Raw genomic sequence first — 114220 nt, forward strand, 5'->3', positions numbered from 1 at the left:
CTTGTCGAAGAAATCGTCATCCTCGGCGACAACATCCTTGAAGAAGATGTTTGGCGATTTGCCGCCCAATTCCAGTGTTACGGGGGTAAGGTTCTGGCTGGCATATTGCATGATCAGCCGGCCCGTCGTGGTCTCGCCGGTAAAGGCGATCTTGGCAATGCGCGGCGACGACGCGAGCGGCTTACCGGCTTCGAGGCCGAAGCCGTTGACAATGTTGAGCACACCCGGCGGCAGCAGATCGCCAATAAGGTCGGCCCACAGCAGGATGGCAGCCGGGGTCTGCTCGGCAGGCTTCAGCACGACGCAGTTTCCCACGGCAAGCGCGGGAGCAAGCTTCCAGCATGCCATCAGCAGCGGAAAGTTCCAGGGGATGATCTGGCCGACCACACCGAGCGGCTCATGGAAATGATAGGCGACGGTGTCGTCGTCGATCTGGGAAAGGCTCCCTTCCTGGCCGCGCACGGCGCCGGCAAAATAGCGGAAATGGTCGATGGCCAAGGGCAGGTCGGCGGCGGTTGTTTCACGGATCGGCTTGCCATTGTCCCATGTTTCAGCGCATGCGAGAAGATCGAGGTTCTCCTCCATGCGGTCGGCGATGCGGTTGAGGATGAGTGACCGCTCAGCAACGCTGGTGCGCCCCCAGGCGTCCTTGGCGGCATGTGCCGCGTCCAGGGCCACCTCGATGTCCTGGGCATCCGAGCGCGCCACCTCGCAAAGTAGCTGACCGTTCACCGGCGAGAAGTTCTCGAAGTAGCGGCCGGAGCGGGGCTCGGCCCATTTGCCGCCGATGAAATTGCCGTAGCGCTTGTCGAAGGGTGCTTTGACCGAGCGTGAGAATTCAACCTTGTTCATGCGTATTCCTCCCAAAGCTGACGTCGCGGGATGCGACGCTTCGGAAGAGACTTGCGATTTCCGCCTGTGGTTGTCACCGTACCGGTCACAGTGGTCGGGGACGATGTGTCGCAGAATTGCGACAGTCAGATCGAAAGGTCAGTGCGTCCGGTGAACATCAAGCCGGTTGAGCTTGCGGTGAAGCGTCGCGCGGCTAATCCCAAGTGCCTGAGCCGCTGCGGAGACATTTCCGTCCGCCCGTGCCAGCGCTCGCTGTAGAGCTGCGCGTTCTGCCTCAGCGAGAATTTTGGAGTCACTCTCAGCCCAACCGAGCAGATCGGCGGCGGGCATCGGTTTGTCGAGGCACTGCTGCGTAATGCCAAGTGCCAGGCGGGCCGAACGGGTCGCGCCGACCACGAGCTCGTCGGCATCGACGGCGATGAGCGCGCCGGAGCCTTTGTCGCTCACCGGCGCCAGCAGAATTCGCGCCTTCGGGAATGCCATCTTGAAGTTCTCCGCCTCGATCCGGCGCGCCGCGTCGATCACGGCGATCGAAATGAGATTGGCGAAGGCCTCGATCAGGTCAGCCCGGCAGGAAGACACGTCAAGAGCAGCCATAAGATTCCCCTCATGATCGTGGATCGGGGCGGTGGTGCAACTGAGTAGGGTGTTGCGCGTATGGAAATGTTGGTCACGGTGAATTGTCAGCGCGCGCCCTTCGACAAGACAGGTGCCAATTCCGTTGGTGCCCTGGCTTTCCTCATTCCAGACCGAACCAGTCCACAAACCCCAGGAATGAAACGTCTTGTCGTCGACGGGCGCGCCGCGCCGTTCGATCGGCACGCCGTCACGATCGGCGAGTAGGACACAGCATCCGACGCCGCCTACCGCAAGATAGAGACGATCGAGACTTGATTGCGCGGCGTTGACGAGAGGTTCGATGCGTAGCCGGGCCTGCCCCAGTTCGGCCTCTGTCAGATAATGTGGAGGGCTGCGGTCAGCTGGATCGAGCCGATGCAAATTGGAAGACCGGCGCCAGGACGCAACCAACGCCGACGTCGCCGCAGCGTCCGAGGCGATCGCCGCTTGAATGCGGTCAGCATGATGGCCGTATAGATCTTCGCCCATACTTATCCTCCCGAAACTGATTTCTTTCCTCCGATCAGCACATAGTCAATTCGCCGAAAGAAGCAGAAGGCAAACCTCTCTTGCCTAAGCACCCATCCAGAAAGCCTACCAACAGAATGCCACGCAATCATTGATCGGGAGCAAGTCTGCGCATTGATTGGTCAGAAATGCTCACCGGCCTTGAACGGTCCGATACGGGTCCCGGCTGCGATCAGGTAGGCGGTCGACCAGCCGATGAGCAAGAACCCGTTCACGCCCTCCAGCGCCGCCAGGACACGCCACGCATGAGCTGGCACGATGTCGCCATAGCCGACCGTCGAGAAGGTGATGGTGGAAAAGTACAACGCCGTTTCGCAATCGGCGAAGATATCAAGCAACCGGTATAGCCCGGCCCAGAGCCACACCTCCGCGGTCATGCCGGCAAGGAGACCCATCACCACGCTGATCATCGCCATGATACGGCTGCGGCGCCCGTGCATGCGAAAGCGGGAGATAAGATATCCCATCGCATGTGTGACGGCGATAAGGCCAAAGGTATGAACCAGCACCGTCAGGCTTATGACGATCGTGCCGATGAGCAGATTTAGAACCATGGGTGACCCTACAGGTCGGAATCACGACACTGTTGCGTTGCGGTCGCTGACCAGCCAGGCGCCGATGATCAGAAGGCGAGACGGTGAGAGATATTCCAGTGCGCATGCGCCAGATTCGCATGCGCACAGGCAAAAGGGAATCCCACCCGGGACTCTTATCAGGCGGAAACCACTAGGAACAATCTATTGACTAAGAACTCTGACTAGTAAAGAGTTCGTTCTCAGCGTGGCCGACAGAGAACATAAGCGTTCCTTGCGTCCGGCCGTTGGAACAACGTCGTCCCCCCGGGTTGAGCCGCCAAGTCATGCCGAAGCGCACAACAGGCCGGTACGAAAGCGTGACCGCAGGCGGCGAGAAGGTTGGTGCTTTCGTCCCCTTCGATCTGCCGCCGGTGCGGCCGGTGCTTGTCATCGACGCCAAGCTCAAACGCCGCCTTGGGCAAGCCGAGCAGGCGCTTGTCCGACTCGATCTGGCGGGCGAGATGGTGCCTTCGCTCGACTGGTTCATCTACGCCTTCGTGCGCAAGGAAGCGGTGATCTCGTCTCAGATCGAGGGCACGCAAGCATCGCTCGTCGACCTTCTCGCTTTTGAAGCCGAGGAACAGCCCCAACCCAACGCCGATGTCGAGGAGGTGACAAAATACCTCGACGCCCTTGCCTACGCGCGCAACCAGCTCGCGTCGAAGCATGGTCTGCCGCTTTCCCTGCGGCTCTTGAACGAAGCACACAAGCGGTTGATGCGCGGCGTGCGCGGCGGAAGCAGGCAGCCCGGAGAAATCCGCCGCAGCCAGAACTGGATTGGCGGAAGCCGTCCCGGAACGCGGCTTATGTTCCGCCGCCTTCCGAGAAACTCCCTCAGCTTCTCAGCTCTTTAGAGAAATACATCCACGCCGACGACCAGCTGCCGAAGCTCGTGCGGACGGGTCTCTTGCATGCCCAGTTCGAAACCATTCACCCCTATCTCGATGGCAATGGGCGGATCGGGCGCCTGATGATCGCCCTCCTGCTGGAACACTGGGGACTCTTGAGGGCTCCGCTTCTCTATCTCAGCCTCTTCTTCAAGCGTCATCGCGAGGAATACTACCGGCGCCTCAATCTCGTGCGGCTAGAGGGCGACTGGGAGGGCTGGATCGATTTTTTTCTCGATGGCATCGCCACGATCGCCGATGAAGCTGTCGGCTCGGCGCGTGAATTGTTCAACCTCGTCAGCGCGGATCGCACGCGGCTGCTCGGTGTCGAATCCGTATCCGTTTCAGCTCTTCGATTGTTCGAGCGGCTTCCGCGGCATCCGATCGTGACCGTCGCATCGGCGATGAAGCTGCTCGACACGAGCAAGCCGACCGCAGCCCGCGCCATCGAGGTGCTGGCCGAAATCGGTATCCTCGTGGAAACGACGGGAAAGAAGCGCGACCGCAGTTTCGCCTATCGCGCCTATATGGAACGTCTGCGAACCGGAACGGAACTGGACTTCAGCCGATGAGCGGCCGGCGGCGGATCACTCAACCCTATAGCCGAGCGTCCGATATCCCGTTCGCCGTTTTGCTGCCATGCGCGCCAGCACTGGGACCATCTCATCAACATAGTCGAAGACGATAACCTCGGTCTTCCCGTTATCCTGGTGGTGCAGACGGCCGCCGTATTGGGCCAGCGTGCCCTTCCAGACGTGTTCGGCGAGCGCATCTGGGTGGAACCGGCGGGCGTTCGAATGCGAGCCCGATCGCGGCGCGGGGACCTCCTGCCGTTGTTTTCACGGGTCAAAAGTCAAAGCGGGAGGTCAACGCCGGATAGACTCCGGCGCTCACGACAAGTCCCGTTGCCAGCGACGATTGAGCCGCCTCGATCTCTGCTTCCTGGAGTGCTACGTTGCCCACTTTCTCGACGGAAACCACTTTGCCGTCCAAAACGAGAATGACGACGACAGGAACTTGGAAGAGCGCTGCAAGAGTGTGGCAAGTGATCGAGACGATCGCCTCGCATTGTCGATCTCCGCGACGTCGCGACTATAGGTTTGCAGCATCGTTGCTTGCCTCCTCAGCAGCGCCGCTCCAATTGCGCGGCGCCGGGAGATAAAGGCAACGCCACTGACGATAAGTCGATCCCAAAAAGTCGAATGTTTTCGTGCTCTTCACAAAACGGGCTGCTTTGTCATTCCAAATCGATGGGACATTGCCGGCGCTCCAATAATGACGGGGTTGGGCTGAAGGCGCTGGCAACCACATCTTCAGACTACGCCTTATCGAAAGGCAAGAAAGACGGAACGCGGGAGGTCAGCCGCGCTGAAAGCTTGACCTACGCTGCTGAAATAGCAGCTTCGACCGAAATTCCGGTGTCGGCGGATTTGGAGAACGGATACGCCGATACCCCCGAAGGGATTGCCGATTCGTGGGCCATGGTGCACCCGGCTTGACCTTTGATCAGATTGCGGAGGCTGGCGTACTGCGAATAAGTGTCGGCGGTTCGCTTGCCCGCGCAATCGCCGGAGCGCTGTTGAAAACATGCCAGGGAGATCGCGGCTGGTGACTTCACCGAATTGGAAACCACTCCGACTTGGAACTCTCTCCGTAGCCTCAAGCTTGTCTTCTAGATTCGCTACGAGGTCGAGAGCAGGCATTATGCGCAATTCAAGAAAGTTAGCCTATGCAGTCGCGGGCCTTCGTGGGACGTTAGGCTGCGCTCTGGTCAGAGCTCCACTGAATACTTCGGCGAATCGGTTTGAATCCGATCCTATGCTTCTTCGCCGCTTGGCGCAGCGCATGCTGCAATTCGTTCCGGACAGCACCGAGGTTGAACTGGGCGGCGGTTTCTCGGGTTGCCGACGTCGCGGCCAAACTTCCACATGGTCGCAGCTCTTCTGGGAACGCCTTCATGAGATGTTCCGGTTCGGGGTCCGTCAGCCAAATCATGTATTCTTCGGGCGCCAGTATGACCGGCACACGGTTGTGGAACGTCGCCATGAGCGGATTCGGCTCACAGGTCAGCACCGTGAAGCGGATGTTGCCGCCGATAGCGGGGTCGCGCCAATTCTCCCAGAGCGCCGCCAAGGCGAACGGCTCCCCCGACTTCATCGCAATGGCATACACACAGCGCCCTATGGGGGCGCGTTCCGGCTACGGCTTTTTTTCCGCGGAAAGCGCCGTTGTGGCAGGGTCTTCACGTCGGTTTCGCACAAGAGCCCGTCGAGCGTCAGCAGCGGCGCGCGCATCGTCTTGGCATAGGCGTAGTGAAAGCAATCGAAATTGCTGAGGTAGCGTTTGCCAATTCCCTGTTTTTCGGCAACCGCGACGGCATAGGACAGTACCCGCAGCGGCGATCCTGGCTCGCGAAGCGCGATTCTTCTGGCTTCCAGCCATTCGACCACGACCGCCTCGGCGGCGCTGTACGGGCAATTCAGCTGGTCCGGCCGGGATAGAACAATAATCGCCTCCCACGCGGCGAGCGTCGATGTGAGGGGGGAGGGCGCTTCCAGCAAGGCGGCTTCATAGCTATCGGCCGTGTCCTCGCCAGCCATCATCGACACGATGGCACAGGCATCCACGAACATTATTCGTCGCCCTGCAGATCGTGATCCAGGTCGTGATAGGCTTCTTGTGGGACCGGCTTTCGATCAGGTTGGAATGACAGGCCATGTTTTGCCAGAATCTTCTTTGCAGTCTCGCGCGGCCGCTCCTTTTGCATCCGGTTTCGGATTGTCTCACGGAGAGCGGATATCACCGCTTCGGTGATATTGGTGCGGTCGAGGCGGGCAAGCTCCCGCGCCAATTTGTCAGCTTCATCGTTTCGGATGTTCAAGGTCATATGTGTAGCTCCAATCGCGTATCCATCATTACGCTATTGTGTAGCTTTTTTCAATGCTCGGTCGCTACGGCGCGGGGCGGCGTACTATTCGACGCTGCGGCTATTGGCTGCGGCGTCCGGGTCCGAATCCCGAGGTGATCGTCGCCTATACAGGAGCCGTCGCGCCGGAAGCCATCGAGGCGGTGGGTATGATGGCGGAGGATCGTCGCGACGTCGGTCTTTTGGCGGTGACCTCGGCCGACCGGTTGAACGCAGGCTGGACGGCGGCAAGTCGCGCACGTGAGCGGCCTTGTTCATGCCAGAAGCCATGTCGAAAGGCTGTTCGCCGACCTTCCAGCCCATTGTGCGATCGTCACCGTCGCAGACGGCCACCCAGCGGCACACGGCTGGCTGGGCTCAATCTACGGCCACCGCACGCGTAGTCTCGGCGTCGAGCACTTTGGCCAGTCGGGGACAATCGGTGATCTTTACCGCCACTTCGGCATCGACGCCAATCCATAGCCACAGCCGCTGAGCGGATTGCTGGTGGGCGCCCCATCCGCTATCTGCGCGCGCTGGATTGACCGATGATGTCATTCACGGCTGTTGCGGACCGGAAGGCGAATATTGTGTCTAAGATGCGGCCTCGCCCAGATGGCTCTGCGCCGCCATGTCGGTTCTATGCCGCTATGTCACCAGTCGGGTGCCGCGATAGCAAAACTGTTCAGCCCGCGACTTCGAGCTGTTCGATCTCAGCAATCTCGGCCTGCTTCGCTCTGCCTTCGACCGCGAGATCATAGCTGGCCTGCAATGTTCATCTGCGTGGTGCCGAAGAACTTGGCCAGGCGCAGAGCAGTATCCGGAGTGATCGGGGTCGCCTCGTGCGTCAAGCGCTCAATGCGGGTGCGCGGTACATGCAGCTTCTTCGCCAGCGTATAGGGCTTCAGGCCAGGCGGTGCGAGATATTCCTCGCGAAGGATTTCTCCTGGATGGATCGGGGTGTCGAGGTTCAACATTGTGAAGCTCCTGGCAGTGAGCGATGCGTTGGTTTGCGTAGGTTGTTTGCGTTAGGGCATGGGCGGTCACGATATCCTCAGTGATAGTCGGTGATTTCAATATCCTCTGCCGCCCCATCTACCCACCGAAAGCAGACACGGAATTGATCATTGATGTGGATCGAATGCTTACCGGCACGATTGCCTTTCAGCGCCTCAACCTGGCGGCGTCTTGAGGTCCGCCAATTCAGCAGCGTTGTCGATCATGAACAGCTTCCGCTGAGTGGACGGACGAGGTCCGACGGGAAACCCTTCGGTGCTTTGCCTTCCGAAACGGCCTTGCTGGCTCTGTCTTTGAACGAACGTATCAACTGCTGCCTCCAGCAAACGCATCATCGCATGATACCGAAACGACTTGGCTCATTCCCAACAGACTGATTCACCGGATCGCCGCGGGCAGGGCGCCTTCTGGCTTTGGGCCGGACGCCAATTGCCGATTTCAACTTGATAGTCGAACGCGAGCACAAAATTTCGCCACCCTTTCACGACGCCGCTTCGGCTTTCAAGGGAACCAGGATGACGACACCGCTCAGATTGTCCTTGTCCGCCTCGTTCGCGTTTTCGCTTCCTATGTGGACGGGAACGAAGCTTGCGCGTTCCCCTTCTCGGTCGCTTTGAACAGGACACTTCGAAAGACACGGAAAATCGCTCAGCGATCAGGCGTCGAGGTTAGCTGAGGATAACTACGCGCTCCCGTCCGTCTCGCTTTCCTCGTCAATCGTCCGAACCGGCAGATAGGCATTCGTTTCCAGCCATTGTCCCAAGATGATCTGGATAAGGTCTGGCCTGCCGATTTTCATCTCGGCCGCTATGGAATCGAGTGCATCTGCGGTCGCGGGCTCCAGCGGCACGCCACCGACGTTTCGGAGCATCAAAGCAGCGCGACGCAGAAGGATCTGCAAGTTCGCGCGAGACATTTCGGCTATGCGCTGAGCTGCGCTTTCGAGATCTTCAGCAACAGATCGGCGAGTCATTGGTGTCACTCGGTGCATGGCATCTGGCCTTCGCCCTGGTATTCAGTTGGATAGTGATTGGCCAAGGCTGCGGCTATCGTGGGTCGAAGGCAGTAAACAATCATTTTCCGCGCTTCTTTGCAGAGAGGACGGCTGGCCTTCAGTATGCTCGTCGTCTTCCATTTGTGGTTGCCGGGCCGGTGCGTTGGGCTCGTCCGATGGCCAGAGCTACCGGGTCGCTTCGAATGATTGGACCTATTGCAGCAGTGCCGACTATAGGCACCATTGGCGGCTCGTCATCTTGCATTTTCTTCCCAGTCTTCAGCTCAGCAATTTCCTCGTCACGCCTGGCAATGCGGCTTTCCAGATTGGCCAGACGCTCGGTCAACAAATAGCGGCCGACCGCAAATCCGCCTCCTCCGAAAAGAACCGCAAGACTGGCAAAGGCGGCCGGGTTGGCCAGCATCAGCGCGGAGTTGGCTTCCAAAAAGCTGATAAGATCCTGCATGGTCAACTCGACCCGGTCATGCTGAAGAGAAGCGAGCTGGCGTCACCGGCTGGCTCGGCCCCGGTTGGCATACTTGTCGCGAATCGTCCGGGCTCGTTGCATCTCGAACCTGCTGAGTCACTCGCCGTCATCACCATACCCGTCCGGCGGCATGAGGGCCGTTCCGACGGTCATGGCTCATCCCAAGATTGGCGGCGTGTCGTCGTAACCGAGCGCCACCAGTCCGGGATGCCGGTGAGCGAGGGCCAGAATTTGAGTCTCAAGCTCGCAGTTATAAGCCATGAGCGCCTTTACGGTCTCAAGCGGGCTGTCGTATCGGGCGATGAGCTTGACCGCCTCAGAATGAAGTTCAGCTCTGGCTTCAGCGTCTAGGCGAATAGTGCCCATTGTCGTTCCTCCTGATGTTTGCCCGTCGCGGAGCCGAGAGTTCGTCAAGACGGTCCTGGAGGTGGCCATTGAGGACGATCATTTCCTTGAGCGCCTTCACCGCGTCGCCTTTGTGCTGGGCTATGAATCTGTCGGCGATCGCCTGCAGCGCAGCCTCCTGGCGGCTGTCCAGTCTCACAATGTGGTCCATGGCCGTTGCTCCAAACCTCCTTTGCTAAGTGAACAAAAACGGAACAAAAATGTCAAGAGCGAATTGACTCTGCGAGGAATGCCTTCCTATTTGTCAGTAGGCGGGGCGGTGCTCACAAATCGAGGAGAGCCGCGATGGGCAGACGAAAAAGCCGGTTTGACAGGCTGTCGGCGAGGGATGCGGAGGCGATCATCAGGGACGCTTTGAGCCTGCGCAAGACGGTGCTGTCGTCGCAGCTGCATCTGAAGGCGCATGGCGAGCTGTTCTGGCAGCTTTGCGGGCTTGTCGAGAAATTGCACGAGGTGCTGGCCAGCGTAGCGGAGAAGGAGCCCGATTACCGGATGGCGGAGCTTGGCCTGCTTCCCCTCCCCGAGGGTTACTCGACCCGGAAATGAGCCATGGCCGGGCCGATGGACAGCGTTGGGCGTGCCGCCAAGGCCAACATGCTGCTCATCGTGGAGTGCGGCCACTGCTACCATGTCGGACGCTTCAGGGCGAATGACGTGGCCCAGGTGGTGGGCTGGAGCAAGCCGCTGGAAGCGATCAGGTTCAGGTGCAAACGATGCCGCCGCAAGGACACGACGATGAAGACGCAGTTCATCGACCAGGACCATCCGCCCAAGGGCTACATCTGGGTGCTGCAGAAATTCAAGCGCTAAAACAACGAGCCTTGCGCCGGCGCCTGCTGCGGAAACTTGATCTGTGTCGCCGGCTTGTCGACGATCACCAGCGCATCATCGGGCGCCGTGCGCTGCAGGTGCCTTGCCTCGGACCATGGCGCCGTCAGCCAGGTCTCGGTTTCTTCCGGCGTGGTCAGGATCACCGGCATTGCCTTTTCGTGGATCGGCGCGATCAGCGTGTTGGGCTGGGTCGTCATGAAGCCATAGACCTGGTGATCGGCGGGGCCGTCCTTGACCTTGCGAAGGCCATGCCAGCGCGTCCACAGGCCGGCAAAGAAGAATAGCGGGCGGTCCTCGCCGAGTGCAAACCAGTAGTTGCGCTGAATGCCGGTCTCGGGGTCCTTGTCGCCGGGCGTCGGGCTGGGCTCGGCAAAGCTGGTGACGGGCACCACGCAGCGGTTCTCAATGCCGAGATATTGCTGCCAATGGCCGTATTGCGGATTGCGGATATTGGTGGTGCCATAGTCGGCATTGCCCTTCACCCGCTCCAGTGGCGTCGGCATGCCCCACAGCAGATTGGCCAATTCGCGTTCGCCGTCCGGCGCATTGCGCACCACCGGGCCGGGCTGGTTGGGATAGATGTCGATGGAGGGTTCGAGATTGCCGAGGATGTCGCGCAAGGCGCGGGTCCACTGACGGATGGCCTCCTGGCTGGTCGTGATGTTGTAGAGATTGCACATGGCTTGGAATGTGCCCCAATCGCTGCCGTGTCGCAACGTCGACAGGGCAATAGGCACGGCCTCCATTCCCCTGAAATGGACTAGCAGAAGTTTAGCAAGGCCTGCTTTGGCAAAGCTCACACTCGCTGCGGGCAACTACCGTATGTGCAAGGTCGGCCGCTGCGAATCGACAAACACACCCTGGACGAGCTGAACCCGCTCCGCTGGTTCAGCGCGCAGATGGGGTGCGCTTGCGAGGCGCGGCACAGAATTATCGCGCATTACAGATGCGCGATAATTCAGGCCTGCGGTCAGATGTCTGGGAATTTCGCGCATCTTAGATGCGCGATATTCTTGCGTAGGGATCAAGCCCGGCTTTCGCCGTCGCTCGAGACGATCAACATCGCTCGGATATATTCGTGACAGCGGCGCAGCAACCGCCAAGACTCAGATAACAGGACATTTGTTTAGAAAACGAAACATCAGATTTGATATCCGGCAATCGATGTGCTATGGCTGCGAGAGCAGAAGGAACTTACGCGATGGCACGCTCGACCGCTCAAAGCGCTTTGCGCTATCCACTCACCATTATGCTCGGCACCGACGCAAGCGTAAGATTGCTCCGGGAATTATCCCGGCACGGCGGCTTGCTTTCTTCGCCATTGCTTGCGGCTCGTAGTGGGCTTGCGAGGGCAAGCGTATGGTCTGCTCTCGCAACCTTGGAGGGGATTGGCATCGTATCTTCAGAGGGAACGGGCAGGGCTCGTCTTTATCGGTTGAATGATCGCCATCCACTGGCGACATCACTGGAAGCCCTCTTTGAGCAGGAGGCGCTTCGGTATTCCAACATTCGCGCTGTAGTCACTGAGGCGGTTTCCGCAGTTCGGCCGAACGTACTCGCAGCCTGGATTTACGGCAGCGTGGCGAGGGGCGAGGACCGTCCAGACAGCGATCTCGACATCGCAGTGGTTACGCCATCCGAAAAGCTAGAAAGCGCGCTCCAAGAAATCCGTGAGGCACTGGTGACCCAAGGTCAAAAGCTTGGCTTCAATCCCTCGGTCGTGGGACTCACTCCGCAGGATGTGGCAAGGCTGTCGAGCACGCGAGACCCGTGGTGGGGCGGGGTTGAAGCTAATGCCCTGCTCGTCTTGGGTCCACGCCCGGACGAACTCGCAACAAAAACTCGCCAGAAGGCGTTGGCATGATCAGAAGAGGTGCGACGAAAGCAGTCGAGACAGGCTTTGGCGAGGGGCGACTGCGCATCGCCCGCTCATATTTGAAGGCTGCCCGTTTGGAGGTGGCAATGTCTGAAACGGGTGACATCGGAAATCCGGCTATGTCGCAGATCGTGAATGCGGCAATAGCATACGCCGATGCGCTCACTGCCCGATTTGCAGGAAAGATCAACCGCGCGGATCATGCGGCCGTGGTGAAAACCATGCGCGATGCGCTTGGAAATCGCCTTCCTGCAGCGCAGGCCAGCAGGTTGCGGAGCATCCTCGATGAGAAGGACGAAGCTCAATACGGAATCAGGGCAAAATCACTACCCGAAGCCGAGAGCTTGCTCGTCAAGTTGGAAAAATTCGCGGAGTGGGCGGAAAAAGAACTGGAAGTCTGATCAGCAATGGAGGCGGCATGTCGCTTATGGCGACCTGAATGTACTTCAGCAGTTTGATCAGCACTGTGAAAGCCGCGTCGATGTCGGCGCGAACCGCGCGCGGACCGCTTCCGTATTGCGGTCTCGCAGCGCTGCAAACATCTGCTGATGGTGCTGGTTGGCGGTCGAATAGTTTCCAGAATCGTGCAGCATGTTGAAATAGGAGCTGATCTGCAGCCACAGGTTCTCGATGATGTTGAGCATGTTTTCCGAGCCAGCGGCTCGATAGATGGAGAAATGAAAGGCGTACTAGCCCTGAGGTAGGATCCGGAGTGGAACAGCGGGTTTTGACGAAGGTTGGGCACCAGCAAAAAACGTAGGTGAAGCATGGCTGCTCATCAGGAAAGCAAGGATCGCACTGAGCGTACGGCACGGGAGGCAAAAACGGCCAGACTACGGGAACAGCGGCTGAAGACTGGGACTGCTATGCAAGAGCGGAATGATGAGGGCGCAAAACGACCGTCAGCACAGCGACGCCGCAATCGGTGACGCCTATCTTGTTGGCAGTTAGGGCCTCGTTAGCTCCCGGGCCTGCTCCGGGGACAAGGCCGAATGGGTCAAGCCCGACCTTGTCGGTCGGGTGAAATTTTGCTGCTCAATTTCCTCGATGAGACCTGACTGCCTTTAGCAGTTCGCGCTCGTCCGTGTGAGCATTTCGAAAAGTCGCCACTACCGTTTCCGCCAGGATTTTGCCCTGTTGGCTTAAAGGGTCGAGGTCTTAGTCTGCGCAAATCCGATCGAAAACGCGCTGGCAAATAGCCAAATCATGAGGACTAAGGCAGGTGCGATTGGTACGCTGGCGCTGCGGCATGTGCGAACCCTCAGAGCCCGCTGCCCGTGCAGAGCAGCGGGCCTTTACAGCCAGACTGGAGAACGGAGGAGAGTTCAGTCTCGCGCAAAAAAACGTTTGATGTAGAGTGCTTGTTCCCGGCTAACGAAGTTGGTAATTTTCGTACAGTGCGCCACCTGGGGTCCCGCAAGCAGTTAGCCGTTCAACTGTTTCAATGATAGCCGTGGCAAGCGCCTCATCCTCATGCATGGGCTCTTGGCCATAAGAGCAGGAAGACAGCCTCCTCGATCGGCAGCACGCCGGCCGGCAGGTCTCCTCGATGCCACGCGCACCAGAGCAAGGGCGGCCAGACCTAGCGGACTTGTCTTCGGCATCGATGGTTTGATCTGCGTTCGCTAATCCGCCTCATCTGTGAGCGACATCTTTTTGCGGCGGACAGGCGTCCAGTCGGTGATGCTTTTTAGGAGCAGGGATCGAATGCGGAAAACCATAGGAGGGGATGCTGACGCTAGCTCTTCCGTCGTCCAGGAGCTTCAGCACCGTCACGGTGATCGCCACCTCATCGCCGATATTGATGTCCGCAATTTCCCAAGCCATGCCCATGATTCTGGAGCGGCTTTGACGATAGTCAAGGGATTGCTAATATGCGGAAAATGCCAACGCCGCCAGCGTGCACCTTGTTTCGGAACCGATTCGAACCAGCGATATTGAATCAAATGGTAGTGTCTGGAGTGCGGGCGCATGCTTCCGTCACAACGCATTTCGGATAGGCTTGCAACCAAGGTCGCTTCTGGCGTGAACCGCCGTGCGGCAGTTAAACGGTTCGAGTTGAAAACGACCGGAGCCCGATTGCTCAGCCGATCAGCAACACGGTTGTGGCGCACCGAAGCAGAGGAACGCTGGCCCTCTGTATTTGCTTTGCCGAGAGCCTGCTTCGCGACGCACAAACTTTTCTGATGCAGTGCGGTTTTGGCCTTCGCACCTGCACAGAACTATGCAAAACCGTCACCGCTGGAACTTGACCCGAGGGAATGTGCCCATGAGTGTGGCGGTTGAGACAAAGGCGCTGACGCCGTCGGACATTGCGGCCCGAAAGCACAAGAAGCCGATTGTCTGCTTAACAGCGTATACAACGCCCGTTGCGCGCCTCGCCGATAGGCATTGCGACGTGGTCCTGGTCGGCGACAGCGTCGGCATGGTGCTTCACGGCCTGACGTCAACCCTCGGGGTTACGCTGGAGATGATGATCATGCACGGCAAGGCCGTGCGCCGCGGTCTTGAACGAGCGCTGATGGTCGTCGACATGCCGTTCGGCTCCTATGAGGAGGGCTGCGAACAGGCCTTTCGCAACGCCGCCCGGCTGATGGCGGAGACCGGATGCGCCGCGGTCAAGCTGGAGGGCGGCGAGAGCATGGCTGACACGATCCGCTTTCTCGTTGCCCGCGGCATCCCCGTCATGAGCCATGTCGGGCTGACACCGCAAGCGATCAATGTGCTTGGCGGCTACAAGGTCCAGGGCAGGGGCAGAGACGGCGACAGGATTTTGCGGGACGCTGTTGCTGTTGCCGAATCCGGCTCATTCTCCGTTGTGCTGGAAAAAGTGGCCGAGCCGCTCGCACGAAGAATAACCGAGGAGGTTACGATTCCAACCATCGGGATCGGCGCCTCCGCCGCCTGCGACGGCCAGGTTCTGGTCGTCGACGATATTCTGGGCATGTTCACCGGTTTTCGTCCGAAATTCGTCAAGCGCTATGCCGAACTGGGCTCAGAGGCCGAAGCTGCCATTACGGCTTACGCGGCTGATGTGCGGGGAGGGCGCTTTCCGGCGGCCGAACATCTCTTCGCCGACGCGCCGCAGGCCGGAGAAACCGCGTGAGCGTGCCGATCGTCCGCACCATTGCCGAGCTTCGTACCGTTGTGGCGGGATGGCGCCGTTCTGGTGCCAATATCGCCGTGGTGCCTACGATGGGAGCCTTGCACGAAGGGCATTCGAGTCTCGTTCTGCGCTTCAAAAGGCCGATCGCGTGATCGTGACGCTGTTCGTCAATCCCAAGCAGTTCAACAGTGCGGCGGATCTTGCCGCCTATCCCCGCATGGAAAATGAAGACGCTGCAAAGCTTACGCTGCTGGGCGCCCACCTGCTTTATGTTCCGGATGCGACTGAGATGTATCCTGACGGCTTCGCCACGACCGTGTCCGTGTCCGGCGTCAGTGAAAGCCTGTGCGGTGCGTTCCGGCCCGGCCATTTCGATGGGGTGGCGACCGTCGTTGCAAAACTCTTCCTGCAGACCGGCGCTGATTTCGCCTTTTTCGGAGAGAAGGACTTCCAGCAGCTTCAACTTATCAGGCGCATGGTCCGGGACCTGGATATTCCGATCACCGTCGTCCCCTGTCCGACAGTCCGGGAAGCCGATGGTCTCGCTTTGTCGTCGCGCAATGTCCGGCTCTCGCCGGCAGAGCGCGCCGTCGCCCCAAGGCTAGCATCGGTCCTACTCGATACGGCGTCGGGGCTCTCGAACGGCTCTCCCGTCCTGCCAACGCTTGCCGAAGCGCGCGCAGCGATCCTGTCCGCAGTCTATCGCGAGGTCGAGTACCTGGAACTCCGTGGCGAGGCAGATCTGCAACCGATAGCAAGCCTGGATCGGCCGGCACGCCTGTTTGCAGCGGCCTGGCTCGGCGAAACGCGGCTCATTGATAACGTCAGAACACTGCCGTCTCCCCTTCTCGTTGACAAGCCGCCGCCATCAATCGGGCATGCCTTCACCCGTGCCGACGGTCACACCGCAACGCCAGCATTAAAGGATGAGCTTGTAGGCTCTGGCAAGCGCTACCCCTGACCAACTCCGCCCTGTGAGCGCTGGATCGTCCCCTCTGGATGAATCACCGCAGCAGGGCGCCGGAAATGCCCGCTGATGCTCGGCGGTTCGGTTGGTGGTGAGCATCACCGTCCTGCTATGTCGGGCTTGGCGACCTCACCCTATTTCAGCAGTTTGATCAGGACAGTGAAAGCCGCGTCGATGTCAGCGCGAACCGCAGCCCGGACCGCCTCCGCGTTGCGGTCTCGCAGCGCTGCAAACATCTGCTGATGGTGCTGGTTCGCGGTCGAATAGTTTCCGGAATCGTGCAGCATGTTGAAATAGGGACTGATCTGCAGCCACAGGTTCTCGATGATGTTGAGCATGTTTTCCGAGCCTGCGGCTCGATAGATGGAGAAATGGAAGGCGTAGTTGGCCCTGAGGTAGGATTTGACGTCGCCGGCGGCATTGGCCTGTTCGAGTGCGTCCAGATGCTGGCGCAGCAGCGCCACGCTGGCATCGTCCATTCGCTCGGCCGCCCATGCGGCGGCGATCGCCTCGATCTCAAACCTGACGTTCCTGAGATCGATGAGTCGCGCGCGGCTTAATGCCGGGATACCGATTGACCGGCCCGAAACCACCATCAATGCGTTGGCGGCGCTCAGACGCCGCAGTGCCTCGCGAACCGGCATCGGGCTGACGCCGAAAGCGTCGGCAAGGCTCTGCACCGTCACCATTTCACCTGGAACGATACTGCCGTCGAGGATCAACTCGGTGACGTGCCGGTAAACCCTGTCCTGCAGGGTTTCCCTGGAAAGCGGCGTGATCTCGACGCCCGGCTTCCTGAATGCCGCCCCAGCCATCTCTGCCTACCTTTCCCCATACGGCGACATACGGCGACGCTCTTGTCCTACCCGGCGCCTGTGCCCGGAATGCAAGGTTCGGATTGCCGCGTCAAGCGCCGGCCTATCCGGCTTTTACTTATTAGCTTTTCATCATTGATCTTTGATCAAATCATGATACGGTCAGCTGCATCGAATGACAAGGAGCACGTTTCGCGCCCTTGGGAGGCATTTGGTCGTCTGAACTGGGAGGAGTTTTGAATGGGTATCGGATCGAAAGCCCGGCGGCTTGCGCTGCTTGCCGGCATGGCTGTTTGCGTTCTTGGTACGTCCGCCGCCGAAGCGGCCGGAAAGCACAAGATATTTCTCAGCATGAGCTTCATCGGCAATGATTGGCAGGCCGAGGCCGCCAACATGGTCAAGGCGATGGCGTCGCACAAGAGCATGGCCGACAAGGTGGACCTCCAGGTCCAGGTTGCGGGGCCGAACGCACAGCGCCAGATCCAGCAGATCAATGCGATGGTGCAGACAGGTGCCGAAGCCATCGTGATCTTCCCGATCTCGCCGACCGCGCTCAACCAGGTGGTGAAGAACGCCTGCGACAAGGGCGTGAAGGTGTTTGCCTACGATGCCGAGATCACGGAGCCCTGCGCCTACAACGTCCATATCGACCAGGAAGAGGCTGGCCGCGTAACGGCGGAGTGGCTGGTCAAGAAGCTCAATGGCAAGGGCAACATCATCGCGGTGACCGGCGTTCCCGGCACCTCGGTCGATGATCTGCGCACCAAGGCGGCGAAGGAGGTGTTTGCCAAGCATCCCGACATCAAGATCGTCGGCGAGGCTGTCGGCATGTGGAGCCAGGCGGTGGCCCGTACCGAACTTTCCAAGATATTGGCGACGCGCAGTTGGGACGACATCAACGGGCTGTGGATGCAGGTCGGCTGCTTCACCGCCAATTCCATGCAGCTCGAGGCCGGCAAAAAGGTCAGCGAACTCCTGCCTTGCGCCGGCGAGGGTTCCAATGGCGGGCGTATCCAGATGCTGCCGGAGGGCACGGAGGTCGAGGGCGCGACCTCTCCCTATGCGCCGCTCGGCGCGCCGCGCATTTCCTACGCGTCGCCGCCTTATTCCGGTGCGCTGGCCCTCAAGCTTGCGGTCGAGGCGCTTGACGGCAAGGAGGTTGCCAAGAAGACGATCCTGCCACTGCCGGTCGTCACCAACGAGACGATAAAGCTTTGTGACGAAGGCACCTGGGCGGAGATGAAGGCTGGTTGCAACGCGTTCAAACCGTCGCTGGTCTCGAACCCAGGCTGGTTCGCCTCGATCTTCTCCGATCAGACACCGGAAATCGGTCTCGCGGCCGCCCTTGTAGGCCAGCCCGAGGAGTAGGCCCTCCCGAAGTGGGTGTGGGGTGCTTGCGAGGCGCTCGACGCACCTTTCATGCAGGCCGGGACTGGGATCATGATGTCAGCGCATTCGACAGCTGTCGGCATAGAGGGCGTCCGCAAGGCGTTTGGCGCAACAGTCGCCCTCGATGACGTTTCCTTCGAGATCGCTTCGGGCAGCGCGCATGCCTTGCTTGGCGAGAACGGTGCGGGCAAGTCCACGCTCGTCAAGCTGCTGTCGGGACTGGTGCGGCCCGACGAAGGGCAAATCACCGTTCTTGGTGAACCGGCGCCACTCGGTTCGCCGCGCGCCGCGCACGCCAAAGGCGTGCAGACAGCCTTCCAGGAAATGACGCTGGTGCGCGATCTCAGCGTTCTCGACAACATGCTGCTGCCCTACGCGCCTGTCGGCCCGATCGGCCTGATCAAGCGGTCGGCCGCGCGCAAGGCGGTGCGCCAGCACATTTCAGATCTCGGCTTTTCGGTCGATCTTGATGCCGAGGTCGCGACCCTCGATCTCGCCGTCCGCCAGAAGATCGAGATCGCGCGCGCGCTCTATCGCAAGCCGCGCATCCTCCTGCTCGACGAACCGACCTCGACGCTGTCGGGCGGCGATGTCAAATGGCTGGGCGGCATCATCGCGCGACTTAAGGCCGCCGGCATAACGGTCGTGTTCATCACCCATCGCATGCGCGAGGTGCGGGCCTTCTGCGATATGCTGACCATTCTCAGAAACGGCCGTCATATCGTGACGGCGCCGGTTGCCGACGTCCCGGATGGAGAAGTGATCGAAAAGATCATCGGTCGCAGCATCGCCCAGACCTTTCCGCCGAAACCCGAAAGCGAGGCCGTCTTCGGTCCTCCGGTGCTCGGCGTGCGCGATCTCAAGGCCGGGAGGAAGCTCGACGGCGTCGGTTTCGACCTGCGCAAGGGCGAGATCCTCGGCATTGCCGGGCTTCAGGGCATGGGCCAGCTCGACCTGTTCCTCGCCTGCTTCGGCATGGCCGAGATTGAGCGCGGCCATGTCCTGGTCGACGGCCGCATGGTTTGGCTTGGATCGCCCGCCGATGCGCTCAAGCCCAACATGGCGATCGGGCTGGTACCCGAGGACCGCAAGACCGAAGGCCTGTTCCTGAAACTCTCGGGCCGGCAGAACGTATCGCTGCCGGTCGTCGCGCGTTTTACCCGATTTGGCCTGATCAGCAGGCACGAGGAGGCGCGGGCCGTACAGTCCGCCTTCTCGACGGTCGAGGTCGACCACCGCGCCATGTGGACGAGGGCGGGGGCGTTTTCGGGCGGTAACCAGCAGAAGATCGCCATCGCCAAATGGCTGGTCGCCGAGAGCCGCATTCTGCTGCTCTTCGACCCAACCCGCGGCATCGACGTCGGCACCAAGCACGAGCTCTATGTGATGATGCGCGACTATGTGGCGGCCGGCGGCTCGATCCTTCTGCATTCAACCGAAATTCCCGAGCTGGTCCATCAATGCGACCGAGTGCTCGTCCTCTATGACGGTCGCCTGGTGGCGGAGCTTGCCGGCAACCACATCACGGAAGGCGCGATCATGCGACCAGCGCTGGGCCACGGCGACTTGGTCCGGGAGGCGGCGGAATGAGCGTGACGAGTTTGCCCGCCGCGGCACCGGCCGCGACTTTGACGCGGCTTCTCGCGCGGCACAGCGGCGCGATCATAGCGGCGATCGTCTTTGCGGTGCTCCTGCTTATCGTCGATCTGGTCAGTGCCGGGCGGCTCACCTATTTCGACATTTCGTTTCTCTCCAGCGGCGGCGCCACCTCGGCACTGGCGGCGATCGGCCAGACCGTGGTCATCCTGTCCGGCGGTTTCGACCTGTCCGCCGGCGCGGTGATCTCGCTGGTCAATGTCGTCCTGGCAAAAGGCATGGATCCGATGGCGACCGGCACCAGTGTCGCGCTGTGGACCTTGGCCGGAATTGGTGTCGGCATGCTGATCGGCGCCTTCAACGGCTTCTTCATCGCCGTCCTGCGCATGCAGCCAATCGTCGTCACGCTGTCGACCATGTTCATCCTGCAGGGGGTAACGCTGCTGGTCATGGACAAGCCGGGCGGCTTCGTCTCTCCCGATCTTGGCGCCTTCTATCTCGGTGACGCCATCGCCGGCTGGATACCGATGCCGCTGGTGGTTATTGGCGTCGTCCTGCTCGGCTGGTTCTGGCTCAAAGGCACACGCTTCGGGACGGCGCTTTATGCCGTCGGCAGCGATCCGGATGCGGCCGCTTCGGTCGGCGTGCGCGTCGTTCTCGTGCGCTTCCTGGTCTATGTCATAGCCGGCGGCTGCTACGGGCTCGCCGGCGTCTTCATCAGCGCCCAGACCGGCAGCGGCGATCCGCTCGTCGGCAACCCGTTGTTGCTGTCGATGTTTGCGGCGGTTGTTGTCGGCGGTACAAGGCTGGGCGGCGGTCAAGGCGGGCCGGTTGGCACCGTCTTCGGCGCCTACATACTGATGATGGTCGTCAACATCCTGCTCGTACTCAACGTCTCGGCCTATTATTCGACGATCGCCGAGGGCACGATCCTGATCCTTGCCGTGCTTGCCGGCTCGCTGTCGCATGGCTCCGTGCTCGCCCGCCAACTGCGTGCGCTACGGGCGCGGTTGGGCGCATGGCGCGCCGGAATGCTGCCCTCGCAGATCGATCGCACCGACCGGCGGCTGAGGATCGCGCGTGGCAGCACCGACGACCAGCAGGCGCCGCTGCCGGCCTTCCATATCCGCAATGCCGAGACGCTGCGTTATGCGCTGCCGGCCTATGTCTGCCTGGCCGTCGTCGTGATCGTCACCCAGATCTGGCTCGGACGCGCCATCCTCAACGTCACCTACTGGAACTCGCTGTTCGTGCTGTCGAGCTTCCTCGCCGTCCTGGCGCTTGGGCAAGGCAGCGTAATCCTCACCGGCGGGCTCGACCTGTCGGTGCCGTGGACGATCGGACTCTCGGGCATCCTGCTTGCCGGCATGGTCAACGGCTCGGATGGTGCACTTGCCTATGCGCTGCCGGCGGTGCTGCTCACCGCTTGCCTGATCGGACTTGCCAACGGCATCGGTATCGTCGTCCTCGGCATTTCGCCGATCGTGATGACGCTGGCCACCAACGGCATTCTGCAAGGCGTCGCGCTGCTTTACTCGCAGGGTACGCCGGCCGGCTTCTCCTCGCCGATGCTGCGCTGGTTCATGACCGGGAAGGTATTCGTTGTGACGCCGGTGGTGCTGTTCATGATCGCCTTCGTCGTCTTTGCCGTGCTGCTGCTCGGCCGCACCGCTTTCGGCCGCCGGGTTTATGGCATCGGCAACAGCCTGCGCGCGGCCCAGCTCTCCGGCATCGCGGTCGGGCGCACGCTCATCCTCGTCTATGTGCTGTCGGCGGTCTGCGCGGGGCTCGTCGGCATCATGCTGACCGGCTTTTCCGGCCAGGCCAGCCTCGGCATGGGTGACGACTATCTGCTGCCCTCCATCGCCGTCGTCGTGGTCGGCGGTGCGCTAATCACCGGCGGGCGCGGCCATTATCTTGGCATGCTAGGCGGGGTGCTGCTCCTGACCGCGTTGCAGATGCTGCTCGCCGGCACGACGCTGCCTTACGCGACGCGGGCGATCCTGTTCGGGCTGGTGGTGCTCGGTGCCGTCATGGCGCTGCGCGAAAGGCGGAGTCAGTGAAAGGAATGGAATAATGAGCTCAAGCGCACCGGCATCGGCGGACGAATTCCTGACCGGGCTCAAAGGCCAGCGCGTGCTGGTGACGGCGGGTGCCGGAGGCATCGGCTTTGCCATTGCAGAGACGCTGTCGAGGCGCGGCGCGCGTGTCGTGATCTGCGATATTTCCGACGAGGCGCTGGCCGCCGCTCCAGAGAGGCTCACACTCGCCGCCGCAGTCAAAGCGGACGTTTCGCGCGACGACGATGTCGACCAGCTGTTCGAGACCGTCAAGGAGAAGCTCGGCGGGCTCGACGCCCTGATCAACAATGCCGGCATTGCCGGGCCGACCGGTGGCGTCGATGAGATCGATCCGGCAGACTGGCGGCGCTGCATAGATATCTGCCTGACCGGCCAGTTCCTGTGCGCGCGGCGTGCCGTGCCGCTGATCAAGGCGGCGGGCGGGGGCTCGATCGTCTCAATGTCTTCCGCCGCCGGCCGCCATGGCTACGCGTTCCGCACGCCGTATTCGGCTGCCAAGTTCGGCGTTGTCGGCCTGACCCAGAGTCTTGCCAAGGAACTCGGACCGCATGGGATCAGGGTCAACGCCATCTTGCCCGGCATCATCGAAGGGCCGCGCATCGACAAGGTCATTGCCGACCGGGCAAAGCAGCTCGGCGTTTCAAACGAGGAGATGACGCAGCGCTATCTGCAAAACATCTCGCTGCGCCGCATGACCAGCCCATACGATGTTGCCGCGATGGTCGCCTTCCTGCTTTCCGATGCGGGTGTCAATATTTCCGGCCAGTCGCTCGGCGTCGACGGCAACGTTGAGACACTCTGAGGGGGAGATCATGGCGAAGGTAGCAATTGTCGGAAGCGGCTTCATCGGGCGAGCGTGGGCGATCAGCTTCGCTCGTGCAGGCCATGATGTGCGCATGTGGGACCAGGCGCCGGCCGCGGCCAGCGGTGCGCGCGACTATATCGCTGGCGTGCTCGGCGACCTTGCCGCCAACGATTTGCTGCGGGGACAGGCGGTCGATGCCGTGCTTGGCCGCATCACTATTGTGGCGGAGCTTGGCGACGCCTTGGCCGATGCCGTCCACGTCCAGGAGAACACGCCGGAAAACCTCCAGGTGAAGCGGGAAGTGTTCTCCCGGATCGACGCCCTTGCCGGTCCGCAGGCGGTGATCGCCAGTTCCACCTCGGCGCTGTTGCCGTCGAAATTCACCGATCATCTTGAGGGGCGCCATCGCTGCCTCGTCGTGCACCCGATCAATCCGCCCTATCTCATCCCGGCGGCGGAAGTCGTGCCGGCGCCATGGACCTCCGCCGAAACGGTGGAAAGGACCCGCGCCTTTCTTGTCGAGGCGGGCCACGCGCCGCTGGTGATGAAGCGCGAGCTCGACGGCTTCATCATGAACCGCCTGCAAGGCGCGCTGCTGGAGGAGGCGTTCCGGCTCGTCGCCGACGGCTATGCCAGCGTCGAGGACGTCGACACGGGCCTGCGCGACGGGCTGGCGCTGCGCTGGTCGTTCATGGGTCCGTTCGAGACGATCGACCTCAATGCACCGGGTGGTGTGCGCGACTATGTCGAGCGCTACCAGACGATCTATTCCAACATCTTCCCGCAGATGCTGCGGCGCGTCGACTGGGCCGGCGAGGTCATGGAGACCGTCGAGGCCGAGCGCCGCAAGCGGCTGCCGCGAGAAGAACTCGGCGAACGGCAGGTCTGGCGCGACCGCCGGCTGATGGCACTGGCGGCGCACAAGAAAAAGTCGGATCAGGAGTTTGGACGATGACGCAAACAAGCCGCAAGCCCGGCGCCCAGCAACCCAGCGGGAAGGTCATCATCACCTGCGCGGTGACGGGGGCGATCCACACGCCGACCATGTCGCCCTATCTGCCGATCACGCCGGACCAGATCGCCCGCGAGGCGATCGCGGCGGCGGAGGCTGGTGCGGCGATCCTGCATCTGCATGCGCGCGACCCCGAGACCGGCAAGCCCGACCAGACGCCGGAGGCGTTCGCGCGTTTCCTGCCGCGCGTCAAGCAAGGCACCAATGCCGCCATCAACATCACCACCGGCGGCAGTCCCTACATGAAGGTCGAGGAGCGTGTGCGCCCCGCCGCCCAGTTCAAGCCGGAAGTCGCCTCGCTCAACATGGGCTCGATCAATTTCGGGCTCTATCACCTCGTAGACAAATACGAAACGTTCAAGTTCGACTGGGAAAGACCGCACCTGGAAGCGACACGTGATCTGGTCTTCCGCAACTCGTTCAAGGACATCGAATATATACTGGCGACCTGCTACGACAACGGCACGCGCTTCGAGTTCGAGTGCTACGACATCGCCCATCTCTATAACCTCTCCCATTTCGCCGATCGCGGGCTGGTGAAGCCGCCGTTCTTCGTGCAGTCGGTGTTCGGCCTTCTCGGCGGCATCGGCACCCATCCGGAAGACGTCGCCCATATGAAGCGCACCGCCGACCGGCTGTTCGGCGAGCAGTTCCGCTGGTCGGTGCTGGGTGCGGGCGCCAGCCAGTTGCGCATCGCCGCGCAATCGGCAGCGCTTGGCGGCAACATCCGCGTCGGGCTTGAAGACAGTCTGTGGGCCGGAAAGGGCAAGCTTGCCAAGTCAAATGCCGAGCAGGTGGTGCTTGCCCGCAAGATCATCGAAGGCCTCGGCATGGAAGTGGCAACGCCCGATGAGGCCCGCGAAATCCTGTCATTGAAAGGCGGCGACCAGGTCGCGTTTTGACCTTTGCCGCAGAGCGCCGAAACAGAGGAGGACGGCATGAAGATCGAAGTCGTGGTGGACGTGAAGACCACGCTGGGCGAGGGACCGCTGTGGGACGTTGAACAGGAGCGCCTCTACTGGATCGACAGTTTCGACGGGCGTGTGTTTCGGGCGACCGCCGACGGCCGCGAGATCCGTTGCTGGGACGTGCCGATGAAGATCGGTTCGATGGCATTGCGCAAGGACGGCGGTGGCGCGGTGGTATCGCTGCAGCGCGGTTTCCATCTGCTTGATTTCGCCACCGGCGAGGTGACGTCGATTCACGATCCGGAGCCGGACAGGCCGATGAACCGGCTCAATGACGGCAAGGTCGATCGGCGCGGCCGCTTCTTCGCCGGCTCAATGGACACGATGGAAGAGGGACCCTCCGGCGGGCTCTACCGGCTCGATCCGGATTTCTCCGTTACCAGAATAGATTCCGGCATCATCTGCTCGAACGGTCCGTGCTGGAGCCCGGACGACCGCACCTTCTATTTCGCCGACACCTGGACCGGCGAGATCTGGGCCTACGACTATAATATCGAAACAGGTGCCGCCGACAACCGGCGCACCTTCACCCGCGTCGATACCAGCCGGGGAGGGGCGGCTGACGGCTCGACCGTGGATGCGGAAGGATTCCTGTGGAACGCGCTGGTCTACGACGGCAGGCTGGTGCGTTACGCGCCCGACGGCAGCGTTGATCGCATCATCGACATGCCCGTCAAGAAGATCACCAGCGTCATGTTCGGCGGGCCGAAGCTCGACACCCTGTACGTCACTTCGATGGCCAAGCCGCCGCTGCCGCGCTTTCCAAGCGACGGTGTCTTGCGCGGCAGCCTTTTTGCCATCACCGGCCTGGGTGCAACGGGAGTTCCGGAGCCAAGATTTGCCGCATAAATCGGTGCTTAATGGCGATCATCCTCCCCGCCTCTTGGTGCCACCCCAACCTCCCGCCGCAGGGCAACCGGCGCTGGAAGCTCGTGCAGTGCGGTTCTGGCCTGGGGTCGTGTCAGGAACTAAGAGCACGATGGCGGCAGCACGGCAGGCGCTGCGCGAGCCATCACCAGTCCCGTGTTGAGGGCATGTGGGTTTCCGCCATCAACCGCTTCGTCATCGACCACAAGCTGCAGTCATAGCCCTTCGTCTGGACCGACGATCCCGACAAAATCATCACGGCCGCCGCACGCAGGCACCAGCTGCTGCAGTCGATCCATAGCAAGGCTATAGCAGTGTGGCGGTCTGCGAGTATCCACTCTCCGGCAAGCAAGCCCGGAAAGCCCGTATATTCCGGAATAAAGGAGTCTCGCCGATGAGCACCACCGTCACCGCCGCCGCCGTCTCGAAAAATGGGGCCACCGAGCCGAAACGACCAGACTAGGAAGCCAATTGACCACAATACTTGCCTGATATGCTGCCCCGGTTGCGCGCTCCAGAACGGTCACTCGTCGAGCCAGTATTGGCTGGAACAGCCGAACTGGCGCGAGGCGACAGATTGGCGCTTGGCGACAAATGCCATTGCGGAGAGACTCCGGAGCGAGTTGTTCGCTTTCGCACCAGGCACGATCGTGTAACCCTGATCGACCAGTTGCAATTTCAGCTCCCTAAGATGCCGTTTAAAGCCGTTCTCGATTTGGCTCCGAGGGTAGCGCCATCCGTTCCTGCACGCTCGGATGAGGACGTCGGAATACAATTCGGCACTGACGGCTCTCGTGGCATCTTCGGAAATCAGCTTGCCACCAGATTGCCTGCCTTCGGACAAGCATGGTCCAGCCGACAAAGGCAGCACCAGCATTGCGGCAAAGATAGATGACTTTGTCATGGATACCTCCTGTTACAGAATGGATCGGGGTCTGCGACCCGACGAAACCCTATCGACAGGAAAGCCTAGAATTGCTGGCGGTCGGATGGGATCGTTCAAATGCAGTGTTTTCGAGATCGCATCTGTAGTATTTTGCCGTGCCGGGTCGACCACAACTCGTAGCAGATCGGAGACCTGAAGCGATGCTTCGCGCCGTGAGCAATCCTCTGACCAGTCTGTCGGACCGGGAGCGGGTGGTCGCTGCAAAATTCGCCCAGGGGATGACCTATCGTGAAATCGGCGAGACGCTCTTCATAGCGCCGACTACCGTGCGGACCCAACTGTCGGCCATCTATCGGAAACTCGATATTCGCAACAAAGTGGCGCTTGCAAGCTTGCTTGCCGACCAACACGAGCAAGACACGGGCCAGGCACCATCCGGTGACCTTTCGGTAGAGGGCTCAGGGCCAACAGTCGTTGCGGTTCTCCCTTTCGACAATCTGAGTGCGGACGAACCATGGAACCGCCTGGCCGATGGCTTGTCGGCGGACATCATGGTCGATCTGGCTCGCTACCCCGATCTTGCGGTCATCGCCCGCCAGACCATGCTCTCGTACAAGGGACGGCGCGATGACGTGCGATCCATCGGGCGGGAACTGAATGCGGATTATCTACTTGAGGGGACCTTGCAGGCGGCAGCGCAGCAGCTGCGGATCTGCGTCCAACTCGTCGACGCGCGCACTGGAGTCGATTTGTGGACGGTCCGCTATGATCGATCAGCGGAAGATCTGTTTGCGATGCAGGACATGGTCACCGAAAACGTCGTCAATGTCCTTGCTAGCTGTTGCGGCAAGCTCGCAAAACTTCGACGTGATGTCGTCCGTCGAAAACACCCCGCCAGCCTTCGTGCCTATGACTACTATCTGCTCGGCGTCGAGCAGCACAATTTTTACACGCACGCTTCGAATGCGGAAGCGGTGCGGCTTCTGACGCGTGCCATCGAGCTGGACCCGGGCCTTGCCAGAGCCTGGACTGTCTTGGGGCTGGCGCATGCCGTCGCCGCCATCAATGCGTTTACCAATAAACCTTCCGTCGCAAAGGAGCGCTGGAAACTGTGCCTCGAACGAGCTTTGGCGCTCGACGCGGGTGATACCCATGCGCGCATATGTCTAGCCGAGCTGCGGGCCTTGCAGGGCGATCTCGATGCCACAGCAAGAGAACATGATCTTGCCTTGGCGGCCGCCCCGCACGATGCCGATACCCTCGCCTTGCTTGCCGGAGGAAAGGCATTCGTGACAGGCGACCCGCAGGAAGGATATGAATTGGCGAACCGCGCGATCCGTCTCAATCCACATGTTTCCTGGTACTATAGCATGCTGGGCCGGTCGAGCTTCGTTGTAGGTCTCCACAGGGAGTGCCTGACCGCGTTCAGCCAAGCTCCGCCGGACTCGCCTGCAACGCTGCTGTTCCAGGCCATGGCGCACGCCATGCTCGGCGAAACACCTCAGGCAATAAAAATTGCCAACCGGTTGGCGAGAGAATTTCCAGACATTTCGGCCGAAGGATTTATCGGCTCCTATCCAGTCACCAATCCTCCCGCAATTGCCGCGATCCGGGAGGGCGCCCGCCGCGCGGGGCTGGCCTAGCTTCAATTGAGATACCATTGTGGAGCCCTCGGCGCGACCCTGTTGATTGCCTGTGTGTCGTAGACGCTCTCGGCTACGCGCAGGCGCAGAATCCGCTCACCATCATTGCACCAGTGTCTGGTCAGACTGTTGATGGGACGCTCTCCTTTTCCGGGACGGCTTCCGTCAACAGCATTCCGCTAAACTGTCGTAAGCGCGTACCGGAAAGAGCAGGAAGCGCACGGCCAGGTCGATCGATTGCAGAGGGCATCGGATGCGGACCGCGTCCTCCATCTACGACCGCACAAGATTGTCAACAATCTGTAAAAGTTTTGTTGACAGATAATAGATTTGAGCCCTCACTCACAAAACTCCGCGTATCGGTCGAGTTCTGTCGCAACAATGCGCGGCCTCCAAAGGGGAAAGAACAATGATCAATAGACGTTCAATAATCACATACGCGGCGCTCAGCGCAGTCTCTGCGCTGGCAATCATGGCCGGCGGCACAATCACGGTGCACGCCGCCAACAAGGAACTCAAGATCGGCTTTGTCGGCGTGACGAGTGGCGCGGCCGCTGCGTGGGGCACATCCAACGTCCGCTCGATGCAGACGCGCGCCGCCTGGATCAACGAAACCGGCGGTGTGAAGATTGGTGACGAGACCTATGACATCAAGATCGTCACCTTCGACGATCAGAAGGACCCGAAGCGGGCGATCGCCGGCATGGAGAAGATGGCCCAGGAGGGCATCCACTATGTCGTCGGTCCGAATGTCGACGACGGCGCGGCGGCGGTGCGTCCCGTGGCAGAATCCAAGGGCATCATCTATTTTCCCTACGCATTCCCGAAGGAACTCTACACCCCGCCGGCGTCCAACGCCGTGCTCGGCATGATCGCCAACTACCAGTCAGCTCCGGCGATCTACAAATATCTCATGGAAAACAGGGGCGTGAGAAAAGTTGCCTTTGTCGCCGCCAACGAATCCGATCCGCTGAGCCAGCGGGATGGCGGTGTTGCCGCGGCAAAGGCGCTCGGGCTTGAGGTTGTGGCTGCCACGGATGTCTACCAAAACGATACCCGCGATTTCACGCCGGTACTGACGCCGATCGTGTTGCAAAAACCGGACCTGCTGGTGCTTTCGGGTGTCGCGCCCGGCAATGCGCCGCTGCTGATCCGCGCCGCGCGCGAGCTCGGCTACGAAGGTCTGATCTCCACCGAAACGGCGCAGGATGCCAAGGTGCTGGAAGAGGGCGCGGGCGAGTTGGCCAACGGCTTCATCTCAGTCGGCGGCGCATCGACGCCCGAAATCGCGTCCGACATGATGAAGGAGTTCGTCGACCGCTATACGAAAATGTTCGGCGAATACAATGACGAGTCCAACACCAAGGTCTACGCGCTCGAATACATCATCGAGACGCTGAAGGCGAACCCGGCCGCGATCGACAATGTCGAGGAGTTCAAGAAGACGATCGACACTTTCTCGGCGCCCAATCCCTATCTGAAGGGCGATGCCAAGCTGACCTATGTCGGAATGACGTCGTTTGGCCAGAAGCGCCAGCTTTCGGTCCCGATGGTGGTCACGGAATACCGCGACGGCAAGTTCGAGACGCTCTTCGTCGCTCAAGTCGATTGACGCAACTGCACTGAAGCGGATTGCCGCGGAGGCTCGTGCATTCGTCTTGAGCCTCTGAATGGCCGGGAAACCATCCTGATGGAACAAGTCATCGCCAACGGGCTCTATCTTGGCGCGCAATACGCCTTGATCGCGCTCGGTCTGACCCTGATCTTCGCGCTGATGAACGTGCTTAACTTTGCCCATGGGCAGATGTACGTTCTCGGCGGCTTCATCACCTACACCGTCTATGGCCAGCTCGGCATGCCTTTCGTCGTCGCGCTCGTTGCGTCCGGGATCACGCTGCTGGTCATTGGAGCGCTGGTCGAGAAATTCCTTTTCAGAACGGTGATCAAGCGAAGCGTGCGGGAGGAAAGTACGATGCTTCTCGCGGCGGCGGTCGCATTCTTCCTCGACGCCGTGATCCTCCTCCTGTTCGGTGAAAAGCAGCGCGGCGTGCCGAAGATCGTCAACGGCGTCTTCGTCTCCGACAGCCTCATAATGCCTTACGACCGGCTGCTGGTCGGCGCACTCGCCATACTGTTCATCGCCTCCTTCGTGCTTTTCATGCAGTACAGCAAGCCGGGACGCGCCATGCGGGCGCTGGCGCAGGACCGGGTCGCGGCGCAGCTTATGGGCGTCGAGGTCGACCGCTATTCGATGATCGGCTTTGCGCTCGGCGCCATGCTTGCCGGCATAGTCGGCGGGCTGCTGGTCGCCATCACCGGCGTCAATTCGGGCATCGGCGGGCCGATCTCGATCAAGGCGTTCTTGATGGTGATGATCGGCGGGGCCGGCGTGGTCAGCGGAGCAATCGCCGGCGGCTTCATCCTCGGCATGATGGAATCGGTCGGCCTGACGGTGCTACGCCAATATGGCGACGTCACTTATCTCGTCATCTTCGCCGCGCTGATGGTGTTCCTGAGCATCCGCCCGAACGGGCTCATGGGCAAGCCGTGGGGGTGATCGACATGAAGCGTACACGCAACATCCTCGGCGTCGCTGTCTTCCTGCTGGTCGTACTCATCGGCGTGCCCTGGCTGATCGAGGCGACCGGTCGGCTCGACCTCTACTACACGCTGACTTCGGTCGCGCTGCTCAGCATCGCCAGCGCCGGGGTGTGGGTGACTTTTTACATCGGCCGCATCAATATCGGCCAGGGCGCCTTCGCGCTTATGGGCGGCTATGTTTCGGCCATCCTTGTCGTCCAGTATGGTGTGTCGTTCTGGCTGACACTGCCGCTGGCTGGGCTGTTCTGCGCCGCTGCAAGCGTGCTGATCGGGCTGCCCATCCTCAGGCTTCGCGGCGTCTATTTCGCCATGGTCACGCTGGTTTTGACCGAAGTGGCGCGGCTGCTCGCGCTGGCGCTGCCGATCACCAACGGAGCCAAGGGCATGGTCAGCATTCCGCTCCCCGGCGGCATCTCGATCTTCGGGCTGACCATCCTTCCGGATTTCGCGACGCTCGCCAATCCGCGTCCCGCCTTCTATCTGGTGTCGGTTGCGCTGATGGTGCTGTGCTTTGCCGGGCTTTACCGCCTTGTCCATTCGCGCATCGGCAAACTCTGCCAGTCGTTGCAGCAGAACGAGGAACTGGCCTCCTCGATCGGCGTCAACATCGCCTATCTGCGCGTCATCGCCTATGCCATCTCCTCATTCCTCGGCGGTCTCGGCGGTGCGATGTTCGTCGCCATCTCGCAATCGATCTATCCGTCGAGCTTCACCGTCACCGACTCGGTGAACTTCATGCTGAACTGCTTCCTCGGCGGGCTCGGCCACGTCTTCGGGCCGATGATCGGCACCTTCGTGCTCTATTTCGGCTGGGATTTCCTGTTCGAAACCGGCGAGTTCCAGTTGCTGATCTTCTCTTCGGTGCTGATCGCGCTGATGCTGTTCCTTCCCAACGGCCTGCTCAGCCTCAGGCTGTTCGGCAAGAAGCAGGGCTAGGACCATGACTGAGCTTCTCCAGATCAAGGCAGTGACCAAACGCTTCGGCGGGCTGGTCGCGGTCAACAATGTTTCCTTCGCGGTCCGCGAACGCGAGATCCTTTCCGTCATCGGCCCCAACGGCGCCGGCAAGTCGACGCTGTTCAAGCTGATTTCCTCTTTCCTCAATCCGACCTCGGGCGAAGTGCTGTTTGGCGGACAGCGGATTTCAGGCCTGGCGCCGCATATCGTCGCCCGGAAGGGCGTCGTGCGCACGTTCCAGGAGACGACGATCTTCAAGGGCATGACGGTGCGCGACAATGTCATCATCGCGCATCACCTGCGTTCCAATGCCAGCCTTGCCGGCTTCTATCTCGGCACGAATACCGCACGGCGCGACGAGGATGACTTCGGGCGATCCGCCGACGAGATCATCGACTTCCTCGGTCTCGGCGCGCAACGGCATGAGATCGCCAGCACGCTGCCGCACGGCCATCTGCGCGCGCTCGGGATTGCCATCGGGCTCGCCACGAACCCGACCGTGCTTCTGCTCGACGAGCCCTTCGCCGGCATGAACCATGACGAAACCGTGCGCGCGGTGGAGATGGTGCGCGGCGTGCGGATGCGCGGCGTGACTGTCCTGCTGGTCGAGCACGATATGCCTGCCGTCATGAACATTTCCGACCGCATCGTCGTCCTGAACTTCGGTGTGAAAATCGCCGAGGGAACGCCGAAGGAAATCCAGGAGAACGAAAAGGTCATCGAGGCCTATCTCGGCGCCGAAGATGAGACGATCGGATTTTAGCCATGAGCGAACTGCTGAAAGTCTCCGACGTCGAACTCTACTACGACCATGTCTATGCACTGAAGGGTGTGTCGCTGAGCGTCAACGAGGGCGAGACGGTAGCGCTGATCGGCGCGAACGGCGCGGGCAAATCTTCGATCCTGCGCGCCATCACCGGCCTGAAGAAGGTCCGCAGCGGCGAGATTCATTTCCAGGGCCACCGCATCGACGGAACGCGCCCGGACGAGCTGGTCAGGATGGGCATCGCCATGGTACCTGAGGGTCGTCGCGTCTTTTCCTACATGACGGTGCGCGACAATCTGATGATGGGCGCCTTCACCCGCACCGACAAGGCCGAAATCGCAAGGACGCTGGACATGGTGCTCGGGCGCTTCCCGCGCCTGAAGGAACGCTATTCCCAGACGGCGGGTACGATGAGCGGCGGCGAACAGCAGATGCTGGTGATCGGGCGGGCGCTGATGGCCAAACCGAAGCTTCTGCTGCTCGATGAACCCTCGCTCGGCGTCGCGCCGAAGCTCGTTCAGGACATCGCCCGCTCGATCGTCGCGATCAACCGCGACGAAAAGGTCAGCGTGCTGCTGGTCGAGCAGAATTCGCGCATGGCGCTGCGCATCTCGCAGCGCGCCTACGCACTGACGACCGGAAAGATCGCGCTGGCCGGACATTCGGCTGAGCTGCTTGGCGACGACCGGGTCAAGAAACTCTATCTCGGCGGCGAAATATGAAAGCGCAAATGGACGTACTCGTCGTCAATCCCAACACCACCGCGTCCATGACCGAAAAGATCGGCGAGGCGGCGCGCCGCGCGGCTTCGGCCGGCACCAGGATCATCGCCGTCAATCCGAAGGACGGGCCGCCGAGCGTCGAAGGCTATTTCGACGAGGTCTTCGCCATCCCGGGAATGATCGGCGAGATCCAAAAACATCCGGCGGCGAGCGCCTGCGTCATCGCCTGCTTCGACGACACCGGCCTCGACGCAGTACGCTGCGTCGGCGAGATGCCGGTGGTCGGTATCGGCGAAGCGGCGTTTCACATGGCGAGCCTGATTGCCGGCAAGTTCAGCGTGGTGACGACGCTGTCGCGTTCGGTGCCGGCGATCGAGCACAATCTGGTGCGCTACGGCCTCGCCAGCCGCTGCGCCAGGGTGCGGGCCAGCGACGTTCCCGTTCTGGAGCTCGAAATGCCCGGCTCCAACGCCCGCCATCGAATTTCGGAGGAGATCGAGCGCGCCATCCGCGACGACCGGGCCGAAGCGATTGTGCTGGGATGCGCCGGCATGGCCGACCTCGCCGCCGCGCTCAGCCGTGAACATAGCCTTCCCGTGCTCGACGGCGTCGCCTGCGCAGTAAAACTCTGTGAGAGCCTCGTCGGCCTTGGCCTGTCGACCTCAAAGCGCGGCGGCTACCAGGTTCCACTCGAAAAATCCTTCGCCGGAATCTTTGCGTCCTTTTCGCCCTCCGGCCGTGTATCCTGATGCGTGCAAAATTGTTGACATTCCCACACAGGATGTTCGATGTCCGGCCGGAAACGCGGTGTTCGCGCCGCTAAGCGATCCGGCCGCCGGGACACTGAGACGATGGACCTGCTTGGGCCAAAGCCACGGGATGGCGACAAGCCGACGATGCGCTGGTTTCCGGTCTATGCCGGCCTGCGCGATGCCATCGTCAGCCACCGCCTCGCACCGGGCACAAAACTACCCGAGGACGAACTCGCCTCGATCTATTCGGTGAGCCGTGCGGTGATACGCGCGGCGCTGCAGGCGCTGTCGCATGACCGCTTGGCTCGGCTCGAGCCGAACCGCGGCGCGTTCGTCGCCCAGCCGACCAGGCAGGAAGCGCGCGAGGTGTTCGAAGCGCGGGCGCTGATCGAGCCCAAGGTCGCGGCGCTTGCCGCCGAAGTGGCAAAGCCGGTCGAGATCGCGCAACTGCGGCTTCATCTCGAAAAAGAGCACGAGGCCCTGCATGCCGGCCGCGACAGCGACGCCATCATGCTGTCGGCAAAATTCCATGTCGGCATCGCCGAAATCGCCGGCCATTCTATCCTGACCGGTTTCGTCAAAGACCTGCTGTCGCGGTCGTCGCTGATCATCGCGCTCTACTGGCGCCGCCGCGACACCACCTGCGAAAGCCACGCCCATCACGCCCTCGTCGATGCCATCGAAAAGCACGACGCACAAAACGCGTCCGACCTGATGCAAAGCCATCTCGTCGAACTTCTGTCGGGCCTTGATCTGTCGCTTGGCGAGAAGAAGCCCGAGAGCCTGTCGGACATCTTGCGCTGATCTGCGCTGTCAAACTCTTCGCCAAGCTTCGCATTGCAGATGTCGTCGCGATGCTGGACGAATATCGGATCACCCGCAACCGACACCGGCCAACGAAGCTCGCGCGTAAGTGGCCGCTCTCAAAGCTAGTAAAGCCGAAGTGCCATACTGGATCGCCCCCGATCGGGCGCTCACGGCGAAGCCAGGATGCACGTCACCTCGCAATCCTGACCTGACGCCTACCTCTGAAACGTCCCAATGCGACATTTCTACTTGCCAGCAACGCGACATTCGAACTTGGTTGCAACATGATCCCAGGTTGATTGGCGATCCTGCCCCGGTCCACCCGGTTCCGAAACGGCACCATGCGCCATCTTGGGACGTTCGCCAATGCGGCGGGGAACTTCGCGATCCGACCCTTCTCGGACCTTCCCTGAATGCAAGATCACGGGCAGGTTCTGACCCTATTCCCGACCTTGACAGCCAAGTGCAATATGCGCCAGTTGCGTCTTCGGTCGTTGCAAGCCTTGACACGATATGATTCAGCATTGTTGGGCGGCAGCCCGAGGATTGAAACCGATATTCGCCTCGCTGGAATGTCTAACGCGACTCCGTCATGATCTTCCGGCCCTGTCGAGCGACGCTGCCAAAGCCGTTGACGCCAACGCAGGTGATGAGGGCAGGCTAGACCAGTGCAGCAGATCCGCCCGGCGACTTTTCTTTTTGCGGCCCGAGCCCTGCGCGACATGGGCGATGGCTTCGTGGCCGTTCTGTTGCCGGTCTATCTCCTCGCATTAGGCTTCGCGCCTCTGCAGGTCGGCATCATTGCAACCGGATCGCTGCTCGGTTCAGCGCTCTTGACCATCGCCGTCGGACTCCTTGGTGCCCGACACGATCACCGCCAACTCCTGCTTGCCGCCGCCAGTCTGATGGTCGCCACGGGTGTGGCCTTTGCTGTGGTCCACGACTACGCGCTGCTTTTGGTGATCGCCTTCGCAGGCACCATCAACCCGTCGGCCGGCAGCGTCAGCGTGTTCGTGCCCTTAGAGCATGCCGTCCTCACACGCGAAGTCACCGACGCCGCGCGGACCAAGATGTTCGCGCGCTACAGCCTTGTGGGTGCGCTCGCAGCCGCGGTTGGCGCGCTCGCTTCGGCGACACCTGATCTTCTGGCTCCAGCCGGCCTCGATCAACTCACCGGCATCAAGGCGATGTTCGTGCTCTATGCGTTGCTGGGCCTGTTCGGCGGTCTCCTTTACGCGCAGATCCCGCAGCGCCGTCCAATGTCGGACTCCGGCAGCACGTCCGCGCTTGGCCCCTCGCGGAATATCGTTTTCAGGCTTGCGGCCCTTTTTAGCCTTGATGCCTTTGCCGGCGGCTTCCTCGTCCAGTCGCTGCTTGCCCTGTGGCTTTTCGAAAAATTCGACCTGTCGCTTTCGGAAGCGGGCTTTTTCTTCTTCTGGTCCGGCGTGCTTTCGGCGTTCTCATTCCCCGTTGCCGCCTGGCTGTCGCGGCACATCGGACTCATCAACACGATGGTGTTCACACACATTCCGTCCAGCATCGCCCTGATGCTGGCGGCGCTTGCGCCGACGCTCCCTCTGGCGCTCGCCCTGCTGCTGATCCGTGCCGCGCTTTCGCAGATGGACGTCCCGACGCGCTCATCTTACGTCATGGCGGTCGTCACGGAGGCGGAGCGGGCAGCCGCCGCGAGCTTCACATCGGTACCGCGCAGTTTGGCTGCCGCAGCCAGTCCCGCCCTGGCGGGCGCTCTGTTCGCTGCCTCGTTCCGGGCTTGGCCCCTGATCATCTGCGGTGCACTGAAGATCGCTTACGATCTGCTGCTACTGATGCAGTTCCAGAACGTCAAGCCGCCAGAGGAACGCTGATATTTGGGTTGCTTGACCGGGAGGGGGCAATCGCGAAGGCAAACGTTGGAAAGGTCGTCGATCACTTCGGCTCTGACTCCGGACTTGTCGAATGCCTAATGTGACCCGACATCCTCGACGCGATGCCTGCAGACCATCACCCGCAGCGCAGCAGACAACGAAAGTCTCCGCTGGGCTCTGCCCATCAGGCAGGCCGTGCTTTGTAAAAGCGGCACCAACCATCGGGGCTGATTTCACCCGCGACAATCTCGGATGCATTCGGCTTCAGGAAATGGGTGCACCCGGCGCAGCGGCGATCTTTGTTTGGAACATCCTAATAAAGCGCCACAGGCTTTGGGGTTGTTTCGGCGCCGCGCGCCGCAGGCTGACCTGTCATGCAGGAAGCAAGCCCACCTGCACCGGCAAATCGCTGCGCCGGTCGTCGACACCTTAAGAAATTTCCGGCGAGACAGCGCTTGGCCTGGCTCACGTTGTGCCGACCCGCAATTTATCTCACCACGATCTTCTTTAATGATCTTTCCTCCCAATCGAACCCAAGGAAGCGCCGAGTGCTGATCAGATCGATTTGAGGTACTCGATCAGATCACTCTTTTCCTGATCGGTCAGATCAAGGCCGAGATGGCCGTCATAGTGCTCCTTCTGCGCAAGACGTCGATCGGTTCCACTCCTCCTGCCAGGGGTCGATCAAGTTAAGGACCCGACGTCTCCTCCCGGCTCGAGGTCTAATTCAATAAAACCGTGCGTCGCCGTCCTGCTTCCTTGATCCCTTGCCTTCCCTTACAATCCCTTCCGGACACAGAGGAGTTCCGCCATGAGCGAAGACGCCGTCAACATGTCGATCCGCAAGTTCCTGAAGGAAGTCGGCGTCACCTCCCAGCGCAAGATCGAGGAGACGGTGCGCGAAGGGCAAATCGGCGGCAAGAAGCTGAAGGTCCGCATGACGCTGACGGCGGAAGGCACCGGCCTCAACCACGTGGTGGACGGCGAGATCGAACTTCCATAAGCCGGGCGAAGCGACCTAGCGAAACGGCCGACGCGGCCGAAACGGATCAGCGGTTGGAATGGCGTCTGGCCGGGTCGATGTAGTACCGCTCACCCCACGCTCTTGCGACTCTGAGGGAACGCGAAAGACCGACCCTAAGCGGAAGCTCGCTCGCTCCGGGTCAATTCACGGCCATGACCCTTTACGTGTTTGAGCGTGAACCGCTGGAGGCTTCATCGCCGTTGTGGACTCATCCCAGGGTGACCATCACACCTCATGTCGCGAGTTTCTGGGTGGATTCTCGCGGAGCGGCCGTTCAGGCCTCTACTACTATTGTCGGCGCGCCGGGCCTGGCATGGCCGATGATGCGAGCCGAAGGATAGCCGTCCGCGACGATCCTCTCGACGAGCGCCGCTGCGTGGTCGGTCTCGCAAGCAACCAGCAACCCGCCCGAAGTCTGTGGATCCGTGAGAAGATGGCGTCGCCACTCGGGCATGCCGGGAGGTAAGCTTACCGCGTCGCCATAGCTCGCCCAGTTGCGCCGCGATGCGCCGGTAACGTGGCCGTCGACCGCGAGCGAGGCAGCTTCGGAAAAGAGCGGCACGTCGTGGCTGCAAATTATCAGCGTGCACCCGGCACCGCGTGCCATCTCGAGACCATGTCCGAGCAAGCCAAATCCGGTCACGTCGGTGACGGCGTGGACGCTCGCGTCCTGCGCCAGCTCCGATCCGATCCGGTTGAGAAGGGTGGTGGAGGCGATCATTTCGCGATAGCCGCTCTCGGAAAGCGCCTGCTTCTTGATGGCGGCGGAGTAGATGCCGACGCCGAGCCCTTTCGTCAGGATCAAGGCGTCACCCGGCCTGGTGTCAGAATTGCGTCGGATATCTCCGGGTCGGCATGTGCCGATGACTGCGAGGCCATAAATCGGCTCCGGCGAGTCGATCGAGTGGCCACCTGCAACCGGGATTCCGGCGTCGGCGCAGACAGCTTCGCCACCTTTCAGGATTTCGCGGACCATGAGCGTCGGGATCTTGTCGAGAGGCATCCCGAGGATCGCCAGCGCCATGATCGGCCGGCCACCCATCGCATAGATATCGGACAGGGCGTTGGTTGCGGCAATCCGGCCGAAATCGTACGGGTCATCTACCATAGGCATGAAGAAGTCGGTGGTCGCGATGACGCAAGTCGCGCCGTCGAGTTGCCAGACTGCTGCATCGTCGCCGGTCTCCGTGCCGACGAGAAGCTGATGATAGGGACTGGCAGCCGCCGGATTAGCGAGAAGCTGCTGCAGCACTGACGGTGCCAGCTTACAGCCGCAACCGCCGCCATGGGCGAGGCTGGTCAGGCGCACAACGGGCGCATCGGTTATTTCGGGCGAGAGGGCGATTGCCATAGTCGTCGAGCCTCCTCTGCTGGCACGCTTTAGTAGGGATCAAGGTCAACCGGAATGGAAAATACGATCGCGCCAACGCACGGCGCGTTTGGAGCACGCTTGCTCTCAGCGGATTTCATTAAGTTAGGAAAGGCAAGCACCGTATCCGGCGTGCGAGGCATCGCCGTCATTGGGTATCGATCGAAAGGCGCCCCGACCCGCGGGAGCTGTTTCATCGCCACGCTTTACAGTATGGTAATGCGTTCGTTTTCGTCAATCGCAGTCGCGGTCACGAAAAGATGACAAGAATATTCAACAATAATACACAAAGCCGATTTGCGGGCACAAGCCTGTTGCAGGAAGGCGGTTCGGAGGGGCACTTTTGCTGCACCGTACGCACCTCGTTCTTTGGCATTGATTTTATGTGGTCCGAGACTAGTTAGTCGGATTGAACCGTTGGTTCGAGTTGCCTTGTGGGGCATCGGCTTCGGGAGGAACCCATGAACATCGATCTTTCTCGACGCGCGTTCCTGCAAACAGCAGGCGCGGGTCTCGCTGGTACTACGCTTGGAGCCCTCGGCTTCGGCGATAGCGAGGCCGCACACGCGGCGGCTATACGGCCCTTCAAGCTCGCGAACACCACCGAAACACGCAACACCTGTCCATACTGCTCGGTGGCTTGCGGCATAATCTTGTATTCGAAGGGCGATCTCAGAAAGGGCGAGCCGGCCGAGACCACCCATATCGAGGGTGACACTGATCATCCGACCAATCGCGGCACCTTGTGCCCCAAAGGGTCGGCCCTGCTCGGATTTGTCAAGTCGCCGACCCGTCTGCAACATCCGATGATCCGCAAACCGGGCTCGGACAAGTTCGAGCCGATAAGCTGGGAAGACGCACTCGGCCGCATCGCCCGCCTGATGAAGGACGATCGCGACAAGAACTTCGTCGCGACGAACAATGACGGCGTGACGGTCAACCGGTGGATCACCACCGGCTTCCTCGCCGCCTCGGCTTCGACCAATGAAACCGCGTTCGCGACCTACAAGGTGGTCCGCAGCGCGGGCATGCTGGTGTTCGACAACCAGGCACGTGTCTGACACGGCCCGACGGTGGCGAGTCTCGCCCCAACATTCGGCCGCGGCGCAATGACCAATTCCTGGACCGACATCAAGAACACGGATCTCGTCGTCATCATGGGCGGCAATGCCGCGGAAGCGCATCCTTGCGGCTTCAAATGGGTCACAGAGGCGAAGGCCAACCGCGGCGCCAAGCTCATCGTCATCGACCCGCGCTTTACGCGCTCGGCTTCGGTGTCGGATCTTTACGCGCCGATCCGCCAGGGAACGGACATCGCCTTGCTGCTCGGGCTGATCAACTACTGCATCCAGAACGATAAGGTGCAATGGGACTATCTGAAGACCTTCACCAACGCGACGTATGTCGTCAAGGAGGGCTTCACCTATCAGGACGGCCTCTTCTCCGGCTATAACGAGGCGAAGCGAGACTATGACAAGTCCAGTTGGGACTATGACATAGGCACGGACGGCTTTGCCGTTGTCGACGCGACATTGGCCAATCCCCGCTGCGTCTGGAATCTGCTCAAGAAGCATGTAGCGGTCTACACGCCGGAGATGGTCGAGCGCATCTGCGGCACACCGAAGGACCGGTTCCTGAAGGTGGCCGCGATGGTCGCCGAGACATCGTCTCCGACCAAGGCGATGACCTCGATGTACGCGCTCGGCTGGACCCAGCACTCGAAAGGCTCGCAGAACATCCGCGCCATGGCGATGCTGCAGCTTGTTCTCGGCAATATCGGTATACGCGGCGGCGGCATGAACGCGCTTCGCGGTCACTCCAACATCCAGGGGCTGACCGACCTCGGGCTGATGTCGAACCTGCTGCCTGGTTATCTGACGCTGCCGACCGAGAAGGAGGTCGATCTGGCAGCCTACATGTCGACCCGAGGCTTCAAGCCGCTCCGGCCGAACCAGATGAGCTACTGGCAGAACTACAGGAAGTTCTTCGTAAGCTTCCAGAAGTCAATGTGGGGCAACGCGGCAACGCCGGAGAACGCCTTCGCCTACGACTACCTGCCGAAGCTCGACCTGCCGGGCTACGATCTGCTGCGGGCTTTCGAGCTGATGCACCAGGGCAAGATGAACGGCTATTTCTGCCAGGGCTTCAACCCGCTACAGGCAGCTCCGAACAAGAAGAAGGTGATCGAGTCCCTCTCGAAGCTCAAATACCTCGTCATCATGGATCCGTTGGACACGGAGACGGGCCGGTTCTGGGAGAACCACGGGCCGTACAACGATGTCGATCCGTCGCAGATTCAGACGGAAGTCTACCAGCTTCCCTCCACCTGCTTCGCCGAGGACGACGGCTCGCTGGTCAATTCGGGGCGCTGGCTGCAGTGGCATTGGGCCGGTGGCACGCCCCCCGGCGAGGCCAAACGCGATACCTGGATCATGGCGCAGCTCTATCTGCGCCTGAAGGGGCTCTACACCAAGGAAGGCGGCGCCTTCGCCGAGCCGATCGTCAAGCTCAACTGGCCTTATGCCGATCCCGGCGATCCGAAGGCCGAGGAGCTTGCCCAGGAGATCAATGGTAGGGCGCTCGCCAGAGTAACCGACACGGCCGACCCGACAAAGGTGCTGGCCGAGGCCGGAAAGCTCTTGCCGGGCTTCGCCGCGCTGCGCGACGACGGTTCCACCTCCTGCGGCTGCTGGATCTATTCCGGCTGCTTCAACGAAAACGGCAACAACATGGCCAGGCGGGACACCACCGATCCTGACGAAACCGGCGCCTATTCCAAATGGGCGTTCTCATGGCCTGCCAACCGCCGCATTCTCTACAACAGGGCGTCGGCTGACCTCACCGGAAAGCCTTGGGATCCAAGCCGCAAGGTGATTGAATGGGACGGCACGAAATGGTCGGGCTACGATGTCCCCGACATCTTGCCAACGGCAAAGCCCGATCAAGTAGGCCCGTTCATCATGAATCCGGAAGGCGTCTCGCGCCTCTTTACCCGGGGCATGATGCGCGACGGACCATTCCCGGCGCATTACGAGCCATTCGAGTCGCCCATCGCGAACCCGATAGCTCCCAAAGTCCGCGGCAACCCCGCAGCGCGGGTGTTCGAAGGCGATATGGCCCAGTTCGCCGAATCGGCTTCGCAGGAGTTCCCCTACGCGGCGACCTCCTACCGACTGACCGAGCATTTCCACTTCTGGACCAAGCACGTCATCACCAATGCGGTGATGCAGCCGGAGTTTTTCGTGGAAATTTCGGAACAGCTTGCGGCCGAGAAGGGCATCACCAAAGGCGGCTGGGTGCGCGTCTGGTCGAAGCGCGGTTCAGTTGTGGCGAAGGCCATGGTGACCAAGCGGATCAGGCCGCTCACCTGCGATGGCAAGACCGTCCACATCGTCGGAATACCATTGCACTGGGGCTTCACGGGAGCGGCGAAGAAAGGCTTTGGGCCGAACATGCTCACCCCCTTTGTCGGTGACGCCAACATCGAGACGCCGGAATACAAGGCGTTCCTTGTCAACATCGAGCCCATCGCCGGGCCGGTAGCGTAGGAGGAGTAAGCGATGTTTCCTCCACTTCCAAATCCTTCGACGACGGATACCGCACCGCGTTTTTCCGACAAGGACCTCATCCGCCGCTCTGCCTCGACGGTTCCCGCGCCCGAGCAGCAATTGACGGAAGTCGCCAAGCTCATCGATGTTTCGAAATGCATCGGCTGCAAGGCGTGCCAGACGGCCTGCATCGAGTGGAACGACACGCATCCGGAGATCGGCTTCAATGCCGGCGTCTATGAGAATCCTGCCGATCTGACGCCGGACATGTTCACGCTGATGCGCTACAGCGAATGGGACAATCCCGAGACGAACGAACTCGAATGGCTGATCCGCAAGGATGGCTGCATGCACTGCGCTGACCCGGGCTGCCTCAAGGCTTGTCCGGCACCAGGCGCCATAGTGCAGTATTCGAACGGCATCGTCGATTTCGTCCATGAGAACTGCATCGGCTGCGGCTATTGCATCAAGGGTTGCCCGTTCAACATTCCGCGCATCTCCAAAGTCGATCACACGGCCTACAAATGCACGCTCTGCTCCGACCGCGTGGCTGTCGGCCAGGGACCAGCCTGCGCCAAGGCCTGCCCGACCCAGGCGATCGTGTTCGGCACGAAAGACGAGATGAAACAGCACGCCGACGGCCGCATCAAGGACCTGAAATCGCGCGGCTATTCGAATGCCGGCCTCTACGATCCGCCCGGCGTCGGAGGGACGCATGTGATGTATGTGCTGCACCATGCCGACCAGCCGGAACTCTATTCGGGTCTGCCGAAGGAGCCGAAGATCAGTCCGCTCGTGGAGGCGTGGAAGGGCGTGACCAAATATGCCGGCCTCACCATTCTCGGCGTGGCGGCCGGCGTCGGCCTGCTTCACCATCTGGTCATGGGACCGAACAGGGTCTCCGAGACGGATGAGGAGCATGCCGAAGATCTGACGGAAGGCGACAACGATGGCCGCGTATGACGTGAAGCCGAACGAGCAGGTACATCCCGGCAAGCCAGTCATCGTGGACCGCTACACGGTGAGCGCACGGATCAACCATTGGATCACGGCGGCCAGCCTGATCCTGCTCGCCTTGTCCGGCCTTGCCATGTTTCACCCGAGCCTGTTCTTCCTGTCGGGGCTGTTTGGCGGCGGCCAGTTCACGCGCTTCATTCACCCATGGATCGGCGTCTTGCTCTTCTTCAGCTTCCTTGGGCTTTTTCTTCGGTTCTGGAAGGCCAATTTGTGGAAGCCCGAGGACGGAACGTGGCTCGCACGTTTCCGTGACGTATTGTCCAATCACGAGGACAACGTCCCCGAAGTCGGCAAGTACAATGCCGGCCAGAAGCTCGTCTTCTGGTCAATGTCGATCCTCATCATCATCCTGATTTCGAGCGGCATCGTCATCTGGCAACAATATTTCGCCGCTTACACCACGATCGGTCAGCAGCGGGTGGCGCTGCTTGTTCATTCGATCGCTGCCGTGGCGATCATCGGCGTCTGGATTATCCATTTCTATTCGGCCATCTGGGTACGCGGCACCATTCCCGCCATGACGCGCGGACGGGTGACCGGCGGCTGGGCTTGGCGGCATCATCGCAAATGGCTGCGTGAACTGATCGCAGGCAAACCGGACGGACGTTCGGGATCGAATCCCGCCGAATGAGCGGGTATTTGTTTTTACGCAATTCCGGACGGAAAACCGTTATACACTTTTCGTGGAATTGCTCTGGAGCAGTATCAAGCCGACCACGTGGCCCGTGAGGTTCGTGAGGTTGAAATGCCAAGGCAACAAGATCCGTCACGCCCTGACCCGACTCTAATCGGCGAGGTCTCGGCCCCACCCTTTGCGCGCCTGCCTGATCCGCAGACCTTGTTCATTCGCCGCTCCGAGCGATTGAATGTGTTGGCGGATGACCACCAGCTCGGCCCCTATCTCCGCTTCCTCGCTGCACTGACGGATGCGCAGCACCGCATCCAGGACGGCTTGCCGGATGTCAAATTGCCGACCGCGGAGGCGCGCGAGCGCGCACGAACCTTCGGTATGCCGCCGCTCGATCGCAACCAATTCACTTCGGATGCCGCCCTTGGAATGACGCTCGGCCGCCTGATCGAAGTGGCAGCCACGATCGAAAAACCCAAGGCGGCCGCAGCCGCCTTGGACAGGCTGGCGAATATCGATGCGTCCGGGGTCGACTCCATGGTGCGCAATGTGCTCACCGATGCGATCCCAATGAACGCGCTTGCCGAGCATGTCTATGTCGCGGCCGCGCTGCAGGTTCACTTTGCCCGCCTCGCGGCATGTCTCGACAGCTCGAAGCTGGTTCCGGTTGCCGACGGCGCCTGTCCGGCCTGCGGTGGGCCGCCCGTATCCTCGATCATCGTCGGTTGGCACGGCGCACACGGGGCGCGGTTCTGCGTCTGCGCGCTGTGTGGAACATTGTGGAACCACGTCCGTATCAAATGTACGCTGTGCGGCTCGACCAAGGGGATAGGCTATCAGGAAATCGAGGGAGGTCCTGGCACGGTCAAGGCCGAGACCTGCGATGCATGCGGCTGCTATGTAAAGATCCTGTACCAGCACAGGGATCCGGCTCTCGATCCGGTTGCCGACGACGTGGCGACGCTCGGCCTCGACCTGCTCGTCCGCGAGGGTGGCCATCGCCGCGGATCGTTCAATCCGTTCCTTGTTGGCTATTGAGGATACGATGACCGCTTCATCCGCAAACCCTTTGCGCAATCTTCCGTCGGTCGACCAAGTGCTGAGGACCCCGCTGGCGGCGGCCGCAATCGAGCGCTTCGGACGGCAGGCCGCGACGGAGGCCATTCGCCGAGCCGTCGCCGATGCGCGAATGGCCTCCCGCAATGCCGGAGCCGTCGTGCCGGAGGCAAACGATCTTGCCGGCGACGCGCTCGTGCAGCTCAGGGACGGCGAACGCTCTTCCCTGCGCCCCGTTTTCAACCTGACCGGAACGGTGCTGCATACCAATCTCGGACGAGCCCTCCTCGCGAAAGAGGCGGTCGAGGCTGTTCGGCTGGCAATGCGCGAAGCCGTGGCTCTCGAATTCGATGTCGAGAAAGGCGAGCGCGGCGAACGGGACGATCATCTTCGATCGCTCGTTTGCGAGCTGACCGGAGCCGAGGATGCAACCGTCGTCAACAACAACGCGGCTGCCGTCCTTCTCGTCCTCAACACGCTGGCGCTCGGTCGCGAAGCGATCGTTTCGCGAGGCGAGTTGATCGAGATCGGCGGCTCTTTCCGGATGCCCGAGATCATGACGCGCGCCGGCGCCAGGCTTGTCGAGGTCGGCACCACCAACCGCACGCATCGCAAAGACTATGTCGCGGCGATCGGCCCGGAGACCGGGCTCATCCTCAAGGTGCACACATCGAACTACCGGGTCGAAGGATTCACGGCCGAGATCCGGGCACCCGAGCTCGCTTCAATCGCCAAGGCGCATGGGGTACCGCTGGTCCATGATCTCGGTTCGGGCACGCTGGTCGATCTAGCCCGCTACGGCCTTGGGCGCGAGCCGACCGTGCGCGAGGCGGTCGCCGACGGCGCCAATCTCGTCACATTCTCCGGCGACAAGCTGCTTGGCGGTCCGCAGGCGGGTTTCATCGTCGGCCGCAGGGACCTGCTCGCAGCGATCAGCCGCAACCCGATGAAGCGGGCGCTCAGGGTCGACAAGCTTCGTCTGGCCGCGCTCGAGGCGACGTTGAAGCTCTACCGCGACCCCGACCACCTGGCCGAGCGCCTGCCGACGCTAAGGCTGCTCTCGCGCTCGGTGAGGGAGATTGCAGCGCAGGCAAAGCGCCTTGCTCCCCTGGTTGCTGACGCCGTGGGCGACGCCTTTGCGGTCGACACGGTGGAGTGCCGGAGCCAAGTCGGATCCGGCGCGCTGCCGCTCGAAACTGTGCCAAGCGCCGGGCTTGCTCTCAAGCCGCGCTCAGGGAGCGGCCGGTCGCTCGAAGCGCTTGCGGCTGCGCTGCGTGGGCTGGGCGTCCCCGTGATCGGGCGCATCGAAAACCAGGCGCTCGTGCTCGATTTCCGCTGCCTGGAAGACGAGGCGAACTTCGTCGCCAATCTAGCCGGCTTAAATCCGGGAGGAACCGATGCGCTGGCTTGACCGCCTTGCGCGCCGCCCAGCCGAGACGCCTGTGGCCGCACGCATGACCGAGGCCCTCGAAGCCGCGCGGCGAGGCGATCATGCCGTGGCTCTCTCCATATGGGAGCCGCTGGCTCACCGGGGCGTTGCCCGCGCTCAGAACAATATCGGCGCCTGCTTCGCCGAAGGGCTCGGCGTCGAGCGTGATGCGGATATGGCCTTTCGCTGGCTGGCGCTCGCCGCCGAGGCAGGGGATCCTGTCGGGCAAAGGAACTTGGCGTCGCTCTATTTCCGCGGCGAAGGCGTCGAGCAGGACTTTCGCCGGGCGGCCGAGCTCTATCGGGCCGCAGCGGAAACTGGCGACGGACCGGCGCAGGATATGCTGAGCTGGATGCTGCTGGAGGGCGAAGTGATGGCTCCCGATGCCGGCGAGGCGCGACGCTGGGCGCTTGCCGCGGCCGATCAGGGCATCGCATCCGCTATGACCCGGATCGGCATGCTTTATCACAATGCGCTCGGCGTGCCGCGCGATCCGGACGAGGCTGTCCGCTGGTGGCGCCGTGCTGCCATGCGAGGAGACGCCGAAGGGCAGGCAATGCTCGGCGCCGCCTGCCATCTTGGTACGGGCGTGCCGGCTGACGCGGTCGAGGCGCTGGTTTGGCTCCTGCGTGCCGAGGCAGGCGGCAGCGCCCTTGCCCGCCGCTATCTGGCTGCGGTGCGGGCCGAATTGAGCGCGGGCGATGCCGCCGAGGCCGAGCGTCGCGCCGCCGCGCCGTTGCCGGAGACCGCATCATGATCGTCGGCACGGCGGGACATGTCGATCATGGCAAAACTGCGCTGGTGCATGCGCTGACCGGTATAAACACCGATCGTTTGCAGGAGGAAAAGACACGCGGCATGACCATCGATCTCGGCTTCGCCTATTTGCCGGTGCTGGGTGGGGATAGCATCGGTTTCGTCGATGTTCCCGGCCACGAGCGTTTCGTACACACGATGCTCGCCGGCGCCAGCGGCATCGACTTCGTGTTGCTCGTGGTGGCCGCCGACGACGGCGTCATGCCGCAAACCCGGGAGCATCTCGCCATCGTCGACCTGCTCGGTGTCAAGCGCGGCGCCGTCCTGCTCACGAAATGCGATCTGGCCGGTCCCGAGCGCCGCACCGCGGTGGCGAGCGATATCCGCTCGGTGCTTGCCGGGACGATGCTTGCCGAGGCCCCCCTGATTCCCGTCTCGGTCGTTACAGGCGAAGGTATCGATGAACTCAGGTATCTCTTGGTCGAGGAGGCGTCGCATCTTGCCCGGCGTGCAGTTTCGGGCCGTTTTCGATTAGCGGTGGACCGCTCTTTCACGCTGCGCGGCGTGGGCACCGTCGTGACGGGCACCGTGCTTTCGGGTTCTCTCGGTATTGGGGACAACGTGGTCGTAAGCCCGTCGGGATTGCTTGCGCGGGTTCGATCGATCCACGCCCAGAACCGGCCGACTGAACGTGGTCGGTCGGGAGACCGTTGCGCGCTCAATCTGACCGGCGAAAGGGTTTTCAAGGAGGCGATCCGGCGCGGCGACGTAATTGTCGATCCGAAGCTTCACGCGCCGTCGGACCGGATCGATGCAAGCCTTCGCGTTCTGCCGGGTGAACGCAAGCCGATCGGCCAATGGTTTCCGGTGCGGCTCCACCATGCCGCGACGGAGGTGGGGGCACGCATTGTACTCCTCGGAGACGAACCGATCGGGCCTGGCGGCACGGCCAATGTTCAATTGGTGCTGGACAGTCCGATCGCGGCCACTGCCGGAGACGTTTACGTGGTGCGCGACACCTCCGCGCAGCGAACCATCGGCGGCGGACATTTTCTCGATCTGCGGGCGCCCAGCCGCAAACGCCGCGCGCCGGAACGGCTGGTCCAACTCGATGCCCATGCGCTATTGGCGCCCGAACTGGCCGCCGCCGCACTCCTTGATGCGCCGCCCCACTATTTCGACCTGAAGGCTTTCGCGCGCGACAGGGCGCTCAGTGACTGCGAGACGGAAGGCCTGATCGATCAACTCGGGCTTGTCCGTTTTGCCGTCGGAGAAATGCTTCTCGTGCTGTCGCCAGAGCGCTGGTTGCGATTCAAGCGCGACTTGGCCGCGACCCTGGAGAACTTCCATGCCGACAATCCGGATTTGCCGGGCGTAGGAATGGAGAGACTGCGTATTGGGCTTGATCCACGTCTGCCGGCCCCCTCTTTCATAGCAGTTCTGCGGAGCCTTTCGCACGCTGGAGAAGTTGCCTTGGACGGCGCCTGGGTGCGGCTGCCCGGTCATGAGGCGCACCTGACGGCAAAGGATGAAACTCTCTGGCTGCAGATCCAGCCTCTCATCGGCGGACCCGAACGATTCCATCCGCCGAGAGTGTGGGATATTGCCGAGGTGCTGGCCGCGCCGGAGACGGAAATCCGGCGGCTTCTGAAGCTTGCCGGCCGCATAGGGAAGGTCCACGAGGTCGCTCATGATCACTTCTTCCAGCGCCAGGCGTTGGCGCAGATCGTCGAGATCGCGCGCGACCTCGCTGCGTCGATGCCCACAGGCGAGTTCACCGCTGCTCAATTTCGCGATCGCGTGGGCAGCGGACGCAAGGTCGCCATCCATATTCTCGAATTTCTCGATCGGCACGGCGTGACGCTGCGGCGGGGAGACTTGCGCCGTCTGAACAGGCGCAGGCTGGACCTGTTCCGCCTGACAGGCGAGGGTGAGCCGCCGATGGCGCAAATTTCTGGAGGAGCATCGTCCCCGGTGGGGCGTCCGGACTTCAAATCCGGGAGGGGCCGCGAGTCGGTCTCTGGTGGGTTCGACTCCCACTCTCTTCCGCCATCCTAGTGAGCCAAGATGAACCCGACGGCTTCCTTTCTGAATGACCTGAAAACGACGGCTGAGACCGCCAGGACAACCGAGGCAAGCTTCAGGCGACAAGCGGCCAATCAGATCGCGGTTCTGGAACAGGAGCGCGCTTTCGCCTTCAGGCGGCTCAACCTCATGCAGGCGATCTCGGACGCCGTGGCCTCAGCCGAAAGTGAGGAGATCGCCGTGGCCAGCGCTTTGGCCGTCCTGCGCTTGCGGCTCGGCTGGAATGCGGACAGCGAGGCGCGCACGGAAGCGATCACGCATTTTGGCCCCGTTGCGCTTGCGTTGTTCCAGGCTGCGAAGCTGCCCGAGGACGAACCCGCCACCAATATCGGCGAGGCCCTTGCGATTTTTGAGCATTGGTACTCCGAATCCCGGGGATCGTCGTTCTGGTTGCTATTCGAGCACCAGATCGTGGACACGCCGCTGGTCGACTTTTGACCGACGGACTTTTCGGCATACCCGGATGTGAAAGCAGAGAGCGCAACGTCGCTTTTTTACCGACGACACGATGCGGTAACCGGCGCCTCGGTTACCGCCGCAAGCAGCTGCTTGGGCGCGGACGCCGGAAGGCGTTCACTCCCATGACATGGGAGCCATATTCGAGCCTTATGTCGTCGAGGTTGGCCGGCTACCTAGAGATCGCGCGCGCTCTCAAGCCAGGGGATATGTGACAGAACGAAAGGCGCTCGGCGCCAGGAACGGCGCGCAAGAAGACAGAGAGCAAATTAGCAGGTGGCCCGCGGAGCGCGCGACTCGATGGAAGGGCATGGGTGTCACCCCACCAAAGCTGGTGCAGAACTGCGACGAAGCGAAAGGCCCACCACGTCTGCAATGACACGCCAATCATTGCCGAAGAGCTTGAAAGCGCGGCCGATCGCATCGCAGACATTTCGCGCGCGGATCTGCAGATCATTCTGCGTCGCGCTGCATTGATGCTCAGAAATATGACAGGCGTGCCGCTGGAACCGGCAACTCATGACGGCTCTGAAGTCCATTGCTGCTGAAATGAGAGTCGGCGGATCAGACCTACTTCAGGTCATCTTGTGCGAGTGGCTCGAAACAACGCGATCCCCGGGGGGTCAGGAATTGGTGATGATTCGTTTCCGACGCTTGATCGAAATCAGATGGGAACGACGGGTTATCTGGAGAGACCAGAGCGAAGCGCTCCCGTCCATTCACTGTCCTCATCGAATTCGCGTACCGGGAGTAAGACGCGACTTCGACACATCGGGGAACGGATCAAAAGCTGCCCCCAGTCTCAGCGACGGGTCCCTACGATATGGCTCTGCTGGGCCTTCTTTGACCGATCGCAACTCTGTTATTATCGGATGGGTGTCCTTCAGCGAAGTGAGCGAGTAGTCAACTTGTCGCCACATGGGCAACTTCATCCGGTCGTTCGAGCCGCCCCCTCATATCATTCGGGAACGCGAACTTTCGACCGCGGGGGAAGTTCGCCCGCTCGCGGCCGCCCTTGTGCCAATCACGTCGCTACTGCCCTGCATTGTACAGCGGCGTCGCAGCACATGGGCGGTGGTCGTTAACACGCTGGGGTTCGGAGCGATGGGCTTCCTGGTCCTTGCATTTGCGCTTGCCTAGGTCCCCAAAACGCCGAACCATCCCTGCAGCAGATGGTGGCCGCGATTTTGGTTCCCGGAGTTCACCGTCTCTCAGCGCGGCCTCCGGTACTGGCCCTGCCATAGGGGTGGCGCCAGAAGACGCCCAGGAACGACTGCAACGATGGCGATGACGACAGATATGCACCAGGCTGCAGCCTCTGCTTCTTGAGGCACTGCGCTACCGCGCAGGGGAGCAGGGGTTTCTGCCCGTATTGACTAAGCCCCGTAAGCCCTTGATGTTGCGTGCTGGAGCATAGATATTTGGCGTCGCTGTGGAGTATCTCATGGCCGATCTCAAGGAAACCGAATCGTCCGCGCCGACCGAAGTGCCGGTGAAAGAACAGACATCTGGCACCAAGAAAACGGCGTCGAAGCCGAAGAAAGCAACCGAGCAGCAGACGCGTGCCGTGCGGACCAGAGCGGCCAAGTCGGGCAAGCCGCTGCCTTCAGCAGAAGCGGTCGCTTCCGCCACAGTCCGGAAAGCGCGGAAAATATACTCTGCAGAGGAGCGTGCCCAAAAGCTCGGAGAGGTCGAGAAGCAGACAAGCCGGGGGGAGAGCACCAAGGCCGCTGTCAAGAAAGCAGGAATATCGGAACAGACCTACTATCACTGGAAGAAGGCTGCCGGGCAGGCGGCGCCACATAGCGACGAGCTCAAGGATCTGCTGAGGCTTGAAGAGGAGAATGCCCGGCTGAAGAAGCTCCTCGCCGACCGGCTCCGCAAGGAAAATGCCGATCTCAGGAAGAAGCTCGGGCTTGATTGAGCCGGTTCTTGGGGAAAGCTGCGCCGTTGGTCGGGCGCCGAATGCACTTGTGCCGCCTGAGTTTCGACGCCGCTCTTTTCTAGCTGAGCTGCTGCGGCAGAACATCGTCGTGCTTTCAGGCAACACCCACAGGCCGTCGAAATCACGAACGCTGGCGCATCATCTGGGGGAGGCGCTGCGCGAAAGATTATCCGTCACGGTGAATTTCCTCGATCTGGTCGACGCCGGCCGCGGTTTGGGTGCAGCATTCACGCGGCAGGAATTGACGCCGGAGGCGCTGAGTGTCTTGGGGGCTGTCGAGCAGGCTGACGCGCTGATCGTCACGACGCCGGTCTACAACGGCTCCTATGCGGGCCTCTTCAAACATCTGTTCGATCTCATCGATCCGCTGGCGCTCGTCGACCGGCCGGTCCTGATCGGCGCAACAGGCGGCGGTCAACGCCACGCTCTGGTGGTCGAGCATCAGCTTCGCCCCCTGTTCGGCTTCTACTCGGCACTGACGGTGCCAAGCGCCGTCTACGGCAGTGACAGCGACTTTTCCGACGGGAAGCTCACGGACCCGCAGGTTCTGGCGCGGGCCGGGCAGGCGGTGGACCAGTTCGCCACCCTGGTTTCGGCACGGCAGCCGAAGCGCCAACAGGTCAGTCTGGCCTCAGCCTAAGGGGCAGCGAGTCGTAGACGTCCCTGGTCCTTAGGTTCGCCAGACCATACGAGAGAATGCGAAGGAAATGGGTTGGCGAACCCTCCGCTAACGTATTGATTTCCCAACAGGGAACGTTGACCCTGCAGGTCGAAGGGTCGCATTTGTTCGCCATGGCATCGTTCGCGCGTTGGAAGCGATGTTAGCATGCGGGCGAGGCATGATGAAAACGGGGAAGGTCTCATGAGTTTCGATGATATCGATCTCAATTTGCTGAGAGTGTTCGACGTGATGATGCGTGAAAGGAGCGTAACGCGCGCAGCTGCCGAATTGGGAAGAACACAATCAGCTGTAAGTCATTCCCTATCGAAGCTTCGCTACCTGTTGCAGGATGAATTGTTCACGAGAGACGGGGGCGAAATGCGACCAACCCCTCGGGCAGTGGAGTTGCTGTCAGATATTTCTGCTGCGCTGGCGACGATCCGCGCGTCGATCGACCGGCATCAGATCTTCAATCCAGCAACGACGCGACGCAACTTTCGCGTGGGACTCACTGACTATCACGCCATGATATTCATCCCAGGGCTCATTCGAGAATTTTCGAGGCAAGCGCCTGGCGCGACGCTGAACGTCATTCCCGCAAACGGACCCGAAATCGGTTCATCGGTCTATTTGAGACAAGTCGACTGTGCACTGACGGGAGCGGCAATACGCGACGACCCAGGTCTCTTGAAGGTGGAGCTTGGCCAGGATCGATTGTTTTGCGCGGTGTGGAGTGGAAGCAAGATCGCCAGGAACGCAATGACACTGGAAACATATTTGGCCAGTTCTCACCTGCAGATTTCCGCAGATGGTCTGGCAGAAGGTCTCGCGGATGCCGCCCTCAAGCAGCATGGTCTCCGGCGCAATGTCGTTGCGACCATCTCGAATTATCTGGTGCTGCCCTGGGCGCTTCGCGGCACTGATCTGATTACTCATTGCGGCGATGCAATCCTGCAAATGCTGGACGAGAGGAGTGAGGTGACGTTGGTCCCGCCGCCCCTTCCCGTTTCGAATGTGAATGCCTGGCTCATTGTTCACCGCCAGATGGCGAATGACCCGGGTACCAAATGGCTCCGGGAAATAATCATGAGCATCTACAACGAATCGCGGACCGAGAGAGACCAAGGGTCAACTGTCGGAGCACCGGGGTTGGCTGCACCATAGGTCGCGCGCGCCGTCGCTCATTCGATTAGCCCGCCCCAAGCAAACTAGCCCGATCAGCACCCAAGCTCCCTTTCACCCGAGAGCGAGTGCCTCCTCAATTATGAATGACGCTCATTTTCGCAATGAGAACAGTCAATTTGACGAATAGTCATACTTGAGGCCACATTCCCTTCAACAAAAACAGGGGAATACCGAAATGAGATCGATGTTCAAGGGCTTTCTTGCCCTCGCTATCGCGTGCACCGCCTCCTCGGCGTGGTCCGCAACCCTCGACAATGTCAAGAAAAATGGCGTGCTGACGTGTGGCACAAATTCGGCCACGGCTGGCTTCAGCCTTCCCGATAATGAAGGCAAATGGACCGGATTTGTGGTCGACTATTGTCGCGCCGTGGCCGCTGCCGTGCTCGGGGATGCGCAAAAGGTTAAGTTCATCCCATTGACGCCAAAAGATCGCTTCACCGCCTTGCAGTCGGGGGAGATCGACATTCTTGCACACAACGCAACATGGACATCGTCGCGCGATACGTCGCTCGGCATCCTGTTTGCGGGGACGTACTTCTATGACGGTCAGGGATTTATGGTGCGCAAGGCGGACAACATCACATCAGCCAAGGGGCTCGAGGGCGCATCGATTTGCGTCACCCAGGGCACCACGACCGAGTTGAACCTTGCCGACTATTTTCGCTCGCAGTCGACCAAGTACACCACGGTTGGTTTCGCCGACGAGGAAGCTGTCGTGAAGGCTTACGAGGAGGGGCGTTGCGACGTCCTGTCGGCAGACACCTCCACCTTGAACGCATCGCGGCTTCGCATGGCCAAGCCGGACGACAGCATCGTTCTTCCCGAACTGATCTCCAAGGAGCCGCTTGGCCCGGCAGTGCGGCAGGGAGACGACCAGTGGTTCAATGTGGCTAAGTGGACGCTTTACGTCATGGTGGCCTCCGAAGAATACGGGGTCACCTCCAAAAACGTTGATGCGATGAAGTCGTCGGACAATCCCAGCATCCGCCGTCTGCTTGGCGGGGAAGGCAGCATCGGCAAGGACATCGGGCTCGGCGACGACTGGCCGGTCGAGGTGATCAAACAGGTCGGTAACTACGGCGAAGTGTTTGATCGCAATGTCGGCAAGGACTCCCCGCTGAAAATGGAGCGCGGCATGAACGCGCTCTGGAACAAAGGCGGCGTTCAGTACGCTCCGCCGATTCGCTAGGCAAAGCATGGTTGCAAGGCGCTGGCGCGTTACCGCCAGCGCCTCGCACAGATCCCGATAGGAACAGGCCATGTCCGATTTGTCGCTTCCAGCGCCCTCGCGCAGGAGCCTATCGCTGCACGATACGAAAGTGCGCGGCGTTTTCTACCAGCTCTTGCTCGCAGGTTGCCTGTTGGCTTTGGCCCTGGGCATCGGCATGCAGACCGCATCGAATATGCGGGTCCGGGGGATTCCGCTCTCATTCGATTTTTGGGGTGAGGCTGCCGGCTTCGACATCAATCAAACCCTGATACCGTATGATGCACTATCCACCTACGGTCAGGCGTTCTGGGTGGGAGTGGTCAATACCCTCTACGTCAGCTTCCTCGCAATCTTGCTGGCCACCTTGCTTGGCTTCGCCATCGGCGTTGCCCGCCTGTCACCGAACTGGATCGTTTCGAAGGTGGCGACCGCCTATGTCGAGCTTGTGCGCAACGTCCCGTTGTTGCTGCAGTTGCTGTTCTGGTACAATGCCGTCCTCAAGCCGTTGCCTTCCCCGAAGGCGTCCATCGCCATCCCCGGCCGCATCTACCTCAACAATCGCGGCCTTATCATTCCGGAGATCCAGTGGCATCCGGGGGCGGGGCTTGTGGGCCTGGCATTGGTAGCGGCCGTTTTCTGCTGCATTGCATTCTGGTTCCGCGCCAAGAGTGTCCAGAAACGAACTGGCAAGCAGTTGCCGGTGCTTTTGGTCAGTTTGGCGACCTTGATAGGATTTCCGCTGATCGTGTTCCTGGCGGCTGGCGAGCCGGTCTCGTTTATCGCGCCGCAGCTGCGGGGTTTCAATTTTCAAGGCGGGCATCAGCTCTATCCAGAGTTTGCCGCTCTCCTGATCGGTCTATCGGTCTATACCGCATCTTACATCGCCGAGATCGTCCGGAGTGGAATCCAGGCAGTGCCAAAGGGCCAGAGCGAGGCTGCATATGCGCTGGGGCTGGCGCCGGGCAAGACGCTTCGCCTTGTCGTTGTTCCGCAGGCGCTGCGTATTATCATCCCGCCTTTGACAAGCCAGTATCTCAATCTAATCAAGAACTCGTCGCTTGCGGTGTTCATCGGCTATCCCGACCTCGTTCAGATCTTTGCCGGGACGGTACTCAACCAGACCGGCGCCGCCGTCCAGGTCATGGCGATCACCTTGTCCGTCTATCTCGTTATCTCCCTTGCCACGTCGTTGGCCATGAACGCGTGTAACCGACATTTTGCGATCGTCGAGAGGTGACGCATGAGCGATCAGTCCATGCATTCGCCAGTTGTCAGCAGCGCGCCCATACCAGCGATGGCGCCCCCCGCTGACGTTTGGCCGGGTCCAGTGACCTGGATGAAAAAGAATCTGTTTTCGACGCCGTCTTCAGGCGCGCTGACAATATGCTTTCTCCTCTTCGCCGTGTGGCTGCTGCGTCACTTTCTGAGCTTTGCGATCTTCGACGCGGTCTGGAGCGGCGGTCGCGAGGCTTGCCGCACGAACAGCCAAGGAGCTTGCTGGCCTTTCATTGCCGAGAAGTTCGACTACCTGCGATACGGCGCGTACCCGGCTTCCGAGCGGTGGCGCGTTGATCTCGCACAGGCTATCGGCGCCATCCTCATCGTTTGGCTCCTGTGGACGAAGGCTCCGCGGCGCAAAGTGGCGGCGTTGCTATTCTTCCTTGTCTACCCCGTTGCCGCGTTCGTTCTCGTGCGCGGGGTCGCCTGGCTCCATTTGTCTGTCATCGATACGACGCTCTGGGGCGGTCTCCTGATCACGCTGCTGATGTCGATTGTGGGCATCGTCTTCTCGCTTCCGATCGGGGTTATCCTGGCGCTTGGACGCAGGTCCGAACTCCCTTTCGTCAAGGCGGTTTGCGTCACATTCATCGAAGTCGTCCGGGGGGTGCCGTTTATCACGGTATTGTTCATGGCGAACTTCATGATGCCGCTCTTCGTCCCGGACTATCTGACGCCTGATCGTCTCCTGCGCCCGCTCATCGCGATAGCGCTGTTCTCGTCCGCCTATATGGCCGAAGTTGTGAGGGCCGGCCTTCAGGCGATCCCGAACGGCCAATACGAGGCGGCGAAGGCGCTTGGGATCAGCTACTTCGACATGATGCGCCTGATCGTCCTCCCCCAGGCGTTGACGATCGTCATACCGAGCATCGTCTCCACCTTCATCGGTCTGTTCAAAGACACGACTCTGGTCGCCATCGTCGGCATCGCGGATTTCCTGAAAGCCATCGAAACGGCGCGCGTCGACCCGAACTGGGCAGGCCCGACGATCTCATCAACCGGCTACCTCTTTGCGGGACTGGTCTACTGGGGCTTTTGCTTCGGCATGTCCCGTTACTCGCAATCGATGGAGCGCCAATTTGCGCGCGGCCACAAATCTTAGGACGCGACGATGATGCCACAAGCAATGTACGCATCGACGAAGGGACAGCCCTTCAACAAGGCGATGGCCATTGAACTGCGTGACGTCAACAAATGGTTCGGTTCATACCATGCGCTCAGGAACATCAACCTGTCGGTGCCACAGGGGCAGCGCATTGTGATCTGCGGCCCCTCGGGGTCGGGCAAATCGACGACGATCCGGTGCATCAACCATCTCGAGGAGCATCAGTCGGGCGAGATCATCGTCGACGGCAAAGCGGTAACCGGGGATCTGCGCAAGATCGATGAAGTCCGCAGCAATGTCGGGATGGTTTTCCAGCACTTCAATCTGTTTCCCCCCTCACGGTGCTTGAGAATTGCACGCTTGCGCCTGTTTGGGTGAGGAAGATGCCGCGGACGGCAGCTGAGGAATTGGCGCGCCATTATCTGGAGCGCGTCAGAATTGAGGAAAAGGCGGACAGCTACCCGGGTCAGCTGTCGGGTGGCCATCAGCAACGTGCTGCAATTGCTCGGGCCCTCTGCGTGAATCCCAAAATCATGCTCTTCGATGAGCCGACCTCTGCCCTCGACCCCGAGATGGTCAAGGAGGTGCTCGATACGATGGTGTCGCTTGCTGACGAAGGCATGACGATGCTGTGCGTGACGCATGAGATGGGCTTTGCGCGGGAGGTGGCCGATCGCGTGGTGTTCATGGACCGCGGGGAGATCGTCGAGACCAACACGCCCCATCAGTTCTTCACCAACTCGCGATCAGAGAGGGCGCGGCAGTTTCTGGCGCAGATCCACAAATAGAGACGTCCGCGGAGGCAAAGCGGCCGTATCCGTGGCAACAGATTTTTTCAGGTGATTATCAAATGGCTTGTGCAGACACGCCCGCATCGGCGCTTGGGCAACGGGATATCCCGGGGATAGATTTCGACCAAATCCACGACCGCCAGCAATTCGGATCCGTCAAATGGGCCAACCAGTGGGACGAGTTCTCTCCGCAGGTCGAGGGCCAGGACCTGCTGTCCCTATGGACGGCAGATATGGATTTCCGTGCTCCGGAAACCGTCATCGCGCGGCTGCGCCAGGCCGCGGACCATGGCATTTACGGCTACACACGCCGCGATCCGCGCCACTATGAGATCGTGCAATCGTGGTTCACACGCCGGCACAACTGGTCGCCGATGCTGGAGACCCTGCTCCCCGCGCCGGCGATCATGCCGTCGGTCGCTGCGATACTGCGAACCTTCACGAAGCCTGGCGACGGCGTCATCGTTCAGTCACCCGTGTACTCGCCCTATTTCGAAGTGGTTCAGGGAAATGGGCGGATTCTGCTCACGAACCGGCTGAGGCTGCAAAACAACAGGTATGAACTCGATCTGGAAGACTTCGAGAAACTGGCGGCCGGCGGCGCCAAGGTGTTCCTGCTGTGCAATCCTCACAATCCTGCCGGAATGGCCTGGACACTCGAAGAATTGACAGCGCTGAACGACATTTGTGAGCGCCATGGGATTTTGGTCATATCCGACGACATTCACTGCGACATAAGGTTGTCGGACCGCCCGCACATCGTCTTCTCCTCCATCTCGGACGATGCCGCGGAGAAGTCGTTCATCTGCACCGCTCCGACGAAGACTTTCAACCTCGCCGGGGTGCCTTCGGCAACCATTGCGGTGGCGAGCAAAAAGCGCCGCGAGCAGCTTCTTGCCGCGATGCAGGCCTCATTCATGGTGAATGCAAACTTTTTCGGCCGCCTGGCCCTGGAGGTTGCCTACAGCACCGGCGCGCCCTGGCTCGATCAACTCACACCCTACATCGCCAGCAACATTGATCTGGTTTGTGACTTCGCCGGCGAATACCTTCCAGGCATTACGCCCATGCGGCCCGACGCATCGTTTCTGGTGTGGTTGGACGCGTGCGCGCTCGATCGTAGAGTGGGTGGAATTCAGAAGTTCTTTGTCGATCAGGCCGGGGTCAATCTGTATGACGGCCGCGTCTATGGGCCTGGCGGCGAAGGTTTCATCCGCCTGAATGTCGGCTGCCCGCGTCCTCTGCTACGCCGAGGGCTGGAGCGGATGTCCAGCGCGCTGGCATCCTTGTGACTGAGCGGAACCAAGCCAGGATGCCCCGAATGCGAATTGCCATCATCAATCCCAACACGACCGCTTCGATGACCAGGGGGATCGTCGCAGCCGCCATGGCGGTGGCAGGCCCAGGGACGAGATAGTGGGCATGCATGCCAACGGCTGGACCTGAAGCGATCGAAGGGCCATTTGACGGTGCACTCTCCGTACCGGGCCTGCTCAAGCAGGTGGTCGCGGCGGAAATGGACAATGTCGACGCCATATATTGGCTGCTTAGACGATACGGGTCTCGACGCGGCAAGGGCCATCGCTACCAAGCCCGTCATCGGTATAGACAAGGCTTCGCTTCATCCGTCAGCCTTGTCGCTCACAGCTTCTGTGTCGTGGCCACTCTGTCGCGTTCCGCGCCACTGATTGAAGACAACATTCGCCGTTACGGGTTCTCCCATCGCTTCCGGCGCGTGCTTGCCTCCGACATCCCGGTCCTCGAGTTGGAGAGATCTGAAAGTGGTGCCTCCGAACGAATTTCGGAGCTCATACGCGAAGGTGGAGGCATAGGCTGCTTTGGCGCCGAGCTGGAGGTGGTCTCCGACCGGTCGCCGAACTGATCACCTGGAATACACCGATGATCATGCTCGGCATGAGCGCCGGCCCAAATGCCGACGCGCAGTATTTGTTCAGCGAGGACGTGCTTGGCCACACCGCTGGCCACAGGCTGCGCCACGCCAAGACCTACCGCAACTTCGCCGCCGAATATGAGCGGCTGCAACGCGAGCGTATTGCCGCCTATCGCGAGCTCATATCCGACGTGCAGACGGGCGCTTATCCCGAGCCGCAGCACGTGGTCCCGATCACAGATGAAGAGTTCTCGACCTTCAGCACCTCTCTCGAACTTTAGAAAGCCAAGATACACAGCAGGCTGCGAGATTCCCTTGCGGTACGCTGACCAAACGAACCTAATCTGTTTGGTCAGTTCACGACCTCGGTTCTCGCAGGTGGAGGTCAGCTATCTCCGCTCCGGACACAGAAGCTGACAGGCTGCCTTCGGCCCCAAATAGCCAATACAGAACTGCAGGGCGAGCGATCAGCGCTTGTCCGCCGGCTGGCTGCTCGTCGTCGAAGGGATGCGGGCGATGACCTTGATCTCGAAATCGAAGCCCGCAAGCCAATTGACGCCCACTGCGGTCCAGTTCGGGTAGGGAGGTGCACCGATTTCTTCCGCTCGGACGGCCAGAACTGTCTCGATCTGTTCGTCCGGGTTAGTGTGGAACGTTGTGACGTCGACGAGGTCGTCGAAGCTGCACCCGGCGGCCGCCAAGACCGCGCGCAGATTGGCGAAGGCCCGTCGAACCTGATCCTCGAATACGGGCTCAGGCGAGCCGTCCTCACGGCTCCCGACCTGACCCGACACGAAGAGAAGATCGCCGGACCGAATGGCAGCGGAATAGCGGTGGATATCGTATAACGCGTGCCGGTTGGCCGGGTAGACGGCGTCACGTGTAGGCATCTCATGTTCCTTTCTGTCTTGATAAGAGGTGGGCACGAGCAGCGGGCCGGAGCCGGGGGTCACAGCCGCGCCAACTCCTCGTCTGTGAAATCCGCCGCAACCGCGATGTCATTCTGCCGGTCGAGCTCCTCGATGCGTCCGCCGAGTGCCTTGCGGATGCCGGCATAGGCCTCGGCACCGAGCACCAGCGGTTTCGGGAGCGGACCATCCTGATCGGCAAGCCTGATCATTGCGTCCGTCATGCGGTCGGGGTCGCCCTTGATCACCCATGAGACACCCAGCGCCTCGCGGATCTGACCGGCGGGTGTTCCCTCATAGGCCGCGAGCGGCTTGGTCCGCGCGAGATTGCCGCCGAACCCGGTCCGCGCCGGCCCGGGTTCCACAAGGCTGAATTCGATGCCGAAGGGAGCAGCCTCCTGCGCCACGGACTCGACGAACCCCTCGATACCCCACTTGGTCGCGTGATAGAGGCTGAAAGCCGGATAGGCGATCTGGCCTCCCTCGCTCGATACCTGTAGAATCCGACCACCACCCTGGCTGCGCAGATGCGGCAACGCCGCCTGGATGAGCGTGATCGAGCCGATGAGATTGGTGTCGATGATGTCCCGAACCTGCACATCGCCAGCCTCTTCAGCCGCGCCGAGCAGGCCATAGCCAGCATTGCTGACGACGATGTCGATCCGAGCGGATGCCGCGAAGGCCCGGTCGACCGCGGCGCGGACCGAGCTCTGGTCCTTGAGGTCCATTGCGACGATGCGGAGCCGTTCGGGGTAACTTGCACGCAGGTCGGGAAGTGCGTCCTCGCTGCGGCTGGCACCGACGACGCGGTCTCCCCTGATCAGGGTCTTCTCCGCCAGCAGCCGGCCTAGACCGGAAGACACACCCGTTATGAGCCAGGTCTTTTCCATTTCTCATTTCTCCAATTGATCCCAGCAGGAGATAGGGCAATCGCATTGCGCGCGTTACCCGTTGAAATCGGCATGGGATAATGCAAAATCCCCATCAATGCCCCGCCCGTCGCTCAACGATCTCACCGCCTTCGTCGCCGTTGCCACACACCGCAGCTTCCGCCGCGCAGCGGACGAGATCGGCACGGCACCTTCCACATTGAGCCATGCGATGCGTGCGCTCGAGGAACGCATGGGCGTGCGACCTCTGAACCGCACCACACGGAGCGTCTCGCCGACAGAAGCCGGGTTCCGGTTGCTCGACCGTCTTCAGCCGGCGCTCGCCTCGCTGGACGAGGCGCTCGACAGCGTCGCGGGGTTCCGGGGCAATGTCGCAGGAACGGTCCGCCTCAACGCACCGCGATTGGTGGCCGGGCTTCTCGTTCGCGCGGTTCTTCCGCGGATGGCGGAGCGCCATCCGAACGTGACCGTGGACATCGTCGTCGAGGGACGACTCATCGATATCGTGTCCAGCGGGTTCGATGCCGGCGTGCGCCTCATCACATCAATTCCCAAAGACATGACCGCCGTGCCGTTTGCACGCGCGTTGACGTTCATCTGTATCGCGTCGCCCGCCTATCTCGATCGCTTCGGGGCGCCGGGAACGCCCGAGGAATTGCAACGCCACCATTGCATCGGCCACCGTATGCCCAGCGGCAAGCTCTATAGATGGGAGTTCGAACGCGCAGGCCAGGAACTGGTGATCGGGGCAAACGGCCCCATCGTCCTTGATGACGAGGAACTGATGGTCGAAGCCGCAATAGAGGGTCTGGGCATCGCCTATGTGGCGGATTGGGCCGCCGAAGCGGCGTTGTCCGATGGCCGGCTGCGCAAGGTCCTGACCGCGTGGACGCCAGCACCGGAAGAAGTTGCGGTCTACTACCCCGGACATCGAGCCGTGCCGCCCGCCCTGCGGGCTTTTCTCGATGTTGTAAAGGACCTGCTGAAGAAAGAACCCTAACCAGATCAACGAAGCCGACGCCCTCGCGCAGAACAGCCGCTCTCCGGACAAAGCTGCCCTCGCCACCGGTTCCTTGGCCATGCGCGTCTGAAGTTAGTCCGTGCGTCTGAGCTGGGCTGTGTGGGCGCCTACCCACTGCGTTAGACATGGCGCAGGAAAGGACGCCTTTGACACTAACTCCTTGGCCGATAATCAGGCGGTGACTGGCTGCATCAGTTCGAAGATGTTGCCCGACATTTGCGGAAAGCCCCGAAAGCCCGTATATTCCGGAATAAAGGAGTCTCGCCGATGAGCACCACCGTCACCGCCGCCGCCCTCTCGAAAAATTTTGGCGCCTATCAGGATGCCGCGGTCCGCGACCCGGTAATCATCACCAAGAACGGTCGCCCGCGCACGGTGCTGCTGGCCTATGAGGATTTTGTCCGGCTGTCGAAGCGCGACCGGCGGGTCGATCTGACAGCGGAGCTCGGCTCGGACGAGATCGCCGCGGTCGAAGCCTCTGAAATGGAGCCGGATCTCGACCATCTCAACGACGAGCTCTCTGGGTCAAAACCCTCGGGTCGAAACCCCACGGGGCAAAAGGCCTGACGGAAAAAAATGCTACCGGCTGAAATCAAGGTCGGCTACGTCTTCCGTTACTCCTACCTCTGGCATTGGCAACACCGCGAAGGCCGCGAGGAAGGCGACAAGGACCGGCCCTGCCTGGTGCTCGCGCTGGTCGCCATGCAGGAGGACGGCTCGCCGGTCGTCCGGGTCCTGCCGATCACTCATACGCCGCCGTCCGATCCCGATGATGCCATCGAGATTCCGGCTGCGGTCAAGCTGCGTTTGCGCCTTGACGGTGAGCGGTCGTGGATCGTTTTGACGGAAAGTAACCGGTTCGCCTGGCCGGGGCCTGACATCCGGCCGCTGGAGACGGAGAGCGGCTACTACGGGCCGCTGCCACCGGCGTTGTTTGCCGCGGTCAAGCGCCGGTTTGTCGCCATCGCGACAGGCCAGGCGCATACGAGCACGTCGCGTACGGCGTGACGTCGGCAGGTGCTGCGGCATGCCGAGCAGCGTGAGGCAATGGCAGTCTCCATCAGGGCATCTTCCAGGCAGGTTGAGGCCTCACCGTCGACATCCATCTGCACCAGCGCGAACCGGTCGTCCGACGCCCGCAGCCAGCCGCCCTCCAGCAGCGACGCATCGCGTGGCTTCGGCTGACGCTACGCCGGTGAGCGCGGTCCGCGTTGGGGGAGCACGTCGCGTTCGGTTTCGACGCCGTCATTCGCCCAGCGCACCGACAAGTCACGATCGCCGAGGTTGATCTGGGCCGGCACCACCAGCGGCATGACCGGTCCGGTTAGCCGCATCAGATGGGGAGGCTGGCCGAGCGCCGAGCGATTCAATGAAAATCGATGCGCTTTTGATAGTCTGCCGGATCGGGCAGGGGCATGCGCTCGGTCGAGCGATAGACGGCGTCCTCATGCGGGTCGTCCACCTCGACAGGCTTGTCGAGCGGCCGATGATCGCCAGGCGGGGCGAAGCGAACAGCTGAAGATCGCGGTCCTGCTCTGACCCAGCTCGCGTCGCATGAGTTCGAGCAACTATTCGAGCGAGAGCTTCTCGCGGGGGCGCAAATTCCTCGATCGGGGCTAGCTTCCCGAGATGAGGCAGGTCACCGCCCGCATCGGGCGATGCCGCCAGATCGGTGTAGATGCCGGCGATGATACGTTAGAGCTCGACCATCGGCTGGGTCAGCACGTCCTTCCCGCGATAGTCGTCGAAGTGTGGGGGATCACATTCTTGCTCACTGGAACAGCGCCTCCCTTACCGCCTGCTCGGCAAGCAGGACGCACTGCGTCGAAAAGGTGCGGTACGAAAATATTCGCCAGATCTGACGAGACGGTCCGACTCCGGTTAAACGCAGCGTCCAATCACTACCTTCCCGTGACCTTCCGAACGTCTGCAAACGAGCAGGGCCGCGCCGCTTTTCTGGCAGCTGTGAAAACGGCCTGGGGCGGGTACCAAGCGTGAGATTCACTAGTTGCAGGTAACACGGTGGAGGCATTCGCGGCCAGTTTACTGATGAACTGATGGCTCTCAGAACGCGGTCATCTGCTTAGCTCCGTTCAGCGCACCAGCGCGTCCCGATGACAGCCACACGGATGCCGGCAGTGCCGCCGACGCTATCCCTTGACCGCCGAGCCGACGATCGAATCCACAAAGAAGCGCTGCAGGAAGACGAAGAGCACCAGTGGCGGGAGCACGGCAAGCGTCGCGCCAGCCATCACCAGTCCCGTGTTGAGAGCGCCTCGATTGTAGCTGAGCAGGCGACTAAGGCTGATGACGATCGGATATTCGTGTGCATTGCCCTGTAGAACGGTCAGCGGCCAGAGATAGCTATTCCAGTGATAGACGAAGGCAAACAGCGCCAGTGCCGCGATTGCCGGCGCCACGCTCGGCGCGACGATCTTGAACAGGATCAGGAGTTCCGACGCCCCATCCATCCGCGCTGCGTCGATCAGATCGTCGGGCACGCCGGCTATGAACTGGCGCATCAGGAAAATGCCGAACGCATTGGCGAGATTTGGCACGATAATACCGGCAAGGCTGGCGTTCAGGCCGATTGATCCGACGAGACGGTAAAGCGGGATCAGCGTGACGATCGGCGGCAGGAACATGGTGGCGATCAGCACCGAAAACAGCAGTGAGCGGCCGGGAAAGTGATGCTTGGCGAAGGCGTAGCCAGCCATCATGCTGGTGACCAGAATGCCGGCGGTGGTGATCGTGGCGATCACGAGCGAATTCCACATCGAGCGGCCGACATTGATGACGCCGGACACTTTCTCATACGCTTCGAGGCTCGGCGTGCGCGGTATCCACACCGGCGGCACCTGCATGGTTTCGGCCGGCGTTTTCAGGCTGGAGAGCACCATCCACAACAGCGGGAAGGCGGAGGCCACGGCAACCAGCAGCATCAGCGTGGCGAGCAGCGCTCTGCGGCCCGCCAGGCGTTTGCGCGCCAACCGGCTCGATGCTGAGCGGCCCGGCGCGCTCATTCGTCATCCTTGCGGTTGGCGAATGCAAACAGCGCACACACAATGACGATCAGCGCCAGCATCAGCATCACTGCCATGGCCGAGCCCAGCCCGCCTTGTGCCCGCTCGATGCCGACTCGGCGGATATGGTAGGTCAGCACGTTGGTCGAGCCGACCGGCCCGCCTTGGGTGATCAGCGCCACCGGCTCGAACACCTGCACGGCGTTGATGATGGCAATGACGGCGCTGAACAAGAGCGTGCGGCTCAATAGCGGCAAGGTGATGAAGCGGAACTGTTCGCGCCGATTGGCGCCGTCAAGCGTCGCCGCCTCGTAAAGACTGCCCGGGATCTGGGTCAGCCCGGCAACGGCCAGCACCGTAAAATAGCCGATCTGCTGCCAGACATTGAGGACGACGATCGAGATCAACGCCGATCTTGGCGAGGACAACCAGAGTTGCGGGCCGATGCCGGCGAGACCGAGCACCTGGTTGAGCGGCCCCTCGCTCGGCGAATACAGCTTCGACCAGACCAGCGTCACGGCGATCATCGGCACCATGTAGGTGGAAAACAACACGGTCCGCAGCGCCGTGCCGCCTGCGACATCGCGCTGGTGGACCATCAAGCCGAACACTACCGAAAGGGGCACGATGAGCATCACCGACAATGCCGTGTAGATGGCGGTGTTGAGCAGCGCTCGCTTGAAATCCCGCCCGACCGAGGTCGACCCGAATATTTCGCGAAAATTGTCGAAGCCGATGAAGCTCGCATTGGAAAAAGGCGTCTGCGTCGACCAGTCCTGGAATGACAGCCAGACGGTGAGCAGCATCGGCAGCAGAATGAAAACGCCGATCAATGTCACGGCGGGCGCCAGCATGATGCCCGCCGAGGCACGATAGGTCTTGATCATCGCTCTGCTTCCAAAGCGTCGGGCTCTCCAAACAGCGCCTTCGCTATTTGGCGGCACGCTCCAGGATCGAGACGGCATCGGCCTGCGCGTTCGCCTGCGCATCCTTGGCCGAGAGCTGCCCATACTGCAACGCCTCGAGCGTCTGCTGCAGCGATTCGCTGAACTCCTGGCCGCCCGGGACGACAGGGAAGGGCTTGGCGTCGGCAAGCACGCTGACATAGCCGGACAGGAACTCGGAACCGAGCTTGTCCTTATGGGCTTCGATGTCGGAGGTCCGCGTCGGCAGGATGCCCATCGACATCAGAATATCCGACATTGCCGATGCGCCGTTTTTGCCGGACTTCGGATTGTTCAGCCATACCAGGAAATCCCATGCCGCTTTTTGTTCGGCCTGACCGGCATTGGCGTTGACGACGGTCATCCATGAATAGGAGATCGAGTGCGGCTTGTCGCCGCTCGGACCGATCGGGATGGGTGCGGTGGCGATATTGGAGAACTTGTCGCCCATGCCGCTCTTCAATGCGCTTTCCCACCAGTTGGCCATGATGATCATGCCGGTCTTGCCGGAGACGAAATTGTCGAGGAAAGGGCCGGTGGTGTTGGCGTCGGCCGTGGCCATCGCCGGATCGCTGGCGCCGGACTTGATCAGGTCCTCGTAAAGCTGGAAAGTCTCACCGGCTTGAGGACTGTCGAGCATCGGTTTGCCGTCCTTGACCAGCTCGCCGCCATTGGAGACCAGCAGCGAGGCGAAGGGATGGACGACGCCCGCCGCCCAGGAATTGATTATGCCAAAACCTTGCTGGCCGGCATCTTTCCTGGTCAGCTTCTGGGCTGCATCCTTCAATTCGGACCAGGTCTTCGGCGCGGCTGTGATGCCTGCCTGCTTGAACAGCTCCTTGTTGTAGTTCAGCGCATAAACGTCGATCTCGTTTGGAATGCCGTAAAGCGTGGCGCCAACAGAGGCCGCACTGACGACACCGGCCGGCCACGCACTCTTGACCTCGCCGGCAACCGCATCGGGGGCCGGCGCGACCAGCTTGTCTCGCGCCAGTTCGGGCAGCCACAAATCATAGATGCCGCCGATCGTCGGCCCATCGGAACTGCCGCCCTGGGAACGCAGTGTCGTCAGGAGATCGCCGAAGGGGACGGCGCGCACGGTGACGGTCACATGCGGATTGCTCTTGGCGTAGTCCTTGGCCGCAGCGTCCAGCAAAGCAACCGTCTCCGGCGACCAGTGCGTGAGATAGGAGATGTTGACCGACTGGGCCCAACCAATGGTGGGCAACGCCAGCAGCCCTGCGGCCAGTGCCAGTTTCGAAATCCAAGCCAAAGACATACGGATCCTCCGCGTAGCCGCACAGCGATGTCAATGACGTTATGACAACTTGAAGCAACGAGGCAAGCGCAATCTTCGTGGAGAGTTCCTGCCGGTGTTGCGGCGTCTTCTTGCTGCGGTCCACAAAGCATGTGAGATTATATTGTAAAAACAAAGAATTAGCTGATACAGCTCGAGCTGATTCTCCCCTGCCGGCCATGCCCGAACATACTGCAAGGCACTTGCGGTCGAAGTAATGTCGTTATAATGACACTGAGCCGCTGCAAAGGACGCCGATGTCGAATGGGAGACGGAGCATGGTTCATCGACACGCTGCGCTCAGCCCGATCGGCTTTGGCGCCGCGTGCACCGGGGTCTGTACCGCACTGCCGACCAGAGCCGACGACGCCGTGGCGTCGTGGAGCTGGCGCTCCGAGGACCGGGCGGTGGCCAATCGGAGCCGCTCTCGATGACACGCGTTCTCGCCATCGATCTTGGCGGCACCAATTTGCGCGCCGCAATCCATACCGGCGATGTTCGCTGGCTGGAGATGCTGAGCCGCGAGCCTGCGCCGGCAAGCCTTGATGCCTTCGTCGCCCGAATCGGTGCCTTGCGCGCCGAGGTCGGTCCGGTCGAGGCACTTGGCCTGGCGGTGCCGGGGCTTGTCGAGGGCTCGATCTGCCGCTGGGTTCCGAACCTGCCCTATTTCGATGGTGTCGACGTCGCGACCTTGTTTCCTCGTCTGCCTGTTGCCATTGGCAACGATGCGCAGGTCGCCATGCTGGCCGAGGCGGTCGAAGGTGCTGCAAAAGGCTTGTCCGATGCCATCCTGCTGGCGATCGGCACCGGCATCGGCTCCGCCGTTCTGGCCAACAACCGCATCGTTGCAGGCGCACGTGGCGGCGCCTGCTCATTCGGCTGGGCCTGCGCCGACATCGAGGATGAAGGCGAGGACCGCAGCGGCTGGCTGGAGCGCTTCGCTTCCGGGCGGGCGTTCGACGCCGCGGCGCGCCAGATCGGGCTGGCCAATGGCAGCAGGCTGGTCGAGGCGGCCCGGGCTGGCAACACGGCCGCACTTGACGCCTTGGAGCTGCCGGCGCGCCGGCTGGGCACTGCCCTTGCGGGTGCGGTCGCGTTGCTCGATCCGCAGGCGATCCTGATTTCCGGCGGCCTTGCCGATGCGCTGGACGTGGTAGGGCCGCCGCTGCTCTCGGCTTTGCAGCGTCATCTGCCGCCGCATCTGCGCGATGTCGTTCTGCGGTCCGGCGAATTCGGCTCCCGCGCCGGTCTCGTCGGCGCCTCGCTGGCCGGTCTCGCCGGAGCACAGTGGAGGCAGATAAGATGAGCCAAGTCAGCTTCCAGCTGCCCGACCGCCGAAGGCCCGAGCCGCTCTGGTATCAGGTGGAAGAGGCCATCCGCGCCATCGTCAAGAGTGGCGAGTGGGCGACTGGCGACCAGATTCCGGCCGAAGACAGACTGTGCGCCTTGTTCGGGGTGAGCCGCATCACGCTGCGCCACGCGCTGCGCAATCTGGAGGAGCACGGGCTGCTCAGGCGCGAACATGGCCGTGGCACCTTCGTGCGCTCCACCACGCTGGTCGCCGGCACCCGCGAACTCACCAGCTTCACGCAGGAAATGGGCAATATGGGCGTGGTCGCCGGCTCGCGCTTGCTCGACTGCAGCCTGACCACCGCCAATGCCGCTGCGGCCGGAGCGCTGGAGATCGAGGAGGGCGACCCGGTGGTGCGCATCCGGCGGCTCAGGCTCGGCAACAACGAACCGATCGGTATTCAGACTGCGCAACTCTCGGCCGCGCGCGTGCCCGGCTTTCTCGATGCCGGCCTGTTGCAGGGCTCGCTCTACGAAGCGTTGGAACGCCATTACGGCATCGTGCCGGTCGCGGCGCGCGAAAACTACCGTGTTGGCGCTGTCGGGGCGGCGGATGCCGAGTTGCTCGATCTGCCTGCGGGGAGTCCCGCTTTCGTGGTCGAGCGCATCACCACCGACGAGCGTGGCCCATTCGAATTCACCGTCTCGGTCATGCGTGGCGACCGCTATGAAATCCGCTCGACGCTGCGTGCCGGTCGCGCCGCGCCAACCGCAAGAAGCTGAGCCATACCCAAGCCGACCCATAACAGGAGTACCGACGTGTCCGATCTTTACATACCTCGCCTTGCCGCCCTCATCGAACAGGCCTCGAAAGCCAATGCCGAAGCCTTTGGCGAAGCGGCCAGCCGCTTTGCCGACACGCTCGAGAGCGGCGGGTTGGTTCATCTTTACGGCTCAGGCCACTCGGTGTTGCCGGTCCAGGAAGTGTTTCCGCGCTACGGCAGCTATGTCGGCTTCAATCCGCTGACCGACCCGCGTGTCATGTGGCATAACGTGCTCGGCGCCGGCGGCGTGCGCGAACTTCTGTGGCTGGAGCGGACCGAGAAATACGCCGAGAAATTCCTCGACCACCAGCCGCTGAACAAAGGCGATTCGATCATCATCTTTGGCCACAGCGGCCGCAATTCGTCCGGCATCGACACCGCGCTTTATGCGAAAAAACGCGGCATCTTCGTCGTTGCGATAACTAGCAAGAACAATCTCGACAAGCCGGCGACGCACTCTTCCGGCAAACGGCTTGCCGATGCCGCCGACCTTGTCATCGACACCTGCTCGCCGATCGAGGATGCCATCGTGCCGGTCGAGGGCTGGAGCCGCCCGGTCTCCGGTTCGTCGACCGTGCTTGCCATGATCCTGGCGCATGAGCTGATCGCCCGCACCGCCGAGGCGCTTTCGAAACGCGGCATCGAACTGCCGGTTTTTGCCTCGCCGACAATTGCCGGCGTCACGCTGCACGACACCGACGTCATCTATGGCGTCTATCGCGAGAAAATGCTCGAGGCACAGAAGAAGCACCTGCCGACCTTCCAGGCGACCATGCGCGGCGAATGACAACCGGGGAGGGCACGCAAAACGCTAGGACGTAGACTCATCACCGCGTAGCCAGATGCGAGTTGAGACGAGTTTCAGGGCAGCAAGGTAGTTTTCTGCCAGCTTGTCATATCGAGTTGCGATGCGACGGAACTGCTTGGCCTTGTTGAAGAAGCGTTCGACGAGGTTGCGGGCCTTGTAGAGGAAGGGGCAGAAGCACATCGGGTCCTTGCGGTTGGCCTTGGGCGGGATGTTGGCCCATGCCTTTTGCTCGGTGACGGCATTGCGCAAGGCCTTGGCATCATAGCCCTTGTCGGCGAGCAGCATGGCACGCTCGGGCAAATCCTTGATCAAGTCCGCTGCGTAGGCGATGTCACTCATTTGACCTGCCGTGAGCGTCAGCTTGATCGGCCTGCCTTCGGCGTCGACAAGAGCATGGATTTTGGTCGTCAGCCCACCTCGGGAACGACCGAGACAATAACCTCGATCCCCCTTTTTGCTGTCGCGCCTTGCTGATGGACGCGAACAATGGAGGTATCGATCATCTGCACCGTTGCATCATGGGCTTTGGTGATGCCATGCATGAGGCGGTCCCACACACCTGCTTTCCGCCATCGAACGAAGCGATTGTAGCAGGTGGTGCGTGGGCCGTATCGCCCCCTGGCAGATCGCGGCATGGCGCACCCGATCGCAGCACCCAGAAGATGCCGTCTGCCGCTGTGCCTGGACGGTGATCGTGCCGAAGAAAACCAGTGCTGCAGCGAACGTTCCTCGTAATATTGCGTTTAACCATGAAAGACGACGATTCGCCCAAAGCATGCAAAAGGGCCCATCGGCTCTCGCGCCGCGATGCAAGGCCAGGAAAGCCTTACGCCAGATCAGTTTGTGAAAAGTCATTGCCCTTGTAAAGCAGGGCAAGCCGGTGAGCCTTCGCGCAAGCGTAGGCAAAACAATCGCCGAAATTGAGATCGGCTTTGTGCCCGACTGCTTTGCCGTATTTCATGCTGGCTTCGATCGCCCGGTCGCCGATGTCGCCGGATATCATGATTTCTTTGCCGGCGATCTCGATCAAAAAGGCGTCGACGGTATCACCGGCTTGCGCCAGCATGTTGGCCGTAGGCTTGGCGTTCTTTTTGATGGCTTCGGCCGACGCTCGCGCGAGACCCTGGACTGCCTCGAACCGGACGAGCGGGGAGATATACAGCGGCTTGGTCGCGGCCGCGAGCCGCTTTTCCAGTTCTTCCGCGCCAGGTTCCTCGTTCAGGATGGCAACGATCACCGAGGCATCGACGAACATCAGTCGTCGCCCCACATTTGGTCGGTGAATTTCTTCATATCGAAATCAGGGTTGGCCGGCCCGATCCGCCGCGCCATTTCCTTGACTTTGGCAAGTCTCTCGCGCAGCGGGACGCTGCCGCGGTTGCGCTCGATCTCGTGGCGCAAGGCGGTTCTGACGGCCTCGGTCTTGCTGCGCGCGTTGGTAATGTGCTGCAGCTCGACGGCCATGGCGTCGACGTCGGGATCGCGAATGAAGAGCGGCATTTTGTATATCCTCATGAGTGATATATGTATATCACACCGGAGATATACTCGCCAGCGAATTCGCGAGCGGCGGTTTTGATAAGGAGGGGAGGGAGGAATGCATCTCGCGAAAATCCGTCGGGAGGTTCGGTTCTGGTGCTCAGTCCTTGGAATTGCTCGGCGTCTGAAACACGTCGCTCCGGCCATGTCATTGTCAACGCCCACATGCCCAAGGCGTATCGACGCTAAGTGCGCCGACGCATGCGCATCCCAACATCCGCGGCGACCGATTGATGTCGATAGACCGCCCACGCGCCCGACGAGGCCAGCGCCAGCTGCATCGATTGCGTCAGGTTCATTACGGCCATAATCCCGGCCCAGCGAACTCTCTCCGTTAGGGCAGCTCGGGGAGTGCTACGGCTGGATGCTCTTGGGAACATCCCGAGCGCATGATCCGGCGGCGAGGATAAACAATCTGAACCACGCGCTGCCTCCACATGATGGCGCCGGCGAACTCAACGAAGCCGTGCTGCCATTCGTGGTGAACTGGATAACACGACCTATCTTCTCGCTCGAAAATTCGGCGGCCTCGACAATCATTGCCGGGGTTACCTCGACGGATCCCTTCGCCGTCTATCCGCGTCTCATCGGCTGTCGCGCTGATCCGGATTGACAGCCACCCGCAATTAAAAGGGCCGTTTGATGCACCTAGGCCTCCCCAGCAGTATTAGTTCACAAAGCAGGTCGGCACCCCTGCGATCCGCTGGATCCGGTCAGCGTGTGCTTCGGGTTCGGGGTGCAAGATCAGGCGGTGCCATTTGCACGGATGGCGGCGAACCAACCACCACGGCAGGGGCGCCAGATTGCTCACCACGTTGGCTCTCTTCTTCGCGGCTCATACTTTGGTGAGCAGCTTGCATCTCCGGAACGGTGAAAACCGGCACCTCGCCCTTGAAACCTTGGAGCTCAAAGGCGCCCGCCTGGACGACCGGCATCGGCGCTCCTGCCGCAAAGCCGGGACCAAGCACCAGGGGGATGCCCAGCTTCTTGGTCGTCGACTCGAGCCGAGCCGTGCGGTTCACCGGCGAACCGATCGCGGTGTAATCGAAGCGCCGTTCGGAGCCGAAATTGCCTACCGAGCAGATGCCCGTCTCGATGGCGACGCCGATTGCGATGGAGGGGTGGCCGTCCGCGCTGAAGGCGGCGTCTTCACGCTTCACCCGTTCGATCAGGGCAAGCCCCGCGTCGAGCGCGCGCTCGCGATGGTCCGGCTGATCAAGCGGCGCGTTCCAGAAGGCGAGCACCGCATCGCCCATGAACTTGTCGATGGTGCCGTCGCGCTTGAGGATCTCATCGGTCGCAATGCCGAGGAAGTGGTTGACCACCTTGGCGATTTCCTGGGTATCGAGTTGTTCGCTCATCGTCGTGAAGCCGCGTATGTCGCTGAGCAGAATTGTGATCTCGCGCTTCTCGCCGGACAGGATCGCTTCGGTGTCCGAGCTTGCGAGGCGCTGCACCACGGAAGGCGATAGATACTGGGAGAATTGCCGTGCCAGGGTGGACCGGCGCTGCTCGCTGCGCCTGTAGAGGACATAGCCTTCGAAGCCGGCTACCAGGATCGTCGCCAGCGCCGGCTGCAGCGGGTCATAGAGTTTACCCTGCATGCTGTATTCGAGAGCGCCGAACACGAAGGGCGTGACGGCCAGCAGCACGAGAGCCAGGGCGCCAAGCACGACACGCCCGGCGAGCACTCCGGAAAGCCCGATGAAAATGACGGCACTGAGGACAAACCAGAGCCGCTCCACCGTACGCGCGTGCGTCGGCTCTGTCAGGTAGCGCCCGGCAAGCAACTGGCCGATTGCATCGGCGTGGATGTCCGCGCCTGGTCGCGCTGGACGCGTCGGGGTGGGCAGGTACTGCGTCAGTCCCACGGCCGACAGATCGACAATGGCGATGGCGTCCCGCAGCCGCGGATCGCCATGGCCCGAAAGGATAGTGCTGGCAGACAGGCGGGGCGTATCGGTGTTGGTTTCCCAGAGGCGGATGCTCCCCTCCGGCTCGAGCGGCACAATGGCGCCGGCCATCCTGAGTGCGTCGAACCCGGCTGCATTCATCCGGGCTATGTAACCGTCCTGTCCGGCGTAAAGGCGCAGGAGCTCGAGTGCGAAGGACGGCCACAGCTGCACGCCTTGAGCGGTGTTGCGAAGCCACAGCAGCGGCACATGGCGCAGTACGCCGTCGGGATCGGGCAAGGTGCGAATCACGCCGAGGCCCGCGGCGGCGTTCGAGAATTCGGCAAGCGAGCCGGTCAGGCCGGTGAAGCCGGGAAGTGTGTCGGGTACCTGCCCGACGATCGACCAGCCGGCTTTGGGTTCTGCTTCTGAAACCGTCGCCTCATTGCCCAGGCTGACGGCAAGCGCCGTTCGATTTTTGGCCAGTGCCGCTGCCAGGCGCTTGTCTCCGGTGATGCCCTCAGGCGAGGTGTCGGCCTCGGGCAGCACCAGCGCAAGCCCGATCACCGTGGCGCCGGATTCGGTGATACTACCGACCAGATCGGCCAGTAGGCCACGGTTCCAGGGCCATCGCCCATGTGCCTTGAGGCTGGCGTCGTCTATCGAGACGATCACGACAGGATTGCTCGTCGCCTGGCGCGGGGCCAGAAACTGGTAGAAGTCGTAGGTACGCTCACGCAGGCGCGACAGCGGCCCGTCAAAAACCAAATGGCAAGCGAGCAGCAGGAGCACGACCAGAAGGCCAGACATTTTGCGCCTGGCAGCTTGCCGCCAATCAGCCCAGCGCCAACCGGCCAGGAGGCTCATGTCGCGCGGCCGGGCCTAGTTGCAGTAGTAGTCGCAGCCCTCGCCATCGCCATCGCCATTATCCTCCATCCCGCCGCCGGCAGGTGGCGTTGGGCTGTCGGGGAACTCCATGACCACTCCCGGCAGTGCGCCATCGCTGGACTCGCAGACCTTGAGCGAGCCGCCGAGTGCCGACGCACAAAGCGCGCTTACATCCAGTCCCGGACCCGGTGCGCCTGGCAGGCCGGTGCCGGCTATCCGGTCGATGCTGTCCAATATCGGGAAGGTGTCGATTCCGCCGTAGCCGGTCAGCAGCTTGCCATCTTCCGATGTGCAGGCGTAGCCCGGGTTTGTGATGACCAGCCGTTTGCCATTGATCGTGCAGGTCATGCGGCCGGCGCGCAGAATGCCGACGGTCTGGCCGGCTGCCACCAGCACTTCGATGATGCCGCCTCTGGCTCCGAGCACCATATGCGGTGTCGCAACCTGCATGACGCCGCCTTTCGAAACCTGGCCGCCATAGAACCGGGCCAGGCCGCTGTTCATCCCGATGTCGATCTTTCCCGATCCGGAGCCCGGATTGTAGACGAATTCATCGATCGTCAGGCTGGTGTTCGGACCAATCTTGGCGCTCGATTCGTCCCGGAACACCAGCATTCCAAGACCGGTGGGATTGCTGCGCAGCTGGTCGCCGAGTTCGACGCCGGCCCCAACGTTCATTGTCCCGCCGTTGTTGCGGACGATGTTGGTCTGGTAGGCCGTCATCGACCCGACCGTCTCAGCGGCGGATGGTGCCGCGAAGGCAAGGCAGGCGATAAAAACGGCGATCTGACGGTACGGGGTCCTCATCGCGGCCTCTTTCAATTGAGCGTCAACGTATAGCTCATGAGCATTTCGAACGATTTTCGGTCGCGGTTGGCGATGTCGAAGTTGGTTTCGCGATAGGCGAGATCGACGCTGATCTTCTGCGCCTCCGTCAGCTGAAAATCGCTTTCCGAGGCAATGCGCCAGAAGTCGCTCTTGATGTTTGTGCCGATGCCGACAGACAGATCGGGAGTGTCGCTGTGGCCGGCCGAAAAGGCGATCTGGTGCGACCATGCGAAAAGATCCGGTACGTTCATCAACAGGCCGCCATAGCGGACCTCGCCCGTGTAGCTGCGGCCGATTTCGCCAGATCCGGAGGCGAAGTCATTCGACCCGACCAGGCGCAGTCCGAGCGCCTGGCCATTGCGGAAGCGGTAGCTGCCGCCTGCCTCATAGAAAACCCTGCTATCGGCGAAAATGCCTTGCGAGGGGCTTAGATCGATGTAGCCGCCGCCTGCGAAAAGCGTCGTTTCGACCGTCGGGCGCACGAGAAAGCGTCCACTGACACCGATGCCGGTTTCGTGGATATCGCTGTCGAAACGATCTGTAACGGTAAACGCCGAAAGCAGCAGGCGCAGCGAATCAATCCCACTGTTGGGCAGTCCCTTGTCCCAGGTAATCGCTGCGTCGCCGTGGATAAAAGTCTTCTCGCTACCCGGAACCGACAGGTCTTCCGTGAAAAAGCGCTGTGTCGCCGTCAACGACCCCGAAAGGACGAGAGCGTCGGCGCTTGGCGTGCCGAGGTCCCATCGCACAAAGCCTTCCGCCCGCCCATGGGGCGAGACGAAGCTGTCGTCGTCCTGCGCCCCGCCGGGCTCAAAATCGGTAAATGCGCTGAACACGCCGCCGGTCAGGGCGAGTTCCCAGGTGACGCCACGCAACGCGCGCTCGATGCGGGCGAGCAGGCGAACAGCTTCCTGCTGCTCACTTGCGGTCAGGCCGCCGACTTCGATGCCATACTGCACCTGCCGCCGGGCCAATTCATAAGAGCCGACGTGGTAGTACAGCCGGCTGGCCGCAAGCCGGGCGCGCGCATCGCGGGGATATTTGATCAGATACTGCTCGATTGAGGAGATCGCCTGATCGTATTGCCCCGCGTTGACGGCAACTGTGACGAACTGGGCGAGCGTTCCGTTGTCGGCCGGACTGGCGATGCGGGCCGAAAACGCATCGTCATAGGCCGGAAAGAGACCCTGCGCGCCGGCCGGCAATACGCCGGTACAAAGCAGCGCCGCGGCGAAGCCGAAGATAGCTGGAAACGAAGATTGCATGCCGAGAACCCACCCCAAACCCGACTAGTGCAAGGACTTAGCACGACCACAAGAAAAAAAGCGACTGAACTTTGACGAAATCGTCCGAGTTTTCAACAGCTGTTGCAGCCGCGCAACAAACCATCGGAGTTATTCCTATTCCGGCTGCGCCGGTTGTAAGAAATCTTCTCAGCGTTGCAGTAACGATTGAAGTATTCGGCACCAGCGGCAACTAAATCAAATCATCATCAGTGGCGGATCGCGCAGCCGACAAGATTAATATTGTTTGCGCGATTCTGCGCGTATCTGGTCACCGAATGAGGCTTCAAGGTCACCCACGGCTCATCCAAAGGTCTTCCGTCGCGTTGCGCAGGGTCGGAGAGCTGCCGGAAGGTGCTTATCGCGACGCGTGCGCGATGCGGCCTGGCTCTTGCTATTTCGTTGAACGCGAGGAGGTCAGCTTATCGCCCCCGACTCCCAGGGACGCGTCACCGGACGCGTCTTGCTACAGCACGAGCATGGTGGCCAGCCCCAGCATCAGGCCCATGCCTACGATATCGGTCACGGTGGTGAGAAAGATCGCCGAAGCGACCGCCGGATCGGCGCCGACCCGGCGCAGGCCCAACGGGATCAGCACGCCGGAGATTCCGGACATGAGGCACGATCCGGACATCGCAAGCAGGATCACAAGTGCCAGCATGGGCGCCTGGGCCGCCGACTCCGGTTGCCGCGACGCGTAGAACCACATCGCCGCAGCCGCCACAAGACCGACGAGCACGCCGTTGGCAATCCCGAGCGCGCCCTCCCGCATCACCAGGTGCAGCTTCGGTCGTTTGTCCACATCCCCCAGGGCAAGGCCACGCAGCGTCATAGCCAATGCCTGGCAGCCGGTGTTTCCGCTCTGCCCGGCCAACACCGGTAGAAATGCCGCTAGGGCGACGATCTTCTCGATCGTGCCTGTGAACGAACTGACCACGAAAGCGGCCATGAAGGCCGTTAGCAGGTTCAGCTGCAGCCACGGATGACGCTTCAAAAAGGCTGAAAATAGCGGCGTAAAAGAACGCTCCTCCTTCTGGACACCCACCATCTGGCCAGACTGGGCAGAAATCTCGATGATTTGCTGCTCGAACAAGCGCCAGCCGCGAACCTGCCCGAGCAGCCGGTTCTCCGCGTCCACCACCGGATAGACAGGGTAGTGACGGCGTACCGCCGCCTTGCAGGCGTCGCTCAAAGACAGACCGACGTTAAGGGCGAACGGCTTTGGCAGCATGATCTGATCGACCATCGCGTCCGGTTCGCTCAGCATCAGATCGCGCAGGACCACCAGGCCAACCAATTTATCGCCCCCGTCCGTGACGTAGAGATAAGTGAGCTCGGTCGGCACCTGGGCGCGTCTGACCGCCTCCACTGCGGCGGCAACCGTCGTCCCGACAGGAACGCTGGCGGGAATCGGGTCCATCAGTTCGACGAGCGAATCGGGGATCACGAAATCCTTGCCATCGGTATCAGGCTTGATAGGCCTCATATGCGCTGGCAAATGCTCCGCCACTTTGCGGGCGTGCCCATCCGGCAACAATTTTAGTGTGTCCCGGATGAACTCGGGAGACTCTCGGGCAAGCAATTCAGCCGCGTCATCAGGTGCTCGAGCACGCAGCGTGCGTACCAGCTTCTGAACGTCGTTCTCTTCCTTCATCTGCCGCCGCCCCCAAATTACTAGTGTCTTGCCTCTGACAGTATGACACGGATCGGATCGCTCTGTCTGGCGCGCAGTGGCCCAAGCGCCTCGATCCCGAAATCTTCGCCTCTCGGGCCCGAGTGGACCGAACCCAGACAGATCTGCGTCATTGCGTGGGTGCATACAGGCGGGCTGTAACGTCAGAGTGTCGCCGAGAATTTGACGTGTTGCGAACTTCACCGGTCTTTTGGGCTTTGCGAGCACGCCGCACCAATGAAACTTAAACCCGGAAATTCTGCAGAGGCAGGGTCTCCGGCGTTCGAATTGATTGCCTCATCCGGCGCATCTTGCCAGTTTCACCAGGTATTGACGCCACGGCCGGTTAAGATCTGCGACTGCTTGCACAGAAGGATGTGGAGCACGAGCTCCTTCGAGGACGATTTCATGACGGTCTTGCACCAAGGCAAAAACTTCGGCAAGTTCGTTGCGTCTTGGGAGAGGGCAACAACAATGAAATTATCTTGCGTAGGCATGATGCCGGTCGCGGCAATGGTGATTTGCGCAAACTCGTTCGTTCCAACCGCCGCCCGCGCTAACTCGGTTGCCTTCGATTATGGATATCAGATGGCGGCTTATTTGTTTTGCTCTCAATCGATCTATAACGACAGACGTTTTGGCGACTTTCTTGTTGAGGATGGGAATTATGACAAAACGAAAGAGTATAATCGTGGCGTTGCCGCTCTGAAAGCCGCGCTCAAAGGCCCCCACCCTAGGAAAGTGTGCTTCGATGCCGCCCGCGCCAGCGGTTGGTGGACCGACCGCTGACGGCTTTCGAACTCGGTCTTTAGTTGGTTGCTTATCGGCTTCGGCTCACCGCCAATCGGCAGGCCGTCGAAGCCGTGCAACCATGCCACGCTCGCTGTCGCGGCGCTAGCAATCCGGCTCCACGATTGACGTCCAGGGACGGATCTCGAAAGCCGGCGACTCGGATGTGCGGGGTGCGCTCTGCGAGGCGGTATCGGGTCTGGTGATCCGCTTCAAGGGCAGGGACAAGGTCAAGAGCTGGGGTGAGGCGACCGCCAAACGCTCCTGCCACCGCAGAGCCAGCGTCGCGGTGGCCCCGCAAGCTGGCGGTGATCATCATCGCCTTTGAGAACCTCTTCGCCATGGAACCGGGTCAGTTTCGGCAGACCCCGGCCGAGGTGGCGCAGACGGTTAAGGCGGTCGGCCATCCGAACTTGGTGGCGCTTATCGATTTCAGTCACGCCTATATTGAATCCACCCATCGCGGCCTGAACTTCCGCGAGCAGCTGCGGGCCATGGCGCCGGTGGCAGGGCACCTGCATGTCCATGACTCCTTCGGGCGCCCGGCAGGGCTTCCACAGAACCTATCTCCCGCAGGAGGATGCAGCGCTAGGGATAGGCGACCTGCACATGCCTCTCGGCCGGGGCGATATCGAATGGGATGACATCTTCAGTGAGCTGGCCTTCTTGCGGGGGACCGTTCTCATCATGGAAATCGGACCCCGTTATCGCAACGATCAGCCCGATTGCCTGGCCCGGGCAAAAAACCTCATCGGCTTGAACGATCGCGCTGAGCGCGGAGCGGCGGAGTAAAGGTCGAGAATTCTCGGCTGTGGTGCTGCCAATTCGACCAGAGCTGCCGAACTCGTTGCCAGCGAGCCGTTCCGCATTAGCAAGATCGACCGTAACGCGTCTTGTCGGTCCTGTTTTCGATGAGATTGTAAGAAAGAGTGCGCCTGCCGGCCTACGATACGCCGGCCAGCATTTGGTTGGCCGGTCCGTGGAGGTCGAGCGCGGGCAGGGGCCGGAAAGGTGCCAGTCGCGTACCCGTTGGCCAGCCGGGCCATCGGCTGATTTCTGCTCCATGTGATCGCATGCGTGCTCGCCAACCCAGTACCTTAGCGGCGTCCGCCAGCCCGCTTCTGACTATTCCCTTTCCGTCGCACTTATCTTGATTCCGCGCCGTTCCGCGTACTCGATCAATGCGAGTTCTATGACCGAGGTGATAGAACGCCGCTCCGCTTCTGCAAGCTGTTGCGCCAAGGCCAACACCGGCGGGTCAAGGCGGGTGGTGAACGGCTTTTTTGTCATTTTCGCTCTGCGGCTTGATATTCAGTTTCAAAAGGCGCATAGATATGCACGTGCACCGCACTTGCATCGCACGTGCGGCGGCTGGCCGGAGCGCGCCAACACTCCAGTCAGCCTGACCACAACCCAAGCTGATGGAGCTCGGATCATGGCTGATTCCGACAATACCACGACTCTGCCTTACGTCACCCGCAGGCGAGTGCTTGAGGGAACAGTCGTGGCCACCACCGCGTGGACGCTCGAAGGCAACGCGCCCGCAAGCGGCGCCGGAAGCACGAATGTGCGTTCTGATCCTGCACTGGCGCTCTGGCGGGAATGGGAGAGAGTCCACAAACAGACCGAGCGGCTTTGCCGCAAGCAGCAGCGTTTAGAGACAAGGCTTGTCGAGAGCGTCGGCTTTCCTTGTGTGACCCTCCGCGTGCCCGAAGGTGAGCAGGTGACGGTCCACTCGATCGAGAGGCTACATGAAGTGCTCGGCAAAGGGCCGGATACGGCCGCTCTCCGAGAGAAGGCCGAAACTGCGTTCGCAATGCATCAAGCACGCTGGAATGCGGCGGCCGAGGAGACAGGTTACACCGCTGCACTCAGGGCCGAACGCGAGGCTTGCGACCGGGCGAAGGATCTTCTGGAAGCCTTCTCAACCACCCACGCAACGACTCTCGCTGGCGTGGCCGGCAAGCTCGATGCCGTGTTGCGCGAAGGCGAGGCATGGGAGGAATGCTCCGAGTTCCCCTGGCCACAAATCCGTTCAGCGCTCAGCGACCTGGTGCGCATCGCCGAAGGCTTTGGTGCTGACCGGGTGCGGCGCCGAAGGATCCGTCAACCAAGCTGAAACTCTCCGCCATTCCCGATGACCGTCCGGTCAAGATCACGGCCGAACTGCCCGGCGCCGTTCATCGCGATTTCGTCGCCTATGCTGAACGGCCGCGAGACCGGACAGATAGTCGCCGATCCGGCAAGCTGATAGCGCCGATGCTGACCCGGTTCATGGCAACGGACAGAGCCTTTGCTAGAGCCCGACGAACCCTGAAGGCGGGATGACTATTCGGGTCATTGTGGCCGTCAGGACGAATACCGATCGCGCAGGAACGCGATGAAGATCGGCAGGGCAGGATTGGCGTTGTCCGGGCGCCAACGGGCAAAATTGCAGATCTGGATTGGCTTGCCCCCGATCCGCAGCTTACGGCAGACGGCACCTTCAGGAACACCGTTGGAATCTCCGTCGTGGATCAGAGCGACTCCCAGACCGTTTCCGACGAGGCGCAGAAGGATGCCCGCACTGACGTGATGTTCGACGATTGCGGGAAGCTGCACGCCATTTCCAACAGCGTCGGCGAGCAGAAATGCTTCGCCCCTGCGCACGAGCAGCGTCTCCTGGCCTAGCTCCGACCACTCGATCACGGGACGGCTTGCGAGAGGATGACTGGAAGCGAGTACGACGGCTAGGGTATCCTTCCACAATTTCAGTTCGAATGCGCCGCCAGTGGATCGGGAGGAGGAAGTGACGGTGACGTCGACCTGCGTGCCGCCCATCGCAGCCCTGGGCTCAGGATGAGAACCTTCTATCAAGCTGACGGTCACATTTGGATAACATTTCCCGAACTCAATGATTGCACCCAGCGCTCGCCCGGCGAGGATGAGTCCGTTGGAGCCGATGGAAAGCCTTTGTTGTTCATCCTTGATGCCCGTCCTGGCCAGCGTCAGAGTATTGTCCAGTTCGAGCAGCACGGAGCGAAGACGATCGAGGAAACGCTCGCCGGCCGGGGTTGGGCCAACGCCGCGGGCATGGCGATGAAATATTCTCGTTCCCATCTCGTATTCGAGATCGCGGATGCGCCGGCTGAGCGCGGTGTGATCGATCCCAGTGCGCCGTGCCGCGCGCAGAAAGCTGCCCTCCTCGGCGACTACAAGCGCATAATTGAGAGTCGCTAGTTGAATGGAGTTCCGCATCTCTGCTCGACGTCTAGGTGGCGACAAATCGCACACGTTTGAGCGCTTTTGGCCGCGGCGGGCTATCACCAAATCTCAGTATTGACTAAGATGAGGCCACCGACGCCTCTTATGAAAGAAACAACGGACGTCAGGTGGCGTGCAGCAATCTCTCGCCATCACCGGGAGCGATCCCCGAATGCGCATCGGAGTAGACGAGCTCGAATGTGTGTATGGTTTGCGCCGCCTTGACCTGAGGAGAACCTTTAAACTCGAGTGGCACTCATGGTCGGCCACGGCGCCTCGCCGTCATTCATGCTGCGTCGGTACGGTGGGTCCGCTGGCAGGGGAGGGCTCGCACGAGCCGATCAGCGATGGTAGGGCGCTCGCAGCGATGATCCCGAAGGACACTCACTCGAAAGAGACCACTCCGTTTTCGCGCTCATCTAATGGAGGGGCTCGCCCGCGAGCTCCAGGGACAATACCGGCCAAAACATCTATCTCGGAAATCCGGCGCTTGAACAAAGACGGAGCGGCGGACCGGCTCGAATTGAAGGTCCGCCGTTCCGGGTCGTTCAGATCACAAGGAACGAACCTGCTGCAAGCGACAGACCTGGAGAGAGGGTGGCGAATTGTATTTGAGCTGCGCCACCGATCCCGTCGCTGTCGAAAGAGAGCGCCCCGGTTGAGCTGTTGTAGATGATATGGTCGGAGCTGTCATGCGCGGCCGTGCCAGCAAAGAAAGCATCGGATGAAAGGCCACCCAGCTTTAGGCCGGCAAAAACCGCGTCGTCGAGTTGGATCTTGTCTTGGAGCTTGTTGAAGTCGGTGATCCTGTCGATATTGCCGGCTCCAAGAGCGCTGTTGAACACGAATGCATCATTGCCCCCGTTACCGGTCAAGATGTCGGCACCGCCGCCACCGTTGATGATGTTCGCGCCGGCATTGCCTTGGATGGTCTGGGCAAAGGCGTTGCCGGTCAGGTTGATTGCAGACGTACCGGACGGATACCTCGTGGCGAGAAGCTCGACCTCCGAGCCGGCCGCAAGCGCATAGCTCACCGTGGTGGCTATGTTGTCGCGACCGCCGCCTACCGCTTCGATCACTCTGTCGCCGACATTGTCGACATAGTAGCCGTCGTTGCCCCCATAGCCGACCATCGTATCGGCACCACCGAGGCCATTGAAGACATTGCTACCGGCATTGCCCTGGATGGTCTGGGCGAACTCGTTGCCGTTGAGGTGGATCGGCGCCGTGCCGGACGAGTTGCTGGTGGCGAGAAGCTCGATGTGCGAGCCGGCGGTAAGCGCATGGCTCACCGAAGTGATCACCTTGTCGGTGCCGCCGCCTACCGCCTCGATCGTTTTGTCGCCAGCATTGTCGACATAATAGGTGTCGTTGCCGCCATAACCGATCATGGTGTCCGCGCCGCGTCCGCCGTTGATGACATTGGCACCGGCATTGCCCTGGATGGTCTGCGTGAACTCGTTGCCGACGAGATTGATTGCGGCCGTACCGGAGGGGTTCGTGGTCGCAAGAAGCTCGACCTGCGAGCCGGCCGAAAGGACATAGCTCACCGAGGCGAGCACCTTGTCGGAGCCGCCGCCAGCGGCCTCGACCACTTTGTCGGCAGCATTGTCGACATAATAGGTGTCGTTGCCGCCATAGCCGGTCATGGTGTCGGTGCCGCCGAGGCCGTTGATGACGTTCGCGCCGGCATTGCCCTGGATGGTCTGGGCGAACTCATTGCCGGTGAGGTTGATTGCCGCCGTGCCTGATGCATTGTTGGTGGCGAGAAGCTCGATCTCGGAGCCGGCCGCAAGAGCATGACTTACGGAGGCAAGTGCTTTGTCGGTACCGCCGCCCACCGCCTCAATCTCCTTATCGCGGACGTCATCGACATAATAGGTGTCATTGCCGCCATAGCCGATCATCGTGTGGCCGCCGGCCCCGTGAAACACATCGTCGCCGCTGGTGCCATACAAGGTGTCGCTTGTGTCGACGGGAGGCGGAGCGGTCCCAGTCGTTGCGAGATTGTGCTCCCGGAAAACGGTCTGCAGTTCCGGGGAGCTCTCAAGCGCGGTGTCGCCTCGCTGCGAACCCCAAGCGTATGCGTAGTCGAAGGCGGGTGACGGAACCAGCTTGGCCCAGTGCTCCATCATGGTTTCCATCTGGGCGGCGGTGGGCACCACGTATTTGCCACCCATGTCGGTGTTATACTCGCCACCTCCAAACGCCTGGTAGCCCGGAACGATCTGGCTCGTCGGGATGCCCGATGCCTGAGCGGCGGCGACGAATTTATCGATCATGTTGTAGTCGACCGGGCCATCCGTGCGGACGGGATAGACATCTATGCCGTAGTAATCGATACCCGTATTGGCGGGATTGTACGTGCCCCTAAAATCCGGATTCGCCGACGTCCCCAAGCTCATCATTGTGATGTAGGTCTTGGCGCCTGGAAAATGCTCATGGATCCAGTCGGATTCTGCCTTCAGATTTGCGGCAGAGGCGTAGGTACCCCATTGGCCGGTGGGATCCGGCTCGTCAACCAGGAAGAACCCAAATACGTTCGGATTGCCGAGGAAAGGAGTAACCTTGTCGATAAAGGATTGCGTTACTCCGTTGGCCTCGTCGAGATAGACCAAGCCTTTCATGCCCTCTGGCAGCTCGTTGACCTGGTCAACATATTGCACGCTAGCCAGATTGAATCCGGCTTTTGCAATGTCCGTGCCGGATCCGCCCGACGTGTAATGGAGAGTCGCCATCCATAATCCCTCATTTTGATTCGATAGCGCCCCGCGGATGCCTGCCTACTAGAAGGTGTATATTAGCGCCAAATCACATACCTGCACGCCCTGATAGAATGGTTGATCGGTGGCAGGGTTCTCACGTTGCGGCGAAAAATATACTTAGGGATAGTCGACATTGTGCAAAGCAAATTTATCTTCAGAGATGCCAACGTTGTTTTCCGAGAGATGATTATTGATATTTCTACTACATTCTACTTGTTAGAAACAGCATAAGATAACATGATCGACGCCGTTTAAAAAAGAAAATTGAATTTTATTAAAATTAGTTTGATGATTGGCCGGTTGCTACTAGAGAGGCGTTGGAGGCGCTGACTTATCTGAAGAAAAGCGAAAAAAAAACGATGTTTTGGATTATAAAAAGTCTCAAACTATAAGATAGAACGCCAAGACATGGCAGAAAAACTGCTTTTTTCTACAAGATGTATTTGACTACCGGCCAATTGAGCCGACATTAAACTAAGATGCCAGCCGCATCGCGCTCTCTGCCGGAGACACCAATTTGTTGTGGACAGATACCGCAGATACCAGTCCGCGACCAAGGTGTTTGCAACTGAGATTACGACTCGGGAGATCGTCAGAATTGGAGAACTGGCTGGGGCGCCAGGATTCGAACCTGGGAATGTCGGTACCAAAAACCGATGCCTTACCACTTGGCGACGCCCCAACAGCCGGAGCCTGCCCGCTGTGCGCGCGGCCTTATAGGACGAGCCGCGAGAAAGCTCAATGCCGACATATCGACTATGCGCGACCGACCCGCCAGTTTTGCAATCGTCACTTTGAACGGACCTATTCACCCCACAGCGCCACTTCATTGCCGGCCGGATCGACGAAATGGAACCGCCTGCCGCCGGGGAATGAAAAGATGGGCTTGATGATGGTGCCGCCGGCATTTTCGACGGCGCTCAATGTTTTCTCCAGCCTTTCGGAATAGAGCAGGGGCAGCGGCTTGACCGGCGCATCTTCGCCGTCCGCCTGAAAACCGCCGTCCAGCCCTTCGGCAAAAGCTGAATAGGTCGGCCCGTAATCGGTGAACGACCATGAGAAGCTGCGCTGTAGAAAGCCTTCACGTTGTCCAGCGTTCCGCCCGTCGCCGGCACTTCCAGATAATCGAGCTTTCCGGTCATTCTCATCGTTCTGCCTTTTTGTTCGCGTTATGTTCTACAACAAAGCTTTCCAAAAAGCAAGTCTTTTCGGCGCCGCTTTTCCTTAATCGATTGTAGAGGCCGGCCGGCCTGGTCGATGCCTTGCCTTTCGCATTGCAGCATCATATCGCTCGATTTGTCAGTATTTCCAATCTCCTGCAACCTGGGAGCAAGCATGACCAAATGGGTCTACACCTTTGGCGATGGAGCGGCGGAAGGCCGTGCCGGCGACCGCAATCTGCTCGGCGGCAAGGGCGCCAATCTTGCCGAAATGTGCAGCCTGGGCCTGCCGGTGCCGCCAGGCTTCACCATCACCACCGAGGTCTGCAACGCTTATTACGCCAACGGCCACGCCTATCCGGCCTCGCTGGAAGCGGATGTTGCGGTCGCCCTCGACCACATCGGCCGGCTGACCGGGCGCCGTTTCGGCGATCCGTCGAAACTGCTTCTGGTGTCGGTTCGTTCCGGTGCCCGCGCCTCCATGCCCGGCATGATGGACACCGTGCTCAATCTCGGCCTCAACGACGAGACGGTCGAAGCCTTGGCCGCCGATTCAGGCGATCCGCGCTTTGCCTATGACAGCTACCGCCGTTTCATCCAGATGTATTCCGACGTGGTCATGGGTCTCGACCATGAGGTGTTCGAGGAAATTCTCGAAGACCAGAAGGGCGGCCTCGGCCATGAGCTCGACACCGAGCTGACAGCCATCGAATGGCAAGGCGTAATCGCGCTCTACAAGGCCAAGGTCGAGGAGGAGCTCGGCAAGCCGTTTCCGCAGGATCCGCACGAGCAGCTGTGGGGCGCCATCGGTGCGGTGTTTTCCAGCTGGATGAACAACCGCGCCATCACCTATCGGCGCCTGCACGACATTCCCGAGAGCTGGGGCACGGCGGTCAATGTCCAGGCCATGGTCTTCGGCAATATGGGCGACACCTCGGCCACCGGCGTTGCCTTCACCCGCAATCCGTCAACCGGCGAAAAGCAGCTTTATGGCGAGTTCCTGGTCAACGCCCAGGGCGAGGATGTCGTTGCCGGCATCCGTACGCCGCAGAACATCACCGAGGCGGCGCGCATTGCCGCCGGCTCCGACAAGCCGTCGCTGCAGAAGCTGATGCCGGACGCCTTCCAGGCTTTCGTCAGCATCTCCGACCGCCTGGAAAAGCATTACCGCGACATGCAGGATCTCGAATTCACCATTGAACGCGGCAAATTGTGGATGCTGCAGACCAGGTCAGGCAAGCGCACCGCCAAGGCAGCGCTGAAGATTGCCGTCGACATGGCCAAGGACGGGCTGATCTCGAAGGAGGAGGCCGTCGCCCGCATTGATCCGGCCTCGCTCGACCAGTTGCTGCATCCGACGATCGATCCGAAAGCGGCGCGCGATATCATCGGCGTCGGCCTGCCGGCATCGCCAGGTGCTGCCACCGGCGAAATCGTGTTTTCCTCGAACGACGCCGAGGAGGCCAAGACACAAGGCCGCAAGGCGATCCTGGTGCGCATCGAGACCAGCCCCGAAGACATCCATGGCATGCATGCGGCCGAAGGCATCCTGACGACGCGCGGCGGCATGACCAGCCACGCCGCTGTTGTGGCGCGCGGCATGGGTAAGCCTTGCGTTTCGGGCGCAGGCTCGCTGCGCGTCGACTACAAGGCCGGCACGCTGATGGCGATGGGATCGACGTTCCGCAAGGGCGATATCATCACCATCGACGGCGGCAACGGCCAGGTGCTGAAGGGTGCCGTACCGATGCTGCAGCCGGAACTCTCGGGCGATTTCGCCGCCATCATGGAGTGGGCCGACGGCGCGCGCCGCATGAAGGTGCGCACCAATGCCGAGACGCCGCTGGATGCGCGCATGGCGCGGTCCTTCGGCGCCGAAGGCATCGGTCTTTGCCGCACCGAACACATGTTCTTCGACGGCGACCGCATCGTTGCTATGCGCGAGATGATCCTGGCCGATACGGAAAAGGACCGTCGAACGGCGCTGGCCAAGCTGTTGCCGATGCAGCGCTCGGATTTCCTCGAACTGTTCGAGATCATGGCCGGCCTGCCGGTCACGATCCGCCTGCTCGATCCGCCGCTGCACGAATTCCTGCCCAAGACCGAGGAGGAGGTGGCCGAGGTCGCCGCCGCCATGAACGTATCGCCGGACAAGCTCCGGCGGCGCACCGAAGCGCTGCACGAGTTCAATCCGATGCTCGGCCATCGCGGCTGCCGACTTGCCGTCTCCTATCCCGAAATCGCCGAGATGCAGGCGCGCGCCATTTTCGAGGCGGCCGTCGAGGCCGGCAGGAAGGCCGGCGCGCTGGTGGTCCCGGAGATCATGGTGCCGCTGGTCGGGCTGGCGAAGGAGCTCGAATTCGTCAAGGCGCGCATCGACGCCGTCGCCAAAAGCGTGATGGAAGAGACCGGCGTCAGGATCGGTTACCTGACCGGCACGATGATCGAGCTGCCGCGCGCCGCGATCCGTGCCCAAATCATCGCCGAGGCGGCCGAATTCTTCTCCTTCGGCACCAACGATCTGACCCAGACCACCTTTGGCATCTCACGCGACGATGCGGCCTCGTTCCTCGAGACCTACCGGAAAAAAGGCATCATCGAGCAGGATCCGTTCGTGTCGCTTGACATAGACGGTGTCGGCGAGCTGGTGCGGATGGCGGCCGAAAAGGGCAGGGCGACGCGGCCCGACATCAAGCTCGGTATTTGCGGCGAGCATGGCGGCGACCCGGCCTCGATCCATTTCTGCGAAAAGGTCGGCCTCGACTATGTCTCGTGCTCGCCCTATCGGGTCCCGATTGCCAGGCTGGCCGCCGCGCAAGCGGCGGTGCAGGCTGCAAAGAACGGCCGCGGATAGGAGTTGGAGTCCACCGGCATCTGACCTTACCGATTTGTAACCGAGTTCACGCGAACGTGCGTCTGTCGGCTCCAAATCCCGACATCGTTTCTGCCCAGTTTCCGGCCCCCGAACCCGCCCCGGTGCCAGAAACAGATGTTGCAGAACCCGCCCACGCACGTCCGCTCGATTCTCATCCTCCAGACGAAATTCATCGGCGATCTTGTCCTCGCTTCCGCGCTCGCCAGAAACCTGCGCCTCCAATATCCAAAGGCCAGGATAGTGTTCCTTTGCGAGGCGAACTTTGCCAGTTTCCTGTTGGCTCATGGCATCACCTCGGACGTGGTGGCGTTCCGGCGCGTACGGATGCGTGGCACCCCTGTGCAGCGTGGTCGCGAGCTTTACGCGATGGTGCGCGCTCTGCGCCGGTTCCGGTTTGACCTAACCATCGACTTGGCCGATTCCAAAACCTCACGCATCATCGTCAGGCTCGTCAACGCCAAGACCCGCGTCGGATATGATCCTCCCGAAAAACCGTTGCGCTGGCTGGAACGCCAGCCCGCCAACGTCCTAGCCAAGCCGTTTGGCTTTGGTGGCCAGCATTATCTCTACCGCTATCTTTCGCCGCTTGAGGCGCTTGGCGTGGAGTTGCGTGCGCCGGTCCCAACGATTGAGCCGCTGCCGCTGGAGACCGCCAGGGCATTGGCGCTTCTCGACCGGCATCATCTCCGGCGTAACGCCTTCATAGCCGTTCATGCAGGAGCGAGCTTCCGGGGGCGGCAATGGCAGCCGGAACGATTTGCGCTGGCGATCGACGAGATCTCGCGGCAGACCGGGTTGGACTTCCTGCTTGTCGGCGGCCCCGATGAACGGGCATCTGCCGAGCGCATCGTCGCCAAGGCCGCTTCGCCGGTCGTCAACGTGGTCGGGGCGCTGTCGCTGGCAACGCTGCTGGCGCTCCTCGGCCAGGCACGCCTGTTTCTGGGAAACGAGAGTGGTCCGATGCACATGGCCGCCGCCGCCGGAACGCCGGTTGTCGGCCTGTTCGGCCTGACCGACCCGGCCGTCTGGGGCCCTGTCGGCGTGGCCAGTGTTACGCCGCGGCCCTCCATGCCTTGCGAGTGCATAGCCAGGGACCTGTGCCGCCGACCCGATCCGAGCAAGGCTTGCTGCGTCTGGCGACTTGAGGTCAAAGCGGTGGTCGACGCGGTGCTCGCGATCCTTTCACGTAAGGTTAAGGACGTGGAGCACGCATTGTGACCTCGCGCTTGCCAAAGGTCAGGCTGGCGGTCAAATTGCCGCTGCCGACGCTTTTGCAGGGGCATCGTCCCGATTTCCGCCTTGATGGCGGTCTTGGGGTCGCCGCTTCAACTTTGATCCGGCCGACCTGGAAATAATCGATGCGCCCGTTCCAAAAGTATTTTTGCGCCATTGCGATATGGCTGTGGGCTGTTTCTCCTGGCAACGCCCAGTTGCTCGTCGCACCGACGCTGCACATCAAGGCCGAGGCGGGCGGCGGCCGCGTCGCGCTGACGCTCGATGCGTGCGGCGGAAGGACCGACACACGGATTCTCTCGGCGCTGGTGGAAAACAAGATTCCTGCCACCATTTTCGTCACCGGCATCTGGCTGAAGCACAACGCCGCCGCCGTCGAGATCATGCAGGCGCATCCCGAACTGTTTGAATTGGAAAACCATGGCGGCCGCCATGTCCCGGCTGTAGACACGCCGCAAAAGATCTACGGCATTCGCAGTGCCGGCAGCCCGGAGGCCGTGCTGGCCGAGGTCGAATCGGGTGCTGCCGCTCTTGCCGTGACAGGTGAACCGGCGCCGAAATGGTTTCGCGGCGCAACCGCCGAATACAGCCCGTCGGCAATCGCGATGATACGCAAGCTTGGTTTCAAGATCGCCGGATTCTCGATCAACGGCGATGGCGGCTCATTGCTCGGCGCAAAAGAGACCGCCCGGCGCATTGCCGCGGCGAAGGACGGCGACGTCATCATCGCTCACGTCAACCAGCCGACCCATGCGGCCGGCGAAGGCGTGGTGCAGGGACTTCTGGCGCTGAAGGCCAAGGGCCTCACCTTCGTGCGTCTCGACGATGCCGACGGCGATGAAGGCACCACCGACTGATCAGCCGGGCGTGGCCTTGATCGTCACCTTGCTTGGATAGAACGCGCCGTGATCGCGAATGTCTGACATCTCGTCGAACGGCCGCTCATAGGCCCACATCGCATCCTTGCCTGCATCGCCGGCGGGCAGCACGCTCCAATAGCTGGCATCGCCCTTATAGGGGCAATGGGTCGAGTGTTCGGTCTTGCCAAGCTGTTTGAAGTCGATGTCGCCGAACGGAATGTAGAAAACAGGCGGATAGGGAGGTTCGGTCAGCACCTTGACCTTCTTGGACGAAGCGATGATGACATCGCCAGCGCGCACCGTCACGGTGCCCTTGGAAGGCTCGACTGTGATGACCTTGCCCGGATTCTGCTGAAAGCCGGGTGACGGATTTGCGATCTGGTCCATATCGGATCTCCTTGCCTCAACCCCAAGATGTGTCTGGCAAGAGCCTTGCGCAAGACCTGCCTGCCACCAGGCGGGCGTCGCCCGCGGAGAGAAGTCTCGCCTCTTTCTTCCGCTTCCCCGAAAAACTCAGGCGGCGGCCTGGAAAGCGTCCATCAGCCCGGCATACGCGGCGGCAATGCCGGCCACCGGATTGGTGCTTTTCGAGGTGGTCTCGACCTTCAGCGCACCACCGCTGGTCGGCAAGGTGAGCAGCAGGAACTGGCGATTGCCGCCGTCGCCGACGCAGGCGGCAGCGACGTGCTGACTTTCGCCCTCGTTCTCGACGCACATCTTGAACAAGAGCGTGCCGCCGACAGCTTCGAGGGCGCCACCGACGACCTCGACGAATTCATCTTCGGAAACGGCTTTGGCGTCAGGCACCAGATCGGCCTGCGCGACGTCGGCCGCCACCAGATCGGCCAGACTTTCGGCAAGCGTATTTTCGAGGGCTTTGTCGTCGAGCTGCGCGTCCATGCGAACCTCTTTCATTCGCCAATCGCGCCCCGCCGTTAATCAACGTTAACGCCGAGCATGGCCGGATTGTGGCGAATTCGGCTTCAATTGGCTCCATGCCCCGCTCCAGCCCGATCCTGGCTGGACAATCCGCCGGTTCGTCCCACAATGGCGAAAAAATAACGGGAGGAACAAGATGCTCGGGCTGATGCAGGAATGGCCGCTGCTTTGCCATAAGCTGATCGACAATGCCGAGCGGCAGCACGGCAGCCGCGAAATCGTGTCGCGTTCGATCGAGGGGCCGATCGTGCGCAGCACATATGCCGAAATCCAGGATCGTGCCCTGAGGGTCGCCGAGCGGCTCGATCGTGATGGCTTCGGGCTTGGCGACCGCATCGCAACACTGGCCTGGAACACCGCGCGCCACATCGAGGCCTGGTACGGCATCATGGGTGTCGGCGCGATCTATCACACGCTCAACCCGCGGCTCTTTCCCGAGCAGATCACCTGGATCATGAACAATGCCGGGGATAAGGCGATCTTCGTCGACCTGACCTTCCTGCCGCTGCTCGAAAAGATCGCCGGCGCGCTCAAGTCGCTGAAGCAGGTCATCGTGCTGACCGACAACGCGCATATGCCGGAGACTGCGCTGCCCAATGTGATCGCCTATGAAGAATGGCTTGCTGAAGCCGACGGCAACTTCGCCTGGAAGACATTCGACGAAAACACCGCCGCCGGGATGTGCTACACCTCGGGCACGACGGGCGACCCGAAAGGCGTCCTCTACAGCCATCGTTCGAACGTGCTGCACGCCATGATCGCCGCCATGCCCGACGCCATGGGCCTGTCGTCGCGCGACACCATACTGCCGGTCGTGCCGATGTTTCACGCCAACGCCTGGGGCCTTGCCCAGAGCGCGCCGATGATCGGCGCCAAGCTGGTCATGCCCGGCTGCAAGATGGATGGCGCTTCGCTCTACGAGCTGCTCGATACCGAGAAGGTGACCTTCAGCGCCGCCGTGCCGACGGTGTGGATGATGCTCCTCCAGTATCTGGAAGAGACCGGCAAGAAACTTCCCTATCTGCAGAAAGTCGTCATCGGCGGTGCGTCCTGTCCACGCGCGCTCACGACGAAGTTCCAGGACAGTTACGATGTCCAGGTCGTCCACGCCTGGGGCATGACCGAGATGTCGCCGCTCGGCACGCTGTGCACCCTGAAGCCGGATTACGCCGGGCTGAAGGGCGAGGCCCGCCTCGGCGTCCAGCAGAAACAAGGCTTTACACCGTTCGGCATCGAAATGAAGGTGACGGACGACGCCGGCAACGAACTGCCATGGGACGGCAAGACCTTCGGCCGGCTCAAGGTCCGCGGGCCGGCCGTCGCGCGCGCCTATTATGGCGGCATCGGATCCGAACAGTTCGATCAAGACGGCTGGTTCGATACTGGTGATGTCGCGCACATCGATCCCGGCGGCTACATGCAGATCACCGATCGCGCCAAGGACGTGATCAAGTCGGGGGGCGAATGGATCTCGACCATCGAGCTCGAAAACCTCGCGGTCGGCCATCCCGATGTGGCGGAGGCCGCCGCCATCGGCATTCCGCATTCGAAATGGGGCGAGCGGCCTTTGCTCGTGGTCGTGCGCAAGCCGGGCAGGGAGCCGACCAAGACGGATATTCTCGCTTTCATGGACGGCAAGGTGGCGAAGTGGTGGATGCCGGACGACGTCGCTTTTGTCGGCGAAATTCCACACACCGCTGCCGGTAAGATCCAGAAGATTACCTTGCGCCAGCAGTTCCGGGATTATCACCTGCCGACGGATTGACCGGAGATGCGGCGTCTTTTCGCCTTCAAGCCGGCGCTGAAAGGCACTATGCCTTTGTTCGGGTTGGGGCAGCGCGGAAAACAATGACGGGAATTCCCGAGCGACAAACGTCGAGGGCTGCCGGTTGGTCGCGGCGCGCCGGTGCGTTTTCGGCGATCCTGCTGCTGACCGCTCTCATCGGCCACCGCTATGACCTCGTCGAGACGCCCGCATTCCTGTGGGTGCTTGGCATTGTCGCCCTGCTGGCCGCATTTGCGCTTTTGTTCGCCGGGTTTGCCTTTGCGCGACTGTGGAATTTCGGCGATCGCGGCGGCCACGACCTGACCGCCGGCGCCTTGCTGGCGCTTCTGGTGCTCATTCCTTACGGCGTCGCAGCCTATTGGGCGGCGACCTATCCGCCGCTGCGCGACATCTCGACGGATCTGGACGACCCGCCGGTGCTCGATATTTCTACCCGGACAAAGGCTATGAACGAGCTTTTGCCGCCGACGCCCGGCGAGCAGCGGCTGCAAATCGAAGCTTATCCGCTTGTTACCGGACGCAGCTATACCTTGCCTTTCGATCGCGTTCTGGAGGCGGTCAAAACCGTGCTCGATCGGCGCGGCTGGCAGCTCACGGCGCCGTTTCCCGACGCAGCAGGGCAAAGCGACGTGACGGTCGATGCGCTGGCCAAGAGCTTGCTGCTTGGCCTTCCCGCCGATGTCGCCATCCGCGTGACCGATGACGGCGATGCGGTCATCGTCGATATGCGCTCGGCCTCGCGTTACGGCCGCCACGATCTTGGCGACAATGCAGCGCGCATCACCGATTTCCTTGCCGAACTCGACCAGGAAGTCGCCGGCCAGGTGGGCGTGGCGCCGGCGAAATGATGTCGGGAGGGTACTACTTTGCCGGCGCATAGATGCCGTCGATAGCCGGCGCGCCATCGGTGTGGACCAGGCCGCGCGCCACCAGGTCTTCCAGATGGGCAAGCACCGACAGGCCGGCCGCGCCATGCAGGCGCGGGTCGGTGTCTCGATAGATCGCGTCCACCATGTTCTTGATTGTCCGGTCGCCGCTGTTGATCCGCTCCAGAATTGCCCGTTCGCGCATTTTGCGATGCGTTTTCAATCCGCGCATGAAGCTGCGCGGCTCGGTCACCGGCCCACCATGACCGGGCAGCAGTAGCCGGTCGTCACGTTCGATCAGCCGATCGAGCGATGTCATGTACTCGGCCATCGCGCCATCCGGCGGTGCGACGATCGTGGTTGCCCACGCCATGACGTGATCGGCCGAGAAAAGGATGCCGGTTCCCTCCAGGGCGAAGGCCGCGTGATTGGCGGTATGGCCGGGCGTCAGCACCGTCCGGATCGCCCAGCCGTCGCCGTCGATCACCATATCGTCCGGCAGCGCGATATCAGGAACAAAGTCGGTGTCGGCGCTGGCATCGAGTGGATTGACCTCGCCGGTGCGCAACGGCCGCGCCGGGCGATGCCGGCCCTCCGCCAGAACCACCGCACCGGTATGCTGCTTTAACCGAGCCGCCAGCGGCGAATGGTCGCGATGCGTGTGGCTGATGAAGATATGGCTGACCGGCCTGGTCCCGATCGCTTCGAGCAGTGTTCGAAGATGTGCCTCGTCATCCGGTCCGGGATCGATCACCGCCAGCGTCTCGCGCCCGACGATATAGCTGTTGGTTCCGTGAAAGGTGAACGGGCTTGGGTTCCTGGCGGTGACGCGTTGAATACCAGGCGCAACGGCTACGCCCTGGCCATAGGCCGGATCGAAGCCTGTATCGAATTTCAGCGCCATGCGAACGTCGCGACCTTTTTTGGGGCGAGGCAAAACCGATTGCCGCATAGCACGGAAGCCAATATAGGAAAACGCAAGGCCGCGTTCGGCGGCAATCCGGAACGGGGAAGACTATGGCAATTGCAACGACGATGCGTCCGCTCATTTCTCTCGCTTTGCCTGAAAAGGGCGCGGCCCGGCTGGCAGGACAGCTTTTGCTGGCGATCGCCGGAACGTTGCTGCTGATCTTGTCTGCCAAGACCAAGGTCATGCTCGGACCGGTAGACATCTCGATGCAGACGCTCGCCGTCTTCCTGATCGCTGCCTCTTTCGGCATGCGCCTTGGCGTCGCTACGCTGCTTCTCTACATGGCCGAGGGCGCGTTGGGCCTTCCGGTCTTCCAGAGCACGCCCGAAAAGGGCATCGGTATCGCTTACATGCTCGGTTCGACCGGCGGTTATCTAGCCGGCTTCGTCGTCATGGCAGCGATCGTCGGCTGGGCTGCCGACCGTGGCTGGGATCGCCATCCTATCAAGCTCTTCAATGCCATGCTGGTGGCCGAGATCGTCATGATGGCAATGGGCTTTGCCTGGCTGGCGCTGTTGATCGGCCCGGAAAAGTCCTGGCAGTTCGGGGTGGTGCCCTTTATCGTCGGCGACCTGATCAAGGTTGCGCTGGCCGCGAGCCTGGTGCCGGCTGTCTGGTCGCTGTTGAAGCGTTCGTGAAGCCGGTCGAGCGGTGATAACCTGTTCTGCGCGACAGTGATTTTTCGCCGTAGTTGGTGTGCCCGTGCAGGATCTTTGTCGCTGGCGGCAGGCTTGTGCGCGATGCCATCCGTCACATTAGCTTCAAGTCGACGGACTAAGTACCAGAACCAACGGGCGATTCGTCACGACCAGCGTAACCAAGCACCTACGCATGGAAATAAATTGCTCGACATAGCATCTCAGCCAGCTGAAAAAGAAAGCGGCTCGGTGATTATTTAGGCACAGCTAAATTTCTGGACAATGTGTAGGAAATTCTTAACCCAACCGCCTTGACTCTAGTGGCTTGGTTGCTTGCTGGTATCCACACACTGTCGTAACCGTTGACCTGAGATCATGCCGCCGACCGCCGAAGGAAGACACGTGAGTAGCGCGGAAAAAACAACGAGCAAGGCAACAGCCCTGTCGCCTGAGTCGACCGCCGCGCCGGCAACGCGCTGGTATGCGGCCAGCGTCTTTCCCGGGAAGGAGCATGTCGCAGAGCGGCATCTCCGGATCCAGGGATTCGAGCCCTTTGTGCCTCGCTGCGAGAAAACCGTGCGTCATGCCCGGCGGCTCGAAACACGGTCCGCAGCTTATTTCCCGGGTTATATGTTCATCGCCCTTGACGTCGCGCTGCAACGTTGGCGCTCGATCAACGGAACGTTCGGTGTGCGCTCCCTCGTCATGCAAGGCGACCGGCCTTTGCCTGTCCCCTCCGGTCTGGTAGAGCGCTTCATTGCGTTGACCGGCAGGCACGGCCTGCTCGACTTCAGTGGCGGCCTCGCAGCCGGTGCTTCGGTTCGGATCCTTTCCGGCCCGTTCGCCGAAATGATCGGTCGCCTTGACCGGCTCGATCCAGCCGGAAGGGCTCGGGTTCTGATTGCGATCATGAATGGCGAGATACCTGTCGACCTTGATACCAGGGATCTCGTCGCCATCGCATAGTCGTAAGCATCGAGGTGCGGCGAGGCGATGCAAATTGTTGTAGGATCGGCTCTCGGGTTTTCACCCGGGAGTGCGGTAGCCGTTCTTCGGTGGGACTAGGCGCTGTCTGACGAGATCGTCTCGTCGGCGCTGATGAGAGTACGCGATATGCGGATAACAATGATTGGTGCCGGCTATGTAGGGCTCGTCTCGGGCGCCTGTTTCGCCGACTTTGGCCATCAGGTCTGCTGCGTCGACCGGGATGCGGAAAAGCTTGCCATGCTCAAACTTGGCAAGATACCGATCTATGAGCCAGGGCTCGACGACCTCGTCACCACGAATGCCGCGCAAGGTCGCTTGCGTTTCGACGACAATCTGGCCGATGCCGTTTCTCAATCGGATGTCGTCTTCATAGCCGTCGGCACGCCGTCGCGGCGTGGCGATGGGCACGCCGATCTGTCCTTCGTTTACGATGCGGCCGCCGAAGTTGGCCGCGCGCTCAAAGGATTTACGGTCGTGGTGACGAAATCGACCGTCCCTGTCGGTACCGGCGATGAGGTGGAACGGATCATCCGCGAGCAAAATTCCGCCGCCGATTTTGCGGTGGTCTCCAATCCGGAATTTCTTCGCGAAGGATCGGCCATCGAGGATTTCAAGCGGCCCGACCGCATCATTGTCGGGACCGATGCAGAACGGGCCAAAGCCGTCATGGGCGAGATCTACCGTCCACTCTCGTTGAATGTCGCGCCGATATTCTATACGAGCCGGCGTACGGCTGAGCTTACCAAATATGCTGGCAACGCATTTCTGGCCATGAAGATCACCTTCATCAACGAAATTGCCGATCTCTGCGAGCGGTTGGGGGCCGATGTGCAGGACGTCGCGCGCGGCATCGGCATGGACAACCGCATCGGTGCAAAGTTTCTTCACGCTGGACCGGGCTATGGCGGCTCCTGTTTCCCGAAAGATACGCTGGCACTGGTCAAGACCGCGCAGGACGCGGCAAGCCCGGTGCGGCTGATTGAAACGACGGTCTCGATAAACGACCAGCGCAAGCGGGCGATGGCGCGCAAGGTGGTTGAGGCCTGCGGCGGCTCTGTGCGCGGCAAGACTGTCGGTATCCTTGGCCTTACGTTCAAGCCGAACACCGACGACATGCGCGATGCCCCCTCATTGGCCATCATTCAGGCACTCCAGGATGCAGGCGCTTCGATCAAGGCCTATGATCCGGTCGGCATGGAGCACGCGCGCAAGATGATCGAGGGCATTGAATTCGGGGAAAGCGCCTACGCGGTGGCCGACGGCGCGCACGCGATCGTCATCGTCACCGAGTGGAATGCGTTTCGGTCACTGGATCTGAAGCGGCTTCGTGCAGTCATGGCGACGCCGGTGATGGTCGACCTGCGAAACGTCTATCGCGGCGAGGACGTCGTGAGGGAAGGCATAGCCTATTCCAGCGTTGGCCGAGAGCGGCATCTTGTCAGGTGAACATCCAGGTTTTCATGGGGCCTGATTCGCGGGATTCAAATTGATCGCCACCACCATCCATTTACCCAACAAACGGCATCTCCTGCTCCGGATGCGCTTTCAGCTGCTTGGCGGATTGACATTCGCCATCCTGCTGCCGGCGTTGTTACGCCTGTCGGTTGATCAACAAGTGATCTGGCAATCGAACATGCAGGTTACGATCTTCGCGGCATTCATCGCCCATACGACAGGCTATCTGTTTTATAAGCGCATCGGCAATTTCCCGGGCGTTGCAGCGGCTGGCTACATCCTGCCAACCTTCGCCCTGACCTACGGCCTTGTGTTCGCGACGATCTTCTTTTTCAGATTCGACTACAGCCGGTTCCAGGCGGCAGCGAGCTTTATTCAGTCGACATTGTGGTATTTTGGCTTGAGCCTGGCGACGCGTAGGCTGGATGTATACCGGCTGGCGATAATTCCCGGCGGAGACGTCGACAGGCTGGAGAGTGTACCAGGTGTGAGCTGGCACAGGATTCATTCGACCAGCACGGTTGTCGAGCACGCGAGCGGCGTGGTGGCCGATCTTCGAGCCGATCTTTCGGATGAGTGGGAGCGGTATATCGCCGATCGCGCTCTCTCGGGAACGCCGGTCTACCATGTCAAGCAAATCAGCGAATCGCTCACCGGCAGGGTAGAAATCGAGCATCTTTCTGAAAATACACTGGGTTCCCTGAACCCAAACCAGGCCTATCTGAAAATAAAGCAGGCGATAGACTGGGCTTCCGCGTTATTTGTGCTTGTTGTTTTCTCGCCATTGCTGTTGTTCGTCGCAATTGCCGTAAAGATCGATTCGCCTGGACCTGCGCTGTTTAGACAGAAGCGAATGGGCTACCGAGGGCATCCCTACGAGGTCTACAAGTTTCGAACGATGATGCTCAGCGATACAGCTGTCGACGAGAAGGAAGCGGCCATCACGAAGCCCGGCGATACACGCATCACCCGTTTGGGGCAGTTCTTGAGAAAATCCAGGATCGACGAGTTGCCGCAGGCCTTCAACATCCTGCGCGGCGAGATGAGCTGGATCGGACCACGGCCCGAAGCACTTGTACTGTCGAAATGGTACGAGGCGGAGCTGCCATTCTATCGCTACCGTCACATCGTTCGGCCCGGCATTACCGGATGGGCGCAAGTCAACCAGGGCCATGTTGCAGCCGTGGACGACGTCCTGGAAAAGCTTCACTACGACTTCTACTACATCAAGAATTTCTCCCCTTGGCTCGACGTGCTGATCGTGTTTCGTACCATCCGAACCATGCTGACGGGATTTGGCGCGCGTTGACAAAGCGGCAAAGATCGCTAGTCGACACAGCCAAACCAGCACTCACGAGCGCTACAGATGGGGATAAGCACCAGCTTTTTTGAAAGGGATATTTGGAATGTCTGACGTCACGCTGATCAGCGTTGAAAATACCGTCGTATCGACCTCGGAGAAAGCACAATGACTAGGAAGACCGCGCTCATTACCGGCATCACCGGCCAGGACGGCGCCTATCTGGCGGAACTTCTCTTGGCAAAGGGCTATGATGTCCACGGCATCAAGCGGCGGTCGTCGTCGTTCAATACGGGTCGCATCGATAATCTCTATCAGGATCCGCATGAAAAGAACGTAAGACTGTCGCTGCACTATGGCGACATGACCGATGCCACCAACCTCATCCGCATCGTCCAGGAAGTGCAGCCAGACGAGATTTATAATCTCGCCGCACAATCGCATGTCCAGGTGAGCTTCGAGACCGCGGAATATACGGCGAATGCCGACGCAATCGGTACATTGCGGCTGCTCGAAGCCATCCGGCTGCTTGGCCTGACAAAAAAGACGCGTTTCTATCAGGCATCGACGTCCGAGCTCTACGGCAAGGTGCAGGAGATCCCGCAGCGGGAGACGACGCCTTTCTATCCCCGGTCGCCTTATGCGGCTGCCAAGATCTATGCCTACTGGATCACAGTGAATTACCGCGAAGCTTACGATATCCATGCTTCCAACGGCATCCTCTTCAACCACGAGAGCCCGATGCGCGGCGAGACGTTCGTCACCCGCAAGATCACGCGCGCGGCTGCCGCCATAAGCCTCGGCCTTCAAGACAAGCTCTATCTCGGCAATCTGTCAGCCGAGCGGGATTGGGGGCATGCCCGCGACTATGTCGAGGGCATGTGGAGAATTCTTCAGAACGACGTACCCGACGACTATGTCCTTGCAACCGGAGTGAAGAACTCGGTCCGTCGCTTCGTCGAGCTTGCATTCAATGAGGTTGGGACCGAGATCCAATGGGTTGGTTCCGGCATAGATGAAAAAGGCATCAATGCGAAATCCGGCGCCGTTCTGGTCGAGGTGGACCCGCGCTATTTCAGACCCACCGAAGTAGAACTTCTGATCGGCGACGCCTCGAAAGCGGAGCGCGTTCTCGGGTGGAAGGCGACGACGTCGCTGGCAACAATGGTCCAGGAAATGGTCCAGTCCGACCTCGAAACGGTAAAGCGGGAATCCGAGCACCGGCGTCTTGACGAAGATCGGATACGCGTTGCGGCCCAGTGAGCAGCCTCGGACCCGGTTGACATGAAAATCTCGGTCTTGACCGTCTGTTGGAACTCGGCGGTGACGATCAGGTATACGATCGACAGCTTCCTGGCCCAGGATCATGGCGCCAAGGAGCTGGTGATCATCGACGGCAATTCGTCGGACGAGACGCTGGCAATAGTCCGGTCTTACCCACAGGAAGAGATCCGGCTGGTCAGCGAGCCCGACAGCGGGATGTATGATGCGCTCAACAAGGGGTTGCGCCTCTATACCGGAGACGCGGTAGGCGTGCTGAATTCAGACGATTGCTTTCACGATCGTGCGGCGCTGGAGCGGATCTCGGCAGGGCTCGAACAGGCCGATATCGTGCATGGCGACCTGGATTTCGTCGAAGACCATCTGAGCAAGCGCGTCGTACGGCGTTGGCGTGCCGCGGCCCGACCCGCCAAGGGTTTTCGGGCCGGATGGATGCCGGCCCATCCAACGTTCTACGTCAAGCGAAAGGTTGCGGACGCGGTCGGTGCATTCGACCTCAGCCTCAAAGTTGCATCGGATTATGATTGGATGTTGAGAGCTGTTGAACTCCACGGTTTCCGAATCGCTGCCTCCGGCCACGTCTTGGTGGACATGATGGTCGGCGGGGCCAGCACGAGGAGCTTGGGCGCTTACATCGGGCACAATTTGGAAGCATTGCGGTCGCGACGCCAATGGCTGAGTTCCGGTCCGATCGACTATGCGCTTGTTGCCAAGCCGGTGCGGAAATTGGGGCAGTTTTTCGGCATTGAGGGTGGCAGCACCGCCAAGCAAAGCCGCGCGGAGTAAATTGAACAGTGGTTTCGTTAGATAGTTCAAATGCATCGAAGGTCGATCCAGAGGTGAAGCGCGATTACGCTCACGTCTCTGCTCCAAATGGCCATCGCCAATTCTATCGGGATCTCCTTGCCGGCCTCTTTGACCTCGAACCGGTAACAGGACGCCTTGGACCTCGGCTGTGGCTTGATATGGTTCGGGCCCGCCACCTCCTGTTTGGCACCATAGATGACGATTACGTTGGTTTTATAGCAGTTACGTTGGCAAGATCGCTGATCGGACGGCGGACGGTTGGGCTTTTTCTGAGGCCGTCCGGTTGCTTCGCGAACGGAAGGCTCGTTAGCCGCCTCAAGAGATGGATTTTCCGGTGCTTGCGGTATCTGCCTGGACTGTCGCTCTTTACGATTTTGCCGTTCAAATTCGATCGCAGATTTGCCCAGGTCGCCCACGGGTGGGTGCACGACCCCCAGATGTGGGACGTTCATGATGGCGCGGCGCTTACCGAAACCAGCCAGCTGTCACGCGACGTGCTGGCCGCGGCTGGCGGGCGCGCAATTTTGTGCTTCCTGGGCAGCGTGAGAAAATCAAAGGGCTTCGGATTCTTGGTCGATGTTTTTTCCGACCACCCAGACCTCGCTAAAGATGTTTTTGTGGTTGCTGCGGGGCGCGTCGATCCGGCCTGTGACGGGGACTGCGCTCGTTTGATTGCTGCCGGCGGAATGGTAGTTGACCGGTTCGTGTCGGACGACGAACTCCTGAGCCTGTACAAAACCTGCGATTTCGCCTGGTGCTGCTACGGGCCGGACTACGATCAGGCCTCGGGTATATTCGGGCGAAGCATACAATTGGGCACGCGTCCGATCATCCGTAAGGGCGCGTATCTTGAGAAATATGCGCAAGAAGGTGTGGTTGCGCCAATATGTCTAGCTTATGGCGATACCGTTGACGCTGCCGCCCATATTGCAACTGCCGCAGCCAATCGATCTGACAAGCCCGAGCGGCTGGGTGAAATCGTTGGCGGGTGGCGGTCCGATTTTGTCCAGAAAATCCGCGCGGCCCTTTGACCTGCAGGCGGATGTGCGTCAATACCGCTGATAGCCGGTATTTGGCAGGCTGCAATGATAAGTGCTGACGATTGAGATAAAGGCTGATCATGTTACACCTCTTGGGTCCCAAGGCGAAGATATCATTGCGTGACGTGGGGCGGCGGTTCGGGTTCGACGTGCGCCTGAATGGCATTAATTCGCGCGATGATTTGCGTCTTGTGCATTTTCTTCACATGCACGAAATCGATCTCGTAATCGACGTTGGTGCCAACAAAGGCCAGTTCGGCACGATGCTGTTTGCGGCGGGATACCAAGGTTCGATGATTTCGTTCGAACCGCTCCCAGACGCGCATTCCGAACTCATACGCACGGCCAAGGCGTTTGACGGGCGCTGGACGGTCGGACCGGCTGTTGCGCTGAGCGACACTACAGGGACGGCGACGTTCCACGTCACGGAGGCAGCGACGAGCAGTTCGTTGCACGAGCCGCGCGAGTCGTTTGTTGAGCATACTCCTCGAGTGGCCGTCGCCAAACGGATCGAGATCGAGACAGAGCGGCTCGATGCTTTCGCCAATATGATCGACCTCGCCGGTAAACGAGCGTTCTTGAAACTTGACGTGCAGGGCGCTGAAGCGGCCGTTCTTGCAGGTGCTTCCGCCGTCCTGCCGCAACTGCGAGGCGTCCTGTCGGAACTGTCGCTGGTCGAACTCTATGCGGGGCAAGCGACAGCTCTGGAGGTGCATCAACTCATTGCCGGCGGTGGGTTCGAATTGTGGGATGTCTGGCAAGGGTATCGAAACCCGCGGACGCAGCGCTTAACCCAGATTGATGCACTGTATTTTCGCGAAAGCCAGACTTGAAAGTTGAACAATGTGCAAGTTGGTTTGAGAGTGAACCCAGATCCAATCAGGAGCTTTCCAAACATCAAAGCGACGAGTGGGACGGTTGCCGCACAGATTGTTCGAATCCCATGAATGTTGTCCAGATAGTCGGCTGCGCGCTCAACACTGGTGCGGGTCGAGGAATCCGCGCTGTGCACGAAGCCTTATTGGATGCAGGAGTTCGTTCACGCATCCTAGGGAGGGTTGAGCGAGACCTTCCGGAGGACTTGTTCGCTAGAAGAGTTCCCTTGCTGCAACGTCTGCCTGTTGGTGTTAAGAACCGTTTCTACATGTGGCATTTAATGCGCCGGTTCGGCGAGATCCCACCGAATTTCCACCCTATTTCCCACGGCCTCCACCTCCACAATTCGCGTGAATATCGGAAAGCTGACGTTATCCATGTCCAATGGGCCCACGCACCGACGCTTGGGCCGGCATTCTGGCGCGCGATCAGACATGAAAAGCGGCCGGTAGTCTGGACGCTTCGCGACATGTGGCCGTTCACTGGCGGGTGTCACTTCTCTGGTGCCTGCGAGAAATATGCCAGTGGTTGTGGCCAGTGCCCACTCTTGGGTGGAGGAGGCGAGAGGATCACATCCGACGATGTTGCATTCAAAGCCGAGCACTACGGGCCACAGTCGGTATTCGTCGCGATTAGCGAGACGATCGCCGAGCAGGCCCGAAAGAGTACGGTCCTGTGCGGGCGCACTATACATGTCATCCCCAACAGTGTGCAAATGAGCCAGCTTCGAGCGATGGACAAGGCGCAGGCGCGTAGCGCATTGGGGCTCCCAGCGAACACATTCATAATCGCCTCCGGTGCTTTGAATCTGGCCGATCCGCGCAAAGGCGCGGATATTATGCGTCACATGCTCAACGTTTATCGAGATGACAAAAAAGTTCACTGGTGTTTGTTTGGCAACGGACTTGCAGAACTAGTCGATCCGGCGCCTGAAAACTGCACAGGTCTTGGCCTCATCCGCGACGATGTCATTCTCAACCAGATATATTCGGCCGCCGACGTGTTCGTGATGCCCTCACTTCAGGAGTCGTTCGGCAAGGTCACGGTCGAGGCGATGGCATGTGGAACTCCTGTAATCGGGCTCATCAAAACGCCAGCCGAGGAGATCATTAGCCACGGGCAGACCGGGTGGTTGGCAAAGCACGGTGATGCTGACGCGGTAGTGGCTGCTGTTGAGACAGCACGCGCCCTGCCAGTTGCATTATTAAGGAGTGTTGGAGTGAGCGCACGCAGCGCCGTGATCGACAGATATTCACCAGAGGCTATCGCCCATCGCTATATCGACCTGTATGAATCCCTGCTAAGTGCCAGTTAGCGGCCGTCGGTGGCCTGAGGCGCGACGTAATAAGAACAGACTGTGCGCTGATTAGATTCTTTGTCGGAGGCTAAAAATGAATACGTTAAAGCCTTGTGGCGAGGCGAAAGGAATTTTGTGTGCCGCAAAGGCTGAGGGGTGCTAGTCAAGAGGTGGGCGGCTGTTATGCCATCCGGTGATCACGCGCGGCCCGCGTACCGCGAGACCTCGATTGTGCCGTACATAAGAGCTTCATGATGCTCCAGAAATTGTCAGGTTTTGTCGGACGATATTGGAAATACATTTCAAACTCACTCTGGTTGATTGCTGAGAAGCTGCTAACGAGTTTGATGACGCTTTTTGTGGCTGCCGCGGTGGCGCGCTATCTCGGGCCTAGCGATTTTGGATTACTTTCCTACGCATTCTCTTTGGCACTCCTCTTTGCGGTCGCCGGACAACTTGGGCTCGACGGGCTGGTCATTCGAGAAATCGTCAACCGCCCCGATGACGTGCCACGCGTACTCGGCACCGTGTTCGTTTTGAAGTTCGCTGGGCATTTGCTCGGAGCCACAGGTCTGGTCGTTTATGCGCTGTCTGTCAGCATGCATTCGACGGAGCGTATATTGTTATTTTGGGCCGCCGCCTTCATACCCTTGGCGGCGCTGTCCGCGTTCCTCGGACTCTGGTTCCACGCTCGCGTTCAGGCCCGGTACAATGCCGTCTCCTCCAGCATATCGACGCTGATGGTCGGCCTGGGGAAACTAGGGCTTGTGTGGACAGGCGCTGGAGTAGTGGCGTTTGCTGCTGCAAATGTGGTCCAGGTCTTGATCACGGCCGCGCTCTCCCTCCGCTTTTACAAGCAGCAGAAAGGTCCGCCTTTATCGGCATTGCGGTTCTCACCGGCATTGGCCAAGACCCTGCTCTCAGAGAGCTGGCTGCTTTTCCTTGGGTCCATCTTTGCGCTCATTTACCTGAAGATCGACATGATCATGCTTCGCTGGCTGGCAGGGCCGTCAGAGGTTGGCACCTATGCAGTCGCAGCCGCCCTGTCCGAAGCAGCATACTTCGTGCCGGCCGCGTTGGTCGCCAGTGTGTTTCCTAAGCTGATCGAGTCCGCGAAAACCGATCAAGATTTGTTTGACAGGCGGCTTCAGGCGGTTTTCGACGTCTTGTGGCTGGCAGGGCTTGGCCTTATCGCGACGATGCTCCTGTTGGGCGGTCCTATTATCCGCCTTTTTTTTGGAGCTCAGTACGAGGCATCGATCCCGGTGCTGCTGGTCCATGTCCTGTCTGCGCCGTTTTATTTCATGCGGATCGCATTCACGCGATGGACGATCATAAAAGGTGGCGCGACATTCTTCCTTATCACTGAAGGCCTGGGCGCGCTGACCAACGTGGCGCTTAACCTCCTACTCATCCCCCATTATGGGAGTGTGGGTGCCGCTCTTGCTACGTTCCTCTCATACGCGACGGCCTCCTACCTCACCTTGGCCATCCCGCGCCGAACGAGGCCGGTTTTCATGATGATGTCGCGCTCTGTGTTGAAGCCGTGGCGGGCTCCCAAAGAATTTTTGAAGTTTGTAAAACGAAGCGCCTATGCCTGACCGGGCAATTCCAAGACAGACCAGAAGCAAAAGCGGAGCTATGAGCGCATGACGGTGTTGAACAGAATGGCGACAAAGTGGAACCACTTTGCGCAAGCTTCGAACAATACGAGAGCCGCCGTCGAGTTATCTCGGTTGGGTCTCCCGTACATGCCGTGGTCCGATGCGTCCCTTCTTCCTTCAGCCCTGCAGGTGGTGCTCAACGAAATTGAAATCAATTCCCGCAAGACAATCGTGGAATTTGGAAGTGGTATTTCGACGGTCTACATTGCCCAAATCCTGTCACGGCTTGGGGGCCGGATTGTCAGCTTCGAGAGCGACGCGGAATGGGCAACATTCGTTGAAGATCGGCTCGCAGCACTGAACCTGTCCGAATTCGCCTCGGTCGTTCACGCGCCATTAGGACCTTGCACCTTGAGCAAGAATGGCTTGGACTGGTATGATCAAGCGGCCGTTGCAGCGGCTGTGCAGGATCTGTCGGTCGATTGTGTGCTTGTCGATGGTCCGCCTGCCTACAAGACTGGATATGAACTGGCGCGCTACCCCGCACTTCCGGCACTCCAGGCGCAACTCGCGCCAGATTACGCCGTGTTTCTCGACGATATCCATCGCCTTGGCGAAAAACAGATATTGCGGCTTTGGGCCGATCTCTTCGGCATCAAATTTCTCTCCTTTTTTTCTAAAGGGAACATAGCCCGCGGTGTCCACGGCGTGGCACACTTCACTGTGTGATTGCTGAGGTGCGACCAGTCTCATGATTCAGAGAGCCAACCTTCGCTACGGCGCATCCGCCGGTTTCACTCGAGGAGGCATTGGTCATCGACTTGCGCACTTGAGGGGTTACGTTGACCGGCGAATTTTGTTTTCTCCAGCAGCAGCCTTCGCGCTCGCGATCGGCGGCGTGTATGCTTTCGCTGGTTTGGTAAACAAGTTTGATCCAGAAGGCAGTACTGGGTCGATCCTGGTAAGGTTGGCCATTGCTCTGATAACTATCGGCTCCTATGTACTTCTTCCAGCAAAGTTGAAGTCGTCAACGGCCGCGCTTATTCCAATGAAGTTATTTTTCGTACTGTATCTGTGTAGACTTGTGGAGAATGTTTATTTATCTTCGATAAACATTTCGCCGGGCCCTATGATGGTGTTTGGCATCTTCCTGGTAACCGGTGTCGGCTCTACACTTCTTATCGCGTCGATGGACAGGGCGATAAGAAATTCAGATCTGATTTTCGTTATGAATATTCTTTGCGTCATTTTTCTCGTTGGACTGTACCTAAACAGGGATATGCTGTTCATGAGTCAGGATGAAAGGATGTCCCTCGACAAAATCAACCCGATTGCAATGGGGCATACGGGTTTCGCATTTTTGATATACTTTTTCCTTGTGTTGGGAAAGACAAAGAAATTAACTATCCAGTCTGTTATACTTGGTCCGATGCTATTGTTGGCGGTCGTATTTTCCAAGTCTCGCGGTGCATACATTGCTGGCGCGGGGGCTCTATTAGTCTACATACTGTTGCTTAAAGGCTCAAAAAGAGTGTTCGCCGTGTTGGGAGCATTGGTTGTCGCCATGGCAATTTTGGCGACCAGCGGCGTGGAGCTCATCGACGTTGTCATAGCGAGACTTCAAACGATCAACGTGGATGCCGATCAATCGACAATGATACGCAGCCAACTGTACGCTGGGGCCTGGCGGCAGTTCCAAGAAGACCCTTTGTTCGGGCGTTATGCTGTCGAGATGCAGTTCAATTTCTATCCCCACAACATTTATCTTGAATCCCTGATGGCGATGGGGGCGCTGGGATCATTGCCGTTTGCGGCTCACATAGTTTTGGCGCTCAGATCGACGGTTGGTATCATTCGATCCGGCAAATTCCCGCTCGCTGCCGTGCTGGCTGCGGTGCTATTTATCAGGGAAGCGATCGCCGGCATGGCAAGCGGCAGCCTATGGGGAAATTCGCTTTTCTGGGTTACCTCCGCTCTGACGATATCGTTCTGGTATGGATATCAGGGATTTCTTGCCAAAACGGGCAATGCGGAGATTAGGGTTTATTAGGATTCGAGCGTCGCTGTTTCGATGGGCTGGGATTTTTTTGCAGCCAAGTGATGGAGTGGATGCCCCCACCCGACGGCATCGCAATGTGCCAAATTGGTGATGTCGGAATCATCCAACACGGAGAGGGCATCCATGAAGGAAGTTAACATTATCGCCGTTGACCCGTTGACCTGGCAAAGAAGGCTTTTCAGGTTCATGGCGCCGCGGCTGAGGGGTCGGTTGTCTTTCGCAAGAAGCTGTCGCGTTCGCAGTTTCTGGCGTTCCTGAGCCGGCAGCCGGCCTGCCTCGTGGCTATGGAAGCTTGCGCGACGTCGCACTACTGGGGACGCGAGATCATGAAGCTGGGGCACACCGTCCGGTTGATCCCGCCAATTTACGTGAAGCCCTTCGTGAAGCGGCACAAGAATGACGCGGCGGATGCCGAACCCATCGCGGAAGCCGCATCGCGCCCGACCATGCGCTTTGTTGCCGTGAAGAGTGAGGAGCAGCAGGCCCGGGCGATGATCTTCCGCGCACGCGACCTGCTGGTGCGCCAACGCACGCAGTTGATCAATGCGCTACGCGGTCATCTGGCCGAGGAGGTCGCGAACGGTAAGGGCAAATGATCGATCAGATCGGGACCAGGAAGGCCAGTGTGATTCACGGAGGCACGAGCTCGCCCACAGTGATTTGGAACCTGATCCGCGCATCTCCATATCGGCCCGCGGCCATGTCAACGAGCCGCAATTGTGAGGCCTGAAACATGACCGCACTCGATCGCATGCTCTGCGCTGTTCAAAACCACTTGCAAAACCGGGGGCATCCACACATGGAATCACTTTGCGTCGCAGAAATGCTGCTAAAACAAAATGATAGACCGGATCGTCCGACCATCCGCCTTCGAATTTCGAAACGAGCGTGAGCGCCACGCGCAAAAGTTGCGGCCTATTGATAAAGCTCTGATTTGCAGGGATTGACTATTTTGCCATGCGGGCGTTTTTGTCGCGCTTGCGCAGACGGCGGGTTGCGTTGGTTAAGAGGCGCGCAATGATCGTTTCTCTACAATATGGCCGGGCTCTCGCGGCGTTCATGGTCCTCGTCTATCACGTCGACCTGATCGTTAGGTCGCCGAAATATTGGGGCGAAACCCCTTTCGGGGAGTGGCTGACCCAAGGGAAAAGCGGCGTCTTTTTCTTTTTTGCGCTTAGCGGATTTATCATTGCATACACCCATCGCAACGATATCGGCGATCCAAGCAGGGCGTGGAAATACATCAAGAAGCGGACAGCCCGTATTTATCCCATGTATTGGGTCGTGGCAGGTGCTACCGCGTTCGGGCATCTTTTCATGGGCGGCGGCACCGGATCAGATCATTACGGCTCAACGGCCGCTGTGGGGGGAATTTTCACTCTGATCCCGTTTGTCGGAGCCCAAGGCAACTTGGCCGTGGCATGGACCCTCTTTTACGAAGTGGCCTTTTACGCGTTCTTCCTCACGACAATCGTTTCGAGAAAGTTCGGCCTGGGCATTCTGGCCGCATGGTTGGGAATTAGCGCGTTCGGAGCTTTCACGACGAGCAACACGTCTTTTATCGCTACGGTTTTTAATCCTATCAATTTGATATTTCTCTTCGGCATGGCCGCAGCTCTTTTGTTGTCCACGGCAGAGAAGAAAAATTGGGGCTTGCCCGTGGCCATTAAAAATTGGGGCTTGCCCGTGGCCATTGTGGCGACGTGTTTGTATTTCGCCACTTGGGTTGCGGCCGTTAACGGAATGACACAAGGAACTTTCTTGGCCTACGGCTTAAGCGCCGCTGTCGCGATATGGGGCTTCGCGACGCATGAAAGGAACTTCCCATTCAGGCCGAACAGGCTGCTTTGCCTTTTGGGCGACGCCACGTTTTCGATATACCTCGTCCACTATCTGGTAATCTCTGCGATCACCCGCGTTCTGATCCTAATGTCGGTTCCGGCCCTCGCCGCCGCTCCCTTCTTGGTCTGCGCCGGCATGCTCGCCGGGGTCTTTGCCCACCTTTATGTCGAGAAGCCTCTGGCGAGGCTTTCCCGGCCAAGGCCGCCCAAGAAAGTGGCCGTGGCTTGAACACCGTCGTTCCGCGTAGCTTCTCCGCGTGGAGCTCTTGAATTGGTATAGTGATGGACGATTCGACGTTGGGATATGGCTCCAAACCGGTCACTCAGCCTGCCCCACGTGACACATAATTCAGCCTACAGAGTCTTGCCCTGCTCCCGAAGGAATCTCAGCGTAGCTTGCCACCACTCCGCTTTTTCATCCCATTTCGCTGGCCGATAGGGCGAATTGCTGCCGATGGTCCCCCATACAACGATTCCGTCGGCTAGCCTCCTGCATGTATCCAGCTGGGAATACCAAAGGTCGCCCGGCAGAAAAGCAAGAGTCTTGTGAAACTGCGGCCATAGAAAACAATAGACTGGCTTCCCCCGGGCGATTCTTCGTGCTTCCCCAATGTTGGCTTGCGCATAGGCCACCCAAGCGTCCTTATCGCCGTAAAATGTGTAGAGGGAGGGGAATAGCGCGTCGACATAGGGGACGAGAGACGACGCGATCGTGGTGTTTTGCTGTTTCCAGTCATCCAGCGCCGCGGCCCCATCGTGGCCGATGGCTCTCCAATGATCCCTGATCGGCAAAACACTATAGAGCCCAATCTTGACGCTCGGGTCTGCCTTTCTGAAGTTTCTGAGCGTCTCTTGGTATTTCGCGAGGGACGATGCCTGATCCGGACCCTCCAAGGGCCAGCTTTCAATGTCTATATTGAGATATTCGTTGCTCCTCGGCCGTGCCAAGGCTTGCTGCACTTGGCCGGCGTCGGGAATATCCGGTCCTAGAACATGAGGGTCCACAATCGTAAGATGCTCGAAGCCGAACAAGCGGAAATCGGGGCCGCCAGCGAAGTTGATAGTCTCGAATAGCCTGAACGGAGCGTTCGTTTCCGCCGTCACCGGCCATGAGCTCGTTAGAAGGCATACCATCCAGAATGCTGCCTTGAAGAACACGATATTTGGTATCCGGCTTCGCCAACTGACAAATGTTTGCGCGGCGGAAATTTGCATGGTTTGAATTCCTCGTAACCTGAACTTGACGACTCGAGAAACGGTAGCGTAGCTGGAGGCTTCGAACAACGTCCTCACGGGACGTGATCGAGGTAGGCTACCCTCAGGTAAAGGCGCAGACGCTGGAGATCAATCTGTGCAGATAGCGGGAAGCTCATTCGAGAGTATAGCGACTCCAGAGGCGCTGGATGCGGAGCGTGACCAAGGTTTTGACGCGTATTGCGCCGGTCCGAACGATAGGCCTCGGTGATGTTACATTCGGGGACGATCGACATGAAACGGCGCATCACCATCGTCCAACCTGCTATACCGAATTACCGGCGCGCTCTATTCGAGCGTATGGCGAACAAACTCGGGACAAACTTCGTTGTCTATGCGTCAAATCAGCGGGAGCTAGGCGTTCTATCTGACGTTCTATCTGAAGAAGATAGGCCAAGTTGGCAGCGCAACTTGGGCCCCATGCGGCCGCTCCTGCTCGGACTGGATTGGCAAGAAGGTGCAAGCTCAGTAGCGGTCAGGCGTGGCGATGTACTGGTTATATGCGGTGCGCCTCGCAACCTCTCGACCATTGTCCTGCTCTTCAAGGGTCTGTTGTTGGGCGCGCACACAATCTGGTGGGGGCACTATTGGAGTTCCACAAGCCGGTCGTGGGGCGCCGCAATCCGTTACGCCCTGATGCGTGTGCCAGATGCCATCGTCTTTTATACAGAACAAGAAGTTGATGAATTTTATGCTGGCGGTGGCAATCGGAGGAAAAAGCCGGTATTTGGACTAAACAACGGTATTGAAACTGGCGAAATTGTCCGCCTTCGGACGGTTTATTCGATAGCACATCGCCCGCGCGATCTTTTATTCATTGGTCGAATCACGCCAAAGGCGGAGCTCGACATTATACTAGATGCGCTCTCTCTCCCCAGTTGTCAGGGTGTCACGTTGGATGTGATTGGGAGCGGACATGACGAGGCGCGCTTGCGCAACCGATGTGCTGATCTCGGTATGACCGATCGTGTTGCATGGCACGGTGGCACTGTGGATGAGAAGCAAATCGCGGCTGTTGCCAATCAGTGCAAGGTATTCGTCTATCCAGGCAGCGTGGGACTTAGCTTGTTACACGGCCTGAGTTATGGTCTGCCGGCCATAGTGCATGACAACCGCTGGGCGCATATGCCCGAAATTGGGGCCTTAAAGCCTGGCAGGAACGGTGTGACGTTCC

General features: G+C 60.5%; 103 protein-coding genes, 2 tRNA genes and 13 pseudogenes (1 of these 118 cut by a window edge). 78 read left to right on the top strand and 40 right to left on the bottom strand.

Translation table 11 applies throughout. From position 1 onward, the window contains the following. From adh to NKJ20_RS16140, 3 genes and pseudogenes are all read right to left on the bottom strand, one after another. Nucleotides 1–852: pseudogene (adh, locus tag NKJ20_RS16130) on the bottom strand (aldehyde dehydrogenase); the annotation flags it as partial. 138 nt (nt 853–990) lie between these two features. Further along, entirely contained in the window at nt 991–1959 is a 969-nt protein-coding gene (locus NKJ20_RS16135; protein ID WP_352745255.1) for a GAF domain-containing protein, read from the bottom strand. Nucleotides 1960–2120: 161 nt separating this feature from the next. Next, nucleotides 2121–2552: a potassium channel family protein gene (locus NKJ20_RS16140; protein ID WP_352745258.1), complete on the bottom strand. Its 432-nt coding sequence runs from the start codon at nt 2550–2552 to the stop codon at nt 2121–2123. Between the two features lie 401 nt (nt 2553–2953). On the opposite strand from NKJ20_RS16140, the gene NKJ20_RS16145 reads away from it, so the two are divergent. The 3 genes from NKJ20_RS16145 to NKJ20_RS16155 all read left to right on the top strand — a co-directional run bounded on the left by NKJ20_RS16145 (nt 2954) and on the right by NKJ20_RS16155 (nt 4959). Then, on the top strand, nt 2954–3427 hold the full coding sequence (locus NKJ20_RS16145) for a Fic/DOC family N-terminal domain-containing protein (protein WP_352745260.1): 474 nt from the start codon (nt 2954–2956) through the stop codon (nt 3425–3427). After that, the gene (locus NKJ20_RS16150) at nt 3346–4032 is read left to right on the top strand and encodes a Fic family protein (RefSeq protein WP_352745456.1); all 687 of its coding nucleotides are present in this window, start codon (nt 3346–3348) and stop codon (nt 4030–4032) included. The genes NKJ20_RS16145 and NKJ20_RS16150 overlap by 82 nt, the downstream gene beginning before the upstream one ends. 543 nt (nt 4033–4575) lie before the next feature. Beyond that, a complete protein-coding gene (locus NKJ20_RS16155; RefSeq protein ID WP_352745263.1) occupies nt 4576–4959 on the top strand; it encodes an isocitrate lyase/phosphoenolpyruvate mutase family protein in 384 nt (127 codons plus the stop codon). A 256-nt stretch (nt 4960–5215) separates the two neighbouring features. On the opposite strand, the gene NKJ20_RS16160 is transcribed toward NKJ20_RS16155, so the two are convergent. The 3 genes from NKJ20_RS16160 to NKJ20_RS16170 are packed head-to-tail and all read right to left on the bottom strand — an operon-like array spanning nt 5216 to nt 6347. Next, nucleotides 5216–5593: an SOS response-associated peptidase family protein gene (locus NKJ20_RS16160; RefSeq protein WP_352745265.1), complete on the bottom strand. Its 378-nt coding sequence runs from the start codon at nt 5591–5593 to the stop codon at nt 5216–5218. A gap of 47 nt (nt 5594–5640) precedes the next feature. Next, nucleotides 5641–6093 (bottom strand): type II toxin-antitoxin system VapC family toxin, encoded by a 453-nt coding sequence (locus tag NKJ20_RS16165; protein ID WP_352745267.1) that lies wholly within the window; start codon nt 6091–6093, stop codon nt 5641–5643. Further along, complete coding sequence (locus tag NKJ20_RS16170; RefSeq protein ID WP_352745270.1) at nt 6093–6347, bottom strand: type II toxin-antitoxin system VapB family antitoxin; 255 nt, start codon at nt 6345–6347, stop codon at nt 6093–6095. Before NKJ20_RS16170 ends, NKJ20_RS16165 begins: the two co-directional genes overlap by 1 nt. Before the next feature lie 101 nt (nt 6348–6448). Here NKJ20_RS16170 and NKJ20_RS16175 point away from each other — a divergent pair. Further along, nucleotides 6449–6910: pseudogene (locus NKJ20_RS16175) on the top strand (transketolase-like TK C-terminal-containing protein); the annotation flags it as partial. Nucleotides 6911–7120: 210 nt separating this feature from the next. Here the strand turns inward: NKJ20_RS16175 and NKJ20_RS16180 are convergent. From NKJ20_RS16180 to NKJ20_RS16205, 6 genes and pseudogenes are all read right to left on the bottom strand, one after another. Next, nucleotides 7121–7342 carry a HigA family addiction module antitoxin gene (locus NKJ20_RS16180; RefSeq protein ID WP_352745273.1) on the bottom strand — a complete coding sequence of 74 codons (222 nt, stop codon included), beginning with the start codon at nt 7340–7342 and terminating at the stop codon, nt 7121–7123. A gap of 77 nt (nt 7343–7419) precedes the next feature. Next, nucleotides 7420–7692: pseudogene (locus NKJ20_RS16185) on the bottom strand (type II toxin-antitoxin system RelE/ParE family toxin). 372 nt (nt 7693–8064) lie between these two features. Beyond that, the gene (locus NKJ20_RS16190) at nt 8065–8355 is read right to left on the bottom strand and encodes a hypothetical protein (RefSeq protein WP_352745459.1); all 291 of its coding nucleotides are present in this window, start codon (nt 8353–8355) and stop codon (nt 8065–8067) included. Between the two features lie 139 nt (nt 8356–8494). Then, on the bottom strand, nt 8495–8842 hold the full coding sequence (locus NKJ20_RS16195) for a hypothetical protein (RefSeq protein WP_352745276.1): 348 nt from the start codon (nt 8840–8842) through the stop codon (nt 8495–8497). 177 nt (nt 8843–9019) lie between these two features. Continuing rightward, complete coding sequence (locus tag NKJ20_RS16200) at nt 9020–9229, bottom strand: hypothetical protein (protein ID WP_352745278.1); 210 nt, start codon at nt 9227–9229, stop codon at nt 9020–9022. Beyond that, nucleotides 9204–9419 (bottom strand): hypothetical protein, encoded by a 216-nt coding sequence (locus NKJ20_RS16205; RefSeq protein WP_352745281.1) that lies wholly within the window; start codon nt 9417–9419, stop codon nt 9204–9206. The genes NKJ20_RS16200 and NKJ20_RS16205 overlap by 26 nt, the downstream gene beginning before the upstream one ends. A gap of 134 nt (nt 9420–9553) precedes the next feature. Between NKJ20_RS16205 and NKJ20_RS16210 the strand changes: the two genes are divergently transcribed. Beyond that, nucleotides 9554–9814 carry a hypothetical protein gene (locus NKJ20_RS16210; RefSeq protein WP_352745284.1) on the top strand — a complete coding sequence of 87 codons (261 nt, stop codon included), beginning with the start codon at nt 9554–9556 and terminating at the stop codon, nt 9812–9814. A 3-nt stretch (nt 9815–9817) separates the two neighbouring features. Further along, nucleotides 9818–10078, top strand: coding sequence for a hypothetical protein (locus NKJ20_RS16215; protein WP_352745285.1), 261 nt, complete (start codon nt 9818–9820; stop codon nt 10076–10078). On the opposite strand, the gene NKJ20_RS16220 is transcribed toward NKJ20_RS16215, so the two are convergent. Then, on the bottom strand, nt 10075–10779 hold the full coding sequence (locus tag NKJ20_RS16220) for an SOS response-associated peptidase (protein WP_352745461.1): 705 nt from the start codon (nt 10777–10779) through the stop codon (nt 10075–10077). The two genes, NKJ20_RS16215 and NKJ20_RS16220, sit on opposite strands and share 4 nt — an antisense overlap. 521 nt (nt 10780–11300) lie before the next feature. Between NKJ20_RS16220 and NKJ20_RS16225 the strand changes: the two genes are divergently transcribed. Further along, nucleotides 11301–11963 carry a nucleotidyltransferase domain-containing protein gene (locus NKJ20_RS16225; RefSeq protein ID WP_352745286.1) on the top strand — a complete coding sequence of 221 codons (663 nt, stop codon included), beginning with the start codon at nt 11301–11303 and terminating at the stop codon, nt 11961–11963. Continuing rightward, nucleotides 11960–12376 carry a hypothetical protein gene (locus NKJ20_RS16230; RefSeq protein ID WP_352745288.1) on the top strand — a complete coding sequence of 139 codons (417 nt, stop codon included), beginning with the start codon at nt 11960–11962 and terminating at the stop codon, nt 12374–12376. The genes NKJ20_RS16225 and NKJ20_RS16230 overlap by 4 nt, the downstream gene beginning before the upstream one ends. A gap of 57 nt (nt 12377–12433) precedes the next feature. Here the strand turns inward: NKJ20_RS16230 and NKJ20_RS16235 are convergent, their stop codons facing one another. Together NKJ20_RS16235 and NKJ20_RS16240 are read right to left on the bottom strand one after the other, a co-directional pair. Beyond that, on the bottom strand, nt 12434–12619 hold the full coding sequence (locus NKJ20_RS16235; RefSeq protein ID WP_352745290.1) for an FCD domain-containing protein: 186 nt from the start codon (nt 12617–12619) through the stop codon (nt 12434–12436). Between the two features lie 991 nt (nt 12620–13610). Further along, nucleotides 13611–13802, bottom strand: coding sequence for a hypothetical protein (locus NKJ20_RS16240; protein ID WP_352745291.1), 192 nt, complete (start codon nt 13800–13802; stop codon nt 13611–13613). A gap of 442 nt (nt 13803–14244) precedes the next feature. Between NKJ20_RS16240 and panB the strand changes: the two genes are divergently transcribed. Both panB and panC read left to right on the top strand, forming a co-directional pair. Continuing rightward, entirely contained in the window at nt 14245–15081 is an 837-nt protein-coding gene (gene panB / locus NKJ20_RS16245; protein ID WP_352745293.1) for a 3-methyl-2-oxobutanoate hydroxymethyltransferase, read from the top strand. Continuing rightward, a pseudogene (gene panC / locus NKJ20_RS16250) lies at nt 15078–16042 on the top strand (pantoate--beta-alanine ligase). The gene panB and the pseudogene panC overlap by 4 nt, the downstream one beginning before the upstream one ends. 140 nt (nt 16043–16182) lie before the next feature. Here the strand turns inward: panC and NKJ20_RS16255 are convergent. Then, nucleotides 16183–16863: a GntR family transcriptional regulator gene (locus NKJ20_RS16255; protein ID WP_352452184.1), complete on the bottom strand. Its 681-nt coding sequence runs from the start codon at nt 16861–16863 to the stop codon at nt 16183–16185. 240 nt (nt 16864–17103) lie between these two features. Between NKJ20_RS16255 and NKJ20_RS16260 the strand changes: the two genes are divergently transcribed. The 7 genes from NKJ20_RS16260 (at nt 17104) to NKJ20_RS16290 (ending at nt 25563) form a co-directional block, all read left to right on the top strand. Then, entirely contained in the window at nt 17104–18231 is a 1128-nt protein-coding gene (locus NKJ20_RS16260; RefSeq protein ID WP_352452185.1) for a sugar ABC transporter substrate-binding protein, read from the top strand. Nucleotides 18232–18303: 72 nt separating this feature from the next. Then, nucleotides 18304–19842, top strand: coding sequence for a sugar ABC transporter ATP-binding protein (locus NKJ20_RS16265; RefSeq protein WP_502902811.1), 1539 nt, complete (start codon nt 18304–18306; stop codon nt 19840–19842). Further along, the gene (locus NKJ20_RS16270; protein WP_352745295.1) at nt 19839–21911 is read left to right on the top strand and encodes an ABC transporter permease; all 2073 of its coding nucleotides are present in this window, start codon (nt 19839–19841) and stop codon (nt 21909–21911) included. Before NKJ20_RS16265 ends, NKJ20_RS16270 begins: the two co-directional genes overlap by 4 nt. 13 nt (nt 21912–21924) lie before the next feature. After that, nucleotides 21925–22731 carry an SDR family oxidoreductase gene (locus tag NKJ20_RS16275; RefSeq protein ID WP_352452187.1) on the top strand — a complete coding sequence of 269 codons (807 nt, stop codon included), beginning with the start codon at nt 21925–21927 and terminating at the stop codon, nt 22729–22731. Nucleotides 22732–22741: 10 nt separating this feature from the next. Beyond that, nucleotides 22742–23689, top strand: a complete 948-nt coding sequence (locus NKJ20_RS16280) for a 3-hydroxyacyl-CoA dehydrogenase (RefSeq protein ID WP_352452188.1) — start codon at nt 22742–22744, stop codon at nt 23687–23689. Then, nucleotides 23686–24648, top strand: coding sequence for a 3,5-dioxohexanoate:acetyl-CoA acetone transferase (gene kce, locus NKJ20_RS16285; RefSeq protein ID WP_352452189.1), 963 nt, complete (start codon nt 23686–23688; stop codon nt 24646–24648). Before NKJ20_RS16280 ends, kce begins: the two co-directional genes overlap by 4 nt. A 36-nt stretch (nt 24649–24684) precedes the next feature. Continuing rightward, complete coding sequence (locus tag NKJ20_RS16290; RefSeq protein ID WP_352745298.1) at nt 24685–25563, top strand: SMP-30/gluconolactonase/LRE family protein; 879 nt, start codon at nt 24685–24687, stop codon at nt 25561–25563. Nucleotides 25564–26104: 541 nt separating this feature from the next. Here NKJ20_RS16290 and NKJ20_RS16300 read toward each other — a convergent pair. Beyond that, a complete protein-coding gene (locus tag NKJ20_RS16300) occupies nt 26105–26257 on the bottom strand; it encodes a hypothetical protein (RefSeq protein WP_352745301.1) in 153 nt (50 codons plus the stop codon). A gap of 410 nt (nt 26258–26667) precedes the next feature. On the opposite strand from NKJ20_RS16300, the gene NKJ20_RS16305 reads away from it, so the two are divergent. From NKJ20_RS16305 to NKJ20_RS16355, 11 genes and pseudogenes are all read left to right on the top strand, one after another. Then, nucleotides 26668–28110, top strand: coding sequence for a LuxR C-terminal-related transcriptional regulator (locus NKJ20_RS16305; protein ID WP_352745304.1), 1443 nt, complete (start codon nt 26668–26670; stop codon nt 28108–28110). A 409-nt stretch (nt 28111–28519) separates the two neighbouring features. Next, nucleotides 28520–29722: an ABC transporter substrate-binding protein gene (locus NKJ20_RS16310; RefSeq protein ID WP_352745306.1), complete on the top strand. Its 1203-nt coding sequence runs from the start codon at nt 28520–28522 to the stop codon at nt 29720–29722. A 78-nt stretch (nt 29723–29800) separates the two neighbouring features. Then, nucleotides 29801–30667, top strand: coding sequence for a branched-chain amino acid ABC transporter permease (locus NKJ20_RS16315; protein WP_352452194.1), 867 nt, complete (start codon nt 29801–29803; stop codon nt 30665–30667). A 5-nt stretch (nt 30668–30672) separates the two neighbouring features. Then, the gene (locus NKJ20_RS16320) at nt 30673–31647 is read left to right on the top strand and encodes a branched-chain amino acid ABC transporter permease (RefSeq protein ID WP_352452195.1); all 975 of its coding nucleotides are present in this window, start codon (nt 30673–30675) and stop codon (nt 31645–31647) included. Between the two features lie 4 nt (nt 31648–31651). Continuing rightward, nucleotides 31652–32431, top strand: coding sequence for an ABC transporter ATP-binding protein (locus NKJ20_RS16325; RefSeq protein WP_352745310.1), 780 nt, complete (start codon nt 31652–31654; stop codon nt 32429–32431). 2 nt (nt 32432–32433) lie between these two features. Then, entirely contained in the window at nt 32434–33156 is a 723-nt protein-coding gene (locus NKJ20_RS16330; protein ID WP_352503769.1) for an ABC transporter ATP-binding protein, read from the top strand. An 8-nt stretch (nt 33157–33164) separates the two neighbouring features. Next, on the top strand, nt 33165–33905 hold the full coding sequence (locus tag NKJ20_RS16335) for an aspartate/glutamate racemase family protein (protein ID WP_352745313.1): 741 nt from the start codon (nt 33165–33167) through the stop codon (nt 33903–33905). A gap of 102 nt (nt 33906–34007) precedes the next feature. Next, on the top strand, nt 34008–34712 hold the full coding sequence (locus NKJ20_RS16340; RefSeq protein ID WP_352745316.1) for a GntR family transcriptional regulator: 705 nt from the start codon (nt 34008–34010) through the stop codon (nt 34710–34712). A 725-nt stretch (nt 34713–35437) separates the two neighbouring features. After that, nucleotides 35438–36580, top strand: coding sequence for an MFS transporter (locus NKJ20_RS16345; RefSeq protein WP_352745465.1), 1143 nt, complete (start codon nt 35438–35440; stop codon nt 36578–36580). A gap of 811 nt (nt 36581–37391) precedes the next feature. Continuing rightward, entirely contained in the window at nt 37392–37583 is a 192-nt protein-coding gene (locus NKJ20_RS16350) for a DUF6494 family protein (RefSeq protein WP_023679340.1), read from the top strand. 110 nt (nt 37584–37693) lie between these two features. Further along, nucleotides 37694–37849: pseudogene (locus NKJ20_RS16355) on the top strand (NAD(P)-dependent oxidoreductase); the annotation flags it as partial. A 29-nt stretch (nt 37850–37878) separates the two neighbouring features. On the opposite strand, the gene selD reads toward NKJ20_RS16355, so the two are convergent. Next, the gene (selD, locus tag NKJ20_RS16360; RefSeq protein WP_352745317.1) at nt 37879–38955 is read right to left on the bottom strand and encodes a selenide, water dikinase SelD; all 1077 of its coding nucleotides are present in this window, start codon (nt 38953–38955) and stop codon (nt 37879–37881) included. 479 nt (nt 38956–39434) lie between these two features. On the opposite strand from selD, the gene fdnG reads away from it, so the two are divergent. The 18 genes and pseudogenes from fdnG to NKJ20_RS16450 all read left to right on the top strand — a co-directional run bounded on the left by fdnG (nt 39435) and on the right by NKJ20_RS16450 (nt 60295). Continuing rightward, nucleotides 39435–42521: a formate dehydrogenase-N subunit alpha gene (fdnG, locus tag NKJ20_RS16365; RefSeq protein WP_352745319.1), complete on the top strand. Its 3087-nt coding sequence runs from the start codon at nt 39435–39437 to the stop codon at nt 42519–42521. Nucleotides 42522–42533: 12 nt separating this feature from the next. Beyond that, nucleotides 42534–43484, top strand: coding sequence for a formate dehydrogenase subunit beta (fdxH, locus tag NKJ20_RS16370; RefSeq protein ID WP_352745322.1), 951 nt, complete (start codon nt 42534–42536; stop codon nt 43482–43484). Beyond that, nucleotides 43471–44169 carry a formate dehydrogenase subunit gamma gene (locus tag NKJ20_RS16375; protein ID WP_352745325.1) on the top strand — a complete coding sequence of 233 codons (699 nt, stop codon included), beginning with the start codon at nt 43471–43473 and terminating at the stop codon, nt 44167–44169. The genes fdxH and NKJ20_RS16375 overlap by 14 nt, the downstream gene beginning before the upstream one ends. Before the next feature lie 114 nt (nt 44170–44283). Then, nucleotides 44284–45204: a formate dehydrogenase accessory protein FdhE gene (gene fdhE, locus NKJ20_RS16380; RefSeq protein WP_352745328.1), complete on the top strand. Its 921-nt coding sequence runs from the start codon at nt 44284–44286 to the stop codon at nt 45202–45204. A 7-nt stretch (nt 45205–45211) separates the two neighbouring features. Further along, nucleotides 45212–46633 carry an L-seryl-tRNA(Sec) selenium transferase gene (gene selA, locus NKJ20_RS16385; protein ID WP_352745331.1) on the top strand — a complete coding sequence of 474 codons (1422 nt, stop codon included), beginning with the start codon at nt 45212–45214 and terminating at the stop codon, nt 46631–46633. Continuing rightward, nucleotides 46620–47408 carry a tetratricopeptide repeat protein gene (locus tag NKJ20_RS16390; protein WP_352745333.1) on the top strand — a complete coding sequence of 263 codons (789 nt, stop codon included), beginning with the start codon at nt 46620–46622 and terminating at the stop codon, nt 47406–47408. Before selA ends, NKJ20_RS16390 begins: the two co-directional genes overlap by 14 nt. Next, a pseudogene (selB, locus tag NKJ20_RS16395) lies at nt 47405–49240 on the top strand (selenocysteine-specific translation elongation factor); the annotation flags it as partial. The gene NKJ20_RS16390 and the pseudogene selB, both read left to right, overlap by 4 nt. Nucleotides 49241–49363: 123 nt before the next feature. After that, a tRNA-Sec gene (locus NKJ20_RS16400) sits at nt 49364–49459 on the top strand. 162 nt (nt 49460–49621) lie between these two features. Next, a complete protein-coding gene (locus NKJ20_RS16405; RefSeq protein ID WP_352451688.1) occupies nt 49622–49930 on the top strand; it encodes a hypothetical protein in 309 nt (102 codons plus the stop codon). Nucleotides 49931–51392: 1462 nt separating this feature from the next. After that, entirely contained in the window at nt 51393–51872 is a 480-nt protein-coding gene (locus tag NKJ20_RS16410) for a transposase (protein ID WP_502902812.1), read from the top strand. Further along, on the top strand, nt 51865–52533 hold the full coding sequence (gene msuE / locus NKJ20_RS16415) for an FMN reductase (RefSeq protein ID WP_502902813.1): 669 nt from the start codon (nt 51865–51867) through the stop codon (nt 52531–52533). Before NKJ20_RS16410 ends, msuE begins: the two co-directional genes overlap by 8 nt. A 222-nt stretch (nt 52534–52755) precedes the next feature. Next, nucleotides 52756–53718: a LysR family transcriptional regulator gene (locus NKJ20_RS16420; RefSeq protein ID WP_352745336.1), complete on the top strand. Its 963-nt coding sequence runs from the start codon at nt 52756–52758 to the stop codon at nt 53716–53718. A 196-nt stretch (nt 53719–53914) separates the two neighbouring features. Then, nucleotides 53915–54928 carry an amino acid ABC transporter substrate-binding protein gene (locus NKJ20_RS16425; RefSeq protein WP_352745338.1) on the top strand — a complete coding sequence of 338 codons (1014 nt, stop codon included), beginning with the start codon at nt 53915–53917 and terminating at the stop codon, nt 54926–54928. Nucleotides 54929–54998: 70 nt separating this feature from the next. Next, complete coding sequence (locus NKJ20_RS16430; protein WP_352745340.1) at nt 54999–56186, top strand: amino acid ABC transporter permease; 1188 nt, start codon at nt 54999–55001, stop codon at nt 56184–56186. 18 nt (nt 56187–56204) lie between these two features. After that, the gene (locus NKJ20_RS16435) at nt 56205–57329 is read left to right on the top strand and encodes an amino acid ABC transporter permease (protein ID WP_502902814.1); all 1125 of its coding nucleotides are present in this window, start codon (nt 56205–56207) and stop codon (nt 57327–57329) included. 63 nt (nt 57330–57392) lie between these two features. Continuing rightward, nucleotides 57393–58120 (top strand): annotated as a pseudogene (locus tag NKJ20_RS16440) (amino acid ABC transporter ATP-binding protein). A gap of 62 nt (nt 58121–58182) precedes the next feature. Next, entirely contained in the window at nt 58183–59415 is a 1233-nt protein-coding gene (locus NKJ20_RS16445) for a MalY/PatB family protein (RefSeq protein WP_352745346.1), read from the top strand. Nucleotides 59416–59444: 29 nt separating this feature from the next. After that, nucleotides 59445–60295: pseudogene (locus NKJ20_RS16450) on the top strand (aspartate/glutamate racemase family protein). 186 nt (nt 60296–60481) lie between these two features. On the opposite strand, the gene NKJ20_RS16455 reads toward NKJ20_RS16450, so the two are convergent. Both NKJ20_RS16455 and NKJ20_RS16460 read right to left on the bottom strand, forming a co-directional pair. Continuing rightward, nucleotides 60482–60904, bottom strand: coding sequence for a RidA family protein (locus NKJ20_RS16455; RefSeq protein WP_352745468.1), 423 nt, complete (start codon nt 60902–60904; stop codon nt 60482–60484). 59 nt (nt 60905–60963) lie between these two features. Beyond that, nucleotides 60964–61812, bottom strand: a complete 849-nt coding sequence (locus NKJ20_RS16460) for an SDR family oxidoreductase (RefSeq protein WP_352745347.1) — start codon at nt 61810–61812, stop codon at nt 60964–60966. 97 nt (nt 61813–61909) lie between these two features. On the opposite strand from NKJ20_RS16460, the gene NKJ20_RS16465 reads away from it, so the two are divergent. From NKJ20_RS16465 to NKJ20_RS16475, 3 genes are all read left to right on the top strand, one after another. Continuing rightward, a complete protein-coding gene (locus NKJ20_RS16465) occupies nt 61910–62812 on the top strand; it encodes a LysR family transcriptional regulator (RefSeq protein WP_352745350.1) in 903 nt (300 codons plus the stop codon). Between the two features lie 288 nt (nt 62813–63100). Continuing rightward, the gene (locus NKJ20_RS16470) at nt 63101–63400 is read left to right on the top strand and encodes a type II toxin-antitoxin system Phd/YefM family antitoxin (protein ID WP_352745353.1); all 300 of its coding nucleotides are present in this window, start codon (nt 63101–63103) and stop codon (nt 63398–63400) included. A gap of 9 nt (nt 63401–63409) precedes the next feature. Next, a complete protein-coding gene (locus NKJ20_RS16475) occupies nt 63410–63841 on the top strand; it encodes a plasmid maintenance toxin (PemK-like) (RefSeq protein ID WP_352678674.1) in 432 nt (143 codons plus the stop codon). Between the two features lie 179 nt (nt 63842–64020). Here NKJ20_RS16475 and NKJ20_RS16480 read toward each other — a convergent pair whose 3' ends face one another. After that, a complete protein-coding gene (locus tag NKJ20_RS16480; RefSeq protein ID WP_352451700.1) occupies nt 64021–64203 on the bottom strand; it encodes a hypothetical protein in 183 nt (60 codons plus the stop codon). On the opposite strand from NKJ20_RS16480, the gene NKJ20_RS16485 reads away from it, so the two are divergent. Next, nucleotides 64203–64352, top strand: a complete 150-nt coding sequence (locus NKJ20_RS16485; RefSeq protein ID WP_352451701.1) for a hypothetical protein — start codon at nt 64203–64205, stop codon at nt 64350–64352. The two genes, NKJ20_RS16480 and NKJ20_RS16485, sit on opposite strands and share 1 nt — an antisense overlap. Before the next feature lie 631 nt (nt 64353–64983). Here the strand turns inward: NKJ20_RS16485 and NKJ20_RS16490 are convergent. Genes NKJ20_RS16490 through NKJ20_RS16500 form a run of 3 tightly spaced genes read right to left on the bottom strand, consistent with a single transcriptional unit; the run spans nt 64984 to nt 68079 of the window. Continuing rightward, the gene (locus tag NKJ20_RS16490) at nt 64984–65856 is read right to left on the bottom strand and encodes a carbohydrate ABC transporter permease (protein ID WP_352745356.1); all 873 of its coding nucleotides are present in this window, start codon (nt 65854–65856) and stop codon (nt 64984–64986) included. Next, entirely contained in the window at nt 65853–66743 is an 891-nt protein-coding gene (locus NKJ20_RS16495) for a carbohydrate ABC transporter permease (protein ID WP_352745359.1), read from the bottom strand. Before NKJ20_RS16495 ends, NKJ20_RS16490 begins: the two co-directional genes overlap by 4 nt. Nucleotides 66744–66786: 43 nt before the next feature. Further along, nucleotides 66787–68079, bottom strand: a complete 1293-nt coding sequence (locus tag NKJ20_RS16500; RefSeq protein WP_352745361.1) for an ABC transporter substrate-binding protein — start codon at nt 68077–68079, stop codon at nt 66787–66789. Between the two features lie 448 nt (nt 68080–68527). Between NKJ20_RS16500 and NKJ20_RS16505 the strand changes: the two genes are divergently transcribed. From NKJ20_RS16505 to NKJ20_RS16515, 3 genes are read left to right on the top strand one after another with little or no spacing between them, the layout of a single operon-like run. Then, entirely contained in the window at nt 68528–69403 is an 876-nt protein-coding gene (locus NKJ20_RS16505; protein WP_352745364.1) for an ROK family protein, read from the top strand. Further along, nucleotides 69400–70170: a GntR family transcriptional regulator gene (locus NKJ20_RS16510; protein ID WP_352678684.1), complete on the top strand. Its 771-nt coding sequence runs from the start codon at nt 69400–69402 to the stop codon at nt 70168–70170. Before NKJ20_RS16505 ends, NKJ20_RS16510 begins: the two co-directional genes overlap by 4 nt. A 36-nt stretch (nt 70171–70206) precedes the next feature. After that, nucleotides 70207–70998, top strand: a complete 792-nt coding sequence (locus NKJ20_RS16515; protein ID WP_023722251.1) for a sugar isomerase domain-containing protein — start codon at nt 70207–70209, stop codon at nt 70996–70998. A 24-nt stretch (nt 70999–71022) separates the two neighbouring features. On the opposite strand, the pseudogene NKJ20_RS16520 reads toward NKJ20_RS16515, so the two are convergent. The 3 genes and pseudogenes from NKJ20_RS16520 to NKJ20_RS16530 form a co-directional block, all read right to left on the bottom strand. Then, nucleotides 71023–71770: pseudogene (locus NKJ20_RS16520) on the bottom strand (IS5 family transposase). Nucleotides 71771–71845: 75 nt separating this feature from the next. Next, the gene (locus NKJ20_RS16525; protein WP_352745367.1) at nt 71846–72274 is read right to left on the bottom strand and encodes a type II toxin-antitoxin system VapC family toxin; all 429 of its coding nucleotides are present in this window, start codon (nt 72272–72274) and stop codon (nt 71846–71848) included. Further along, nucleotides 72274–72519: a type II toxin-antitoxin system VapB family antitoxin gene (locus tag NKJ20_RS16530; RefSeq protein ID WP_352745369.1), complete on the bottom strand. Its 246-nt coding sequence runs from the start codon at nt 72517–72519 to the stop codon at nt 72274–72276. Before NKJ20_RS16530 ends, NKJ20_RS16525 begins: the two co-directional genes overlap by 1 nt. Nucleotides 72520–72922: 403 nt before the next feature. Between NKJ20_RS16530 and NKJ20_RS16535 the strand changes: the two genes are divergently transcribed. Then, on the top strand, nt 72923–73171 hold the full coding sequence (locus NKJ20_RS16535; protein WP_352699633.1) for a hypothetical protein: 249 nt from the start codon (nt 72923–72925) through the stop codon (nt 73169–73171). 100 nt (nt 73172–73271) lie between these two features. On the opposite strand, the gene NKJ20_RS16540 is transcribed toward NKJ20_RS16535, so the two are convergent. The 4 genes from NKJ20_RS16540 to NKJ20_RS16555 form a co-directional block, all read right to left on the bottom strand. Beyond that, nucleotides 73272–75317 (bottom strand): CHASE2 domain-containing protein, encoded by a 2046-nt coding sequence (locus tag NKJ20_RS16540; RefSeq protein ID WP_352745372.1) that lies wholly within the window; start codon nt 75315–75317, stop codon nt 73272–73274. A gap of 15 nt (nt 75318–75332) precedes the next feature. Next, entirely contained in the window at nt 75333–76145 is an 813-nt protein-coding gene (locus NKJ20_RS16545) for a FecR family protein (protein ID WP_352745376.1), read from the bottom strand. Between the two features lie 11 nt (nt 76146–76156). After that, nucleotides 76157–77431, bottom strand: a complete 1275-nt coding sequence (locus tag NKJ20_RS16550) for a tetratricopeptide repeat protein (protein WP_352745379.1) — start codon at nt 77429–77431, stop codon at nt 76157–76159. A gap of 484 nt (nt 77432–77915) precedes the next feature. Continuing rightward, a complete protein-coding gene (locus NKJ20_RS16555) occupies nt 77916–79103 on the bottom strand; it encodes a magnesium transporter (RefSeq protein WP_352637103.1) in 1188 nt (395 codons plus the stop codon). A 426-nt stretch (nt 79104–79529) separates the two neighbouring features. Between NKJ20_RS16555 and NKJ20_RS16560 the strand changes: the two genes are divergently transcribed. The 4 genes and pseudogenes from NKJ20_RS16560 (at nt 79530) to NKJ20_RS16580 (ending at nt 82238) form a co-directional block, all read left to right on the top strand. Beyond that, nucleotides 79530–79910 carry a hypothetical protein gene (locus NKJ20_RS16560; protein ID WP_352745381.1) on the top strand — a complete coding sequence of 127 codons (381 nt, stop codon included), beginning with the start codon at nt 79530–79532 and terminating at the stop codon, nt 79908–79910. Nucleotides 79911–80019: 109 nt separating this feature from the next. Beyond that, nucleotides 80020–80554: pseudogene (locus tag NKJ20_RS34160) on the top strand (sugar phosphate isomerase/epimerase family protein); the annotation flags it as partial. A gap of 548 nt (nt 80555–81102) precedes the next feature. Continuing rightward, nucleotides 81103–82029: a hypothetical protein gene (locus NKJ20_RS16575; RefSeq protein WP_352745384.1), complete on the top strand. Its 927-nt coding sequence runs from the start codon at nt 81103–81105 to the stop codon at nt 82027–82029. Beyond that, nucleotides 82026–82238, top strand: coding sequence for a DUF2274 domain-containing protein (locus NKJ20_RS16580; RefSeq protein ID WP_352745471.1), 213 nt, complete (start codon nt 82026–82028; stop codon nt 82236–82238). The genes NKJ20_RS16575 and NKJ20_RS16580 overlap by 4 nt, the downstream gene beginning before the upstream one ends. Nucleotides 82239–82259: 21 nt before the next feature. Here the strand turns inward: NKJ20_RS16580 and NKJ20_RS16585 are convergent, their stop codons facing one another. The 4 genes and pseudogenes from NKJ20_RS16585 to NKJ20_RS16600 form a co-directional block, all read right to left on the bottom strand. Continuing rightward, nucleotides 82260–83147 carry a LysR family transcriptional regulator gene (locus tag NKJ20_RS16585; protein WP_352745386.1) on the bottom strand — a complete coding sequence of 296 codons (888 nt, stop codon included), beginning with the start codon at nt 83145–83147 and terminating at the stop codon, nt 82260–82262. 554 nt (nt 83148–83701) lie between these two features. Then, nucleotides 83702–85891, bottom strand: a complete 2190-nt coding sequence (locus NKJ20_RS16590) for a calcium-binding protein (protein WP_352745389.1) — start codon at nt 85889–85891, stop codon at nt 83702–83704. Between the two features lie 634 nt (nt 85892–86525). Beyond that, a tRNA-Gln gene (locus NKJ20_RS16595) sits at nt 86526–86600 on the bottom strand. A 122-nt stretch (nt 86601–86722) separates the two neighbouring features. Next, nucleotides 86723–87066 (bottom strand): annotated as a pseudogene (locus NKJ20_RS16600) (VOC family protein). A 187-nt stretch (nt 87067–87253) separates the two neighbouring features. Here NKJ20_RS16600 and ppdK point away from each other — a divergent pair. The 3 genes from ppdK to NKJ20_RS16615 all read left to right on the top strand — a co-directional run bounded on the left by ppdK (nt 87254) and on the right by NKJ20_RS16615 (nt 92043). Then, the gene (gene ppdK / locus NKJ20_RS16605; protein ID WP_352745392.1) at nt 87254–89932 is read left to right on the top strand and encodes a pyruvate, phosphate dikinase; all 2679 of its coding nucleotides are present in this window, start codon (nt 87254–87256) and stop codon (nt 89930–89932) included. A gap of 135 nt (nt 89933–90067) precedes the next feature. After that, nucleotides 90068–91171 (top strand): glycosyltransferase family 9 protein, encoded by a 1104-nt coding sequence (locus NKJ20_RS16610; protein ID WP_352745395.1) that lies wholly within the window; start codon nt 90068–90070, stop codon nt 91169–91171. A 140-nt stretch (nt 91172–91311) separates the two neighbouring features. Continuing rightward, nucleotides 91312–92043 carry a polysaccharide deacetylase family protein gene (locus tag NKJ20_RS16615; protein ID WP_352745398.1) on the top strand — a complete coding sequence of 244 codons (732 nt, stop codon included), beginning with the start codon at nt 91312–91314 and terminating at the stop codon, nt 92041–92043. On the opposite strand, the gene NKJ20_RS16620 is transcribed toward NKJ20_RS16615, so the two are convergent. Both NKJ20_RS16620 and NKJ20_RS16625 read right to left on the bottom strand, forming a co-directional pair. Beyond that, nucleotides 92044–92433 (bottom strand): DUF427 domain-containing protein, encoded by a 390-nt coding sequence (locus NKJ20_RS16620; protein ID WP_352745400.1) that lies wholly within the window; start codon nt 92431–92433, stop codon nt 92044–92046. A gap of 126 nt (nt 92434–92559) precedes the next feature. Then, a complete protein-coding gene (locus tag NKJ20_RS16625) occupies nt 92560–92946 on the bottom strand; it encodes a hypothetical protein (protein WP_352570751.1) in 387 nt (128 codons plus the stop codon). 175 nt (nt 92947–93121) lie between these two features. On the opposite strand from NKJ20_RS16625, the gene NKJ20_RS16630 reads away from it, so the two are divergent. Together NKJ20_RS16630 and NKJ20_RS16635 are read left to right on the top strand one after the other, a co-directional pair. Then, nucleotides 93122–94750: a fatty-acid--CoA ligase gene (locus NKJ20_RS16630; protein WP_352745403.1), complete on the top strand. Its 1629-nt coding sequence runs from the start codon at nt 93122–93124 to the stop codon at nt 94748–94750. A gap of 83 nt (nt 94751–94833) precedes the next feature. Beyond that, nucleotides 94834–95619 (top strand): DUF1499 domain-containing protein, encoded by a 786-nt coding sequence (locus NKJ20_RS16635; protein WP_352745405.1) that lies wholly within the window; start codon nt 94834–94836, stop codon nt 95617–95619. Nucleotides 95620–95632: 13 nt separating this feature from the next. Here NKJ20_RS16635 and NKJ20_RS16640 read toward each other — a convergent pair whose 3' ends face one another. Then, nucleotides 95633–96541: an MBL fold metallo-hydrolase gene (locus NKJ20_RS16640; RefSeq protein WP_352745406.1), complete on the bottom strand. Its 909-nt coding sequence runs from the start codon at nt 96539–96541 to the stop codon at nt 95633–95635. Between the two features lie 113 nt (nt 96542–96654). On the opposite strand from NKJ20_RS16640, the gene NKJ20_RS16645 reads away from it, so the two are divergent. The 6 genes and pseudogenes from NKJ20_RS16645 (at nt 96655) to NKJ20_RS16670 (ending at nt 103054) form a co-directional block, all read left to right on the top strand. Then, nucleotides 96655–97245 carry a biotin transporter BioY gene (locus NKJ20_RS16645; protein ID WP_352745408.1) on the top strand — a complete coding sequence of 197 codons (591 nt, stop codon included), beginning with the start codon at nt 96655–96657 and terminating at the stop codon, nt 97243–97245. Between the two features lie 375 nt (nt 97246–97620). Further along, a complete protein-coding gene (gene nusG / locus NKJ20_RS16650) occupies nt 97621–98211 on the top strand; it encodes a transcription termination/antitermination protein NusG (RefSeq protein WP_352745411.1) in 591 nt (196 codons plus the stop codon). Between the two features lie 147 nt (nt 98212–98358). Beyond that, entirely contained in the window at nt 98359–99678 is a 1320-nt protein-coding gene (locus NKJ20_RS16655; protein WP_352745414.1) for a UDP-glucose dehydrogenase family protein, read from the top strand. Nucleotides 99679–99718: 40 nt separating this feature from the next. Then, complete coding sequence (locus tag NKJ20_RS16660; protein ID WP_352745415.1) at nt 99719–100996, top strand: sugar transferase; 1278 nt, start codon at nt 99719–99721, stop codon at nt 100994–100996. 159 nt (nt 100997–101155) lie between these two features. Beyond that, nucleotides 101156–102275, top strand: a pseudogene (gmd, locus tag NKJ20_RS16665) (GDP-mannose 4,6-dehydratase). Beyond that, a complete protein-coding gene (locus tag NKJ20_RS16670) occupies nt 102272–103054 on the top strand; it encodes a glycosyltransferase family 2 protein (protein WP_352745417.1) in 783 nt (260 codons plus the stop codon). The pseudogene gmd and the gene NKJ20_RS16670 overlap by 4 nt, the downstream one beginning before the upstream one ends. 26 nt (nt 103055–103080) lie before the next feature. Here NKJ20_RS16670 and NKJ20_RS16675 read toward each other — a convergent pair whose 3' ends face one another. Beyond that, on the bottom strand, nt 103081–103491 hold the full coding sequence (locus NKJ20_RS16675; protein WP_352745420.1) for a hypothetical protein: 411 nt from the start codon (nt 103489–103491) through the stop codon (nt 103081–103083). A gap of 21 nt (nt 103492–103512) precedes the next feature. Between NKJ20_RS16675 and NKJ20_RS16680 the strand changes: the two genes are divergently transcribed. The 8 genes and pseudogenes from NKJ20_RS16680 (at nt 103513) to NKJ20_RS16715 (ending at nt 112021) form a co-directional block, all read left to right on the top strand. Continuing rightward, complete coding sequence (locus NKJ20_RS16680) at nt 103513–104106, top strand: glycosyltransferase family protein (RefSeq protein WP_352745423.1); 594 nt, start codon at nt 103513–103515, stop codon at nt 104104–104106. A 134-nt stretch (nt 104107–104240) separates the two neighbouring features. Beyond that, the gene (locus NKJ20_RS16685; protein WP_352745472.1) at nt 104241–104948 is read left to right on the top strand and encodes an FkbM family methyltransferase; all 708 of its coding nucleotides are present in this window, start codon (nt 104241–104243) and stop codon (nt 104946–104948) included. Nucleotides 104949–105217: 269 nt separating this feature from the next. Continuing rightward, nucleotides 105218–106306: a glycosyltransferase gene (locus NKJ20_RS16690; protein ID WP_352745425.1), complete on the top strand. Its 1089-nt coding sequence runs from the start codon at nt 105218–105220 to the stop codon at nt 106304–106306. 233 nt (nt 106307–106539) lie between these two features. Continuing rightward, nucleotides 106540–107889, top strand: a complete 1350-nt coding sequence (locus NKJ20_RS16695) for a flippase (protein WP_352745428.1) — start codon at nt 106540–106542, stop codon at nt 107887–107889. 48 nt (nt 107890–107937) lie between these two features. Further along, the gene (locus tag NKJ20_RS16700; RefSeq protein WP_352745431.1) at nt 107938–108621 is read left to right on the top strand and encodes a class I SAM-dependent methyltransferase; all 684 of its coding nucleotides are present in this window, start codon (nt 107938–107940) and stop codon (nt 108619–108621) included. A 22-nt stretch (nt 108622–108643) separates the two neighbouring features. Then, nucleotides 108644–109942 (top strand): O-antigen ligase family protein, encoded by a 1299-nt coding sequence (locus NKJ20_RS16705; protein ID WP_352745434.1) that lies wholly within the window; start codon nt 108644–108646, stop codon nt 109940–109942. Nucleotides 109943–110112: 170 nt separating this feature from the next. Beyond that, nucleotides 110113–110520 (top strand): annotated as a pseudogene (locus NKJ20_RS16710) (IS110 family RNA-guided transposase); the annotation flags it as partial. A gap of 448 nt (nt 110521–110968) precedes the next feature. Next, a complete protein-coding gene (locus NKJ20_RS16715) occupies nt 110969–112021 on the top strand; it encodes an acyltransferase family protein (protein WP_352745436.1) in 1053 nt (350 codons plus the stop codon). A gap of 125 nt (nt 112022–112146) precedes the next feature. Here NKJ20_RS16715 and NKJ20_RS16720 read toward each other — a convergent pair whose 3' ends face one another. Continuing rightward, on the bottom strand, nt 112147–113007 hold the full coding sequence (locus tag NKJ20_RS16720) for a hypothetical protein (RefSeq protein WP_352745439.1): 861 nt from the start codon (nt 113005–113007) through the stop codon (nt 112147–112149). 273 nt (nt 113008–113280) lie between these two features. On the opposite strand from NKJ20_RS16720, the gene NKJ20_RS16725 reads away from it, so the two are divergent. Next, nucleotides 113281–114220: the 5' portion of a glycosyltransferase family 4 protein gene (locus NKJ20_RS16725; RefSeq protein WP_352745441.1), read on the top strand. Its footprint extends 191 nt past the window's final position; only the first 940 of its 1131 coding nucleotides appear in the window; its start codon is at nt 113281–113283; the stop codon falls past the right edge of the window.

Source organism: Mesorhizobium sp. M0185, from assembly GCF_040322175.1.
Taxonomy (GTDB): domain Bacteria; phylum Pseudomonadota; class Alphaproteobacteria; order Rhizobiales; family Rhizobiaceae; genus Mesorhizobium.

Coding starts and splice junctions, on each gene's coding strand:
- NKJ20_RS16135 (WP_352745255.1), bottom strand. CDS start 1,959: ATGGGCGAAGATCTATACGGCCATCATGCTGACCGCATTCAAGCGGCG.
- NKJ20_RS16140 (WP_352745258.1), bottom strand. CDS start 2,552: ATGGTTCTAAATCTGCTCATCGGCACGATCGTCATAAGCCTGACGGTG.
- NKJ20_RS16165 (WP_352745267.1), bottom strand. CDS start 6,093: ATGTTCGTGGATGCCTGTGCCATCGTGTCGATGATGGCTGGCGAGGAC.
- NKJ20_RS16170 (WP_352745270.1), bottom strand. CDS start 6,347: ATGACCTTGAACATCCGAAACGATGAAGCTGACAAATTGGCGCGGGAG.
- NKJ20_RS16180 (WP_352745273.1), bottom strand. CDS start 7,342: ATGTTGAACCTCGACACCCCGATCCATCCAGGAGAAATCCTTCGCGAG.
- NKJ20_RS16190 (WP_352745459.1), bottom strand. CDS start 8,355: ATGACTCGCCGATCTGTTGCTGAAGATCTCGAAAGCGCAGCTCAGCGC.
- NKJ20_RS16195 (WP_352745276.1), bottom strand. CDS start 8,842: ATGCAGGATCTTATCAGCTTTTTGGAAGCCAACTCCGCGCTGATGCTG.
- NKJ20_RS16200 (WP_352745278.1), bottom strand. CDS start 9,229: ATGGGCACTATTCGCCTAGACGCTGAAGCCAGAGCTGAACTTCATTCT.
- NKJ20_RS16205 (WP_352745281.1), bottom strand. CDS start 9,419: ATGGACCACATTGTGAGACTGGACAGCCGCCAGGAGGCTGCGCTGCAG.
- NKJ20_RS16210 (WP_352745284.1), top strand. CDS start 9,554: ATGGGCAGACGAAAAAGCCGGTTTGACAGGCTGTCGGCGAGGGATGCG.
- NKJ20_RS16215 (WP_352745285.1), top strand. CDS start 9,818: ATGGCCGGGCCGATGGACAGCGTTGGGCGTGCCGCCAAGGCCAACATG.
- NKJ20_RS16220 (WP_352745461.1), bottom strand. CDS start 10,779: ATGTGCAATCTCTACAACATCACGACCAGCCAGGAGGCCATCCGTCAG.
- NKJ20_RS16225 (WP_352745286.1), top strand. CDS start 11,301: ATGGCACGCTCGACCGCTCAAAGCGCTTTGCGCTATCCACTCACCATT.
- NKJ20_RS16230 (WP_352745288.1), top strand. CDS start 11,960: ATGATCAGAAGAGGTGCGACGAAAGCAGTCGAGACAGGCTTTGGCGAG.
- NKJ20_RS16235 (WP_352745290.1), bottom strand. CDS start 12,619: ATGCTCAACATCATCGAGAACCTGTGGCTGCAGATCAGCTCCTATTTC.
- NKJ20_RS16240 (WP_352745291.1), bottom strand. CDS start 13,802: ATGGCTTGGGAAATTGCGGACATCAATATCGGCGATGAGGTGGCGATC.
- panB (WP_352745293.1), top strand. CDS start 14,245: ATGAGTGTGGCGGTTGAGACAAAGGCGCTGACGCCGTCGGACATTGCG.
- NKJ20_RS16255 (WP_352452184.1), bottom strand. CDS start 16,863: ATGGCTGGGGCGGCATTCAGGAAGCCGGGCGTCGAGATCACGCCGCTT.
- NKJ20_RS16260 (WP_352452185.1), top strand. CDS start 17,104: ATGGGTATCGGATCGAAAGCCCGGCGGCTTGCGCTGCTTGCCGGCATG.
- NKJ20_RS16265 (WP_502902811.1), top strand. CDS start 18,304: ATGATGTCAGCGCATTCGACAGCTGTCGGCATAGAGGGCGTCCGCAAG.
- NKJ20_RS16270 (WP_352745295.1), top strand. CDS start 19,839: ATGAGCGTGACGAGTTTGCCCGCCGCGGCACCGGCCGCGACTTTGACG.
- NKJ20_RS16275 (WP_352452187.1), top strand. CDS start 21,925: ATGAGCTCAAGCGCACCGGCATCGGCGGACGAATTCCTGACCGGGCTC.
- NKJ20_RS16280 (WP_352452188.1), top strand. CDS start 22,742: ATGGCGAAGGTAGCAATTGTCGGAAGCGGCTTCATCGGGCGAGCGTGG.
- kce (WP_352452189.1), top strand. CDS start 23,686: ATGACGCAAACAAGCCGCAAGCCCGGCGCCCAGCAACCCAGCGGGAAG.
- NKJ20_RS16290 (WP_352745298.1), top strand. CDS start 24,685: ATGAAGATCGAAGTCGTGGTGGACGTGAAGACCACGCTGGGCGAGGGA.
- NKJ20_RS16305 (WP_352745304.1), top strand. CDS start 26,668: ATGCTTCGCGCCGTGAGCAATCCTCTGACCAGTCTGTCGGACCGGGAG.
- NKJ20_RS16310 (WP_352745306.1), top strand. CDS start 28,520: ATGATCAATAGACGTTCAATAATCACATACGCGGCGCTCAGCGCAGTC.
- NKJ20_RS16315 (WP_352452194.1), top strand. CDS start 29,801: ATGGAACAAGTCATCGCCAACGGGCTCTATCTTGGCGCGCAATACGCC.
- NKJ20_RS16320 (WP_352452195.1), top strand. CDS start 30,673: ATGAAGCGTACACGCAACATCCTCGGCGTCGCTGTCTTCCTGCTGGTC.
- NKJ20_RS16325 (WP_352745310.1), top strand. CDS start 31,652: ATGACTGAGCTTCTCCAGATCAAGGCAGTGACCAAACGCTTCGGCGGG.
- NKJ20_RS16330 (WP_352503769.1), top strand. CDS start 32,434: ATGAGCGAACTGCTGAAAGTCTCCGACGTCGAACTCTACTACGACCAT.
- NKJ20_RS16335 (WP_352745313.1), top strand. CDS start 33,165: ATGGACGTACTCGTCGTCAATCCCAACACCACCGCGTCCATGACCGAA.
- NKJ20_RS16340 (WP_352745316.1), top strand. CDS start 34,008: ATGGACCTGCTTGGGCCAAAGCCACGGGATGGCGACAAGCCGACGATG.
- NKJ20_RS16345 (WP_352745465.1), top strand. CDS start 35,438: ATGGGCGATGGCTTCGTGGCCGTTCTGTTGCCGGTCTATCTCCTCGCA.
- NKJ20_RS16350 (WP_023679340.1), top strand. CDS start 37,392: ATGAGCGAAGACGCCGTCAACATGTCGATCCGCAAGTTCCTGAAGGAA.
- selD (WP_352745317.1), bottom strand. CDS start 38,955: ATGGCAATCGCCCTCTCGCCCGAAATAACCGATGCGCCCGTTGTGCGC.
- fdxH (WP_352745322.1), top strand. CDS start 42,534: ATGTTTCCTCCACTTCCAAATCCTTCGACGACGGATACCGCACCGCGT.
- NKJ20_RS16375 (WP_352745325.1), top strand. CDS start 43,471: ATGGCCGCGTATGACGTGAAGCCGAACGAGCAGGTACATCCCGGCAAG.
- fdhE (WP_352745328.1), top strand. CDS start 44,284: ATGCCAAGGCAACAAGATCCGTCACGCCCTGACCCGACTCTAATCGGC.
- selA (WP_352745331.1), top strand. CDS start 45,212: ATGACCGCTTCATCCGCAAACCCTTTGCGCAATCTTCCGTCGGTCGAC.
- NKJ20_RS16390 (WP_352745333.1), top strand. CDS start 46,620: ATGCGCTGGCTTGACCGCCTTGCGCGCCGCCCAGCCGAGACGCCTGTG.
- NKJ20_RS16405 (WP_352451688.1), top strand. CDS start 49,622: ATGCAGGCGATCTCGGACGCCGTGGCCTCAGCCGAAAGTGAGGAGATC.
- NKJ20_RS16410 (WP_502902812.1), top strand. CDS start 51,393: ATGGCCGATCTCAAGGAAACCGAATCGTCCGCGCCGACCGAAGTGCCG.
- NKJ20_RS16420 (WP_352745336.1), top strand. CDS start 52,756: ATGAGTTTCGATGATATCGATCTCAATTTGCTGAGAGTGTTCGACGTG.
- NKJ20_RS16425 (WP_352745338.1), top strand. CDS start 53,915: ATGAGATCGATGTTCAAGGGCTTTCTTGCCCTCGCTATCGCGTGCACC.
- NKJ20_RS16430 (WP_352745340.1), top strand. CDS start 54,999: ATGTCCGATTTGTCGCTTCCAGCGCCCTCGCGCAGGAGCCTATCGCTG.
- NKJ20_RS16435 (WP_502902814.1), top strand. CDS start 56,205: ATGCATTCGCCAGTTGTCAGCAGCGCGCCCATACCAGCGATGGCGCCC.
- NKJ20_RS16445 (WP_352745346.1), top strand. CDS start 58,183: ATGGCTTGTGCAGACACGCCCGCATCGGCGCTTGGGCAACGGGATATC.
- NKJ20_RS16455 (WP_352745468.1), bottom strand. CDS start 60,904: ATGCCTACACGTGACGCCGTCTACCCGGCCAACCGGCACGCGTTATAC.
- NKJ20_RS16460 (WP_352745347.1), bottom strand. CDS start 61,812: ATGGAAAAGACCTGGCTCATAACGGGTGTGTCTTCCGGTCTAGGCCGG.
- NKJ20_RS16465 (WP_352745350.1), top strand. CDS start 61,910: ATGCCCCGCCCGTCGCTCAACGATCTCACCGCCTTCGTCGCCGTTGCC.
- NKJ20_RS16470 (WP_352745353.1), top strand. CDS start 63,101: ATGAGCACCACCGTCACCGCCGCCGCCCTCTCGAAAAATTTTGGCGCC.
- NKJ20_RS16475 (WP_352678674.1), top strand. CDS start 63,410: ATGCTACCGGCTGAAATCAAGGTCGGCTACGTCTTCCGTTACTCCTAC.
- NKJ20_RS16485 (WP_352451701.1), top strand. CDS start 64,203: ATGAAAATCGATGCGCTTTTGATAGTCTGCCGGATCGGGCAGGGGCAT.
- NKJ20_RS16490 (WP_352745356.1), bottom strand. CDS start 65,856: ATGAGCGCGCCGGGCCGCTCAGCATCGAGCCGGTTGGCGCGCAAACGC.
- NKJ20_RS16495 (WP_352745359.1), bottom strand. CDS start 66,743: ATGATCAAGACCTATCGTGCCTCGGCGGGCATCATGCTGGCGCCCGCC.
- NKJ20_RS16500 (WP_352745361.1), bottom strand. CDS start 68,079: ATGTCTTTGGCTTGGATTTCGAAACTGGCACTGGCCGCAGGGCTGCTG.
- NKJ20_RS16505 (WP_352745364.1), top strand. CDS start 68,528: ATGACACGCGTTCTCGCCATCGATCTTGGCGGCACCAATTTGCGCGCC.
- NKJ20_RS16510 (WP_352678684.1), top strand. CDS start 69,400: ATGAGCCAAGTCAGCTTCCAGCTGCCCGACCGCCGAAGGCCCGAGCCG.
- NKJ20_RS16525 (WP_352745367.1), bottom strand. CDS start 72,274: ATGTTCGTCGATGCCTCGGTGATCGTTGCCATCCTGAACGAGGAACCT.
- NKJ20_RS16530 (WP_352745369.1), bottom strand. CDS start 72,519: ATGCCGCTCTTCATTCGCGATCCCGACGTCGACGCCATGGCCGTCGAG.
- NKJ20_RS16535 (WP_352699633.1), top strand. CDS start 72,923: ATGCTCTTGGGAACATCCCGAGCGCATGATCCGGCGGCGAGGATAAAC.
- NKJ20_RS16540 (WP_352745372.1), bottom strand. CDS start 75,317: ATGAGCCTCCTGGCCGGTTGGCGCTGGGCTGATTGGCGGCAAGCTGCC.
- NKJ20_RS16545 (WP_352745376.1), bottom strand. CDS start 76,145: ATGAGGACCCCGTACCGTCAGATCGCCGTTTTTATCGCCTGCCTTGCC.
- NKJ20_RS16550 (WP_352745379.1), bottom strand. CDS start 77,431: ATGCAATCTTCGTTTCCAGCTATCTTCGGCTTCGCCGCGGCGCTGCTT.
- NKJ20_RS16555 (WP_352637103.1), bottom strand. CDS start 79,103: ATGAAGGAAGAGAACGACGTTCAGAAGCTGGTACGCACGCTGCGTGCT.
- NKJ20_RS16560 (WP_352745381.1), top strand. CDS start 79,530: ATGACGGTCTTGCACCAAGGCAAAAACTTCGGCAAGTTCGTTGCGTCT.
- NKJ20_RS16575 (WP_352745384.1), top strand. CDS start 81,103: ATGACCGAGGTGATAGAACGCCGCTCCGCTTCTGCAAGCTGTTGCGCC.
- NKJ20_RS16585 (WP_352745386.1), bottom strand. CDS start 83,147: ATGCGGAACTCCATTCAACTAGCGACTCTCAATTATGCGCTTGTAGTC.
- NKJ20_RS16590 (WP_352745389.1), bottom strand. CDS start 85,891: ATGGCGACTCTCCATTACACGTCGGGCGGATCCGGCACGGACATTGCA.
- ppdK (WP_352745392.1), top strand. CDS start 87,254: ATGACCAAATGGGTCTACACCTTTGGCGATGGAGCGGCGGAAGGCCGT.
- NKJ20_RS16610 (WP_352745395.1), top strand. CDS start 90,068: ATGTTGCAGAACCCGCCCACGCACGTCCGCTCGATTCTCATCCTCCAG.
- NKJ20_RS16615 (WP_352745398.1), top strand. CDS start 91,312: ATGCGCCCGTTCCAAAAGTATTTTTGCGCCATTGCGATATGGCTGTGG.
- NKJ20_RS16620 (WP_352745400.1), bottom strand. CDS start 92,433: ATGGACCAGATCGCAAATCCGTCACCCGGCTTTCAGCAGAATCCGGGC.
- NKJ20_RS16625 (WP_352570751.1), bottom strand. CDS start 92,946: ATGGACGCGCAGCTCGACGACAAAGCCCTCGAAAATACGCTTGCCGAA.
- NKJ20_RS16630 (WP_352745403.1), top strand. CDS start 93,122: ATGCTCGGGCTGATGCAGGAATGGCCGCTGCTTTGCCATAAGCTGATC.
- NKJ20_RS16635 (WP_352745405.1), top strand. CDS start 94,834: ATGACGGGAATTCCCGAGCGACAAACGTCGAGGGCTGCCGGTTGGTCG.
- NKJ20_RS16640 (WP_352745406.1), bottom strand. CDS start 96,541: ATGGCGCTGAAATTCGATACAGGCTTCGATCCGGCCTATGGCCAGGGC.
- NKJ20_RS16645 (WP_352745408.1), top strand. CDS start 96,655: ATGGCAATTGCAACGACGATGCGTCCGCTCATTTCTCTCGCTTTGCCT.
- nusG (WP_352745411.1), top strand. CDS start 97,621: ATGCCGCCGACCGCCGAAGGAAGACACGTGAGTAGCGCGGAAAAAACA.
- NKJ20_RS16655 (WP_352745414.1), top strand. CDS start 98,359: ATGCGGATAACAATGATTGGTGCCGGCTATGTAGGGCTCGTCTCGGGC.
- NKJ20_RS16670 (WP_352745417.1), top strand. CDS start 102,272: ATGAAAATCTCGGTCTTGACCGTCTGTTGGAACTCGGCGGTGACGATC.
- NKJ20_RS16680 (WP_352745423.1), top strand. CDS start 103,513: ATGTGGGACGTTCATGATGGCGCGGCGCTTACCGAAACCAGCCAGCTG.
- NKJ20_RS16695 (WP_352745428.1), top strand. CDS start 106,540: ATGATGCTCCAGAAATTGTCAGGTTTTGTCGGACGATATTGGAAATAC.
- NKJ20_RS16700 (WP_352745431.1), top strand. CDS start 107,938: ATGACGGTGTTGAACAGAATGGCGACAAAGTGGAACCACTTTGCGCAA.
- NKJ20_RS16705 (WP_352745434.1), top strand. CDS start 108,644: ATGATTCAGAGAGCCAACCTTCGCTACGGCGCATCCGCCGGTTTCACT.
- NKJ20_RS16715 (WP_352745436.1), top strand. CDS start 110,969: ATGATCGTTTCTCTACAATATGGCCGGGCTCTCGCGGCGTTCATGGTC.
- NKJ20_RS16720 (WP_352745439.1), bottom strand. CDS start 113,007: ATGCAAATTTCCGCCGCGCAAACATTTGTCAGTTGGCGAAGCCGGATA.